At 65.1% G+C, this 110,239-nt stretch carries 107 protein-coding genes (2 of these 107 only partly in view); 52 read left to right on the top strand and 55 right to left on the bottom strand.

The genetic code is table 11. The features are described 5' to 3' along the window. The 6 genes from ribBA to ypfJ form a co-directional block, all read left to right on the top strand. Positions 1 to 186, top strand: the end of a protein-coding gene (gene ribBA / locus JC616_RS12425; protein WP_227103294.1) for a bifunctional 3,4-dihydroxy-2-butanone-4-phosphate synthase/GTP cyclohydrolase II. 921 nt of this gene lie to the left of the window's left edge; the window shows 186 of its 1,107 coding nt (coding positions 922-1,107); its start codon lies off the left edge, out of view; its stop codon occupies positions 184 to 186. A 79-nt stretch (positions 187 to 265) separates the two neighbouring features. Further along, positions 266 to 736: a 6,7-dimethyl-8-ribityllumazine synthase gene (gene ribH, locus JC616_RS12420; RefSeq protein WP_227103292.1), complete on the top strand. Its 471-nt coding sequence runs from the start codon at positions 266 to 268 to the stop codon at positions 734 to 736. 64 nt (positions 737 to 800) lie between these two features. After that, a complete protein-coding gene (gene nusB / locus JC616_RS12415; protein ID WP_081547192.1) occupies positions 801 to 1,247 on the top strand; it encodes a transcription antitermination factor NusB in 447 nt (148 codons plus the stop codon). 80 nt (positions 1,248 to 1,327) lie between these two features. Continuing rightward, complete coding sequence (thiL, locus tag JC616_RS12410) at positions 1,328 to 2,278, top strand: thiamine-phosphate kinase (protein WP_107798891.1); 951 nt, start codon at positions 1,328 to 1,330, stop codon at positions 2,276 to 2,278. Beyond that, on the top strand, positions 2,262 to 2,774 hold the full coding sequence (locus tag JC616_RS12405) for a phosphatidylglycerophosphatase A family protein (RefSeq protein WP_107798892.1): 513 nt from the start codon (positions 2,262 to 2,264) through the stop codon (positions 2,772 to 2,774). Before thiL ends, JC616_RS12405 begins: the two co-directional genes overlap by 17 nt. Positions 2,775 to 2,922: 148 nt before the next feature. Further along, positions 2,923 to 3,786 carry a KPN_02809 family neutral zinc metallopeptidase gene (gene ypfJ, locus JC616_RS12400; protein ID WP_227103290.1) on the top strand — a complete coding sequence of 288 codons (864 nt, stop codon included), beginning with the start codon at positions 2,923 to 2,925 and terminating at the stop codon, positions 3,784 to 3,786. 64 nt (positions 3,787 to 3,850) lie between these two features. On the opposite strand, the gene JC616_RS12395 is transcribed toward ypfJ, so the two are convergent. Genes JC616_RS12395 through JC616_RS12375 form a run of 5 tightly spaced genes read right to left on the bottom strand, consistent with a single transcriptional unit; the run spans position 3,851 to position 9,018 of the window. Then, complete coding sequence (locus JC616_RS12395) at positions 3,851 to 4,708, bottom strand: efflux RND transporter periplasmic adaptor subunit (RefSeq protein WP_227103288.1); 858 nt, start codon at positions 4,706 to 4,708, stop codon at positions 3,851 to 3,853. A gap of 43 nt (positions 4,709 to 4,751) precedes the next feature. Continuing rightward, positions 4,752 to 4,949 carry a DUF1656 domain-containing protein gene (locus JC616_RS12390; protein ID WP_107798895.1) on the bottom strand — a complete coding sequence of 66 codons (198 nt, stop codon included), beginning with the start codon at positions 4,947 to 4,949 and terminating at the stop codon, positions 4,752 to 4,754. After that, entirely contained in the window at positions 4,939 to 7,098 is a 2,160-nt protein-coding gene (locus JC616_RS12385; RefSeq protein WP_227103286.1) for an FUSC family protein, read from the bottom strand. The genes JC616_RS12390 and JC616_RS12385 overlap by 11 nt, the downstream gene beginning before the upstream one ends. After that, positions 7,085 to 7,600: a MarR family winged helix-turn-helix transcriptional regulator gene (locus JC616_RS12380; RefSeq protein WP_107798897.1), complete on the bottom strand. Its 516-nt coding sequence runs from the start codon at positions 7,598 to 7,600 to the stop codon at positions 7,085 to 7,087. The genes JC616_RS12385 and JC616_RS12380 overlap by 14 nt, the downstream gene beginning before the upstream one ends. After that, positions 7,597 to 9,018, bottom strand: a complete 1,422-nt coding sequence (locus JC616_RS12375; RefSeq protein WP_227103284.1) for an efflux transporter outer membrane subunit — start codon at positions 9,016 to 9,018, stop codon at positions 7,597 to 7,599. The genes JC616_RS12380 and JC616_RS12375 overlap by 4 nt, the downstream gene beginning before the upstream one ends. A gap of 275 nt (positions 9,019 to 9,293) precedes the next feature. Here JC616_RS12375 and JC616_RS12370 point away from each other — a divergent pair, with 275 nt between their 5' ends. Together JC616_RS12370 and JC616_RS12365 are read left to right on the top strand one after the other, a co-directional pair. Beyond that, on the top strand, positions 9,294 to 10,928 hold the full coding sequence (locus JC616_RS12370) for a methyl-accepting chemotaxis protein (protein ID WP_107798899.1): 1,635 nt from the start codon (positions 9,294 to 9,296) through the stop codon (positions 10,926 to 10,928). 134 nt (positions 10,929 to 11,062) lie between these two features. Continuing rightward, on the top strand, positions 11,063 to 12,682 hold the full coding sequence (locus JC616_RS12365; protein WP_227103282.1) for an NAD(P)/FAD-dependent oxidoreductase: 1,620 nt from the start codon (positions 11,063 to 11,065) through the stop codon (positions 12,680 to 12,682). 98 nt (positions 12,683 to 12,780) lie between these two features. Here the strand turns inward: JC616_RS12365 and JC616_RS12360 are convergent, their stop codons facing one another. Then, entirely contained in the window at positions 12,781 to 13,563 is a 783-nt protein-coding gene (locus JC616_RS12360; RefSeq protein ID WP_227103279.1) for a copper chaperone, read from the bottom strand. A 6-nt stretch (positions 13,564 to 13,569) separates the two neighbouring features. Next, entirely contained in the window at positions 13,570 to 15,114 is a 1,545-nt protein-coding gene (locus tag JC616_RS12355) for a tyrosinase family protein (RefSeq protein WP_107798902.1), read from the bottom strand. A 259-nt stretch (positions 15,115 to 15,373) separates the two neighbouring features. On the opposite strand from JC616_RS12355, the gene JC616_RS12350 reads away from it, so the two are divergent. After that, entirely contained in the window at positions 15,374 to 16,267 is an 894-nt protein-coding gene (locus JC616_RS12350) for a TraB/GumN family protein (RefSeq protein ID WP_227103277.1), read from the top strand. Positions 16,268 to 16,274: 7 nt separating this feature from the next. Here JC616_RS12350 and JC616_RS12345 read toward each other — a convergent pair whose 3' ends face one another. Both JC616_RS12345 and JC616_RS12340 read right to left on the bottom strand, forming a co-directional pair. Beyond that, positions 16,275 to 16,703 carry a cytidine deaminase gene (locus JC616_RS12345; RefSeq protein ID WP_107798904.1) on the bottom strand — a complete coding sequence of 143 codons (429 nt, stop codon included), beginning with the start codon at positions 16,701 to 16,703 and terminating at the stop codon, positions 16,275 to 16,277. A 130-nt stretch (positions 16,704 to 16,833) separates the two neighbouring features. Further along, on the bottom strand, positions 16,834 to 17,724 hold the full coding sequence (locus tag JC616_RS12340; RefSeq protein ID WP_227103275.1) for a LysR family transcriptional regulator ArgP: 891 nt from the start codon (positions 17,722 to 17,724) through the stop codon (positions 16,834 to 16,836). A gap of 189 nt (positions 17,725 to 17,913) precedes the next feature. Here JC616_RS12340 and JC616_RS12335 point away from each other — a divergent pair, with 189 nt between their 5' ends. The 4 genes from JC616_RS12335 (at position 17,914) to JC616_RS12320 (ending at position 22,508) form a co-directional block, all read left to right on the top strand. Continuing rightward, a complete protein-coding gene (locus JC616_RS12335) occupies positions 17,914 to 20,304 on the top strand; it encodes an EAL domain-containing protein (RefSeq protein WP_107798906.1) in 2,391 nt (796 codons plus the stop codon). A 69-nt stretch (positions 20,305 to 20,373) separates the two neighbouring features. Continuing rightward, positions 20,374 to 21,003 (top strand): LysE/ArgO family amino acid transporter, encoded by a 630-nt coding sequence (locus tag JC616_RS12330; protein ID WP_107798907.1) that lies wholly within the window; start codon positions 20,374 to 20,376, stop codon positions 21,001 to 21,003. A gap of 206 nt (positions 21,004 to 21,209) precedes the next feature. Further along, entirely contained in the window at positions 21,210 to 21,761 is a 552-nt protein-coding gene (locus JC616_RS12325) for a neutral zinc metallopeptidase (RefSeq protein ID WP_227103273.1), read from the top strand. 6 nt (positions 21,762 to 21,767) lie between these two features. Beyond that, the gene (locus JC616_RS12320) at positions 21,768 to 22,508 is read left to right on the top strand and encodes a hypothetical protein (RefSeq protein ID WP_227103270.1); all 741 of its coding nucleotides are present in this window, start codon (positions 21,768 to 21,770) and stop codon (positions 22,506 to 22,508) included. Between the two features lie 265 nt (positions 22,509 to 22,773). Here JC616_RS12320 and prmB read toward each other — a convergent pair whose 3' ends face one another. From prmB to wecB, 13 genes are all read right to left on the bottom strand, one after another. Beyond that, on the bottom strand, positions 22,774 to 23,688 hold the full coding sequence (gene prmB, locus JC616_RS12315) for a 50S ribosomal protein L3 N(5)-glutamine methyltransferase (protein WP_107798910.1): 915 nt from the start codon (positions 23,686 to 23,688) through the stop codon (positions 22,774 to 22,776). Positions 23,689 to 23,790: 102 nt separating this feature from the next. After that, positions 23,791 to 25,167 (bottom strand): phosphomannomutase/phosphoglucomutase, encoded by a 1,377-nt coding sequence (locus JC616_RS12310; protein ID WP_107798911.1) that lies wholly within the window; start codon positions 25,165 to 25,167, stop codon positions 23,791 to 23,793. Positions 25,168 to 25,236: 69 nt separating this feature from the next. Further along, entirely contained in the window at positions 25,237 to 26,265 is a 1,029-nt protein-coding gene (gene trpD / locus JC616_RS12305) for an anthranilate phosphoribosyltransferase (RefSeq protein WP_107798912.1), read from the bottom strand. Between the two features lie 58 nt (positions 26,266 to 26,323). Then, the gene (locus JC616_RS12300) at positions 26,324 to 26,716 is read right to left on the bottom strand and encodes a lysozyme inhibitor LprI family protein (protein WP_227103268.1); all 393 of its coding nucleotides are present in this window, start codon (positions 26,714 to 26,716) and stop codon (positions 26,324 to 26,326) included. After that, a complete protein-coding gene (locus JC616_RS12295; RefSeq protein WP_227103266.1) occupies positions 26,716 to 27,285 on the bottom strand; it encodes an aminodeoxychorismate/anthranilate synthase component II in 570 nt (189 codons plus the stop codon). Before JC616_RS12295 ends, JC616_RS12300 begins: the two co-directional genes overlap by 1 nt. A 166-nt stretch (positions 27,286 to 27,451) precedes the next feature. Beyond that, complete coding sequence (locus JC616_RS12290; RefSeq protein WP_227103264.1) at positions 27,452 to 27,727, bottom strand: recombinase RecA; 276 nt, start codon at positions 27,725 to 27,727, stop codon at positions 27,452 to 27,454. 243 nt (positions 27,728 to 27,970) lie between these two features. Next, positions 27,971 to 28,756 carry a hypothetical protein gene (locus JC616_RS12285; protein ID WP_227103262.1) on the bottom strand — a complete coding sequence of 262 codons (786 nt, stop codon included), beginning with the start codon at positions 28,754 to 28,756 and terminating at the stop codon, positions 27,971 to 27,973. After that, entirely contained in the window at positions 28,753 to 29,616 is an 864-nt protein-coding gene (locus JC616_RS12280; RefSeq protein WP_227103259.1) for a YaiO family outer membrane beta-barrel protein, read from the bottom strand. Before JC616_RS12280 ends, JC616_RS12285 begins: the two co-directional genes overlap by 4 nt. Further along, complete coding sequence (locus tag JC616_RS12275) at positions 29,606 to 31,483, bottom strand: polysaccharide deacetylase family protein (RefSeq protein ID WP_227103257.1); 1,878 nt, start codon at positions 31,481 to 31,483, stop codon at positions 29,606 to 29,608. The genes JC616_RS12280 and JC616_RS12275 overlap by 11 nt, the downstream gene beginning before the upstream one ends. Further along, positions 31,480 to 32,448, bottom strand: coding sequence for a hypothetical protein (locus JC616_RS12270; RefSeq protein ID WP_227103255.1), 969 nt, complete (start codon positions 32,446 to 32,448; stop codon positions 31,480 to 31,482). The genes JC616_RS12275 and JC616_RS12270 overlap by 4 nt, the downstream gene beginning before the upstream one ends. Further along, a complete protein-coding gene (locus tag JC616_RS12265; protein ID WP_227103253.1) occupies positions 32,445 to 33,455 on the bottom strand; it encodes a bactofilin family protein in 1,011 nt (336 codons plus the stop codon). Before JC616_RS12265 ends, JC616_RS12270 begins: the two co-directional genes overlap by 4 nt. After that, complete coding sequence (locus JC616_RS12260; RefSeq protein WP_227103251.1) at positions 33,452 to 35,053, bottom strand: glycosyltransferase family 2 protein; 1,602 nt, start codon at positions 35,051 to 35,053, stop codon at positions 33,452 to 33,454. Before JC616_RS12260 ends, JC616_RS12265 begins: the two co-directional genes overlap by 4 nt. A gap of 2 nt (positions 35,054 to 35,055) precedes the next feature. Further along, entirely contained in the window at positions 35,056 to 36,225 is a 1,170-nt protein-coding gene (wecB, locus tag JC616_RS12255) for a non-hydrolyzing UDP-N-acetylglucosamine 2-epimerase (RefSeq protein WP_227103249.1), read from the bottom strand. Positions 36,226 to 36,631: 406 nt separating this feature from the next. Between wecB and JC616_RS12250 the strand changes: the two genes are divergently transcribed. After that, complete coding sequence (locus JC616_RS12250) at positions 36,632 to 37,204, top strand: hypothetical protein (protein ID WP_227103247.1); 573 nt, start codon at positions 36,632 to 36,634, stop codon at positions 37,202 to 37,204. Between the two features lie 7 nt (positions 37,205 to 37,211). Here the strand turns inward: JC616_RS12250 and JC616_RS12245 are convergent, their stop codons facing one another. From JC616_RS12245 to JC616_RS12235, 3 genes are all read right to left on the bottom strand, one after another. Continuing rightward, complete coding sequence (locus JC616_RS12245; protein WP_227103245.1) at positions 37,212 to 38,555, bottom strand: MFS transporter; 1,344 nt, start codon at positions 38,553 to 38,555, stop codon at positions 37,212 to 37,214. A 20-nt stretch (positions 38,556 to 38,575) separates the two neighbouring features. Continuing rightward, positions 38,576 to 40,039 carry a 2-hydroxymuconic semialdehyde dehydrogenase gene (locus JC616_RS12240; protein WP_227103243.1) on the bottom strand — a complete coding sequence of 488 codons (1,464 nt, stop codon included), beginning with the start codon at positions 40,037 to 40,039 and terminating at the stop codon, positions 38,576 to 38,578. Between the two features lie 268 nt (positions 40,040 to 40,307). Next, on the bottom strand, positions 40,308 to 41,285 hold the full coding sequence (locus tag JC616_RS12235; RefSeq protein ID WP_227103242.1) for a LysR substrate-binding domain-containing protein: 978 nt from the start codon (positions 41,283 to 41,285) through the stop codon (positions 40,308 to 40,310). A 172-nt stretch (positions 41,286 to 41,457) separates the two neighbouring features. Here JC616_RS12235 and JC616_RS12230 point away from each other — a divergent pair, with 172 nt between their 5' ends. From JC616_RS12230 to JC616_RS12200, 7 genes are all read left to right on the top strand, one after another. Beyond that, entirely contained in the window at positions 41,458 to 42,270 is an 813-nt protein-coding gene (locus tag JC616_RS12230) for a 2-keto-4-pentenoate hydratase (RefSeq protein ID WP_227103239.1), read from the top strand. Next, positions 42,267 to 43,205 carry an acetaldehyde dehydrogenase (acetylating) gene (locus JC616_RS12225; RefSeq protein WP_227103237.1) on the top strand — a complete coding sequence of 313 codons (939 nt, stop codon included), beginning with the start codon at positions 42,267 to 42,269 and terminating at the stop codon, positions 43,203 to 43,205. Before JC616_RS12230 ends, JC616_RS12225 begins: the two co-directional genes overlap by 4 nt. Positions 43,206 to 43,215: 10 nt before the next feature. Further along, a complete protein-coding gene (dmpG, locus tag JC616_RS12220) occupies positions 43,216 to 44,235 on the top strand; it encodes a 4-hydroxy-2-oxovalerate aldolase (protein WP_227103235.1) in 1,020 nt (339 codons plus the stop codon). After that, positions 44,232 to 45,011, top strand: coding sequence for a 2-keto-4-pentenoate hydratase (locus JC616_RS12215; RefSeq protein ID WP_227103233.1), 780 nt, complete (start codon positions 44,232 to 44,234; stop codon positions 45,009 to 45,011). The genes dmpG and JC616_RS12215 overlap by 4 nt, the downstream gene beginning before the upstream one ends. Continuing rightward, the gene (locus JC616_RS12210; RefSeq protein WP_227103231.1) at positions 45,008 to 45,424 is read left to right on the top strand and encodes a RidA family protein; all 417 of its coding nucleotides are present in this window, start codon (positions 45,008 to 45,010) and stop codon (positions 45,422 to 45,424) included. The genes JC616_RS12215 and JC616_RS12210 overlap by 4 nt, the downstream gene beginning before the upstream one ends. 66 nt (positions 45,425 to 45,490) lie before the next feature. Continuing rightward, a complete protein-coding gene (gene nbaC, locus JC616_RS12205) occupies positions 45,491 to 46,054 on the top strand; it encodes a 3-hydroxyanthranilate 3,4-dioxygenase (RefSeq protein WP_107798933.1) in 564 nt (187 codons plus the stop codon). 91 nt (positions 46,055 to 46,145) lie between these two features. Continuing rightward, positions 46,146 to 47,129 carry an amidohydrolase family protein gene (locus JC616_RS12200; protein ID WP_227103229.1) on the top strand — a complete coding sequence of 328 codons (984 nt, stop codon included), beginning with the start codon at positions 46,146 to 46,148 and terminating at the stop codon, positions 47,127 to 47,129. A gap of 6 nt (positions 47,130 to 47,135) precedes the next feature. Here JC616_RS12200 and JC616_RS12195 read toward each other — a convergent pair whose 3' ends face one another. Continuing rightward, complete coding sequence (locus JC616_RS12195) at positions 47,136 to 48,044, bottom strand: aspartyl/asparaginyl beta-hydroxylase domain-containing protein (protein WP_227103227.1); 909 nt, start codon at positions 48,042 to 48,044, stop codon at positions 47,136 to 47,138. Between the two features lie 282 nt (positions 48,045 to 48,326). Here JC616_RS12195 and JC616_RS12190 point away from each other — a divergent pair, with 282 nt between their 5' ends. The 4 genes from JC616_RS12190 (at position 48,327) to JC616_RS12175 (ending at position 51,753) form a co-directional block, all read left to right on the top strand. After that, positions 48,327 to 49,088 carry a dimethylarginine dimethylaminohydrolase family protein gene (locus JC616_RS12190; protein WP_227103225.1) on the top strand — a complete coding sequence of 254 codons (762 nt, stop codon included), beginning with the start codon at positions 48,327 to 48,329 and terminating at the stop codon, positions 49,086 to 49,088. Positions 49,089 to 49,336: 248 nt separating this feature from the next. After that, positions 49,337 to 50,095, top strand: a complete 759-nt coding sequence (locus JC616_RS12185; protein WP_107798936.1) for a transporter substrate-binding domain-containing protein — start codon at positions 49,337 to 49,339, stop codon at positions 50,093 to 50,095. Positions 50,096 to 50,339: 244 nt separating this feature from the next. Then, complete coding sequence (locus tag JC616_RS12180) at positions 50,340 to 51,014, top strand: ABC transporter permease (RefSeq protein WP_227103223.1); 675 nt, start codon at positions 50,340 to 50,342, stop codon at positions 51,012 to 51,014. A 10-nt stretch (positions 51,015 to 51,024) separates the two neighbouring features. Further along, entirely contained in the window at positions 51,025 to 51,753 is a 729-nt protein-coding gene (locus JC616_RS12175) for an ABC transporter permease (RefSeq protein ID WP_227103221.1), read from the top strand. Here the strand turns inward: JC616_RS12175 and JC616_RS24575 are convergent. Continuing rightward, positions 51,745 to 52,218 carry an Lrp/AsnC family transcriptional regulator gene (locus JC616_RS24575; protein WP_107798939.1) on the bottom strand — a complete coding sequence of 158 codons (474 nt, stop codon included), beginning with the start codon at positions 52,216 to 52,218 and terminating at the stop codon, positions 51,745 to 51,747. The two genes, JC616_RS12175 and JC616_RS24575, sit on opposite strands and share 9 nt — an antisense overlap. 118 nt (positions 52,219 to 52,336) lie before the next feature. On the opposite strand from JC616_RS24575, the gene JC616_RS12160 reads away from it, so the two are divergent. Both JC616_RS12160 and JC616_RS12155 read left to right on the top strand, forming a co-directional pair. Continuing rightward, complete coding sequence (locus JC616_RS12160) at positions 52,337 to 53,452, top strand: succinylglutamate desuccinylase/aspartoacylase family protein (RefSeq protein WP_227103219.1); 1,116 nt, start codon at positions 52,337 to 52,339, stop codon at positions 53,450 to 53,452. A 73-nt stretch (positions 53,453 to 53,525) separates the two neighbouring features. Further along, the gene (locus JC616_RS12155) at positions 53,526 to 54,566 is read left to right on the top strand and encodes an arginine deiminase-related protein (RefSeq protein WP_227103217.1); all 1,041 of its coding nucleotides are present in this window, start codon (positions 53,526 to 53,528) and stop codon (positions 54,564 to 54,566) included. Between the two features lie 158 nt (positions 54,567 to 54,724). Here JC616_RS12155 and arsB read toward each other — a convergent pair whose 3' ends face one another. The 3 genes from arsB to JC616_RS12140 all read right to left on the bottom strand — a co-directional run bounded on the left by arsB (position 54,725) and on the right by JC616_RS12140 (position 56,778). Then, positions 54,725 to 55,795, bottom strand: a complete 1,071-nt coding sequence (arsB, locus tag JC616_RS12150) for an ACR3 family arsenite efflux transporter (RefSeq protein ID WP_449727705.1) — start codon at positions 55,793 to 55,795, stop codon at positions 54,725 to 54,727. A gap of 127 nt (positions 55,796 to 55,922) precedes the next feature. Further along, the gene (locus JC616_RS12145) at positions 55,923 to 56,402 is read right to left on the bottom strand and encodes an arsenate reductase ArsC (RefSeq protein WP_227103214.1); all 480 of its coding nucleotides are present in this window, start codon (positions 56,400 to 56,402) and stop codon (positions 55,923 to 55,925) included. 4 nt (positions 56,403 to 56,406) lie between these two features. Continuing rightward, positions 56,407 to 56,778 carry an ArsR/SmtB family transcription factor gene (locus tag JC616_RS12140; RefSeq protein ID WP_227103213.1) on the bottom strand — a complete coding sequence of 124 codons (372 nt, stop codon included), beginning with the start codon at positions 56,776 to 56,778 and terminating at the stop codon, positions 56,407 to 56,409. Positions 56,779 to 56,909: 131 nt separating this feature from the next. Here JC616_RS12140 and arsH point away from each other — a divergent pair, with 131 nt between their 5' ends. After that, complete coding sequence (gene arsH / locus JC616_RS12135; RefSeq protein ID WP_227103211.1) at positions 56,910 to 57,632, top strand: arsenical resistance protein ArsH; 723 nt, start codon at positions 56,910 to 56,912, stop codon at positions 57,630 to 57,632. 77 nt (positions 57,633 to 57,709) lie between these two features. Here the strand turns inward: arsH and JC616_RS12130 are convergent, their stop codons facing one another. Beyond that, positions 57,710 to 59,305, bottom strand: a complete 1,596-nt coding sequence (locus JC616_RS12130; RefSeq protein ID WP_107799037.1) for an ABC transporter substrate-binding protein — start codon at positions 59,303 to 59,305, stop codon at positions 57,710 to 57,712. Positions 59,306 to 59,901: 596 nt separating this feature from the next. Here JC616_RS12130 and JC616_RS12125 point away from each other — a divergent pair. From JC616_RS12125 to JC616_RS12100, 6 genes are read left to right on the top strand one after another with little or no spacing between them, the layout of a single operon-like run. After that, positions 59,902 to 60,891, top strand: coding sequence for an iron-containing redox enzyme family protein (locus JC616_RS12125; RefSeq protein ID WP_199225850.1), 990 nt, complete (start codon positions 59,902 to 59,904; stop codon positions 60,889 to 60,891). A 9-nt stretch (positions 60,892 to 60,900) separates the two neighbouring features. After that, a complete protein-coding gene (locus tag JC616_RS12120) occupies positions 60,901 to 61,902 on the top strand; it encodes a hypothetical protein (RefSeq protein ID WP_107799038.1) in 1,002 nt (333 codons plus the stop codon). A gap of 42 nt (positions 61,903 to 61,944) precedes the next feature. Then, complete coding sequence (locus JC616_RS12115; protein ID WP_227103209.1) at positions 61,945 to 63,435, top strand: hypothetical protein; 1,491 nt, start codon at positions 61,945 to 61,947, stop codon at positions 63,433 to 63,435. Further along, entirely contained in the window at positions 63,419 to 64,696 is a 1,278-nt protein-coding gene (locus JC616_RS12110; RefSeq protein ID WP_227103207.1) for an aspartate aminotransferase family protein, read from the top strand. Before JC616_RS12115 ends, JC616_RS12110 begins: the two co-directional genes overlap by 17 nt. Next, the gene (locus JC616_RS12105) at positions 64,693 to 65,610 is read left to right on the top strand and encodes an EamA family transporter (RefSeq protein ID WP_227103205.1); all 918 of its coding nucleotides are present in this window, start codon (positions 64,693 to 64,695) and stop codon (positions 65,608 to 65,610) included. The genes JC616_RS12110 and JC616_RS12105 overlap by 4 nt, the downstream gene beginning before the upstream one ends. Next, positions 65,607 to 66,038 (top strand): GNAT family N-acetyltransferase, encoded by a 432-nt coding sequence (locus tag JC616_RS12100; RefSeq protein WP_227103203.1) that lies wholly within the window; start codon positions 65,607 to 65,609, stop codon positions 66,036 to 66,038. The genes JC616_RS12105 and JC616_RS12100 overlap by 4 nt, the downstream gene beginning before the upstream one ends. Here JC616_RS12100 and fabG read toward each other — a convergent pair. Then, positions 66,035 to 66,808 (bottom strand): 3-oxoacyl-ACP reductase FabG, encoded by a 774-nt coding sequence (fabG, locus tag JC616_RS12095; protein ID WP_107799043.1) that lies wholly within the window; start codon positions 66,806 to 66,808, stop codon positions 66,035 to 66,037. The two genes, JC616_RS12100 and fabG, sit on opposite strands and share 4 nt — an antisense overlap. A gap of 38 nt (positions 66,809 to 66,846) precedes the next feature. After that, positions 66,847 to 67,746 (bottom strand): LysR family transcriptional regulator, encoded by a 900-nt coding sequence (locus JC616_RS12090; protein ID WP_227103202.1) that lies wholly within the window; start codon positions 67,744 to 67,746, stop codon positions 66,847 to 66,849. Between the two features lie 445 nt (positions 67,747 to 68,191). Here JC616_RS12090 and JC616_RS12085 point away from each other — a divergent pair, with 445 nt between their 5' ends. The 4 genes from JC616_RS12085 to JC616_RS12070 are packed head-to-tail and all read left to right on the top strand — an operon-like array spanning position 68,192 to position 71,698. After that, positions 68,192 to 68,908, top strand: a complete 717-nt coding sequence (locus JC616_RS12085) for an ABC transporter permease (RefSeq protein ID WP_107799045.1) — start codon at positions 68,192 to 68,194, stop codon at positions 68,906 to 68,908. 51 nt (positions 68,909 to 68,959) lie between these two features. Continuing rightward, complete coding sequence (locus tag JC616_RS12080; protein ID WP_227103200.1) at positions 68,960 to 69,880, top strand: glycine betaine ABC transporter substrate-binding protein; 921 nt, start codon at positions 68,960 to 68,962, stop codon at positions 69,878 to 69,880. A gap of 10 nt (positions 69,881 to 69,890) precedes the next feature. Continuing rightward, positions 69,891 to 70,550: an ABC transporter permease gene (locus JC616_RS12075; RefSeq protein WP_107799047.1), complete on the top strand. Its 660-nt coding sequence runs from the start codon at positions 69,891 to 69,893 to the stop codon at positions 70,548 to 70,550. Continuing rightward, complete coding sequence (locus tag JC616_RS12070) at positions 70,550 to 71,698, top strand: osmoprotectant ABC transporter ATP-binding protein OsmV (protein ID WP_227108500.1); 1,149 nt, start codon at positions 70,550 to 70,552, stop codon at positions 71,696 to 71,698. The genes JC616_RS12075 and JC616_RS12070 overlap by 1 nt, the downstream gene beginning before the upstream one ends. A gap of 18 nt (positions 71,699 to 71,716) precedes the next feature. On the opposite strand, the gene JC616_RS12065 is transcribed toward JC616_RS12070, so the two are convergent. Further along, on the bottom strand, positions 71,717 to 71,953 hold the full coding sequence (locus JC616_RS12065) for a helix-turn-helix domain-containing protein (protein WP_107799049.1): 237 nt from the start codon (positions 71,951 to 71,953) through the stop codon (positions 71,717 to 71,719). A gap of 430 nt (positions 71,954 to 72,383) precedes the next feature. Here JC616_RS12065 and JC616_RS12060 point away from each other — a divergent pair, with 430 nt between their 5' ends. Then, positions 72,384 to 72,932, top strand: a complete 549-nt coding sequence (locus tag JC616_RS12060; RefSeq protein ID WP_227108498.1) for an NADAR family protein — start codon at positions 72,384 to 72,386, stop codon at positions 72,930 to 72,932. 65 nt (positions 72,933 to 72,997) lie between these two features. Here JC616_RS12060 and JC616_RS12055 read toward each other — a convergent pair whose 3' ends face one another. After that, complete coding sequence (locus tag JC616_RS12055; protein ID WP_227108495.1) at positions 72,998 to 74,005, bottom strand: class 1 fructose-bisphosphatase; 1,008 nt, start codon at positions 74,003 to 74,005, stop codon at positions 72,998 to 73,000. A gap of 200 nt (positions 74,006 to 74,205) precedes the next feature. Here JC616_RS12055 and JC616_RS12050 point away from each other — a divergent pair, with 200 nt between their 5' ends. Then, complete coding sequence (locus JC616_RS12050; protein WP_107799052.1) at positions 74,206 to 74,979, top strand: substrate-binding periplasmic protein; 774 nt, start codon at positions 74,206 to 74,208, stop codon at positions 74,977 to 74,979. A gap of 1 nt (position 74,980) precedes the next feature. Here the strand turns inward: JC616_RS12050 and gcvA are convergent, their stop codons facing one another. After that, a complete protein-coding gene (gene gcvA / locus JC616_RS12045) occupies positions 74,981 to 75,877 on the bottom strand; it encodes a transcriptional regulator GcvA (RefSeq protein WP_107799053.1) in 897 nt (298 codons plus the stop codon). A gap of 215 nt (positions 75,878 to 76,092) precedes the next feature. Between gcvA and acnB the strand changes: the two genes are divergently transcribed. Beyond that, a complete protein-coding gene (gene acnB, locus JC616_RS12040; RefSeq protein ID WP_107799054.1) occupies positions 76,093 to 78,678 on the top strand; it encodes a bifunctional aconitate hydratase 2/2-methylisocitrate dehydratase in 2,586 nt (861 codons plus the stop codon). Positions 78,679 to 78,948: 270 nt separating this feature from the next. On the opposite strand, the gene JC616_RS12035 is transcribed toward acnB, so the two are convergent. After that, the gene (locus JC616_RS12035) at positions 78,949 to 79,734 is read right to left on the bottom strand and encodes an AraC family transcriptional regulator (RefSeq protein ID WP_227108493.1); all 786 of its coding nucleotides are present in this window, start codon (positions 79,732 to 79,734) and stop codon (positions 78,949 to 78,951) included. Positions 79,735 to 79,877: 143 nt separating this feature from the next. On the opposite strand from JC616_RS12035, the gene JC616_RS12030 reads away from it, so the two are divergent. After that, positions 79,878 to 80,573, top strand: a complete 696-nt coding sequence (locus tag JC616_RS12030; protein WP_227108491.1) for an alpha/beta fold hydrolase — start codon at positions 79,878 to 79,880, stop codon at positions 80,571 to 80,573. 177 nt (positions 80,574 to 80,750) lie between these two features. Next, positions 80,751 to 80,936, top strand: a complete 186-nt coding sequence (locus tag JC616_RS12025) for a hypothetical protein (protein WP_227108489.1) — start codon at positions 80,751 to 80,753, stop codon at positions 80,934 to 80,936. On the opposite strand, the gene JC616_RS12020 is transcribed toward JC616_RS12025, so the two are convergent. The 13 genes from JC616_RS12020 to ggt all read right to left on the bottom strand — a co-directional run bounded on the left by JC616_RS12020 (position 80,929) and on the right by ggt (position 92,398). Next, a complete protein-coding gene (locus JC616_RS12020) occupies positions 80,929 to 81,090 on the bottom strand; it encodes a hypothetical protein (protein WP_227108488.1) in 162 nt (53 codons plus the stop codon). The two genes, JC616_RS12025 and JC616_RS12020, sit on opposite strands and share 8 nt — an antisense overlap. 75 nt (positions 81,091 to 81,165) lie before the next feature. Then, the gene (locus JC616_RS12015; protein WP_227108487.1) at positions 81,166 to 82,503 is read right to left on the bottom strand and encodes an MATE family efflux transporter; all 1,338 of its coding nucleotides are present in this window, start codon (positions 82,501 to 82,503) and stop codon (positions 81,166 to 81,168) included. A gap of 62 nt (positions 82,504 to 82,565) precedes the next feature. Next, entirely contained in the window at positions 82,566 to 83,825 is a 1,260-nt protein-coding gene (locus tag JC616_RS12010; RefSeq protein ID WP_227108486.1) for a KamA family radical SAM protein, read from the bottom strand. A gap of 52 nt (positions 83,826 to 83,877) precedes the next feature. After that, positions 83,878 to 84,447 (bottom strand): nucleoside 2-deoxyribosyltransferase, encoded by a 570-nt coding sequence (locus tag JC616_RS12005; RefSeq protein ID WP_227108485.1) that lies wholly within the window; start codon positions 84,445 to 84,447, stop codon positions 83,878 to 83,880. A 14-nt stretch (positions 84,448 to 84,461) separates the two neighbouring features. Further along, on the bottom strand, positions 84,462 to 85,223 hold the full coding sequence (locus tag JC616_RS12000) for a creatininase family protein (protein WP_227108484.1): 762 nt from the start codon (positions 85,221 to 85,223) through the stop codon (positions 84,462 to 84,464). Beyond that, a complete protein-coding gene (locus tag JC616_RS11995; RefSeq protein WP_227108483.1) occupies positions 85,217 to 86,116 on the bottom strand; it encodes a beta/alpha barrel domain-containing protein in 900 nt (299 codons plus the stop codon). The genes JC616_RS12000 and JC616_RS11995 overlap by 7 nt, the downstream gene beginning before the upstream one ends. 113 nt (positions 86,117 to 86,229) lie before the next feature. Beyond that, a complete protein-coding gene (locus JC616_RS11990; protein WP_227108482.1) occupies positions 86,230 to 87,582 on the bottom strand; it encodes a hypothetical protein in 1,353 nt (450 codons plus the stop codon). Positions 87,583 to 87,901: 319 nt separating this feature from the next. Next, the gene (aac(6'), locus tag JC616_RS11985; protein WP_227108480.1) at positions 87,902 to 88,345 is read right to left on the bottom strand and encodes an aminoglycoside 6'-N-acetyltransferase; all 444 of its coding nucleotides are present in this window, start codon (positions 88,343 to 88,345) and stop codon (positions 87,902 to 87,904) included. Between the two features lie 82 nt (positions 88,346 to 88,427). Continuing rightward, positions 88,428 to 88,586 (bottom strand): hypothetical protein, encoded by a 159-nt coding sequence (locus JC616_RS11980; RefSeq protein ID WP_158274264.1) that lies wholly within the window; start codon positions 88,584 to 88,586, stop codon positions 88,428 to 88,430. 130 nt (positions 88,587 to 88,716) lie between these two features. Continuing rightward, positions 88,717 to 89,037, bottom strand: a complete 321-nt coding sequence (locus JC616_RS11975; RefSeq protein ID WP_107799058.1) for an SMR family transporter — start codon at positions 89,035 to 89,037, stop codon at positions 88,717 to 88,719. Then, positions 89,034 to 89,408: a DMT family transporter gene (locus tag JC616_RS11970; RefSeq protein WP_107799059.1), complete on the bottom strand. Its 375-nt coding sequence runs from the start codon at positions 89,406 to 89,408 to the stop codon at positions 89,034 to 89,036. Before JC616_RS11970 ends, JC616_RS11975 begins: the two co-directional genes overlap by 4 nt. 274 nt (positions 89,409 to 89,682) lie before the next feature. Then, positions 89,683 to 90,444 (bottom strand): substrate-binding periplasmic protein, encoded by a 762-nt coding sequence (locus JC616_RS11965; protein ID WP_107799060.1) that lies wholly within the window; start codon positions 90,442 to 90,444, stop codon positions 89,683 to 89,685. A 190-nt stretch (positions 90,445 to 90,634) separates the two neighbouring features. Further along, a complete protein-coding gene (gene ggt / locus JC616_RS11960; protein WP_227108479.1) occupies positions 90,635 to 92,398 on the bottom strand; it encodes a gamma-glutamyltransferase in 1,764 nt (587 codons plus the stop codon). A gap of 171 nt (positions 92,399 to 92,569) precedes the next feature. Here ggt and JC616_RS11955 point away from each other — a divergent pair, with 171 nt between their 5' ends. Together JC616_RS11955 and JC616_RS11950 are read left to right on the top strand one after the other, a co-directional pair. Beyond that, positions 92,570 to 94,189 (top strand): methyl-accepting chemotaxis protein, encoded by a 1,620-nt coding sequence (locus JC616_RS11955; protein WP_107799062.1) that lies wholly within the window; start codon positions 92,570 to 92,572, stop codon positions 94,187 to 94,189. A 122-nt stretch (positions 94,190 to 94,311) separates the two neighbouring features. Beyond that, entirely contained in the window at positions 94,312 to 95,931 is a 1,620-nt protein-coding gene (locus tag JC616_RS11950; protein ID WP_253315306.1) for a methyl-accepting chemotaxis protein, read from the top strand. A gap of 74 nt (positions 95,932 to 96,005) precedes the next feature. Here the strand turns inward: JC616_RS11950 and JC616_RS11945 are convergent, their stop codons facing one another. From JC616_RS11945 to JC616_RS24510, 3 genes are all read right to left on the bottom strand, one after another. Beyond that, a complete protein-coding gene (locus tag JC616_RS11945) occupies positions 96,006 to 96,197 on the bottom strand; it encodes a hypothetical protein (protein WP_107799064.1) in 192 nt (63 codons plus the stop codon). 340 nt (positions 96,198 to 96,537) lie between these two features. Then, positions 96,538 to 96,909, bottom strand: coding sequence for a hypothetical protein (locus JC616_RS11940; RefSeq protein WP_227108476.1), 372 nt, complete (start codon positions 96,907 to 96,909; stop codon positions 96,538 to 96,540). Between the two features lie 436 nt (positions 96,910 to 97,345). After that, complete coding sequence (locus JC616_RS24510; RefSeq protein WP_264373001.1) at positions 97,346 to 98,992, bottom strand: methyl-accepting chemotaxis protein; 1,647 nt, start codon at positions 98,990 to 98,992, stop codon at positions 97,346 to 97,348. Positions 98,993 to 99,431: 439 nt separating this feature from the next. Here JC616_RS24510 and JC616_RS11925 point away from each other — a divergent pair, with 439 nt between their 5' ends. Next, complete coding sequence (locus JC616_RS11925; protein WP_107799067.1) at positions 99,432 to 100,181, top strand: endonuclease/exonuclease/phosphatase family protein; 750 nt, start codon at positions 99,432 to 99,434, stop codon at positions 100,179 to 100,181. An 88-nt stretch (positions 100,182 to 100,269) separates the two neighbouring features. On the opposite strand, the gene JC616_RS11920 is transcribed toward JC616_RS11925, so the two are convergent. Both JC616_RS11920 and JC616_RS11915 read right to left on the bottom strand, forming a co-directional pair. Beyond that, positions 100,270 to 102,015 (bottom strand): methyl-accepting chemotaxis protein, encoded by a 1,746-nt coding sequence (locus JC616_RS11920; protein WP_227108475.1) that lies wholly within the window; start codon positions 102,013 to 102,015, stop codon positions 100,270 to 100,272. Between the two features lie 47 nt (positions 102,016 to 102,062). After that, a complete protein-coding gene (locus JC616_RS11915; RefSeq protein ID WP_227108474.1) occupies positions 102,063 to 103,757 on the bottom strand; it encodes a methyl-accepting chemotaxis protein in 1,695 nt (564 codons plus the stop codon). Between the two features lie 160 nt (positions 103,758 to 103,917). On the opposite strand from JC616_RS11915, the gene JC616_RS11910 reads away from it, so the two are divergent. The 6 genes in view from JC616_RS11910 to JC616_RS11885 are tightly spaced (at most 27 nt apart) and all read left to right on the top strand, a layout consistent with a single transcriptional unit that may run on beyond the window. Further along, positions 103,918 to 104,232: an STAS domain-containing protein gene (locus tag JC616_RS11910; RefSeq protein WP_227108473.1), complete on the top strand. Its 315-nt coding sequence runs from the start codon at positions 103,918 to 103,920 to the stop codon at positions 104,230 to 104,232. Beyond that, the gene (locus JC616_RS11905; RefSeq protein WP_227108472.1) at positions 104,219 to 106,318 is read left to right on the top strand and encodes a chemotaxis protein CheA; all 2,100 of its coding nucleotides are present in this window, start codon (positions 104,219 to 104,221) and stop codon (positions 106,316 to 106,318) included. The genes JC616_RS11910 and JC616_RS11905 overlap by 14 nt, the downstream gene beginning before the upstream one ends. Before the next feature lie 27 nt (positions 106,319 to 106,345). Next, positions 106,346 to 108,010 carry a methyl-accepting chemotaxis protein gene (locus JC616_RS11900; RefSeq protein WP_227108471.1) on the top strand — a complete coding sequence of 555 codons (1,665 nt, stop codon included), beginning with the start codon at positions 106,346 to 106,348 and terminating at the stop codon, positions 108,008 to 108,010. 17 nt (positions 108,011 to 108,027) lie between these two features. Continuing rightward, positions 108,028 to 108,570, top strand: coding sequence for a chemotaxis protein CheW (locus JC616_RS11895; RefSeq protein WP_107799073.1), 543 nt, complete (start codon positions 108,028 to 108,030; stop codon positions 108,568 to 108,570). Then, positions 108,571 to 109,452: a CheR family methyltransferase gene (locus JC616_RS11890; RefSeq protein ID WP_227108470.1), complete on the top strand. Its 882-nt coding sequence runs from the start codon at positions 108,571 to 108,573 to the stop codon at positions 109,450 to 109,452. It begins immediately after the preceding gene. After that, positions 109,427 to 110,239, top strand: partial view of a protein-glutamate methylesterase/protein-glutamine glutaminase gene (locus JC616_RS11885; protein WP_227108469.1) — the 5' portion only. It continues 258 nt past the right edge of the window; 813 of the gene's 1,071 nt are visible here — the first part of the coding sequence; its start codon is at positions 109,427 to 109,429; the stop codon falls past the right edge of the window. Before JC616_RS11890 ends, JC616_RS11885 begins: the two co-directional genes overlap by 26 nt.

Here is a 110,239-nt window from a genome sequence, read left to right as displayed (position 1 = left end):
CAGGAGCAGCAGAAGCAGCGTTGGGACAGCAAGACCTTCGGCATCGGCGCGCAAATGCTCAAGGCGCTGGGCGTGGGCAAGATGAAGCTGATGACCGCTCCGGTCAGCCTGCCGTCTATGACCGGTTTTGACCTGGAAGTGACCGGCTTTTGCCAGCCGAGCGCCTTCCACGTGGATGAAGAATGAGCGGCTGCGCAATGGCTAAGGCCCGGGGATTGAGGTAGAATCTCCGGTTTTCCGTAGTGATTCCGCCGCGAGGAACAAGATGCTTCAAGCTATCCAGCGTATAGAACCCGATCTGACGGGCAAGGGCCTGAAAATCGGCGTTGTGATGTCGCGTTTCAACACCCCGGTTTGCGAAGGCTTGCGCGACGCCTGCTTGGGCGAGCTGGCCCGGCTGGGCGTGGTCGCCGAGGACGTGACCCTGGCCACGGTGCCGGGCGCGCTGGAAGCGCCGCTGGTGTTGCAGACCATGGCCAAGAGCGGCCGCTTCGACGCGCTGGTGGCGCTTGGAGCGGTGATCCGCGGCGAAACCTACCATTTCGAACTGGTGTCGAACGAATCCGGCGCGGGCGTGACCCGCGTCGGCCTGGACTTCGACATCCCGATCGCCAACGCGATTCTGACCACCGAAACCGACGAGCAGGCCGAAGTGCGCATGGAAGTCAAAGGCCGCGAGGCCGCTGCCGTGGCGGTGGAGATGGCGAATCTGCGCAAGCGCATCCAGCGCGGCTGATCGGCTCCCGCCAAGATACCGGAGCCGGGCGTGCCCGGCTCACCGCTCTTTACAAGGAACCTCTATGAAAACCGCTCGCCGCCGCGCCCGCGAATTTGCCATCCAAGGCATTTACGAATGGGAGCTGAACCCGGATCGTCCGGCCTCCCTGATCGAAAAGCATCTGCGCGAGAATGAATACTTCGCCAAGGCCGATGAAGCCCTGTTCCGCGAAATCCTGTACGGCGTGCTGAAAGACGTGGGCGCGCTGTCCAAGCAGATCGGCCACTATTACGAACGCGCCGAAGACGAAGTCAGCCCGGTGGAACGCGCCGTGCTGTTGATGGCCGCGCTGGAACTGACCCAGCATCCGGAAACCCCGTATCCGGTGATCATCAACGAAGCCATTGAAATCACCAAGACCTTCGGCGGCACCGACGGTCATAAGTTCGTCAACGGCGTGCTGGACAAGCTGGCCGCCGAAGTGCGCGCCGACGAAGTGGCGTCGCAGAAGGCGCGTCGTCAGAACTAAGGCCTTGTCGCCGGCGCCGTCAGACCAGAACACACCCGCTGCCGCGGGTGTTTTCATATCGGCCGGGCAGAAAGATCGTGATGAATGAATTTGAATTGATCCGCCGTTATTTCACGCGGCCGGCCGGCGGCGCGGTCCTGGGCGTCGGCGACGACGCCGCCATCCTGCGGCCGACGCCGGGCTGCGATCTGCATGTCTCGGTGGACATGCTGGTGGAAGGGCGGCATTTCTTCGCCGACGTCGCGCCGGAGGCCTTGGGCCATAAGACGCTGGCGGTGAACTTGTCCGATATGGCGGCAATGGGCGCCGCGCCGCGCTGGGTGGTGCTGTCGCTGGCCTTGCCGGCGATGGACGAGGCCTGGGCCGCCGGGTTTTCCCAAGGATTCTTCGCATTGGCGGAGCGTTACGGCGTTGACGTGATAGGCGGCGACACCACGCGCGGCCCCTTGACGCTGTCGGTGACCGTGGGCGGGGAGACGCCGGGCGGTCAGGCGCTGCGCCGCGCCGCCGCCCGCGCGGGCGACGATGTCTGGGTCAGCGGCGAGCTGGGTCTGGGCGCGATGGCGGTGCGCAGCCGGCTGGGCAAGCTCGCGCCCTTGCCGGACGGTTTGCGCGAGGCGGCCTGGCGCAAGCTGGAATACCCGGAGCCGCGCATTGCCCTGGGGCGGGCTTTGCTGCCCTTGGCGCACGCCGCCGCCGACGTGTCCGACGGCCTGCTGTCGGATCTCGGCCATATCGCCGCCGCCTCCCGGGTGGGCGCGGAAGTCTGGGCCGAGGCCTTGCCGTCCCACCCGCTGGCGGAGGCCGCGCGCGGGCAATGGCTGGATTGCCTGGCCGCGGGCGGCGACGATTACGAACTGGTATTCACCGCGCCGGCCGAGCGCCGGGCGCAGATCGAGGCCTGCGCCGCGACGGCGGGCTGCCGTCTCAGCCGCATCGGCCGCATCGTTGCCGGCCAGGGCGTCAGCCTGCTGGACGGCGAGGGCAACATCATTCAACTGGAAAGCACCGGCTATGACCATTTCAAATGAGACCGAAACCCTGAAACTGCAGCCGGACTGGCGCTTCGTCCTGAGCCATCCCGCCCATTTCCTGGCCTTCGGCTTCGGTAGCGGCCTGGCGCGCAAAGCGCCCGGCACCTGGGGCACGGTGGCCGCCTATCCCTTGTTCTTTGTGCTGAACGCGCTGGGGGTGCAGGGACTGGCGCTGGCGGCGCTGTGCCTGCCGCTGTTCATCGCCGGGATCTGGATCTGCGGCTACAGCGGCCGGGCGCTGGGCGTGCACGATTACGGCGGCATCGTCTGGGACGAGATCGTCGCCATGCTGCTGGTGCTGGCCTTCGCGCCGGCCACGCCCTTGGCCTGGTTGCTGGCCTTTGTCTTGTTCCGCTTTTTCGACATTCTCAAGCCCTGGCCTATCCGCTGGCTGGACCGTCATGTGGGCGGCGGTTTCGGCGTGATGGTGGACGATTTGCTGGCGGCCTTGTTCGCGCTGGCGGTGCAGTGGGGCATTTGGCGCCTGCTGTAAGAACGGGTTCAAGGTCCGCTGCGTTCGCCGGGCGGGTCTGGCCGGTTTCAAGTCAAACGCGTAGCATGCGGGACTTTTTGATGTCCTTGTTCTAAGGCTCCGCGGCGAAGCGGCCTGAGCGGGCGAGAATGGACTTGGGGGGGTAGGCATGCGTTGGGATGGGAACCGGGAAAGCGATAATGTGGAAGACCGCCGCGGCGAACGCGGCGGGGGCGGCGGCGGCGGCGGGGCGTTCGGCATCGGCGCGGTCTTGATCGGCCTGGTGGCCTGGCTGGTGTTCGACGTCAATCCGATAACGGTGATCAATCTGATCAGCGAGATGGAGCCGGCGGCCGAACAGCAGGCGCCGGCCAGGGCCAGCGCGCCGGACGACCGCGACGCCAAGTTCATCCGCGTGATGCTGGCGGACACCGAAGACGTGTGGCGGCCCTTGCTCCAGGCGCAAGGCGAGCGTTACCGGCCGCCCAAGCTGGTGATGTTCACCGGCGCGACGCCGACGGCTTGCGGCCGCGGCGACGCGGCCATCGGTCCCTTCTATTGCCCCGGCGACGAGAAAATCTACATCGATCTGTCTTTCTTCCAGACCCTGGGCCGAGAGTTGGGCGCGCCGGGCGAATTCGCCCAAGCGTATGTGATCGCGCATGAAGTCGGCCACCATGTCCAGCATCAGCTCGGCATTTCCGCCAAGGTGGACGAGGAAATGGCGCGCAGCAGCGAGAGTCGGGCCAATGCCTTGTCGGTGCGGCAGGAGTTGCAGGCGGATTGCCTGGCCGGGGTATGGGGGCATCACGCCGATCAGGCGAGGAGGATTCTGGAGCCGGGCGATCTGGAAACGGCGCTGACCGCCGCGGCCAGGATAGGCGACGACGCCTTGCAGCGTTCGGCCGGCCGCGAAGTGGTGCCGGACTCCTTCACTCACGGCAGCGGCGAGCAGCGGGTGCGCTGGTTCCGCCGCGGCTTCGACAGCGGCGACATGGCGCAGTGCGATACCTTCCGCGCGCGGCGGCTGTAACAGCGGCTCAGTGGGGAAATGAAAAATGGGGCCAACGGCCCCATTTTTCATGCTTGTCGCGGAGCTAGCGCACCACCACGGTGCAGGTGGTGCCAGCCACCAGCAGCTGCCCGGCCGGCAGCGCGTCCAGCTCGATGCGCACCGGTACCCGCTGCGCCAGCCGCACCCAGTTGAAAGTGGGATTGACGTCGGCCAGCAGTTCGCGGCCGGTGCCGGCGTCGCGGTCGGTGATGCCGCGGGCGATGCTGGCGACGCGGCCGCTCAAGGTCGGGCCGCCGCTGAGCAGGGTGATCTCCACCTTGGCGCCGGGTTTGAGCATCGGCAGCTTGGTTTCCTCGAAATAGCCTTCCACGCGATAGGAGTTGCGGTCTATCAGCGCCAGCTTGGGCGCGCCGACGGCGGCGAAGTCGCCGGCATGGACATTGAGATTGGTCACATAGCCGTCCACCGGGGCGCGCACCACGGTGCGTTCCAGATTGAGCCGGGCCAGATCGCGCGCCGCCAGCGCCGCCTGGTATTGGGAGCCGGCCGAGGCGGCGGCGAAGGCCGCGGTTTCGCGGTTTTCGGCGGACACCACGGCGCTGTCCAGGCCGTCGCGACGCGCCGCCTCCTTGCCGCGGCGGTTTTTCTCGGTGCGCTGCCCCTCCAGCGCGGCCTCGGCCTGGGTCAGCGCCGCCGCGTAGCGGCTGCGGTCGACGACGAAGAGCACGTCGCCCTTGCGCACCGGCTGGTTGTCCTTGACCGCCACCTGGGTCACCAGGCCGGCCACGTCGGCGGAGAGCGTGATCACGTCGGCGCGCACGCGGCCGTCGCGGGTCCACGGCGAGTGCATGTAGTGGTCCCATAGCGCCTTGCCCAGCCAGACGGCGAGCGCCAGCAGCAGCAAGGTGATCAGGTAGCGGATGAGAGTGTTGATTCGCATATTGATTATCCGGAAGGGTGTTCGGGGTGGGCCGGAGGCGTATTCAGTACAGCAGCAGAGCCAGGCCGCTGAACACGCAGATCAGCAGGCTGAGACGGAACAAGGCCGGGTGCCAGACCCGGCGGTAAAGACCGGCCCGGCCCAGCAGCCAGTCCAGCCCGGCCTGGCACAGCAGGCTGAACAGGAACAGCGGCAGCAGGGTGGGGATCAGGATGCCGAATACGGCGATTTCACGAGTCATGCTCAGTTCCTTGCGCAGCGGTTGCGGCGGCTTCGGCCACGTCCAGCAATGAGGTGTGGATCAGGTGCAGATCGGTCAGTGCCCGCTGGATGCGCGCGGCGCGTTCGGGTTCCGCCAGCGCCAGATGGGCGCGCAGCGCCGGTCCGGCCGCGCGCATGGTGGCGATGGCCTGTTGCAGCCGTTCCGGCGACGGCGAGGCGAAATAGCGTTCCAGCTGCGCCACCGTGTGTTCCAGATCGGCGCGCAACTGCGGCGACGGCGATTCCGCGGTCAGCGCGCGCAGATTGATCACCGCCAGGCCCAGCTCCAGCAAGGTGATGGCCTGGGCGGTGATCGCCTGTTTCAGTTCGGCCTGGGCCGGGCTCAGCGTGTTCAGCAGATTGAGCAGGTCGCGGATGCGGTTCTCGTAGCGCTGCTTCAAGTGGGGCAGCTTGGCGTCGCAGGCGCGGCGCGCTTCCCGCCACAAGGCGGCGGCGATGTGGCGCGGCGAACCCATGGTGTGTTCGGGCAGCACCAGCTGGAAGAAGGCCGCCGCCAGCGCCAGCCCGAGGATGCGGGCGATGCCGTTGTTGAGAAAGGCCACGATGTCGTAATTCATCGGGTTTTGCGGGTTGACGGCGCTGGCCAGCACGATGGTCATGCCGGCGCCGACGCCGGCGTATTTGGGCAGGCATTTCAGATAGCTGCCCAGCGCCAGGAAGGGCAGCAGGCCCAGCATCAGTATCGGGAAGCCATTGCCCTCGCTCAGCAGCCAGAACAGGCTGACATAGGCCAGCGGCGTGCCCAGCGCGAAGCCGGTCAGGAATTGTTTGACCATCAGCACCGGCCGCGGCGAGGAGGCGGCGAGACCGCAGAGCACGGTGGCCAGCAGCACCGCCTCCAGCGCGCTGGGCCAGGCCAGCCAATACCAGGCGACGGACAGGGTGCCCAGGGTCAGCGCCGCGCGCACGCCGCCGGCGACGGCCACCGGCAGCGGCGTGCCCGGCACATAGGCGGCCAGCGCGTCGATCTGCTGCGGCGTCTTGCTGGCGAAGCCGTGGTAGACGCCGACGAAGGCGTGCATTTCCTCGATGAAGCGGCTCAGCAGCTCGGTGGCGGTGTCGAAGTCTATCCGCCAGTGCTCGGCCCGCTCGCCGCCCGGAAGCAGCGCGCGGGCGGCGTCTATGCGGCGCGGCCAGCCGGCGCGGAGCCGGCCCAGCTGCGCCTCGGTGTCCCGGGCTTCCGCGGCGTTGCGCGCCGGGCCGTCGACGCCGCTGAGCACCGCGGCCACCTCGGAGAACAGCGGCAGCAGCAGGCCGGGCAGCGGCGAGTCCGCGTCGCGGCGCAGCCGCTCCATTTGCCGGTGCAGGGTGTGGAAGGTGGTCAGCGCGGCCATGAAGGTGGCGTTGAAGGCGTGCAGCTGATTGCTGCGCGAACGCACGTGTCCGGCTTCGAAAAAGGCGGTGGCGCGGCCGGCCTCCAGCGCGGCGATGTCGGCGGCGAACTTGAGCTGGGCCTGCTCCAGATCGCTGGCGTGCAGCTTCTGCGCCAGCGCGTCCTGGCACAGCAGGATGAAGCGTAGATAGCGGCCGCGCACATTGCTGACCACCAGCTCCGCCTGGTAGCGCGGAAACACGATGTCGTAGACCACCGCGCTGCAGATCAGGCCCAGCGAGATTTCCGAGACCCGGGTCACCGCCAGGTCGAACACCGTCAGCGGGCGGCCGATGGCCGGCAGCGCGATGATGCAGGCGGTGTAGCCGGCCAGCACGAAACCGTAGGAGCGCGAGTTGCGGTACAAGGTGGCGCAGCCGGCGCACAGGCCTATCCAGAGCGACAGCGCCGCCAGCAGCAAGACCGGCTGCGAGGCCAGCATGCCGACCAGGATCAAGGCCGCCGCGCAGCCGGCCAGCGTGCCCAAGAGCCGGTAAAAGCCTTTTTCCAGCACCAGGCCGCTTTGCGGCGAACCGACGATGAGCACGGTGATCAGCGCGGTGCCCGGCGAATCGAAGCCCAGGCGGAAGGCTAGCCACAGCGCGGCGAAGCAGGCCAGCAGCGTCTTGAGGATGAAGATCCAGCGCTCGCCCTCCTGCCGCAGCCAGTCCTGTCCGGCGCCGCGCAGCGCCCGGCCCAGCCAGCGGCGCCGGGCGGCGAGGCTAGTCGTGCTCATCGTTGGGCGCCGCCTGGTTCAAATTGCTGAGCTGGCGCAGGTAGAACTGTTCCTGCTGCTGCATTTCCTCGGCGCTGAAGCCGGCGAAGGTATTGCCCAGGTTGCCCCAGACATCGGGCAGCAGCTTGCGGATGCGTTCGCGGCCGGCGTCGCTGAGGGTGACGGCGACCGCGCGGCGATCGTCGCTGAGGCCGCCGCGACGGATCAGGCCCTGCTTTTCCAGGTCGTTGCAGATGCGGGTCATATTGGCCGGTTTTTGCGAGCAGGTCTCCGCCAGAGAGCCGGGCGTCGTCGTCTCTTGCTCGGAGCCGTAGAGCACCGCCAGCACCAGATAGCTGCTCTCGGTCAGCCCGTGTTTGCGCAGGGCGGCGTTGGTCAGGTCCTGAAGGCGTTTTTGCACGTGGTAGTTCAGCCGCGTCAAGGTCAGCAGCGCCAGCGGAAATTCCGGAATTCTGGTCTTGACGCGGAGCAGGCGTTTGCGGGTTTCTTCGAAGTGGCTCATGGGTTTTCTCCGCCGACGATGGGATTGGGGGATTCGACGCCGCCGCCCAGCGCGGCCATCAGCGCGGCGTAGCTGTCCAGGCGCTGGGCTTGGGCCTGAGCGCGCTTTTGCCGGGCGGACAGCTCGTTCAGCCGCAGCTGGCGCACCGCGCTCTGATCGCTGAGGCCGGCGCGGTAAGCCTGTTCGGCCAGCGCCCGTTCGCGGCTGGCTGCGTCCAGCGCCTGTTCGGCCTGCCGGCTTTGCTGGTCCGCGGAGCGGGCGCGGACGATGGCGCTGGCGGTTTCGCTCAGGGCGTTGATCAAGGCGGCGTTGTAGCTTTCCACCGCCTGATCGTAGGTGGCGGTTTGGGCGCGCAGCTGGCCGCGGAGGCGGCCGCCTTCGAATATCGGCAGGCTGATCGCCGGGGCGAAGCCGCGCAGAGCGGCGGCCGGGGACAGCAAGTCGGCGAAGCCTATCGCCTGATAGCCGGCGAAGGCGCTGAGATTGATATTGGGATAGAAGGCGGCGCGGGCGACCTTGATGCGCGCGGCCTCGGCCTCCACCCGCCAGCGTTGCGCACTCAGGTCCGGCCGCCGGCCCAGCAATTGGGCCGGCACCGCGGCGAGCGGGTCCAGCGCCTGGTCCAGACGCAGCGCGGGGCGCGTCGGCCGGTTTCCGGCGTCGGGCGCTTGCCCGCTGAGCGCGGCCAGCTGATTGCCCAAGGTGGCGATGCGTTCGTCGATTTGAGCCAGCTGGACGCGGCCGGCCGGCAGCCTGCCGCGCTGCTGTTCCACCTCCGGCTGGGCGGCCAGCCCGGCGGCCTTGCGGCGCAGGCTGAGGTCCAGCAGCGCCTGCTGCTGTTCCAGCTCCGCCGCCGCCAGATCTCGCTGCTGATATTGCTCGGCCAGCTGCAGATAGCCGCGGATGATGGCGCTCTCCAGGTTCAGCGCGCTTAGCCGGGCGTCGGCCGCGGCCATCTGGGCGTCGCTCAGCGAGGCGGACAGCGCCTGGCGTTCGCGCCCCCAGGCGTCCAGATCGTAGCTGAGGTTGACGGCGGCGCGGGTCTGCCAGTCGTAGTTGCCGTGACCCGCCGGCGCCACCAGGTTTTTCTCCGCGTGCAGCTGCCGGGTGCTTTGCCATTGCGCGTTGATTTGCGGCTGGGAGGCGGCGGCGCTGACCTCGCTCAGCGCCTGAGCCTGGCGCAGCCGCGCCTCGGCCCCGCGCAGGCCGGGGTTGTCCTGCAAGGCCTGGCGGATCAGCCGCTCCAGTTGGGGATCCCGCCATTGCCGCCACCAGGCCGCCGCGGGCATGCCGGCCCAGGGCGCGTTCACGGCGGGCGGCGTTTTGAGCTGGGACTGCGGTTTGACGGCGTCCATTTGGGCGCAGGCGCTGAGCAGGAGCGCGCCGGCAAGGGCGAGGGTGGCGGAAAACGGCTTCATCTGTCTATCCATGTTTTACATCTGTGTATATTTTATTTGTAGATATTACATTTGTAAAATATAAAATCGATGCGGTATCGCGAAGCGGCCAAGTCATGCGCCTGGCCGGGCCGCTTGTGACTGACGCAAATCAAGCATATGTCATTAATCATGGTCAGCTGATTAATGACGGGTGTATTATTTGGGTTTGCTTAATAAAACCAGCGAATAAACCGGACCGCCGCGGCATGCCTGCGACCCGGTTTGCCGCCTCGTCAGCGATTTTTGGAGACATCATGCAAGCGGGCCTTTCCTTGAAGCAGCGTTTGTTGTTATTGATTTTTAGCGTGATCGCGTTGACTTGTCTGCTGGGCGGCCTGGTGCTGCGCAGCATGCATCAGCAAATGATGGCGGACCGGCAGGATCTGATCCGCGGCCAGGTGGAGAACGCCTTGAGCCTGGTGGCCAATTACGAGGAGCGGGCGGCGGCCGGCGCCATGCCGGAGGCGGAGGCGCAGCGCCAGGCGCTGCTGGCGCTGACCCGGCTGCGTTTCGCCGGCAAGGAGTATTTTTTCACCCTGGACAAGGGGCTGGTCTGGCTGGCGCACGGGGTCAACCCCAAGCTGGTGGGCAAGGACATGCACGCGGTCAAGGATTCCAGCGGCAGCAGCCTGGGCGACAAGTTCGACCAGACCCTGAGGCAGGGGCAGGGCAAGGGCTTCGCGGAATTCGTCTGGGACAAGCCCGGCTCGGCGGAGCCCCAGCCCAAGCTGGCGTATTTGCAGTCCAGCCCGCGCTGGGGCTGGGTGGTGGGCACCGGCCTGTATATGGATGACGTATGGGCGGCCTTGCGCGTGCAATTGCTGGGCGTGGCGGTCCAGGTGCTGCTGATCGCCGCGGTGTGCGGCGGCCTGGGCTGGTGGCTGTTCCGCAGCGTGATGCGGCAATTGGGCGCGGAGCCGGCGCAGACCGCGGCCGTGGTGCGGGAAATCGCCGGCGGGCGGCTGGATGTGCCGGTGCCGGTGCGGGCGGGCGACGCGGACAGCCTGATGGCCAATATCGCCCATATGCAGCAGGCTTTGCGGCAGATGGTGGCCGACATCGTGGCCAGCGCCGGCGAACTGGGGCGGCTGAGCGAGGAGGTGGTGACCGGCGCGCAGGCGGTGGCGGACAACTCCCAGCAGCAAAGCGAGAGCGCCACTTCGATGGCGGCGTCGATCGAAGAGCTGACGGTGAGCATCAACCACATCTCCCAATACGCGCAGGACGCGCGCCAGGTGTCGCAGCAGTCCGGCAGTTTGTCGGACGAGGGCGGCGAAGTGATCGCCAAGGCCGTGGCGGAGATGAAGGGCATCAGCGAGACGGTGGACCTGACCGCTGGGGCGATCTCGGCGCTGGCGGACAAGACCGCCACCATCTCCAGCATCATGCAGGTGATCAAGGACATTGCCGATCAAACCAATCTCCTGGCCCTGAACGCGGCGATCGAGGCGGCGCGCGCCGGCGAAACCGGCCGCGGTTTCGCGGTGGTGGCGGACGAGGTGCGCAAACTGTCCGAACGCACCGCGCAGGCCACCGAGGAGATCGCCGGCATGATAGACGAGATCCAGCTCAGCTCAGATCAGTCGCGCGCCAATATGAGCCAGACCGTGGAGCGGGTGCGCGCCGGGCTGGCGCTGGCCGAGCAGGGCGGGGAGATGATTCAGCAAATCCGTGGCAGCGCCGGCCAGGTGGTGCAAGTGGTGCGCGATATCTCCCACGCGCTGCAGGAGCAAGGCGTGGCCAGCCAGGACATCGCCCGCCACGTGGAGCAGATCGCCCAGGTGGCCGCCGGCAACGCCGCCGCCGCCACCCAGGCGTCCAGCGGCATTCAGAGCATGGACGAGGTGACCGGCGGCCTGCGGCAGACGGTGGCCGGATTCCAGGTGTAGCGCGGTAGACGGCGCGCGGCAGGCCGGCGAACAGATTCTTACGGGAAGTTTGCGACTTGGCGATAGGGTTAAGAGCGGTTTGCCGCTACAATACCGCCTCGTTGAATAGACACCAACCCGTACTGGAATTCAAGATGTTGCGCATTACCGAATTGAAACTGCCGCTGGAACACGCTCCGGAAGAACTGAACGCCGCGATCGCGGCTTATCTGGGCGTGCCGGAGCAGGACATCCGCCAGGTCGTCGTCTTCAAGCGCAGCTACGACGCGCGCAAGGGCATGATGAACCTGGCCTACATCGTCGACATCGACGTGGCCAACGAGGCCCGTCTGCTGGCCCGCTTCAAGTCCGACAAGCACGTGATGCCGACGCCGGACACCCAATATCACTATGTGGGGCAGGCGCCGGAAAACCTGGAGCGCCGCCCGGTGGTGGTGGGGTTCGGCCCCTGTGGCATCTTCGCCGCGCTGCTGCTGGCGCAGATGGGCTTCAAGCCCATCGTGCTGGAGCGCGGCAAGAAGGTGCGCGAGCGCACCAAGGACACCTGGGGCCTGTGGCGCAACAAGGTCTTGAACCCCGAGTCCAATGTGCAATTCGGCGAAGGCGGCGCCGGCACCTTCTCCGACGGCAAACTGTACAGCCAGATCAAGGACCCGCGTCATCTGGGCCGCAAGGTGCTGACCGAGTTCGTCAAAGCCGGCGCGCCGGAGGAAATCCTCTACGTGGCCAAGCCGCATATCGGCACCTTCCGCCTGGTGAGCATGGTGGAAAAAATGCGCGCCGAGATCGAGGAGCTGGGCGGCGAAATCCGCTTCCAGCAGCGCGTCGCCGACATTCATCTGGAAGACGGTCCGGACGGGCGCAAAGTGGCGCGCGGCCTGACCTTGGCCAGCGGCGAGCAGATCCGCGCCGATCACATCGTGCTGGCCCTGGGCCACAGCGCGCGCGACAGTTTCGAGATGCTGCACGGCCACGGCGTGTATATGGAAGCCAAGCCGTTCTCGGTGGGCTTCCGCATCGAACACCCGCAGACGCTGATCGACAAGGCGCGCTGGGGCAAATACGCCGGCCACCCGCTATTGGGCGCGGCGGATTACAAGCTGGTGCACCACGCCGGCAACGGCCGGGCGGTGTACAGTTTCTGCATGTGCCCGGGCGGCCAGGTGGTGGCCGCCACCTCGGAAGAGGGCCGCGTGGTGACCAATGGCATGAGCCAATACTCGCGCGCCGAGCGCAACGCCAATTCCGGCCTGGTGGTCAGCATCGGTCCGGACGATTATCCGGGCGATCCGCTGGCCGGCATCGCCTTCCAGCGCGAGCTGGAAAGCCGCGCCTATGTGCTGGGCGGCGGCACTTACGAAGCGCCGGCGCAGCTGGTGGGCGATTTCCTGGCCGGCAAGCCGTCCACCCAGGTGGGTTCGGTGCCGCCGTCCTATCAACCCGGCGTGCACTGGACCGATCTGGCCGCGGCCTTGCCGGATTATTGCATCGCGGCGATGCGCGAGGCGCTGCCGGAGTTCGGCAAGAAAATCCGCGGTTACGATATGCACGACGCGGTGCTGACCGGGGTGGAAACCCGCACCAGCTCGCCGCTGCGCATCACCCGCGGCGAGGATTGCCAGAGCTTGAACGTGCGCGGCCTGTACCCGGCCGGCGAGGGCGCCGGCTACGCCGGGGGGATTCTGTCCGCCGGGGTGGACGGCATCAAGGTGGCGGAGGCGGTGGCGCAGGCCATCGCGGCGGAGCGCCGTTAAGGAAGGCGTTTAGGGATCATTGCCGCAGTGTCTTGAATCCGCCGCTTGGCTGAGAACGCGCTGAAACGGCCCGCAATCGCGGGCCGTTGTCTTTGGCGCTAGGGGTTTTCCGCCGCATGGCCTTTCACGCCGCCGGCCGGGCGCTCGCGCCTGCCTGGGCGCCAAGCTTTGGGGATGGACAACAAGGGCGGCGCGCCCTCCGGCCGGCGGCGTTCCAGCAGCAGCCACAGGCCGATCGCCGCCATCAAGGGCAGATGCCCTGGCCCCGCGAGCAAAGGCGGCAACATCCAGGCCCAGCAGGCGCCCGCGCACCAGACGCCGGCGGCGAGGCCGGCGCGCAGCGCCGACAGCGCGGCCGGCCAGCCGAACGGCGACAGCCTGGGCTGGCGGTGGCAGGCTTGCAGGCAGCGCAGCCGCTGCGGCGCCGCCTGCCAGAGCCCCGCGACGCCGCAGGCGACGACGAAGGCCTGCCACGGCGCGGCGCTGAAGGTCAGCAGCGCCAGGCCGAGCAGGTGCAGCAGCAGGCCGGCGACGAGCCAGGGCAGTAGATAGCCGCAGCAGAACATGGCCAGCGCCAGCGCGCGCTTGCGCGCCAGGCTGCGCAGCCACAGTTGCCGCAGCGGGTCGGCCAGCAGCGGCGCCATCATCGCCAGCAGCATCAACTGCCAGGACGGCAGCCATTGCGCCGGCGGATTCAGCCACAGCGCGCCGGTCAGCGCGTCCCAGCCGCCGCCGGGACGCTCCAGAACCCAGGCGCCGCAATAACCCGGCGCGGTCAGCCGCCGCTCCAGGGCGATCAGGCCGAGCCAGCCCAAGAGGCTGGCGCAGCGCAGCGGCCAGGGCGTGTCCCGCAGCGCGGCGATCAGGGTTTTGACCGGCATGGACGCTTACTGGCCGTGGCGGTAGACGCTGATGCGGCCTATCGTCACCTCGTCGTCGTCCTCGATGTCGGACACCGGCACCAATTGCACCCCCATCGGCGCCGTGTCCAGCGTCTGGCTTTGACACATGCGGTCCACGATGTCGGTGATCTCCAGCGTCTGGCTGACGCCGTTGCCGCCGTGCTCGGCCAGCGAGGCCTTGCGCGCGCCGAACAGCGCGATGGTGCCGGCCAGGTTCTGCGGGTGTTGCGCCGGGTCGGCGCCCTGGGGCAGGCCGACGTAGACGTTGAACGTGCCGCCGTCCACTTTGCAGCGGATGTTCTCCAGGCTGAGAAAGACGCGGTCCGGCTCTTGCGGCGCGGCGTCTGGCTGGGCCTTGAACTGGCGGGCGGCGGCCTGGCTGGCCTGGAAGCTGCTCAGCACCTTGTTCTTGGCGTCGTCGTCCAGCTGCATCTGCGCGTGGACGGTGTTGTTGCCCAGTTTGATCGCCGCGGCGTTGGCGCCCAGCAGTTCGGTTTTCGGATTGTTCGCCATGGTGTTTGCCGCCGCGGTGTCGGGATGGATGGCCGCCAGCGTCTGCATGCGCTGCGCGACACGGCTGGCGCCGCCGAGAGGGTCCGATACGTCCTGGTAGACGTAGTTCAGGTTCGGCGCCTGGGTGTTGAGCATGTCCTTGGCGACAAAGGTGTAGCCGCTGCCGTTGGGGCGCGGCATCGCGAACTTGCGGTTGACCGGGCCTTCCAGCCAATTGTCGTTGCTGGGGTTTTTGTGGCCGGGATTGCGATTGAGCCATACCTGCCACAGCCGGTCGATATTGGAGTGGTGGATCCAGAACACCGGGTCCAGGCCTGCGAGGTCGGGGTCCGACATCAGGCCGTTGCGGCCGCCGATATTGGTGTGCACCGGATTGTGCGGCAGGTTTTCCAGCCCGCCGCTATTGCCTCCGCCGTGCCAGAACGGCGTTTGCGGCCCGCCGTAGCCCGGCGGAATGCCGTTGGCGGTGCCGATGAACTGCGCGTCCTTCAAGGCGGTGAGCTGCACGGTTTCCGGGCGCAGCGTGATGTGATTGGGCTGGTTGTTCCAGCCGTAGCGTTGGGCCAGCCACAAGGGATTGGCGCCGCCGTCCGGCAAGGTCTTGGACTGGAAACAGGTGGGCAGGTCGCGCGCCTTGGCGTTGGCGCCGTCGCTGTAGTTCCAATAGGGCAAGGCCCAGTCGGCGGGGCCGCCCAGCTTGACGATCTCCGCCAGCACAATGGCTTCGAAGGCCGCCAGATAGCCGCGGTGCCAGGGCATGAAATACCAGCTCTGGTGCTGGCATTGCCGCCAGTAGGTGTTCTGATCGGCGGCGCTGGGCAGCGCTTCGCCGGCTTGCAGATAACCGTGTTGTTGCCAGAGCTGGGAATCGAAGCCGTGGATGGCGGCCAGGTAACGCCAGCTGGTGGGGTCCTTGATCGGGCGTTTCTGCATTTCCCGCACCGCCCGCGCGTACCACAGCACGGTGGGGTCCCAGGGATTGCTCATTTTCAAGATGTCTTTGCGGACGCGAGCCATGTCGTTCTCCTCGATGCGAACGCCGTTCCGGCGCGGCCGAGGCGGGAGTGGCTAAGGCTGGCGGTGAGGCGGTGTATTCGGATTAGCAAACCGCAAAGCTTTCGAACTGTCCTAAAGAACAGTTTTTACCTCGGGGCAATTACTTATTTGAAGCGCCGCTTGCAAGTGGCCGGGCTTTGGCGCGGCAAGGGCTTGAAAGCGCGCCGGCGGGAAGGCGCCAAGCTGGTATCCTTGACCGGTTTTGATTTGGATCGCAGACATGAAACGATGGCATTGCCTTTGGGGCGTCTGGCTGGCGCTGTGCTGGCTTCTGCCGGCGGCCTTGGCCGCGGCGGCGCCGGCCTACGGCCCCTTGTTCACCTTCAGCAAGCAGGGCCGCACCCATTATCTGTACGGCACCATGCATGTGGGCCGGCCGGGCTCCGACGCGCCGGATTGGGGCTTGAAACAGGCGCTGAGCGCCAGCGACGCGCTGGTGCTGGAATTGGACCCGACGGCGGAGGCGGCGGTGGCCGAGGTGACGGCGCTGGCCGGCGCCGCCGCGCCCAGGCAGTGGCGGCAGCTGGACGCCGGCAGCCGGGACTCCTTGCTGAGTCAGTTGGATCAGATGGGCGTGGCGCGCGAGCAGGCGCGCGGCCTGGCGCCCAGCTTGTGGCTGATGCAGCTGGCGCTGCGGGAATACCAGCGCATGGGGCAGCAGGCGCAGCACAGCCGCGAAGCGATGTTGCTGGAGATGGCGCGCGCGGCCAGGCGGCCGGTGCTGGCCCTGGAAACGGCCGGTCAGCAGAGCCGTTTATTGTTTGAGATGCCGGCGCCGGCGCTGCGCGAATGGGTGCGTCAGAGCGCCGAATGGCAGGGCGCGGAGGAGGCGGATCGTTATTACCGGGATTTGATTTCAGCTTGGGAGCGCGGCGATCTGGACGCCTTGCAGGCCTTGGTGGCGCTGCCCGGCTATCCGCGGCTCAGCGCCTGGACCCAGCATGAAATGCTGGACCGCCGCAATCTGGCGATGGCGCGCCGCATAGACGACTGGGCGGCTTCAAAGCGGCTGTTCGTGGCGGTGGGCGCGCTGCATCTGGCCGGCCCCCAGGGCTTGGTGCGCCAGCTGCGGCAGCGCGGCTACCAGCTGAGGCCGGCGCCGCGCGCGCCGTGAGCGGGCTTTAGCTCGCGTCCTTGAGGTTTTTGGGTCCGAAAGCGCCCGGCAGCAGCACTTTCAGCGTGGTGTCTATCTGATCCTCGCCGTCGCAGATGGCGCGCACGCGCATGGACGGGCCGAATTCGTTCAGCACCTGGCGGCAGGCGCCGCAGGGCGGCGTAGGCGTGGCGGTGGGGGTGTAAATGCAGACCGCCAGGACATCCTGGATGCCGTGGTTGGCGCGCGCGGCGTAGATCGCGGTGCGCTCGGCGCAATTGGTCAGGCCGTAGGAGGCGTTTTCCACATTGCAGCCAATGTGGATCTTGCCGGCGCCGTCCAGAATGGCGGCGCCGACGGCGAACTTGCTGTAAGGGACATAAGCCTGGCGAGCCGCCAGGCGGGCGGCCATTTCCAACTCGGCCCATTGCTCGTTGTTGGGTGTGTTGCCGGTCATATTGCCTCCGTTGCGGTTGGCGTGGCATGTTGCGCCGCGCGCGGCCGGGCTGTCAATATCCCGCCGCGGCGCGCGCGTCCGGCTTCAGTACAGCAGAGGCGTCCGCTCCGGCGCAAGCCGCGCCGACTGGTCATTGGCGCAGGTGGTCCCGGCAATACCGCGCCATCGCGTCGGCCAGCGCCTGCGACAAGGCCGACTCCACCCGCCAGTGGTGCCAATACAGCGGAATGTCCAGATGCTGCTGCGGAAACAGATCGATCAGCCGGCCGGAGGCGATGTCGTCTTCCAGCATCAGTTCGGGCAGCAGGCTGTAGGCCAGGCCCTGGCGGGTGATTTCGACGAAGCCCTGCGGCGTGGGCACCGTCAGATAGGGGAAGCCGCCGTGATAGGACACGGTGTGCAGCAGGAATTCGCGGTGCACGTCGTCCTTGCGGCTGTACAGAATGGTGGGCGCGGCGGCCAGCGCCGTTTCGGTGACGCCGTCCGGAAAGTAGCGGCGGGCGAAATCGCGGGTGGCGACGCATAGATAGCGCATATGGCCCAGGAACAGACTGTCGCCGCCCTGGATAGGCTGCGGCCGGGTGCTGACGCAGCCGACCACGTGGCCGGCGCGCATCAACTCATGGGTGTAATCCTGATCGTCCACCATGATGTCCAGCAGCACCGGCTGGCTGTCCAGCACTGGCTGCACCGCCTGCAAGAACCAGGTGGCCAGGCTGTCGGCGTTGACGGCGATGGCGAGGGTGGTGAACTCCGGCCGCGGTCCGCTGGGCAGCAGGGTGTTCATCAGCTGGTTTTCCATCAGGCTGATCTGGCGGAAGTATTGCAGCAGCTGGCGGCCGGCCTCGGTGGGTTCGGCCGGGATGGTGCGGGTCAGCACCGGCTGGCCCAGTTGTTCTTCCAGCTGGCGGATGCGTTGGGAAATGGCGGACTGGGTCAGGAACAGCTTTTTGGCCGCCTTGTCGAAGCCTCCGGTTTCGGCGACGGCCGATAAGGTTTCCAGTTGTTTCGGATCAAGCATGTTTTTACGTCCTTGCCGTGATAATTCCACGGTGTTTCTTGCCTTATCGCCGCCACCTATGGCATGTTGTGCTGCTTCGTCCGAACACGGACGGTGCAAAGGTTTGCCTGCACGCGGTGGCGGCATAAAAATAATTAGAGCGGCTGGCGGCGACGGTTCTGATCGGCTGGCGCCGGCGGCTCATGGCCAATGACAGGCATGTTGAAGATGCAAGCAGATAATAAGGCACTATTGGATGGCATGTGCCGTTTTATCGGAGTTCGGGCGGATCATATGGCGACGCTCAGCGCCCATGCTCCGTTGTTGTTGTCGCGCAAGGAGGCCTTGGGCAAGGAGTTCTACTGGTATGCGATGAAATGCCCGGACACGCTGGCGCTGCTGAGCGAGCGCCTGCCGGGCGGCATCGATTCGCTGGTGGACGCCTTATTGCAGTATTGCGAGCGGATGCTGACCCGCCCGGTCAACGGACGCGCCGCCCGGCGCGTGGTGGAGCAAGGGCGTTTGATGCGCCAGCTGGGCGTGGGCCTGATGTGGGTGGTGGGCGCTTACGAGCGCTGCCAGGCGCATTTCCTGGCGCGCTTGACCGAGGCCGGGCTGGCCCTGGACGAGCTTGCCGCGCTGTCGCGGCTCTTGCGCAAGCGCATTCTGCTGGACCAGATGCTGCAACTGCACGGCCATCAGCAGTCCTTGCAGGAGGCGGTGGACAGCAAGCACCGCCATTTGCAGACCATGTCCGGCCTGTACGCCACTCTCAGCGGGGTCAGCATGGCCCTGGTGCGCTGCTCTGAGCGCCGCGAACTGTTCCAGGCGATTTGCGACGTCTGCGTCCGCGAGGGCGATTTCTCCCATGCCTGGGTGGGCCTCTTGGACGCCGACTCCCAGTGCGTGCGTCCGGCGGCGATGGCCGGCGTTCACGCCGAAGCCTTCATTCCCCGGCTGCAAGTCTCCGCGCTGTCCGAAAGCCTGCATGGCCGCGGCCCCAGCGGCCGGGCCATCCGCGGCCTGGCGGTCCAGGTGGTCAACGATTGCGGCGAAGACCCGTCGATGCAGCCGTGGATGCGGGTGCTCAACGCCAGGAATGTGCGCAGCGCGCTGGTGGCGCCGCTGACGCTGCGCGAGCAGGTGATCGGCACCTTGTCGCTTTACTCCGGCCAGCCGGGGTTTTTCGACGACACCAAGGTGGCGCTGGTGGACACCATGGCGCGGGAGATCAGCCGCGCGCTGGAGCGCCAGGACGCGCTGGAGCGCAGCCATCGCGCCGAATCCGAATTGGCCTTCCTGTCCTTCCACGATCCGCTGACCGGCCTGCCCAACCGGCACCTGATGAAGGAACACATCAACAAGCAGCTGCAGATCCGCCGCGCCAACGCGCGGCTGGCGGTGCTGGTGCTGTCCATCGAGGGCTTTCACGAAATCAACGCCCGCCTGGGCCACGAGGGCGGGGACGCGGTGCTGTGCGAGGTGGCCAACCGGCTGCGGCGCTGCATCTATCCCTATGGCTACGTCGGCCGGGTGGGCGCTTCGCGCTTTGTCGCCTGCAGCGACCGTCACGAGCAGCTGGACCAATTGGTGGACAGCCTGATGGGCAGTCTGCAGCAGCCGGTGGACTGCATGGGGGTGGTGATCCACACCCGTTGCAGCATGGGCATCGTGGTGGAGCCGGTGAACGGGCGCAGCGACGCCGCGGCGCTGCTGCGGCGCGGCGAGCTGGCGCTGAGCCGGGCCAAGGAAGCCGGCGGCGGCCACTGTCGTTACTACCATGTGACCATGGACGAAGAAATCCAGCACATGCACGCGGTGCGCAACGCCTTCGCCGTGGCCATCGCCCGCGATGAACTGGCGCTGTTCTACCAGCCCAAGATCAATCTGCGCGACAACCGCATCGAGGGCGTGGAAGCGCTGGTGCGCTGGCGCCGGGACGGCCGGCTGGAAATGCCGGGCGCCTTCTTCCCGGCGATAGAAAACACCGATCTGATGCGGGAGCTGGACTGGTGGGTGCTGCGCGAGGCCTTGCGCCAGTCCGGCGAATGGCTGGCGGACGGCCGCCATATTCCGGTCAGCGTCAATCTGTCCGCCATCACCTTGAAACACGAGGGCTTCGTGCCCGGCATCCAGGCCTTGTTGCAGGCCTATCCCTTGCCGGCCGGTTATCTGGAGCTGGAGGTGCTGGAGAGCGTGACCCAGCAGGAGGCGGAGCAGATCACCGCCAAGCTGGAGCATTGCCGCGACCTGGGCCTGTCCATCGCCTTGGACGACTTCGGCACCGGCGCGTCCTCGCTGGTGCATTTGCAGCAGCTGCCCTTCGACACCATCAAGATCGATCAGCGCTTCGTCCGGCTGCTGCTGGATACGCCGGGCAACGAGGCCATCATCCGCAGCATGGTGTCCTTCGCCCATTACACCGGCCGCAAGCTGGTGGTGGAGGGCGTGGAGAGCCGGGCGATCTGGGACCGTCTGCTGGAGATAGGCTGCCTGGACGGGCAGGGCTACGAAATTTCGCCTCCGGTGGACCCCAAGCACTTGCCGGCGTGGATCGCGGACTGGGAGCGCCGGGTAAGTATTAATTCAGCTTATATATAATAATTTTTATTAGTTTTACTTTGATACGTCGCTCCCTTAGTCTGTGTCCAAACTTTCCGGGAGCGGTACGTGTTCAACTTCAGCGTTTATCTGTCTGCCCTTGGGCTATCCATCGGGCAGATCGTCGGCATTGGGCCGCAGAATGCCTTCGTGCTGCGGCAGGGCATAGGCCGCAGCCACATCCTGCCCATCATCGTCATCTGCATCGTCGCCGACGTGTTTCTGATCGCCTGCGGGGTGATGGGGGTGGGCAAGCTGCTCAACGCCATTCCCGGCTTCATCGTCACTGTGACCTGGCTGGGCGCGGGCTTCATCCTGTGGCTGGGCTACAAGGCCTTCCGTTCCGCGCTGACGCCGGGCGCGATGTCGCTGGCCGGCGGCGTGGAGCGGGACCGCAAGCGCGCCATCCGTACTGTGCTGGCGGTGACCCTGCTCAATCCCTATACCTGGCTGGATACCGTGGTGTTGATCGGCGGCGTGTCCGCCATCTACGGCGAGAGCGCCGCGCCGTCCTTCCTCTTGGGCAGCCTCAGCGCCTCGGTGCTGTGGTTCGGCGGCATCGGCTGCTTCGCCGGCAAGCTGGCCCCCTTGTTCCAGCGGCCGCAAAGCTGGCGGGTGCTGGATTGCGTGATCGGTCTGGTGATGTTGTTCACCGCCTTCATGTTGTTGCGCAATTACGGTTTTGAAGGGATGGCCTGAGCGGCTGAGAAGGTGTTTGACGCGCGGTTTTTTGAAAGTGACGGCTTGCTTTTGGGCAACCCGTCACTTTTTCATATGCGGTTTGTCGTGACAAGGTAATTTTTCACTGCGTAAATATTCATTTGGAATTGCAAAATAACTTTGTAAATACCAAATCATTTACCATAACTAAATCTCCGTTGTGAACAACATAAGGAGAGTTAGTCATGAAAGCTTTGATTCAAGCCAGTCTGATGGCGGTTTCCGTGTTGGGCGGTCTGTCTTCCCCGGTGGTGGCAGCCCCGGTGAACAACAGTTATATCCAGTCCAGCGCCAATGAGATCCGCGGCTTCCTCGGCGGCTACGCGCGGCCAACGGTCTACGTCAACCAGTATGCCTGCCGCGAGCCTCAACTCAGCGCGATGGCGTGCGGTCCTTACACCATCAGCGTGGGCACCGGCTTCCTGCAGCAGCAGGAAAACAGCTATGGCAACTATGTGGCCAAGTTCATTCTGGCGCACGAATGGGGCCATTCCATCCAGTTCACCCATAACATCTACCGTCAGGCGCCGATGCAGGAGCTGCAGGCCGACTGCGTGGGCGGCACCTTCGCCAAGTACGCCGAAACCAATCTGCGTTATCCGAGCTTCATCGAGAACGCGGTGGCTTCGGCGCGCAACGCCGCCGATTACGGCGAGCACGGCACGCCGTCGCAGCGCGATTACTATTCGCGCTACGGCCACGCCAACGGCCTCAACGCTTGCCTGAACTCGATCTGATCGATAATGGGCAAGCGAGCGTGGGGGCTGGCCGGCGGGCTGGCCTTGCTGGGCTTGGCCTGGCTCAGCCTGCCTGAGCCGGTCCGCGCGCGGCTGGGTCTGAGCGAGCCGGCGCCGGAGGCTCCTGTGGCCTTTGTCGCCGCTCAATCGTGGACGGCCGCGCCGGCCAAGGGCGCCGGTCCGGCGCGGGCTTACCAGGGCCTGAGCTTCGCGGTGGGCGACGGCCCGCCGCCGGCCGCGGCCCCGGCGGAGCCCTTGCCGGAGAGCAAGGCCGAACGCCAGCGCAAGCAGGCCTTGCGCCAGCTGGGCTATGCCATCGACGAGCGCTTCTACCGGATGTCCCTGGCCGACTTGCGCAAGCTGGCCGCCGCCGGCAATGTCCAGGCCCTGACCCATCTGGCCGAACGCTATTTGTTCGAGCTGGACGGCAAGCCGCAGCGGCCGGGCTTCGAGCCGGAGATGCGTTACCGTGAGGAGGCGCGCGCCGCCTTGCAGCAAGCGTATCGGCTGGGCAACCGGCATGCGGCGGCGATGATCTCCGAGAGCTATCTGCTGGAGCGGCAGCCCTTGGAGGCCGCGGCCTGGAATCTGGTGGCGCGGCGAGCCGGGGACGCGCTGAGCGCGGACTGGTTTCTGACCACCAAGGACTACCGGCAGTTGAACGCCGGGCAGAAAGCCGCGGCGGCGGAGCGGGCCGAGCAGATCTGGCGTGAACTGCATCCGGGCGCGGTTCAGTCCAAGGGCTAGCGGTCGCAAAAAACCGGCGACATCCGCAAGGGTGTCGCCGGTTTTCTCCTTAGAGCCTGTTCAACGTCTCGCGAGCAATGGCGAGACAAGGCGAAAACAAGCGAAAAAGCGGAATGTACAAGTGGTACATGAGCATTTTGAGGATGTTTTCAACGCCGTATCGCCGAAGCACAGCAGACTATGAACAGGTTCTTAGCCGAAGCTTGGCGTTTTCCACGCCCTTGTCCAACAATTCCGCTGGAGCGCAGCGGACTTTGACACGTTTTTACTGCGCGTCGGCGGCCAGGCCGGCCACCAGATCCTCGCGGGTGATCAGGAAGACGAAGCCGTCGCCGCTTTCGGTTTCCATCCACATGAAGGGCAGGGTGGGGAAGCATTCTTCCAGCATGTCGCGGTTGTGGCCGATTTCCACCAGCAGCACGCCCTTGTCGTTCAGGAAGTCCGGCGCGCGGCGCAGGATTTCGCGGGTGGCGTCCAGGCCGTCTTCGCCGGAGCCCAGCGCCAGTTCCGGTTCGTGCAGGTATTCCGGCGGCAAGGCGTCCACCGATTCGGCGTCGACATAGGGCGGGTTGGAGATGATCAGATCGTACTTGTCCTCGATGCCCTCGAACATATCGGTGTGGATCAGCTGCACGCGCTCGTCCAGGCCGTAGTTCTGCACATTGATGGCCGCCACTTCCAGCGCGTCCAGCGAAATGTCCACCGCGTCGATTTCCGCGTCCGGGTAGTGGTGAGCCAATTGAATCGCCAGGCAGCCGGAGCCGGTGCACAGGTCCAGCGCGCGTTGGACCAGCTCCGGGTGTTCGATCCACGGCTGCAGCGGTTCGCCCAGCAGTTCGTAGATGAAGGAGCGCGGCACCAGCACGCGTTCGTCCACGTAGAAGTTGAAATCGCCCTGCCAGGCTTCGTGGGTCAGATAGGCCACCGGCACGCGCTGTTCGGCGCGGCGCTCGATCATGTCGATCACGTCCTTGACCTCGGTGGGCAGCAGCTTGGCGTCCAGGAAGGGCTCGAGCTGGTCCACCGGCAGCTTGAGCGCGGACAGCGTCAGATAGGCGGCTTCGTCGTAGGCGTTCTGGGTGCCGTGGCCGTAGAACAGGCCGGCGTCGTTGAAGCGGGACACGGCGAAACGCAGCAGGTCGCGCAAGGTGTTGAAGCTGGATGCAGCCTGGGCGTACATGGTTTTCCTTTCAATACAACAGGGACATGGCGGCGGCCATGTCCCCGGCGGTGTGGGTTCGCGCTCGCGCGGAGCGCGGTCAATGTGGCTGGGCCGTCGGCGTCAGAACGGCAGCTTGGCGTCGGTGGCGGTGCCCAGCACGCGGCGGAAGTCGCCCTTGATGCGTTCCAGCGCCGCGTCGTTGTCGGCCTCGAAGCGCAGCACGATCACCGGCGTGGTGTTGGAGGCGCGCGCCAGGCCGAAGCCGTCCTTGTATTCCACGCGCAGGCCGTCCAGGGTGTTGACCTCTTCGGCGCCGTCGAAGCGGGCGGAAGCCTGCAGCTTGGCGATCAAGGCGTGGTTTTCGCCTTCCTTGGCCATTTTCAGATTCAATTCCGGCGTGGACACCGCATTGGGCAAGGCGTTGAGCAGTTCGCTCGGGTCGTCCACGCGGGACAGCACTTCCAGCAGGCGGGCGCCGGCGTACATGCCGTCGTCGAAGCCGTACCAGCGCTCCTTGAAGAAGACGTGGCCGCTCATCTCGCCGGCCAGCAGCGCGCCGGTTTCCTTGATTTTGGCCTTGATGAAGCTGTGACCGGTGCGCGCCATCACCGGCACGCCGCCGTTCTGTTTGATCCAGGGCTTGAGCAGACGGGTGGATTTCACGTCGTAGATGATCTTGGCCTTGGGGTTGCGCTCCAGCACGTCGGCGGCGAACAGCATCAGCTGGCGGTCCGGCCAGATGATGGTGCCGTCCTTGGTCACCACGCCCAGGCGGTCGCCGTCGCCGTCGAAGGCCAGGCCGATTTCGGCGTCGGTCTTCTGCAGCGCGTCGATCACGTCCTGCAGGTTTTCCGGCTTGGCCGGATCCGGGTGGTGATTGGGGAAATTGCCGTCCACGTCGCAGAACAACTCGCGCACGCGGCAGCCCAGGCGGCGGAACAGCACCGGGGCGAAAGCGCCGGGCACGCCGTTGCCGCAGTCCACCACGATGTTGAGCGGGCGCTCCAGCTTGATGTCGGAGGTGATGCGATCCAGATAGGCTTCCGCGATGTCGTGGGTGCCGTAGCCGCCTTCGCCGCTGGCGAGATCGCCGTCGACGATGCGCTGGTACAGCTTCTGGATGTCGTCGCCGGCCAGGGTGTTGCCGGCCAGCATCATCTTGAAGCCGTTGTAGTCCGGCGGGTTGTGGCTGCCGGTGACCATGACGCCGGACACCGAACCCAGTTCGTGAGCGGCGAAGTACAGCATGGGGGTGGCGACGCGGCCGACGTCGATCACGTCGACGCCGGCGGCCTGGATGCCTTCGGCCAGCGCCTGGCACAGATCCGGGCCGGACAGGCGGCCGTCGCGGCCGACCACAACGGTTTTCACTTTGCGGGCCTTGGCTTCGGACCCGACGGCCTGGCCGATCTGGCGGGCGACTTCATTGGTCAGGGTCTTGCCGACGATGCCGCGGATGTCATAGGCCTTGAAGATGTCTTTGGACAGTTTGCTCATGGCGTTCTTATGCAATCGAAATGAAAGAGGCGCGCGGAGCGGCGGTGCTCCGCGTCGGAAATTAGGGGCTCAGGCGGCCAGCGCGGCGCTCAGGCTGATCAATTGGTCCAGCTTGGCGCGCGCCTGTCCGGAGTCGAGCGCTTCGCGCGCCATGGTAACACCGTCGGCCAGGGTAGGGGAAACGCCGGCCGTGTAGATGGCGGCGGCGGCGTTGAGGCAGACGATGTCGCGCGCCGGGCCGGCTTGGCCGTCAAGCACCGACAGCAGAATGTCGCGCGAGGCGGCGGCGGTGTCCGCGCGCAACTGCTTGAGTTCGGCGAAGTCCAGGCCCAGTTCGCGCGGGTCCAGCTCGTACTCTTCGATTTGCCCGTTCTTTAGTTCAGCCACCATGCTGGGGCCGGACAGGGTCAGCTCGTCCAGGCCGTCCAGGCCGTGCACGATCAGCGCGTGGCGGCTGCCCAGCTGTTTCAGCACCCGCGCCTGGATGCCCACCAGGTCCGGGTGGAACACGCCCATCAACTGGTTTTCGGCGTCGGCCGGATTGGTCAGCGGCCCGAGGATGTTGAAGATGGTGCGGGCGCCCAGCTCCTTGCGGATGGGGGCCACGTGGCGCATCGCGGTGTGGTGGTTGGGGGCGAACATGAAGCCGATGCCGATTTCGTCGACGCAACGGCCCACTTGCTCGGCGTTCAAGCTCAGCTTGACGCCCAGCGACTCCAGCACGTCGGCGCTGCCGGAGCTGGACGACACCGAGCGGCCGCCGTGCTTGGCCACGCGGGCGCCGGCCGCCGCGGCGACGAAGGCGGAGGTGGTGGAGATATTGAAGGTATGCGATTTGTCGCCGCCGGTGCCGCAGGTGTCCACCAGGTGGTCGCGTTGGCTGATGGGCACCGGGGTGGCGAACTCGCGCATCACCGTGGCGGCGGCGGCGATTTCCAGCACCGACTCCACCTTGACGCGCAGGCCGATCAGGATGGCCGCGGTTTGCGCCGGCGTCAGTTCGCCGCGCATGATCTGGCGCATCAAGTCCAGCATTTCGTCATAGAACAGCTCGTTGCCGTCGATCAGACGGTTCAGCGCGGCCTGCGGGGTAATCATCGGGGGAGTCCTTTTGCTTGCGTGGGCGGCGTCGCGCGAAGGCTCGCCGTCCGGTGATTCAATTGCCGGCGTGCGCCGCCAGTTGGGAGAGGCGCTGCTCGATCAGATCGACGCGGCAGGCGGTCCGCGCCTGATCCGCGCCGTTGCCGCTGGCGTAGCTGCTGGCCACCCAGCGGCACTGCTTGTCCAGATAGGTCTTGAAGGCGCGGCCGGATTGGCTGAGCGCCAGCCGGGCGCGGTAGCGGTTGCCGGTGATCTGGTCCAGTTCGCGCATCGCCGCGGCGGCCTGGTTCTCGCCGCGGCTCAGCTCGGCCTCGGCCTTGCTCAAGCGCTGTTGCAGACAGACGGACACGGCCGGGCTTTGCGCCTCGGCCCGCATGCAGTCGTCCAGCGCGCCGGCGCCGCAGACGGCCGGCAGCGCCAGGGCGGCCAGCATCAACATCCTCTTCATCAGGCGAACTCTTTCAGAAAATTGACCAGCATCGAGTGGCCGTGATCGGTGAGGATGGATTCCGGGTGGAACTGCACGCCTTCGATCGGCAGCGTCTTGTGGCGCACGCCCATGATTTCGCCGTCGTCGGTCCAGGCGGTGACGTCCAGGCAGTCCGGCAGCGTCTCGCGCTCGATCACCAGCGAGTGATAGCGGGTGCAGGTCACGGGATTGGGCAGGCCGCGGAACATGCCGACATCGCGGTGTTTGACCGGCGACACCTTGCCGTGCATCAGTTGTTTGGCGTGGACGATGCGGCCGCCGAAAGCCTGGCCTATGCCCTGATGGCCCAGGCATACGCCCATGATGGGCAGTTTGCCGGCGAAGTGCCGGATGGCCGGCACCGAAACGCCGGCCTCGTTGGGCGTGCAGGGACCGGGGGAGATCACCAGGTATTTGGGCTGCAGCACTTCGATTTGCTGCAAGCCGATTTCGTCGTTGCGGAACACCTTGACCTCCTGGCCCAGTTCGCCGAAGTACTGGACCAGGTTGTAGGTGAAGGAGTCGTAGTTGTCGATCATCAATAGCATGTTTGGCTTAAACCTTTGATTTCACTGGCCTTAAAGGGTTTGCCAGCTATTTGATGCCTCCGGCGGCGTCCGCGCGTTTGAGCGCGGGCCGAACGGGGAGGCGGTTGGAGCATGAGAATCAATATACCGGATCGGGCAAAAGTGCGCAGCTAGCTTGGCGGCCTGCCTATCCGGCGATCGGGTCAAGGTCCGCCGCCGCGGCCTGGCCGCGCTCCGCTCGCGCCAGATCGACGACGGCCTGGATCGCGGCCCTGGCCTGCGGGCTGTTGTGCCAGCAGCTGGAGCCCATCATGTCGGCGATCTGGCGGGTCAGCAAGGCCGGGTCCTGGTCCGCCAGTTGCGGCAAGGAAGAAAAGCCGATTTGCTCCAGCCTTGAAACCACGGTGGCGCCCACGCCTTTCAAAGCCACCATCTTGTCTTTCTCCTCTGCGCTGAAACCCATGCGGTCTCCCGGTCTTGATTGCGGTCCGCCTAACAGGATACACGCGCCGCGCGGTTTGAATGAGAGGCGGCGGAGATGTTTCGCGCCGATGCCGCTCTTAGAACGTGTTTACGATCTCGCGAGCTAGAGCGAGACAAGGCGAAAACGGCTGAGAAAGCGGAATGTACAAGGGGTAGGTGAGCATTTCGAAGCGGTACTCGCCGTGTCACGTTTCACGACGCGCAGCGGATCGTAAACAGGTTCTTATTCCCAACTCATCGCCCAGGCGTACAGCGCAATCATCATCATGACTTCCATCATCAGGCTGCCCAGTATGAAGAGCAGGGGCATGAACAGCAGCGAGCCGTAATGCAGCACCAAGGCGGTGGCGAAATAATGCAGCGGCGCTTCCAGCAACAGGTAGGCGAGGGACGCGCCGCTCAGGGCAAGCTTGTGCCAGAGCGGCTTTTCCAGCACGTGAAAGGTCAGCGCGTGCACCCAGGGCATCAAGAACAGCAAGGTCAGCACAAAGGTCAGGCAGGAGCTGTGATATTCGGGAAGCGAGTGGCTGAAGGCCGCCGGCAAGAAGGCGAAGTACACGCAGGCGCAAGCCTGGATGATGACGAATAAGCGCAGCAGATAGCGCAGCGGCATGTTTTCCGGGCTGATCAAGAACGACAGCAACAGCAGCAGCAAGCCGGCAAGCCCATTGCTCCACCATTGCCAGAACGAGGGCACCGAGGCCGGCAGATCCAGCCACGGCAGCCATAAACCCGGTATCCGCCCGTCCAGTATCTCCAGGCGGGAGAGCTGGGCGGGCACGCCGGTCGCCGCGATGCTCCACTCCGTAACCGCCTGCCAAAAGGCGAGCGTCTGCGGCAGGAAGGCGAGCAGCAAGAGATTGAACAGCAGCGGCAAGCCGAGGATTTCCAGCCAGCGCAGACGCCGGAACGGCTCGGTGCGCATGGCCCGGTGCAGGGAGATGCGCTCGCCGCCGTGACCGGTGTGGCGGACCGCCTTGAAGTGTTGCAGACGTTCTTGAAGGCTCATGGCAGGTTCCAGAACACGGCGGTGGTGATGCCGGAGCGGTCGTAATAAGGGCTGTGGTAGCGCTCGACCCCGACATGGATGCCCCAATGCCGGCCTATCCATTCCCTCCAGCTCAGTTGATAGAGCTGGCTGTCGAAGCTTTGCTTGGGCTGGTCGACGCCGATGGGCATATAGCCCTCGCCGCCGGCGTTGACGGCCAGGGTGATCAGGCGCCAGCGGTCGCGTCCATAGGTCACCGCGCCGTAAGCCTGCATCGAACTCACGCTGCCGGGATTGCTCAGCGTGCGGTGCACGCCGCCTTCCACCACCCAGGGCGAGTCGAAGTAATAAGCCATGCCCAGGGTCAGAATGCGATCGCTATAGCCTTGGCGGTTGTCGTTGTAGGCCAGGCCGAAGGTGCTGACCAGATTGCGGCCGGGCAGCCATTTGCGGTTGAGGGCGGCGCCGTAATGGGTGCCGGGCCAGAAGGTGCCGCTGCTGCTGCGCCCCAATTCCAGCCGGCTGTACCAGTCCGGGTTGATGTCGTGGTTCCAGCCCGCGTTCAAGGCGATGCCGTGTTCGCCGAAACGGCTGTCCTGCTCCGCGATCCAGTCGAAGACGTTGCCGGCGTCGGTTTGCCATACCCCGGACAGATAGACGCCGTTCCAGGCGGGATTGTTTGCGGTGAGGCTGGAATGCTGTCCGCCGATTTCGATGCTGCGCGCCCAGGAGTACGGCTCCGGCGTCGAGGCTTCCGTCTCGACATCGGCGGCGGCCGGCGAGGCTTCGGCCGCCTCCGGGGCGGCGGCCTCGTCGGCGCGGGCTTGGCCGGCAAGGCAGCAGGCCAATAGGCAGAGGTGGGCGAGTGGTTTACTGAGCATGGCGGGTCTCCGTCGTGTCGCTCGTTGTTTGCAGATAGTCAAAGCGCAGGTCCTGCCCGGATTGGGCGCTGACGCGCCAGGCGTCCGGCAGCGCTTCTATCTCCGCTTTGCCGGAGCGCAGCACCGGTCTTGCCGAGCTTTTGGGCAGCAGCCAGCTTTGCCGCGCCAGGCTGCCTGGGTTGTGCGCGCTCACGCTGACCCAGGACGCGTCCCGGCCTTCCGCCGGCGCGACTTGCCATTGAGTCAGTTCGCGCTGGGACAGGAAGCGGGACAGCTGGGTCATCGTGTACCAGTGAAAGACGCCCTGGTCGCGCAGCGCCCGGGTTTGAGCCAGCCATTGCTTGACCGTCTGCTGATAGAAGTAGACGCCCGGCGGGTGGAAATAGACCAGGCGCGCCACTCGCTGTTGCACGGCGAAGCGGGTCATGTCCTGCAGCCAAAGCGTCATTTGCTCGCTGGGCAGCTTATTGCGCACCGCTTCTTCGAAGGAGGCGATGCCGCCGTTGGCCGACACCGGGAAGGCCCAGGGCCGGCCATGCATGTCGGCGGGGTCGATATAGGTCCGGGTGGGGCCCATGGACAGATCGCCCACATAGTAATAAGCCAGCACCCCGTGTTGGCGCAGCCAGGCGGTCACCCAGTCCGGATGGTGGCCGTTGGGCGCCGAATACTCGGTGAGCGCTTGCTGGGTGAGGTTTTCCAGGTCTTGCTTGTTGTTGGCGAGATAGGACGCCCACTGCTTGCCGTTGTGCTCGTTGATGTTGAAGGCGAAGTAGTTGTGCATCCAGCCGCCGTGCGCGCCGATGTCGTAACCCAGCGCCCGCAAGCGGCGAACCCAGTCCTGGGCTTGCGCGTTATGGGCAAGGTCCATGCCCCGGTGGTCGCCGGGCTGATTGGTGTCCGGACCGGTGGTGAAATGGACGGAATAGGGGCCTTGCTCGAGAAAGCCCAGTTTTTTCAGCAGGTCCAGATAGGGGATGGCGTTGGCGTCGTCCACGTGCCAGTTCATCACCAGGCCGCCGACGCCGTCCGGCACCGAGGCGAGCTGAGGCAGATGCAGCACCCGCGTATTGAAAAAGTTCAGATAGGACTGCAGCCACAGGCCGTCGGTGCGTATCTTGAGAAAGGTGACCGGCAGATTGACGAACAAGACTTTGCCGCGGCCGTAATCCCGCAGGCCGGCAATCAAGGTGCCGTCCGGGCCTTCGGCCAGCACCCGTCCCTGGAAAGAACCGCGGGTCGCCAGATAACTGAAGGCGGCCTGGTCGTAGCCGTAGGTCGAGGCCTGCAGCAAGGAGGGCTTGCCGCCGGCATAGGGCTGGAAGCGGCCGGGGGTGATGCCGAGTTCGGCCACCGTGGACGGCGACATCAGCATCAGGTCCCTGCGCACCATCTGCTTGCCCAGTTCCCGGTACAGCAGATAATCCACGCCCACCATGCGAGCGAGCGTCGGCTTGTCCAGAAAGCGGCCGCCGGCGTTTTCGCTGGCGGCGTCGTAATTGATCCATAAGGCGCCGCCCGCCTGCACGTATTCCTCCAGCACCCCGGCCAGCGCCGCGTCGACATGGCGGTGAATGGTGTCCGGCAAGATGATGCCGCGGATGCGGGCGCGTTGTTCCGGCTCCATGTCCACCAATTGGCTGGCGGTGATCTGCATCATCGCCACGCCGCCTTCGTTGGCCGCGTCCTGCCAGGCCAGCGCGTATTTGTTGCTGGCCGGCTTGTCGGGCAGCAATAGGGCGATGAAGGCCCTGGGCGGCGGCGTCCGGCTTGCGCTCAGCTTGTGCCAGATCGCGCTTGCCGCCAGCAATAGTCCAAGCAATAGGATGATGAACACCCAAAGAGGACATGATCGAATCTTGTTCATTCTTCCTGCCTTTGTTCTTGCTCCGCCGCTGTCGCCAGGCGGTGCGTCAATCCTTGAAAAACCGCTTCCTCCAGCACGTTCCAGCGCGGCGTTCCGCGCGCCGGCGCCGCCTGTCGCAGCCAGGCGCGCGCCGCGTCCTCGCGGCCGCCTCTCAGCGCGGCCAGGGCCAGCACGCCCCAGGGAAAGTCCAGATGAGCCTTGTCCTGGACAAGCCAGGGCCGGCCTTCGCCGCGCAGCCAGGCGTCGAAGGAGGCCTGCCCCGGCATCGCCGGCAAATCCGCCATGTCGGGGAAGAGTTGCGCGGCGGCTTCCGGGTAGAAGGCGATGGGCGGGATGTCGCGGCTGGCGACGCGCCAACGCCGGGTTTTCGCCTCCCAAAAGGTCTTGGGCAGCGCCGCGGCCAGCTGGCGCATCCTCCGGCAGCTGGCGCCGGCGTTGACGCAGTCGTCGCGCAGCGCCGCGTAGACCTCGACGTTGTCCATCAGGTAAGCCAGCTTGGCGCCGGCTGTGTAATCGTAAACGCCGCTGCGCGCTTGCCTCAGCCGCCACAGCGCGCGCCGGGCGCGCGCCAGCGAGGCCTGCAGGGCCGGCGGCATTTCTTGTCGCCGGTAGCGTCGGTTCAGCAAGGAAATCCACATGGCCAGCGTGGAGTCGTCGGCGTCGGCGTCGGCCGCCCGACGCCAAACGCCATCGGCCTGGCGTTCGAAACGGGGAAAACTGCCGTTGCTTTCCTGTCTGGGCACCAGCCACGCCGTCCAGGCGTCCGCGGCGGAGGCGATGGACAGGCCCAGCTCGTCGGCCGTCAGCAAGGCTTTCATCGCGAAATAAGGGTCGACATGGCGACCATGCGCTTGCAGCAGGATGGCGCCGTCCTCGTCTTGATAGCCGGGCCAGCTGAGCAGGCCGGCTGCGGCCTGTCCCGCCCCGCAGCACAAGGCCAGCAGCAGATAGAGACGCTTCATCATCCGCGCACCTTGCCACGGACGCGGGCCCAGATGGTGCCGTGCGCGCGCAGAGGCGGTGTCAGCAAGACCCGGCGCGAAGAAACGGTGTTGGGCGCGTCCGGCGCGCCCAGCGCGGAATGGGCGCCGATGGCGACGAGCCGGTCCGCCACGACCGGGCCCAGCAGCTGGCAGTGTTCCCGGCAGATGATGGAGTGGTCGGACACGACGGCGCCGGTCACGACCACACCGCGGGCCAGGCGCACCGGCCCGCTGGCCTTGACGCTGCCTTCTATCCGGCAGCCGGCGCGGATGCGCAAGCCGCCGCGCACCACCAGGTGGCCGCGCAACAAGCTGTTTGCCGGCAACTGGAAATCGCCGTCCACCACCGCCCGGCGCATTTCCGCGTTAAAGGGATGGGCCGCGGGCAAGCCGCCGATGTCCACCTCCCTGAGCGGCCCGGCCGCGGCCTGCTGCGGCGGCGCGTCTCCCAGGCGTATGTTTGCGGCTTGGATGCGCTGGAACAGGATGGGGCCGGCAATGTCCAGCGTTTCCTCCGCCACGGCCCGTCCGAACAGCTGGCTGTCCGGTTCGATGCGGACGTTCCGGGCGCCGGCCCAGCGCAGGATGGAGCTGCCTCGCCCCAGGCTCAGCTCGCCGTCGGCCAGGACGCTGCGCAGGATCGCGCCCGGTCCGGTGGCAATGTCGTCATCGCAATGGATTTCCTTCAGAAAGCTGAAGTGGGCGGGGATGCGCAACGCGCCCGCGGCCAAGACTTCTTCGTCCACGACGGGGCGGGGTGTTTGTCCGAGGGCTTCCAGGCGGGCGTTCCAGTCTTGCCGCCATTCGTCCGAGTCCAGCGCGTCCAGCCGCTGCCGATAGTTGCGGGCGAAGACGTTGGCTGTGCCGATATGCAGCCGGTTGATGCCCAGCGCGGAGGTGTCGGTCTTGCGCAGCAATTCCAGCAGGCCGGGCAAGAGCGGCAGGGCGACCAGCGGCGCGACGCCCAAGATATAGATCAAGGCCATCATCCCGGCTGCCTCCGATAACGCTTGGTTTTGTCCCAATGCAGCGTTCTGTTTTTCTTGAAGGGTTCGATCAGCGACTGCTGCAGCGTGGCGCGGGAAATGGTGACCAGGCTGACGAGAAAACCCAGAATGGCGAAAGGCAAAATGCGCAGCCTTTTGCCGTTGCCGTCCAGATAACAGGCGACGCCGATCTCGAAGAAGGCGGCGAAATTGCCCATCGCGCTGTAGCAGACCAGGGCCAGGATCAGCAACACGCCGGGAGACGGCAACATGCTGTCGAAAAAGAACAGCAGCAGGGTAATGGCCCAGCCCAGCAGCAAGAGCGGGGACATGGCGTAAGTGCCCAGCAGCAGGAGCCCGTCCAGTTTTTCCCGCTTTTGCACCCCGCGGGTGCTCAGCAGGCGGCCGACGTGCCGCGCCAGCGCCTGGTTGTGGCCGCGCGTCCAGCGCATCAATTGCCGGATGCGCACCGGCCAGCTTTCTGGCACCTCCTCGTAACACTCGGAGCGATTGGTGTAGACCGTGAGCCAGCCGCCGATCAGCAGCCGGTAGGTCAGATCGGTGTCTTCGGCCAGCACGTCGTCGTGCCAGCCGCCCACGCTGTTGAGCGCGGCGACGCGGATGCCGCCGACCGTGCCGCCGTACTGCGGCACCAGCTTCATATTCATCCTGGCCTGCTGGTCCACCTGATAGCCGCCGGCGCGCTCCATGTCCAGCATGCGGGTCAGCAGATTGGCGCCCGGATTCAAGGGCACCACGCGGCCCATCACCGCGCCGACCTCGGGATCGAAAAACGGCGCGATCAATTGCTTGAGCAAGCCGCGGCTTGGCAGGTAATCGGCGTCGAAGACGATGAACAGCTCGGTGTCGATCAAGGCCGTCGCGTCCTTCAGCGCCGCGGCCTTGCCGGGCTTGCCCTGGCTGCGGTGGAAGGGCCTGATCACGTCCGGCCTGCGCGCCGCGATGCGGTCTATGATGGCGCGGGTGCCGTCCGTCGAGCGGTCGTTGACCGGCATGATGATCATTTGCCCCGGCGGGTAGTCGGACTCGAGCAAGGCCTCCATCGCATCGGCGATCACGGCCTCCTCGTTGTGCGCCGCGATGAAGACCGTGACTTTGGGCCAATGCGCCGTCTCAATGTCCAGATAAGGATGACGCTGATGGCCGAACAGCCGGTTCAAGGTGAAGGCCATATGCCGCGCCGCGTACACCATGATCAGGAGCACCACGCCGTACAGCACCAGGTTCAGCGTGCGCAAGGGCCAGATGAAGGGTTGGGCGCTGGCGCGCAGCAGCAGGGGATCGTCCTCCTGGCTGACCGTGCGGCGGCGCGCTTCTTCGATCTGATCCAGGATCAGCTGCTGGGTATGGCGCAGGTCGACGTTGTCCGACGCCCCCTTGATGCTGACGGAGGGACGGACGGCGGCGGGGAGCGCGTCCGGGTCCATGGGCAGCGCCTCCATGGCGGCCCGGCTTTCCGACGACGCGGCCGCGCCGCGCCGGGAAGCGTGATGGCCGGCGGCGGCGGCCGGCTCCTTGGCGGACCAGGCCGGCGAACAGAAAATCAGCAGGATCAGCCAGAGCAGGGCTCGCGGTGCCATTCCTATCTCCCCGGCGCGGAGGCGTGAGCGCTGGCGGCCTGCCGCGGGCGCGGCAAGGCGGAGAGAATGGCGGCGATGCGTCTGCCGGCGCTGCCGTCGCCATAGGGGTTGTGGGCTTGAGACATGCGCTGGTAAGCCGCCTGGTCGTCCAGCAAGGCGCTGGCGTGGCGGACGATAAGATCCGTTTCGGTGCCCACCAGCTTGGCGGTGCCGGCCGCGAGCGCTTCAGGCCTTTCCGTGGTGTCCCGGGTGACCAGAACCGGTTTGCCCAGCGCCGGCGCCTCTTCCTGTATGCCGCCGGAGTCGGTGATGATCAGGTGGCAACGGGCCATCAGGTAGACGAAGGGCAGGTATTGCAGCGGCTCGATCAGGTGAATGTTGCGCACCCGGGACAGCAGCGCGTACACCGGTTGGCGAACATTGGGATTCAAATGCACCGGGTAGACGATGTCCACGTCCGGATAACGTTCCGCCAATTGGACCAGCGCGCGGCAGAAGCTTTCGAACTTCTCGCCGAACTTCTCCCTGCGGTGGCCGGTGACCAGCACCACTCTCGCCTCCGGCCGCAGATAGGAGAAGGCGGCGGCGACGCCGGCCTTGAGCTCCGGCTGCTGCTCCAATTTCTTCACCGTCAGCAGCAGGGTGTCGACGACGCTGTTGCCGGTGATGAAGATCCGCTCGGGGTCGACCTTTTCATTGCGCAGATTGAGACAAGACTCCTCTGTCGGGGCGAAATGCCAGGACGCCAGAATATCGGTGACGCGGCGGTTCATCTCCTCCGGCCAGGGGGAGTACAAGTCTCCGGTCCGCAAGCCCGCTTCCACGTGTCCAATCGGAATCCTGCGGTAAAACGCCGCCAGGCTGGCGCCCAGCGTGGTGGCGGTGTCGCCGTGAACCAGCACGACGTCGGGCTGGACTTCCTCCAGTACCTTGTCGACGGTTTCCACCAGTCTGGCGGTCAAAGAGGCCAAGCCTTGAGCCTGTTGCATCAGCTTCAGGTCGAAGTCCGGCTTGATCTCGAAAAAATCCAAGACCTGATCCAGCATCTCGCGGTGCTGGCCGGTCACGCACACTTTTGACGCCACGCCCGGGCAGTCTTGCAGCGCGTGGATCACGGGCACCATCTTGATGGCCTCCGGACGGGTGCCAAAGATTGTCAGTACAGTAAACATATTGTCTCCATTGCAGCGATTCCAGGGCCTTGATACGGCTGACTTTGTTTGTTTTGTTAAAACTACTGTTTTTGTTTGTTTAAATTAAGCTAGCACAGGTTTCGCTAGAAACAAAGTTAAATATTTGTTTAAATCAATTGGTTTAATATTGGGCGAGTCAGGCGCTCATTCGCCAGCGGGCCGAGGCCGTAGCGGATTGGGCGGATCCGCAGGCGTCGATCGCAGGGTTCCGCCGGAATGCACCTGACCGAAGCGCTAGTGCCCGGGCCGGGATTACGGTGTGAAACTGCAATGGCATTTTTTTGTTAGCATGTGAGGACATATGCATGCGGGCGCTAATAACGTTTGAGAAGCGGGCCCGAAGCGCCGGAGAGCGCGGTCGGCTTCAATCTGGGGAGTTGTGCCCATGGAAAAGAAACAATGCCTTCATTGCGGGTACTGGCGCGGCGACGCGCCGCGCGATAGGAGGGCGCCGGCTTACGCCTGCCCGCTGTGTCAGGCGCCTTATCAGGAAATGTATCCGCAGCCGTTGCCGCGGCGCGAGCCGGAGCCGGCGTCCCGGCTCAAATGGGCGCATGCGGGCGCGGTGATCGTCGTCCTGCTGGCCGGCGCGGCGGGCTTGACGTACACGGTCTGGCCCAGCCAGCAGCAGGCCGAGGCCAGGAACGAGGCGGAACTGAGGGAAATCGCCGGCGTGGTGTTGCCGGGCGCGGAGCAGGCCAAGGAGGAGCTGTGCGGCGGCGAGGCCTTCGCCGCCGGCGCTTTTTGCCGCTGGGCGTCGGAGCTGGCGGCGGTGGGGCGCCGGGCGACGCTGGCGCGGCACTGCATGGAGGTGGTCTCCGTCCGGATTCACCCGGGGAGCAAGAGCCCGGAACGGCCCGATTTCGCGGTGGGGTGCCGGGACTCCGCCGGGGAGATGATGGAAATGAGTTTCAACGAGGAGGACTTGAAGGCCGGCGGCGCGGCGCCGGCCGAGTAGGGCCCGTTCAAGTCTCGCGGGCCGGGCCTGGGGCGTAGCTTCGCCGTTTGAACAAGAGGGCGACGGCGATGAGCGCGGCCGGCAACAGCAGCATGCTGAAAATCCAGTCCGGGCGCACCTGCTGACGCATCAGCTCGGCGCCGGCCAGCACTCCGAAGATGGCGCCGCCGCGGCCGACGCCGTACATGCCGCCCACTCCGCTGGCGCGGCAGCGGGTTGGATAAAAGGCGGCGGACAGCGAGGCCAGCGCCGATTGCCCGCCGCCGGAGGCGAAGCCCATGCAGAACACCAGCAAGCCCAGCTGTCCGCCTTGCTCGCCCTGGGCGACGGCGGCGCCTATCGCCCAGGCCAGCAGGCCGGCGACGGCGAAGTTGGCCGCCAGCAGGCGGTGCGGCTCGGCGCGGCCCATCCACCAGCCCAGCAGAATGGAGCCGACGCCGCCGCCCAGCGGAAACAGCGCGCTGATCCAGGCGAAGCGGCTCAGCGAGAGGCCCGCCTCCTTCAACAGCAGCGGCATCCAGTTCACCACCAGGTAATAGATCAACATGCTCATGAAGCAGCTGAGCCAGAGCAGCAAGGTGCCGGCCGTCAAGGGCCGGCTCAGCACCGCGCGCAGGCCGGCGCGCGGCGCGTCGCCGTCGTCGCCCAGGCGGAAAGCGACGGCTTGCTCCAGTTCCGGCGTGGCGGCGAGGCGGCGCAGCCGCGCTTTAATCTCGTTGACTGAGCGCCGGCGCGCCGCCAGATAGCGCACCGATTCCGGCAGCCAGCGGTATAGCGCCAGCGCCAGCAGCAGCGGGAACACCCCGCCCAGCCACAGCGGCGCGCGCCAGCCGTAAGAGGGAATCAGCCAGCCGGCGCACAGGCCTCCGGCGCCGGCGCCCAGCGGAAAACCGCACAACATGGCGCTGACCAGCAGCGCGCGGCGTCGCGCCGGGCTGTATTCGGACAGCAGGGTGATGGTATTGGGCAGCGCCGCGCCCAGGCCGATGCCGGTGAACAGGCGGTAGACGGTGAGCGCGTTCAGCGAGTCCGCCGCCGCGGTCAGCAGGCTGCCGACGCCGAACAGCAGCGTCGACGCGATCACCGCGGGCTTGCGGCCCAGGCGGTCGGCCAGCGGCCCGCCCAGCAAGGCGCCGCCGGCTAGGCCGAACAGGGCGGCGCTGAGCGCCTGGCCCAGCTGCGGCTTGCTCAGCCCCCACTGCTCCATCAGCGCGGGTGCAATGTAGGACAGGGCCGCCAGGTCGTAGCCGTCGGCGAACATGACCAGAAAGCACAGCGTCAGCAAGACGGCGTGAAAGGGTCCCAGGCGGCTTCGGTCGATGAAGCGGTCAACATCCAGGGCGGCGGACATGGCGGCGTTCTCCCGGCGCGTCACAGCTTGACGCAGACATTGCTGATGTCGGAGTAGAAATCCAGCGAATGGCGGCCGCCTTCGCGGCCGAGGCCGGACAGCTTGCTGCCGCCGAAGGGGGTGCGCAGATCGCGCGCGTACCAGGCGTTGACCCAGACGATGCCGACCTGGACGCGCCGCGCCAGCCTGTGGGCGCGGTCCAGCCGCTGGGTCCACAGCGCGCAGGCCAGGCCGTAGGGACTGTCGTTGACGCGGCGCAGGATCTCCTCGTCGTCGTCGAAGGGCGCGATGTGGCAGACCGGGCCGAAGATTTCCTCGCGCACGCAGCGGGCGTGGTCAGGCAGGCCGGTCCAGATCGTCGGGCGCACATAAGCGCCTTGATCGCGCGCGTCGCCGAACTGCGGCGTTTCGCCGCCGGTCACCACCGCCGCGCCTTCCTCGCGCGCCAGCGTGAAATAAGACAGCACCTTCTCGCGGTGCTGGCGCGACACCAGCGGGCCCAGGTCCACGCCGTCCTCGTCCGGATAGCCCAGTTTCAGGCCCTCGGCGCGGGCTTTCAGCGCGGCGACGAAGCGTTCGAAGATAGGGCGCTCCACATAGACCCGCTCGGTGCACAGGCAGACCTGCCCGGTATTGAAGAAGGACGATCTGGCCACCCCGGCCACCGCCGCGTCGAAGTCGGCGTCGGCGAACACCACGGCGGCGTTCTTGCCGCCCAGCTCGAAGGAGATGTCCTTCACGCCGTCGGCCACCGCCTTCATGATGGCGCTGCCGGTGCGCGATTCGCCGGTGAAGGACACGGCGCTGATTTGCGGCGCGCGGGTCAGGTGTTCCCCGGCCGAGCCGGGGCCGAAGCCGTGCACCAGATTGAACACGCCGGCGGGAACGCCGGCCGCGTCCATCACCTCGGCCAGCAGGGCGGCCGACGACGGCGTTTCCTCGGAGGGCTTGCACACCACGGTATTGCCCATCGCCAGCGCGGGGCCCAGCTTCCAGGTCAGCAGCAACAGCGGCAGGTTCCACGGCGCGATCACCGCCACCACGCCCAGCGGCTTGCGCACGGTGTAGTTGAACAGCAGGCCGCCGTCGGCCTGCGGCGTTTCGCAGCAGTCGTCCACCTGGGCGACGGCGAGATCGGCGAAGGTCCGGAAATTGGCGATGGCGCGCGGCAGGTCCAAGGTGCGCGCCAGGTGCAGCGGCCGGCCGGTGTCGGCCACCTCGGCGGCGACGAAGTCGTCGAAACGCGCCTGGATGCCGTCGGCCACCTTGTGCAGCAGCGCGGCGCGCTCCGGCGCGCTATAGCGGCCCCAGGGTCCTTGCAGCGCGTCGCTGGCGGCCTGGACGGCGCGGGCCACCTGGACGGCGTCGGCTTCTACCGCCTGGTTCAACAGCCGGCCGTCCACCGGGCTGATATTGTCGAAGCGCTGGCCTTCCTCTTCGAATCGGCCATTGATGTACAGCGGCAGCAGGGCGGGGCGGCTCATGGTTTCTATCCTCGTCAACGGGGGGTGGACGCCGCGGTCTTAGAACCTGTTTACGATCTGCTGCGCGTCGGCGATACGGCGTTGAAAATGGTTTCGAAATGCTCATGCACCGTCTGTACACTCCGCTGTCTCAACCGTTTTCGCCTTGTCTCGCCTTAGCTCGCGAGATCGTAAACACGTTCTTAAGGGACGACGCAATATTGGCGAGTGTAGGAAAGGCGGCCTTGGGCGCGAAAATGAATAAATCGAGTCTTGCTATTCCCCGCGCTTATACCTGATCCGCCGCGTCCAGCGCGGCGGCGGCCAGTTTCAGGCTGTCTATCATCTGCCGGGCCGCCGGCGTCAGCGGCTTGTCGGCGCGCACCGAGTAGCCGACGGCGGTGGGCGGCCCCACCTCGTCCAGCGGCAGCACCGCCAGCAGCTTGGCGGCGGCGAAGCGGCGCGCCGCCAGCCGCGGCATCAGGCCCAGGCAGTCCGAATCCACCAGCAGATTGACATTGGTCAGCAAGGACAGCGATTCCAGCAGATTGTCCGGCAGCGGGAGGCCGGCGTCGTGGAAGAACTGCTCGGCCACCAGGCGGGCCGGCGAATCCGGCGGCGGCAGAATCCACGGCCAGTCGCGCAGTTCGGCGAGGCGGGACGGCGGCGCGGCCAGCAGCGGATGGTGGCCGCCGGCCACGATGCACAGCCGGTTCAGATAGAGCGGCTGGTGGCGCAAGGGCAGCTTGCGGGTGAGCGGCGCTTCCGGGTCCGGCAGGCGGCCCACCACCAGGTCCAGCTCGCCGGCGGCCAGCGCCGGGAACAGATAATCCTGCGGTCCCTCGCGCACGGTGACCAGCAGCTTGGGCGCGTGGGCCTTCAGCCGCAGGATGGCCTGCGGCAGCAGGCTGGCGCTGGCGGAGATCTGGGTGCCGATGATGACATGGCCGCAAATGCCGCCCTTGAAGGCGTTGATCTCGTCGGTCAGATAGCGCAGCTCGGCGATCACCGACTTGACGCGCTCGCCCAGCAGCAGCCCGTATTCGGTGGGCGTCACGCCGCGGTTGCCGCGCAGGAAGAGCACGGTGTCCAGCTGCTGCTCCAGCTCGCGTATCGCCTTGGTCACCGCCGGCTGGGTCAGGTGCAGCTCGCGCGCGGCGCGGGCGATGGACTGGCAGCGCAGCACCCGGTCGAACACCAAGAGCGGCCGCAGCTTGAGCCGGTTCAACACCATATCGTGAACGGAAAAGGGCGTGAGAGGGTCCATCGGCGCTCCTGTGCGGTTGGGACGGCGCGACAGAAGACTATGGCATAACTTTAGGGAATAGCAGAAGCCCGGATATTCATTTTCTCCTTATCGTCGCGCTCCATAGACTGGACGCGTCCCACTGATACGGCCGGTTTGGTCCGCGCCGGAGCGCTTGAATAAGGAGAACGCCTTGAGCCCAGTTTCACCATCCGCATTGCAAGCCGCCGCCGAGCAGCTGCGTCGCGCCGCCGACGCCGGCCAGCCCTGCGCGCCGGTGCGCGGCCTGCTCGGCGAGGGAGACGTCGACGCCGCCTATCAGGTGCAAACGCTGAATGTCCGGCATGCGCAGGCCCAGGGCCGGCGGCTGGTGGGCAGCAAGATCGGCCTGACCTCGGCCGCGGTGCAGCGGCAGCTGGGCGTGGCGCAGCCGGATTTCGGCCGCCTGTTTGCCGACATGGCGGTGTGCGACGGCGAGGAGATCGACAGCCGGCGGCTGCTGCAGCCCAAGATAGAGGCGGAAGTGGCGCTGCTGCTGGGGCGCGATCTGGACCATGACAAACATACGCTGGCGGATCTGTTCCGGGCGGTGGACGCGGTCTTGCCGGCGCTGGAGATCGTGGACAGCCGCATCGCCGGCTGGGATATCCGCATCAGCGACACCATCGCCGACAACGCGTCCAGCGGCCTCTTCGTGCTGGGCAACCGGCCGCGGCGGCTGGCCGACGTCGATCTGCTCGGCTGCGGCATGACATTGGAGCTGCGCGGCGAGCCGGTCTCGGTGGGCGCCGGCGCGGCCTGTCTCGGCAATCCCTTATTGGCCGCGCTGTGGCTGGCGGACACGATGGCGCGGCGCGGCGAGCCGCTCAAGGCCGGCGACATCGTGCTGACCGGCGCCTTGGGGCCGATGGCGCCGGCGCGCGCCGGCGACGTGTTCACCGCCCGCATTCAGGGCCTGGGCGAAGTGTCGGCCCGCTTCGCCCCACTTCAGGGAGCATCCTCATGAGCCATCCCGCTCGCGTCAAAGCGGCCATCATCGGTTCCGGCAATATCGGTTGCGATCTGATGGTCAAACTCCTGCGTCACGGCCAGCAGCTGGAATTGGCCGCCATGATAGGCATCGATCCGGATTCCGACGGCCTGGCCCGCGCGCGCCGCCTGGGCCTGGCCACCAGCCACCAGGGCGTGGAAGGTCTGTTGGCCATGCCCGGCGCCGCCGACATCCGCCTGGTGTTCGACGCCACCTCGGCCGGCGCCCACGCGCGCCACGAACAGCTGCTGCGGCCGCGCGGCGTCCGGGTGATAGACCTGACGCCCGCCGCCATCGGCCCCCATGTGGTGCCGGCGGTGAACCTGGACGCGCATCTGGACGCGCCCAACATCAATATGGTCACCTGCGGCGGCCAGGCCACCATTCCCATCGTGGCCGCGGTGGCCGCGGCGACGCCGGTGTTCTACGGCGAAATCGTCGCCTCCATCGCCAGCAAATCCGCCGGCCCCGGCACGCGCGCCAATATCGACGAATTCACCGAAACCACCGCCCAGGCGATTGTCGGCGTCGGCGGCGCGCGCAGCGGCAAGGCCATCATCATCCTGAACCCGGCGGAGCCGCCGCTGATGATGCGGGACACGGTGTTTTGCCTGACCGCGCCGGCGGACCGGGACGCCATCGCCCGTTCGGTGGCCGCGATGGCGGACAAGGTCAGCGCCTATGTGCCCGGCTACCGGCTGAAGCAGGAGGTGCAGTTCGAGGCGCTGCCGGCGGAAGCGCTGACGGCCTATCCGGAACTGGCGCGGAGCGGCGGGCTCAAGGTGTCCGTCTTCATCGAGGTGGAAGGCGCGGCCCACTATCTGCCGGCCTACGCCGGCAATCTGGACATCATGACATCGGCGGCGATGGCCTGCGGCGAACGCGTCGCCGCCCGCCTGCTGCAAGCCTGAGGAGCCCGGCATGGACAAACTGTATATTTCCGACGTGACCCTGCGCGACGGCTCGCACGCGGTCCGTCACCGTTATTCGCTGGCCCAGGTGCGCGCCATCGCCGCGGCGCTGGACGCGGCCGGGGTGGACTCCATCGAGGTGGCGCACGGCGATGGCTTGGAGGGTTCCAGCTTCAACTACGGCTTCGGCGCCCATAGCGACGTGGAGTGGATCGCCGCGGCGGCCGAATCCGTGCGCAACAGCAAGATCGCCACCTTGCTGCTGCCCGGCATCGCCACCGTGCGCGCCTTGCGCGAGGCCTACGACGCCGGCGCGCGCATTGCGCGCATCGCCACCCACTGCACCGAGGCCGACATCGCCAGACAGCACATCGGCTACGCGCGGGAACTGGGCATGGACGCCGTCGGCTTTCTGATGATGTCGCACATGACCACGCCGCAGCGATTGGCCGAGCAGGCCAAGCTGATGGAAAGTTACGGCGCCCATTGCGTCTACGTGGTGGATTCCGGCGGCGCTCTGCTGATGCAGCAGGTGCGCGACCGCTTCCGCGCCTTGCGCGACGTGCTGCGGCCGGAGACGGAAACCGGCATCCACGCCCATCACAATCTGTCCCTGGGCGTGGCCAACAGCATTGTGGCGGTGGAAGAAGGCTGCCGCCGCGTCGACGCCTCGCTGGCCGGCCAGGGCGCCGGCGCCGGCAACGCGCCGCTGGAAGTGTTCATCGCCGCCGCCGAGCGCCTGGGCTGGAACCACGGCTGCGAGCTGATCCGGCTGATGGACGCGGCCGACGATCTGGTGCGGCCCACCCAGGACCGCCCGGTGCGGGTGGACCGCGAGACGCTGGCGCTGGGCTACGCCGGCGTCTACTCCAGCTTCCTGCGCCATGCGGAAACGGCGGCGGCGCAATACGGCTTGAAAACCCTGGACATCCTGCTGGAAGTGGGACGCCGCCGCATGGTGGGCGGGCAGGAGGACATGATAGTCGACGTGGCGCTGGACTTGCTCAAGGCCAAAGGAGGCGCGGCATGACGGACTTTGTTCAAAACTGCGCCCGCGAACTGGACATCGCGACCCAAACCGGCGAAGCCGTCGATCAACTGAGCGCGCGGCGGTCTTTCGATCTGGCGCAGGCCTACCGCATCCAGCAGGCCGGCATCGCGCTGCGCCAGCAACGCGGCGAGCGCGCGCTGGGCTTGAAGCTGGGCTTCACCAGCCGGGCCAAGCGCGTGCAAATGGGCGTGGACGCGCTGATCTGGGGCGAGCTGACCGACGCCATGCAACTGGCGGACGGAGGCGAACTGGCGCTGGGCCGCCTGATCCATCCGCGGGTGGAGCCGGAAATCGCCTTCATCACCGCGCAGGAGATCTCGCGGCCGCTGTCCCTGGCCGAGGCCGGGCTGGCGCTGGCCGGCGTGGCGCCGGCGCTGGAAATCATCGATTCGCGCTACCGCGACTTCCGTTTCAGCCTGGAGGACGTGGTGGCGGACAACTGCTCATCGTCCCATTTCGTCGTCGGCCCGCTGAGCCCGCCGGACACGCCGCTGGACAATCTGGGCGTGACGCTGCGCTTCAACGGCCGGCCGGTGCAGCTGGGCAGCAGCGCCGCCATCCTGGGCCAGCCGCTGCGCGCGCTGATGGAAGTGTCCGCGCTGCTGCACGCGGAAGGGCGCACGCTGCCGGCCGGCTCCTTGCTGCTGGCCGGCGCGGCCACCGCGGCCGAGCCCTTGCGCGCAGGCCTGCACGTTGGCGTGGAGATCGCCGGCCTGGGCCGCTGCGAGTTTGAAACCGAAGGGAGCGCCGCATGAGCACCCAAGCCACCACCGTCAGCGGCAAGGCCGCGCCGCGCGGCCGCTTTCCGCACCTGAAGCGGGCCGGGGACTTCCTCTTTGTCTCCGGCACCAGTTCGCGGCGGCCGGACAACAGCATCGCCGGCGCCGAGGCCGACGCCATGGGCGCGACGCGGCTGGACATCGCCTTGCAAACCCGGGCGGTGATCGAGAATATCCGCGACATCCTGGCCACGGCCGGCGCCGGGCTGGCCGATGTGGTTGAAATCAGCGCCTACCTGGTGGATATGAACGATTTCGCCGCATACAACCGGGTTTACGCCGACTACTTCGACGAGGAAGGGCCGACGCGGACCACGGTGGCGGTGCATCAGCTGCCGCATCCGCATTTGCGCATTGAGATCAAGGCGATCGCCTACAAGCCGCTTTAAGAACGTGTTTACGGCGGCGAGTAGGTTCTTTTAGGTGTAATCAAGCACAAGAGAAGGAGAGAGGAGATGGAACTGCAATACGGCATGCCGCTCAATCTGCTGGACTGGGCGCAGCGCAACCAGGGTCTGCTCAAGCCGCCGGTGTGCAATGCGGCCGTTTGGTCGGACGGCGACTACATCATCAATATGGTGGGCGGGCCGAATACCCGCACCGATTTTCACGACAACCCCACCGAGGAGATTTTCTACCAGATCCAGGGCAACGCCTATCTGGAGATCTGGGACCGCGGGCGCTTCGATCGCATCGAGCTGCGCGAAGGCGACGCCTTCCTGCTGCCGGCCCACGTCATCCACTCGCCGCAACGGCCCGAGCCCGGCCTATGCCTGTTGGTGGAGAAGCCGCGGCCGGTCGGCCAGTACGACAGCCTGCAATGGTACTGCCCGGTCTGCGCCGCCGAGATCTGGCGTTTCTCCAAGCAGCTGGAAAGCCTGGTGGACGATCTGCCCAAGGCCTATCAGCTGTTTTACGCCTTGAGCGAGGACGAGCGCCGCTGCCGCCATTGCGGCACCGTCCACCCCGGCAAGGATTACGCCGCCTGGCATGAGTTGCGGCAGCGCTCCCGTCATTGAGCGTCCGTTCCATGACCGCCGCGTTCCCGCCCTAGCTCGCAAGACGGGAACCGATTCTTGAAGCAAGCTTAATTAACCGAGAAACGCAGCCATGATAGACATCCACTCCCATTTCTTCCCGCGGATCAGCCAGGCCGAGGCGGCCCGGCTGGACCCGCGGCGCGGGCCCTGGCTGGAGACCTCCGGCCGCAACGGGCAGATCATGGTGGGCGAGCAGCCGTTCCGGCCGGTGCACGACGCGCTTTGGGACGGCGCGCGCCGGCTGGCCTGGCTGGACGAGCAGGGCATAGACATCCAGATCATGTGCGCGACGCCGGTGATGTTCGCCTACGCCGCGCCGATAGAACGCGCCTTGCCGTGGGCGCAGCTGATGAACGACCGTGCGCTGGACATGGCGGCCATCGCGCCGCAACGCTTGAAAGTGCTGGCGCAAGTGCCCTTGCAGGACGTGGACGCCGCCTGCCGCGAAGCCAGCCGCGCCCGCGACGCCGGCCACATCGGCGTGCAGATCGGCAACCACGTCGGCGAGCGGGATCTGGACGACGCGGGCCTGCTGACGTTTCTCAGTCATTGCGCGGCCGAGAACATCCCGCTGCTGGTGCATCCATGGGACATGATGGGCGCCGGCGCGCGGATGAAGCGCTGGATGCTGCCCTGGCTGGTGTCGATGCCGGCGGAAACCCAGCTGGCCATCCTGTCGCTCATCCTGTCCGGCGCTTTCGAACGCCTGCCGGCCAGCCTGAAAATCTGCTTCGCCCACGGCGGCGGCAGCTTCGCCTATCTATTGGGCCGGGTGGACAACGCCTGGGAGCAGCGCGACATCGTGCGCGAAGACTGTCCGCGGCGGCCGTCCAGCTATCTGGACCGGTTTTACGTGGATTCCGCGGTGTTCGATCCCGGCGCGCTGCGGCTATTGATCGACACCATGGGCGCGGAGCGGGTGATGCTGGGCTCGGACGCGCCTTTTCCGCTGGGCGAGCAGACGGTGGGCGGCCTGATCCGCGAGACGGTGGCGGACGCCGAGGTCCGCCGGCGGCTGCTGGCGGACAATGCGCGGGCCTTCTTCAGTTTATAGGGCGGCTCAACTCAGCAGCCAGCCCAGCAACAAGCCGCCGAACAACAGCCATTTCAGCGCGTAATAGCCGAGGCGGCTCTGCGCCTTGATGCGCTTGCCGAACAGCCGCACCGCCTGCACATAGCGGAACAGGCGGTTGAGCGCGCCGGTGCGGTCCCCGTCCTGATTGGGGGCGCTGGCGGCGCCCAGCAGCAGGCGGCTGAGCTGGCGGTTGAACCAGGCGGCGAGCCGGAAGCGCATCGGCCGTTCGATATCGCAGAACAGGATGATGCGCTGGTGCTTGGTGGCGTTTTCGGCGTGGTGCAAATAGGTTTCGTCGAACAGCACCGCCTCGCCGTCGCGCCAGCTATAGCGCTCGCCGTCCACCTCGATGTAGCAGGCCTCGCTTTGCGGCGTGGACAGGCCCAGGTGGAAGCGCACCGATCCGGCGAAGGGGTCGCGGTGGCGCACCAGGCGGCTGCCCGGCGGCAGGCTGGCGAACATCGCCGCCTTCACCGTGGGAATGCCCTCCAGCAAGGCGGTGGTGTACGGACACAGCTTGGCCGCGGACGGGTGCGGCTGGTCGTACCACTTGAGATAGAAGCGCTTCCAGCCGGTTTTGAAGAAGGAATTGAAGCCCAGATCGTCGTAACGGTCGGAGGCCTTGATCGCGCCGCCGTCGGACAGGGCCAGCGCCTCGGTGCGGATGCGCTGCCAGTTGTCGTTCAGCGTCCGCAATTCCGGAAACTGTTGCAAGGGCAAATAGGGGCGGGCCGGCAAGGTGGAGAACAAGTAGCAGAAGCAGTTGATCGGCGCCATGAAGGTGGAGTGATCGGTCAACTGCCGCCAGAAACCCAGACGTTGGCGGCCGCGATAGTGGATGTAGACGGTACAGAGCGCGAAAACGAGGAGGATGGAGAGTTTGATATACGGCATATGGGCTCGCCTGTGCATGGATATGCTCAATTTCAAGCAAATACCGGTTTTGGACGACTGGTAGTTGGGATAGTTTAGCAAAATCCTGCCGCCGCCGCCCCCCGCGGCGGGCCGCGCAAACGGCTGTATTGGGCCGGAAAACAGCCGAAACCGGCTGTGCCGGCCGCCGCATACGGCCGACACCCGCAAGGGGCGCTGCCTAGAATGGTTCGAGCGAGAACGGCCCCGCGCCGTCCCCGGCAATCATTCGCTTGCCGGGCCGCCCGACCAAGGAGCCTGCCCATGCATTTCACCCACGCGATCACCCGTTTGCCGGCCGACACCGTGGCCGGCGGCCTGACCACCGCCGATATCGGCGCGCCGGACCCGGCGCTGACCCGCGCCCAGTTCCGCGACTACGTGGACATTCTGCTGAGCCTGGGCCTGACCGTCAGCACGCTGCCGGCCCAGCCCGATTATCCCGACGCCCATTTCGTTGAAGACACCGCGGTGCTGATGCCGGAACTGGCGGTGCTCACCCAACCCGGCGCGCCGTCTCGCCGCGGCGAGGTGCGCAGCATCGCGCCGCTGGTGTCCCGCTTCCGCCACGCCGTATCGATGGACGGCGACGCGCGCATGGACGGCGGCGACGTGCTGATGATAGACAAGCGTTTCTTCGTGGGCCTGACCAGCCGCACCAACGAGGCCGGGGTCAGCCAGTTCGCCGCCGCGGTGGAAAAGTTCGGCTATGTCGTCACCGCGGTGGAAGTCAGCGCCGGCCTGCATCTGAAATCCATCGTCAACTACGTGGGCCGCAACACACTGATCCTGTCCGAAGACCGCGCCGACGATCCGGTGTTCCACGGCTATCAGCAGATCGTGCTGGCCAGGGACGAGGAGTACGCCGGCAACACCCTGTGGATCAACGACACCCTGATCACGCCCAGCGGCTACCCGGACACTCTGCGCAAGCTGAAGACCCTGGGCCTGCCCATCATCGAGACCGACACCAGCGAAATCCGCAAGATGGACGGGGGCTTGACCTGCATGTCCCTGCGTTTCTAAGAACCTGTTTACGATCTGCTGCGCGTCGTGGAGCGTCACACAGTGAGTACGGCTTCAAAATGCTCATGTACCGTGTGTACACTCCGCTTTTTCAGCCGTTTTCGCCTTGTCTCGCTCTAGCTCGCTAGATCATAAACACGTTCTAAAAGCAGCGCCGTTTCATTCGCCACCGGCCGCAGAGCCGGGAAGATTCAGAACCTGTCGCCGACGCTGAGCCGGCGAGGAACAGGCTCTCAAGGAGAAACCAGATGAAAACCATCAGCATCGCGCTCTTGCTGGCGCTGAGCGCCGGCCCGTCGCTGGCCAAGGACATCAAGCAAATCCGCTGGGGCGTGGATGGCGGCTACCCGCCCTTCGACGTGCTGGCGCCCAACGGCGAGATCACCGGCTTCGATCCGGACATCGCCAAAGCCGTCTGCGCCGAACTCAAGGCCCGCTGCGTTTTCGTCAAGCAGCCGTTCGACAGCATGATAGCGGCGCTCAACGCCAATAAGTTCGATGCCGTCATCGCCTCGCTCAACGTGACGGCGGAGCGGCGGAAGCAGGTGGATTTCAGCGACAAATACTACGCGTCCGCCTCGCAGCTGGTGGCGCGCAAGGGCAGCCCGCTGCGGCCCACGCCGCAGTCGCTGGCCGGCAAGACCGTGGGCGTGCAGTCCGGTTCGGTGCACGAGCAGTACGCCAAGGCCAACTGGGGCGGCGGCAAGGTCAAGATCGTCACCTACGCCAACCAGGACAATGTCTACCTGGACCTGGCCTCCGGCCGCATCGACGCCGCCTTGCAGGACAATATCCAGGCCGAGACCAGCTTTCTGCGCACTGAGCGCGGCCGGCAGTTCGCCTTCGCCGGTCCCAAGCTGGGCGAGTCCAATCCGGTGGCCGTCGCGGTGCGCAAGAACGATCCGGAACTGAAGGCGGCGATCAACCGCGCCATCGCCGCCATCCGCGCCAACGGGGTGTACGAGGGGATACGCAAGAAGTACTTCGGCTTCGATATCTACCACTAAGCACCTGTTCAATGTCTGCTGCGCTTCGTGAGACGTGGCACGGTGAGTACCGCTTCGAAATGCTCATGTACCACGCGTACATTCCGCTTTCTCAGCTGTTTTCGCCTTGCCTCGCCTTAGCTCGCGAGACTTTGAACAGGCTCTATAGAGCCAGTTCATCGTCTGCTGCGCGGCGTGCGTACCGCTTCCATCCCTATCCACCCCCGGCCGGCGCCCGCCGGCCGCTTCCCCAAGGAGGGCGGCCATGGTGGCGTCCTATCTGCCCCTGTTGCTGAGCGGGGCCTGGCTCAGCCTGCGCGTGGCGCTGGCCGCGCTGGGGCTGGCCCTGCTGTTCGGCCTCGCCAACGCCTGCGTCAAGCTGTTCGGGCCGCGTTGGCTGCGGGCGGCGTCCATCGCTTACACCACGGTGATCCGCGGCATTCCGGAACTGGTGATGATGCTGCTGCTGTTCTACGGCGGCGAGAAAGTCTTCAATCTGCTGCTGGCGGCCTTGGGGCTGCCGGCGGTGGAGTTCGACAAATTCCTGGCCGGGGTGCTGACCATAGGCTTCATCTTCGGCGCCTATTACACCGAAACCTTCCGCAGCGCCTTCCTGGCGGTGCCGCGCGGCCAGTTGGAGGCCGGCGTCGCCTACGGCATGCGGCCATGGTGGCTGTTTCGGCGCATCCTGTTTCCGCGGATGCTGCGCCACGCCTTGCCCGGCATCAACAACAACTGGCTGGCGCTGATGAAGTCGGCGGTGCTGGTCTCGCTGATCGGCCTGGAGGACATGGCCTGGCTCGCCGAGCAGGCCGGCCGCGCCACCCAAATGCCTTTCCTGTTCTATTTCCTGGTCTGCCTGGTCTATTTGCTGTTCACCGCCGCCTCCGGCGGGGTGTTCCGCTGGCTGAGGCTGCATTACAGCCGCGGCCTGCTTTGAGGGGGAAACGATGACGCTAGACGAAATCCTGCGCGCCTTGCCCAGCTATTTATGGGGAGAGGGCGGCCAATGGAGCGGGCTGGCGCTCACCGCCAAGCTGTTCCTGGTGTCCGGCGGCCTGGGCATGTTGCTGGCGGTGCTGCTGGCGCTGCTCAGGGTCTACGGCCCGGCGCCGCTGCGCTGGGCGGTGGCCGCCTTCAGCTATTTCTTCCGCGGCACGCCCTTGTTCATGCAGCTGATGCTGATCTATTACGGCGTGTCGCAATTCAGCTGGGTGATAGAAGGCTGGCAGGCGGAAGACCCGTTCTGGCTGCTGTTCCGCGACGCCACCTTCTGCGCCATCCTCGCCTATGTGTTGAACACCGCCGCTTACGCGCAGGAAATCCTGTCCGGCGCGCTCGCCGGCTACCCGCGCGAGGAAATCATGGCGGCGGAGGCCTTCGGCATGTCGCGGGCGCAGGTCATCCGCCGCATCGTCTTGCCCGGCGCGCTGCGGCGCTCGATACCGGTGCTGAGCAATGAAATGGTGTTTTTGCTGCACGCCACCGCCTTATCGTCCACGGTCACGCTCTTGGACGTCACCGGCGTGGCGCGCGCCTTGTACGCGGCCACCTACGCGCCGTTTTTCCCTTTTCTGATGGCGGCGGCGATCTACCTGGGCTGCACCTTCGCGCTGCTGGCGGGCTTTCGTCAGGCGGAACGCCGCTGGCTGAAGTTCCTGCGGCCGCGCTCAGCCTAGCGCGCCGGCGCTGCGCTTGATCTCCTGCAGCTCGGTGATGGTGATGATCTTGTCGATCTTGAAGGCGGCGCTGTTCAGCCATTGCTCGGCCAGCTCGCGGTATTGCTGGATGTCGCGACAGCCGACGCGCACCTGGAAATCGAAGCTGCCGGCCACCAGCCAGGCGTCCAGCACCGCCTCGCTGCGCTGCAGTTCCTTGATGAAGGCCTGCTGCGACAGCGCGTGATCGGCCAGCGCCACCTGGGCCACCACGATGACGGGGTAGGCCGGTTCCGGCAGCTGCACCACGGCGCGGTAGCCGCGGATCACGCCGGCTTTTTCCAGCCGGCGCACGCGCTCCAGGCAGGGCCGAGGCGTCAGGTTGACCTGCTCGGACAAACGTTGAAAGGACATGCGGCCGTCGGCTTGCAAAGCGGCGAGGATTTTCAGGTCGATACGGTCCAGGCTGGGTTTCTTGTCGTTCATGGCGGGTTTCAGGATGGATGGGCTGCCTGATGATTTGAGCCTCAGGCGCCGACAGTGTCAAGGCGGCGCGTCCAGCGTGGTTTTGATATTTCAATGACATGTAAAGGGAGGGCGTTTTATGGAGCTCGTCACCCAGGCGTTGCCGCAGGCCAGCATAGGCATGCGGCGCGAACTCTTGAGCCTGCATTACGGCCGGCGCGGCGCCGGGCCCAAGGCCTATTTGCAGGCCAGCCTGCACGCGGACGAACTGCCCGGCATGCTGGTGATCCACCATCTGCGCCGGCTGCTGGACCAGGCCGAAGCGGCCGGCCTGCTGCGCGGCGAAATCGTGCTGGTGCCGGCGGCCAATCCCATCGGGCTGGCCCAGGCGCTGTTGCAGCAGCAGCCCGGGCGTTTCGAACTGCGCAGCGGCGAGAACTTCAACCGCCGCTTCACCGATTTCCACCCGCTGCTGCGCCCCGGCCTGGAAGCCAATCTTGGCGACGCCGCCGCCGCCAATCTGCGGACGGTGCGCGCCCGGATGCGCGCCACGCTGGACGCGCAAACCCCGGTCACGGAACTGGAGGCGCTGCGCCTTGCCCTGAGCCGGCTGGCGCTGGACAGCGATCTGGTGCTGGACCTGCATTGCGACAGCCAGGCGCTGCTGCACGTGTACGCCGACGCGCCGTTCTGGCCGGCGCTGGAGCCGCTGGCGCGCTATCTGGGCGTGGCCGCGGCGGTCTTGAACGAGGCGCCGGGCGGCACGACTTTCGAGGAATCCTGCGGCCAGAGCTGGTGGCGGCTGGCCGGCGAACTGGGGCCGGCGCATCCGCTGCCGCTGGGCTGCGTGGCCGCCACGGTGGAGCTGCGCGGGCAGGGCGATCTGGACCACGGCCAGGCGCGGCGGGACGCTGAGGCTTTGTACGCCTATCTGCAAAGCCGCGGCCACATCGCCGGCGCCGCGCCGGCCTTGCCGCCGCCGGTGCCCGCGCCATGGACCTGGCGCGGCATGACCAGCGTGAGCGCGCCCGCGCCCGGCCTGGTGCTGCGCCATTGCGCGGTCGGCGCGGAAGTGGAGCGCGGCCAGCCGCTGCTGGAGCTGATCGACCCGCTGGAAAACCGGGTCGTCCCGGTGCTCAGCCCGGCGGCGGGCCTGCTCTACGTCAGCCACCCGCTGCGCTACGCCCAGGCCGGCATGGAGCTGTGCCGCATTCTGGGCCGGGCCGACGCCGGCGCGCGCGTGTCGCTTGCTTGAACGTTTGCGTCATGTTTCCGGCATGGCCGCAACGCGTACTGTCAGTAGAATGATTTGCCGCCCGCGGGCGGCCATGCGAACCCCCACCCAAGAGCCGCCCACCATGCAAGCCCAAGCCATCGCCGCCGCCGACGCGCCGGCGCAAGAAAACCTGGAGCCCATCTGGCTCCGCGCCAGACAAGGCCAATTGGCCCGCGCCGTCGTGATGGTGCGTCCTCACGATTTCGCCTTCAATGAACAAACCGGCGCCGACAATGTGTTCCAGCACCGGCTGCAACTGCCGCCGGTCCAGGTCACCGCGCGGGCGCTGGCGGAATTCGATGCCATGGCGCAGCGGCTGCGCGACCGTGGCGTCGAAGTGCTGGTGCTGGAAAAAAGTCCGGACGGCTATCCAACCCCGGACGCGGTGTTTCCCAACAACTGGTTCAGCACCAGCGTGGACGGCAGCCTGCACGTCTACCCGATGCACACGCTGAACCGCCGCCGGGAACGGCGGGTGGAGGAGCTGTGCCAATTGCTGCTGAGCCACGGCTACGAGGTGGAGCAAGTGGTGTGGGCCGGCCATCCGCTGGAAGAGGAACTGATCCTGGAAGGCACCGGGGTGATGGTGTTCGACCATCCGCGCAAGCGCGTGTACGCGGCGCGCTCGCAGCGCTGCCATCCGGGCGCGCTCTACCGTTACGCGCGCCGGCGCGGTCTGGAAGCGGTGCACCTGTTCGACACCGTGGACAGCCGCGGCGTGCCCATCTACCACACCAATGTGATGATGAGCGTGGGCGAGGGCTTCGCGGTGATCTGCTCCGAAAGCCTGCACCGGCCGGAGCAGCGGCGGCAAGTGCTGAGCGCGCTGAGCGAGCACCACGAGGTGATCGACATCAGCCTGGCCCAGGTGGAGCGCAGCTTCTGCGGCAATATCCTGCAACTGCGCGGCGCCGGCGGCCAGCCGCTGATCGCGATGTCGGAGCAGGCCTGGAACGGCTTCACGCCGGCGCAGCAAAGAACGCTGGAGCGCCACGGGCAGCCGGTGGTCAACCCCATTCCCACCATAGAGGCGGTGGGCGGCGGCAGCTGCCGCTGCATGCTGGCCGAGCTGTTCCTGCCGCGCGTCCGCTAGCGGCTGCCCCGGCAAGGGCCGGGAACGCGTTCCGTCGCGGCTCGTTCGGGAGGGAGGCTAGGCCGGACAACTCAATCCACGGTTCAGACGCTGCCGCACGGCTCCGGCAGCGTCGCGGCTTTGCGGCAGGTACCGAACGGCCTGAGCGTGTTTAGCGACTACGCGCCTCTTTCATACCAGTCTTTGCTGGCGTTCACGATGCGAACAACCAGCAGCATGGCGGGGACTTCAACCAGCACGCCGACAACAGTGGCCAGCGCCGCTCCGGAATGAAATCCGAACAGGCTGATGGCGGTGGCCACCGATAGTTCAAAGAAGTTGGACGCGCCAATCAAAGCGGACGGGCAGGCCACGCTATGCTTTTCTCCGACGAGCCGGTTGAGCCAGTAGGCCAGGGCGGAGTTAAAGAACACTTGGATCAAAATGGGGACCGCCAGCAAGGCAATGACTAGCGGCTGCTTCAATATCGCTTCGCCCTGAAAGGCGAAGAGCAGAACCAAGGTTGCGAGCAAGGCGGTGATAGACCAAGGGCCAATCTTGCTCATGGCGGCATCGAAAGCCGCCTGCCCCTTGGCTAGCAGCGCCTTGCGCCATAATTGCGCCAGGATGACCGGAATCACGATGTAAAGCACGACCGATACCAGCAGGGTGTCCCATGGCACGGTGATCGCGGAGATGCCGAGCAGGAGGCCGACGAGCGGCGCGAACGCCACAACCATAATGCTATCGTTCAGGGCGACCTGGGACAGCGTGAACAAGGGGTCGCCATTGCTCAGCCGGCTCCACACAAAGACCATGGCGGTGCAGGGCGCGGCGGCCAGCAGGATCAGTCCGGCAATATAACTGTCCAGTTGTTCCGCCGGGAGCATGTCTGCAAATAGGTTGCGAATGAACAGCCAGCCCAGAAACGCCATGGAGAACGGCTTAAGCAGCCAATTCACCACCAGGGTCACGCCAATGCCGCGGACATGATGGCGCACTTCGTGCAGCGCGCCAAAATCGACTTTGACCAGCATGGGAATGATCATCACCCAAATCAGTAAACCGACGGGCAGGTTGACCTGGGCGATTTCCAGCTTGCCGATAGCCTGGAATAGCTGCGGCAGCGTTTGTCCCAGCGCGATTCCCGCGATGATGCAAAGAAAAACCCAGAGGGTCAGGTAGCGTTCAAACCTGCTCATCGACGCCGGGCCGTCCCGGCGAAGAGCGGCGTCGCAAGGGGTAGACAAAACAATTCTCCTTTTTCAAACGTGCGGGCTGATCGGGATTTTGCGATTGCCTTGATCGGGGCAGCCGCTTGGCCGCGCGCTGATGGCTTGCGTGGTCATGGCCGTCATGCCGCCTGGCGCTTTGCCTTCAGGGCAGCAAGCCGCCGATACGATCCAGTTCCGTTTTCAGGCGCGCGGGGTCTTGTTGCAGCTCGGCCAGCGGCAAAGCCAGGAAGGCTTCGATCCGGGTGCGCAGAATGCGGTAGGCCGCCATGAAGGCCGCGTCGATTTCCGCGTCGGAGCCGGTGGCCTGGGCGGGATCTTCCACTCCCCAGTGACTGCGCAGCGTCGGCCCCAGGTAGGCGGGGCAGGTTTCGCCGGCGGCGCCGGCGCAGACGGTGATGACGATGTCGGGGGTGGCTGGCAGATTGTCCCAGGATTTGCTGCGGCAGCCCTCGGCAGCCATCCCTTCGCGCCTCAATAGCGCCAGCGAGCGCGGATGCACTTGCCCTGTGGGTTGGCTGCCCGCGCTCATGGCTTTCCAGCCGGCCGGCGCCAGGTGGTTGAAAACGGCTTCGCCCAGGATGGAGCGGCAGGCGTTTCCGGTGCACAGGAAAAGCACGTTCATGGGGTCAGTTTTCCGTTTCAGTTTTGGATGATGGGGGCAAGGCGGCTTCGGGGCAGCATGAGTCCGCACGCATGTCGACGCATTGCTCCGGATGGCCGGCGCAGCACTCTTCGGTCAAATAGGCGATCAATTCCAGCATCAAGGTCAAATTGGCGCGATAGCGCTGGTAGCGTCCTTCCTGCTCCACCGAAACCAAGCCTGCATGGCTCATGCCCTTGAGGTGAAAGGACACATTGTTGGGAGGAAGGTTGAGCGTGCCGGCGATTTGGCCAGCCACCATGCCTTCCAGTCCTTGCCTGACCAGCAAGCGGTAAATGTCGAGCCGGATGCTGGAAGACAGGGATTCGAAGATTTGGGTCGCGGTTGTGTTTTTCATGGTTCAACTATACAAGAATTATTGAAATAATGTCTAGATCCATTATCATGGCCTGCGTTCCGCTCACCCTTGTGAGGCCGCAACGCGGGGTCCGCACAGGGGGATTGACTCGTTATCTGCAGGAGGCCGCTATGTTCATCCATTCCCCCGATTTGCCCAATGTCCGGGCTGATCTATTTGAAAGCCCGTCGTATTCGCCGTTGTCTGCGGTGCCCGCATCCAAGCATGCGCCCCGCTTTTTACTGCTGTACGGCTCGTTGCGCGAGCGTTCATACAGCCGTTTCTTGGCTGAGGAGGCGGGCCGTTTGTTGCTTGCGATGGGGGCGGAGGTCAGGATGTTCGATCCCAAGGGTTTGCCCTTGCCGGATGAGGCTCCGGACAGTCATCCCAAGGTGCAGGAGTTGCGTGAGTTGGTCTTGTGGGCCGAAGGCATGGTGTGGTGTACCCCGGAAAGACATGGGGCGATGACGGGCGTCATGAAGACACAAATCGACTGGATTCCGCTGTCCGCTGGGGCCGTTCGTCCCACTCAGGGCAAGACTTTGGCGGTGCTGGAGGTGTCCGGCGGTTCTCAGTCGTTCAATGCGGTCAACCAACTGCGCATTTTGGGACGCTGGATGAGGATGCTGACCATTCCAAATCAGTCCTCGGTGCCCAAGGCTTTTCTGGAGTTCGACGAGGGAGGCCGGATGAAACCGTCAGCCTACTACGACCGGGTGGTGGATGTGATGGAGGAGTTGATGAAGTTCACACTGTTGACCCGCGATGTTTCTCCCTATCTGACGGATCGTTACAGCGAGCGTAAGGAAAGCGCCGAAGCCTTATCTCTGCGGGTGAGCCAACATAGTATTTAGCCGCCGGGGTGCGGCGGCCCGTAGACTGTTCAAGTAGCCGCCAGACAGGGCGCCGCTGGACGACGCCCTGTTGAGGCTTACTTCACGCTGACGCCGCTGAACTGATAATCGCCAAAGGGGCTGATCTTGAAGCCGTTCACTTCCTTGCGCATCGGTTGATTGATGATGGAGTGGGCGATGGTGGTCCACGGCAGATCGCGCTTGAAGAGGGTTTGCGCCTGCGAGTACAGCTTGGCGCGCTCGGCCTGGTCGTTCAGGGTGCGGGCCTTGATGATCAGCGCGTCGAACTCCTTATTGCAGTAGCGCGAGTAGTTGGAGCCGTTCACCGCCTCGCAGCTGAGCAGCACGCCCAGGAAGTTGTCCGGGCTGGCGTAGTCGCCGGTCCAGCCCATCAGGCCGGCGTCGTGCTCGCCGCGCTTCATCCGCTTCAGGTATTCGCCCCATTCATAGGACACGATCTTGGCCTTGACGCCGATCTTGGCCCAGTCGGACTGGATCATCTCCGCCATCAGTTTGGCGTTGGGGTTGTACGGCCGTTGCACCGGCATTGCCCACAAGCTCAGCTCGAAGCCGTTGGGGTAGCCGGCCTTGGCCAGCAGCGCCTTGGCGGCGGCCACATTATAGGGCGCGTTCTTCAGGCTCTTGTTGTAGGACCACAGCGAGGACGGGAAGGGGTTGCTGGCGGCCTGGCCCTGGCCCTGGTAGACCGCGTCTATGATGGCCTGGCGGTTGATCGCCATGTCCAGCGCCTGGCGCACCTCGCGCTTCTGGAACTGCGGCTTGTCCAGGTTGTAGCTGAGGTAGCCGATATTGAAACCGGGCGCGGTCAGCATTTTCAGCTTGGGATCGGTCTTCATCACCGCCAGATCGCTGGGGCGCGGATAGGACATGATCTGGCACTCGCCGGCCTTCATTTTCTGGTAGCGCACCGAGGGATCGGTGGCGATGGCGAACACCAGATTGTCCACCTTCACCGCACTCTTGTCCCAGTAAGCCTTGTTGCCGGCGTAGCGGATCTGGGCGTCCTTCTGGTAGCGCTTGAAGATGAAGGGGCCGGTGCCCACCGGTTTCTGATTGATGTCGGCGGCGCGGCCGGCCTTGAGCAGCTGCTCGGCGTATTCGGCGGACAGGATGGAGGCGAAGGGCATGGCGATCTTGATCGCCAGGTCGGCGTCCGGCGCTTTCAAGACGAAGCGCACCGTCTGCGCGTCCACTTTTTCCACGGCGCTGACGTTGCTGGCCAGGCCGGTGTCCACCGCGTAGGGGAATTCCGTGTTGTAGGCTTTGCGGAAGGGGTGGTTCTTGTCGAACATGCGCATGAAGGTGAACACCACGTCGTCGGCGTTGAAGTCGCGCGTCGGCTTGAAATAGTCGGTGGTGTGGAACTTCACGCCCTGGCGCAGCTTGAAGGTGTAGACCTTGCCGTCCGGCGAGGCGCTCCAGGAGGTGGCCAGGCTGGGAATGGCCTTGGTCGAGCCTTTCTCGAAACCCACCAGGCGGTCGAACAGCGCGTGGCCGGCCGCGTCGAAGGTGGTGCCTGAGGTGAACTGGGCGGAGTCGAAGCCGTCCGGGCTGGCTTCGGAGCAGTAGACCAGGGTGCCGGCGGCCTGGACGGAGACGGCGAAAGCGGCGCAGCAGGCCGCGGCCAACAATTGCGGTTGGATCTTTCTCATTGCTATTTCCCTATTTGCAGAGCGGTGAAGGGCGCGGACGCCTTCTTCATGAGTGCTTGGCAGGCCCTTGGGGGCTTTCTATTTGTTCATCTGTCCGATTCCCGCCGTTTTGGCGGCCCGGCATGCGTTTGGGATGCCCGTTTGATGCCGGATTCAAGCGACTAAGGCGGGAACGGAAGACCCTGCCAGCATATAGAATGTTGCCCCGGCGTCAATCGTGCGCTGCGGCGTAAGCGCGCCCGCATTTGAGATTTTCGTTTCGACGAGCTGGGCGCATTTTTAAGAATAATATTTAAAAACAGTTATTTGTGTCAGTTTTCAGGCGTTTCTGCATTGCGGCGGCAGGCATAAGATAGGGAGGCCTGCAAAAGGGCGTTTTTGTTTTCTCTTAAGCCAAGGAGAGCCAAATGCAAGCCAGCACGCAAGAAGCGGTGGTTGTGGTCAAACCCCGCAATCCGCGTCCGGTCCTGGTGCCGGTCCACTTGTAATCGGGTAGGAACGGGGCCGCCGTTTCAGGCGCAAAGCCCTGGGCCGATCCGGATTCCGCGCCGCCGGCTTGCCGGCGGCCGCGCTCATCTTTAAGAGGAGACTCCTTTGTGTCCCATCCGTCCGATCTTCGTTTTTGCCTGAACGGCGATGTGATTTCGCAATCGCCGCTGGTGGTCAAAACCGCCGGCGACGAGGAATTGGAGATTTCCGCAGGCCTTGCCAGCACGGAGGAGGTCAGCGCGCTGATGGCGCGCCTGGCCGGCGGCTGCAGCCAGCGGGACGCGGAGCGCCTCCTGCCGCGCCAGTCCGCCGACGAGGTGCGTCGTTTGCTGGTCAGCCTGGAAAACTACGGCGTGATCCGCCCGCTGGCGCCGGCGCGCGGCAAGACCGGGCTGGAAGTGCTGCTGGAGGTGGAGGACCTGTCCAACCGCCTGCTCTACCAGACGCTGTACCGCAATCCGTTCTGGACCCATTGCCAGAACGCCAGCCAGCCGGGGGATATTCCGGAGCGGGTGTTCCACGGCATGGTGATAGAGAACTATCACTTTTTGTTCCGCGAAAGCTATTTCGACGCGCCGGTGCTGTCCTATGTGCCCAATACCCAGGCGCGGCTGGCGATGAACGCCTTCTTCGCCGAGGAGTACGGCCACGACGAGCTGCTGCTGCAGGCCTTGAACCGCATCGGCATCAGCCGCGAGGACCTGGCGCACGCCGTGCCGCTGCCGCAGACCATGGCGCTGTGCAACGCGCTGGCCTATTGGTCGCACAACGATCCGCTGTTCTTCTTCACCACGCTGGGCATTTTGGAAGGTAAGGACATCCGTCAGGACTCCTTCCTGGACGCCGCTTACCGGCTGGGCGTGGACGCGGATTTCCTGCGCCCGGTGAAGGCGCACTCGGACATCAATCTGAAGGGCGAGCACGGCAGCCTGACCCGCAAGATCTTCGCGCAGATCCCGGTGGTGGATCAGGAAACGGCGCGACGCCTGCTGGCGCAAACCCATTTGTTCGTCGAGCTCTACGACGCTTTCTACAGCGCGGTCTGGCGGCACTATCTGCACGCCGACACCTTGCTGCGCCGCATCGAGCATTATTGAGGAGGCATTATGCACGGCCCCGGCACCCATGATCTGTTTCGTTACCCGGCGCTGCGGCCCGGGGTGGAAATCCAGCCGCAGGACGGCGGCGTGGCCCTGCTGTACCGCGAGCAGTCCTGCGATCTGCAAGTGGCCGACGAAGGGCGGCTGCAATTGCTGGCCCTGCTGGACGATCTGCAGCGCGCGCCGGCCAGCATGTCGGCGCTGCGCGCCGCCCATCCGGAATTGGCGGGGACGATTCCCGGCCTGCTGGAGGAGTTGGACCGCCTGGGCCTGGTGACCGAGGCCAGCTTCGAATTGCCGGACGACGCGCTGTCCGGTTGCGAGTTCAACACCCGGCTGCGCAATCTGGCGCAAAGGGCGATGCGCAAGCGCGGCCATTCCCGGCTGTACGGCATGCTGTCCGACGGCAGCGCGCCGCGCAATGTGCTGATCGGCTACGCGCTGGAGTATTACTACCTGGTGCGCGCGGCGCCGGGCCTGATCGCCTCCGCGCTGTCGCACGCGGACAGCCGGCAGAACCAGCGCAGCATCCAGCGCTTCCTGGTGTCGGAGCTGGATCATGATCAGATGCTGGCCGAGAGCCTGGCCAGCGTGGACATGGAAGTGGAGGGCCTGGACCATCTGCAGCCCCTGCCGTCCACCTTCGCCTTGTGCGCGGCCTTGGGCGTGTTCGCGCGTCAGCATCTGCTGTCGTTCAAGAGCGTGTTGTTTCTGTTCGAAATGCCCGGCGACGAGTTCAACCGCGCGCTGGTGCGCTGTTGCGAACGCGCCGGACTGGACAAGGGCTTCTGGGAGCCGCTGCTGCGCCACGCCTACCTCAACGATACGCTGGGGCACGACGACATCACCTCCGAACTGCTGCAGGACATCAGCGCCATCAGTCGCGAGGAGCAGCTGGTGGTGGAGAAAAACCTGGTGCTGACCATAGAAACCATGGCGCTGCAGGACGAGGAAATCGTCGATTACTACAGCCGGCCGGACGCCTTGATGCCGCGGCTCTATTTGTAATCCCCCGCAGTAGTCCTCGAGACGGCAGCCAAGGAGAGAACGATGGAAGCCTGGCAAGTCACCCATTATCGCGCGCCCCACCTGGTGCCCTTCAGCGCCCATCTGGCCGACGACGGCCAGACCGTGGTGCTGGCGGCGGACGCCAAGGAGTATGAAATCCAGTTTTCCGGCGTGGACGGCGGCCGGGTGCTGGACAGCGTGCTGGCGATGGCCAATCCGGACGCGGAAATCTGGTTCGACATCCACGCCGGATCGGCGCCGTCCTGGCAGCTGTCGCTGGCGGAACAGCTGGACGCGCTGTCGCTGATCCGCGACGCGCCGGCGGACCCGGCGGCGCTGGAGCGGCAGCGCCGGCAGTGGGAGGCGCTGAGCCGCCGCTGCGTGGACAAGCTGTTGGCGGCCACCGCCGGCGCGGCGCGCGGCGCTTACGCGCCGGTGGTGCTGAACATGCTGCGCCTGCTGGACGAGCCGGCGCCGCAGGCCGACGCCTTTTGCATAGACGAGGCGGGCGCGCCGGAGTGGCGCGACAATTTCGCGCTGCAAACCTTCTATCTGCAAAAGCTGTACCTGGCCGACAATCTGCCGCAGGCGCTGACGCTGTGGCGGCGGGTGCTCAACGGCTTCGCCGACGGGGCCGGCTTCGTCGGGCTCAGCCGCCGCGAGGCCGGCGCGGCGGAGATGCCGGCCAGCGAGGGCTTTTACTGCCCGGCGCATCTGGAGGCCTATGCGCTGTGCCTGGTGGATCTGCTGCTGCTGGCGCCCAAGCCCGAGGCGCGGCGGCGGCTCCTCTGCCGCGAGCCGGCCTCGGCGGTGGACAGCGGCGTCAACTTCATGCGCCGCGCCGAGCAGTTTGCGCTGGACGGCCTGGCCGAGCTGGGCGAATCGCGCTATGTGCGCAGGGTGAACGCCGACGACGCCGGCTTCGGCCCCCTGGTGCAAGGCCTGTTCATCGAGCAATACCACGTCACCCAGCGCTTCGTGGAAATCATCGCGCCGCTGATGACCAAGCGGCTGCGCAGCCCGCTGAAGCAACGGGTCTACCGTTATTTCCAGGAGGAGCTGGGCCACGAAGTCTACGAGCGCGCCACCTGCGAAGCGCTGGGCGTGCCGCCGGCCTGGCTGGACCAGGCGCTGCCGCTGCCCTTGTTCCAGGCCTATGTCGACGCCTTCACCGTGCTGGGCCGTTACGACCCCATCGGCTATCTGAGCTCCATCATGGTCACCGAGGGCATGTTGGGCGTGGATAATCCGGTGCACGAGCGGCTGGAGTCGCTGGTGGAGTTCCGCGCCGATTACCAGCGCGTGGCCAAGCGCCACGACGATTTGAATCTGGAGCTCAACCACGCCGCCTTGTCCCGGCTGTTCTTCCGCGAAATCAGCGCCTTGTCGCCGCGGACGCAGCAGCGCGCAGAGGCCAATCTGGCGTACCTGCTGGAGCTCAATCTGCGGGCGATGGACCAGGTGGCGGACTTCTACGGTCCGCAGGCGCAGCTGGCCGTCTGCTCGCTGGACGGCTATGCCGTCGCCGGCTGAACGCGCGGCGACGCAAGCCGCCTACGCCGCCAGCGTCAATCCGGCCTGGCTGGAAACGCTGAAGCAGTGCGGGCTGGACGCCCGGCCGCTGGAGGCGGAGGGCGCTTGGCTGCGGCTGGAGGACGGCCGGCGCTGGCTGGACTTCGTCGCCGGCTACGGCGCGGCGGCGCTGGGACATCGCCCGCGGGCGCTGCTGTCCGGCCTGGCGGAAGACCTGTTCGATCCGGCGCCCAATCTGCATCCGCTGGGCTTTTCCGGCCTGGCCGGCGATCTGGCCGCGGCGCTGCTGACGCTGGCCGGCTTCGCCGACGGCAAGGCCCTGTTCGCCAGCACCGGCGCGGAGGCGGTGGAGGGCGCGCTGAAGCTGGCGCGGATGGCCGGCGGCCGGCGGCGCGCCTTGAGTTTCGACGGCGGCTTTCACGGGCTGACCCTGGAAGCCACCGAACTGGCCGGCGGCGATTTCTGGCGGCAGGGCCTGCCGCGGCGCGAGGACTGCGCGGTCTTGCCCTGGGGCGATCTGGCCGCGGCGGCGGCGGAGCTGGCGCGCGGCGACGTGGCCGCGGTGCTGCTGGAGCCGGTGCAGGGCAGCGCCGGCGCGCGTGCCTGGCGCGGCGAGGATCTGGCCGAGCTGGCCGCCTTGTGCCGCCGCCACGGCGCGCGGCTGATCTACGACGAGGCGCTGTCCGGCCTGGGCCGCTGCGGCGCCTGGTTCGCCTATCAGGCACTGGGCGCGCCGGCGCCGGACCTGCTGATTGTCGCCAAGGGCCTGAGCGGCGGCGTGCTGCCGGTGTCGGCGCTGCTGTTCCGCCAAGACATTTACCAGGCGGTGTTCGCCCGGCCCGGCTGCGCCAAAATCCACGGCTCCACCTTCGGCGGCAACCGGCTGGCCTTGAGCTGCGGCCTGCGCATGCTGGAGCTGTTGCGCCAGCTGGACGCGCCGGCGCGGGCGCGGGAGAGCGGCAGGGCCTTGCGGCGGCGTTGGCGGGAGGCCGGGCTGGAGGGCTTCGAGTTGGAGGGCCAGGGCCTGATGCTGGCGCTGCGCGCCGGTCCGGCGGCGCAAGACCGGCTGGGCGAGGGCGCCGCTGGCCTGCTGTGGCTGCAATTGCTGCAAGAAGGCGTGCTGACGGTGCCGGCGGCGCACGACGCCGCCGCGCTGCGCTTGCTGCCGCCCTTGAATGTGGCGGAAGCCGAGTTGGACTTTTTCCTGGAAGCCTGCCGGCGCGCCATCGCCGCGCTGGAACAAGAGGCGACGACATCATGAAGATACGACACGTATTGCTGGCGGTGCTGGTGGCGGCCATCTGGGGCCTGAGCTTCATCGTGGTGAAGATAGGGCTGACCGAGTGTCCGCCGCTTTTGCTGGCGGCGCTGCGCTTCGTGGTGGTGTTCGCGGTCGGGGCCTGGTGGTTCACGCGGCCGTCCTTGCCCTGGCGCTGGTATCTGCGCGCCGGGCTGTGCCTGGGCGTGATCCAGTTCGCCGGCCTGTTTTCCGCCATCAAGCTGGGCATGCCGGCCGGCATCGTGTCGGTGCTGGCCCAGTTGCAGGTGTTCATCACCTTGCTGCTGGCCAGTCTGCTGCTGGGCGAAACGCGCTCCCGGCTGCAAAAGGCGGTGATGGCGCTGGCGTTGCTGGGCGTCTTGCTGCTGGGCTACGCCCGTTACCAGGACGCCTTGCCCTTGCTGCCGCTGGCGCTGGCCTTGATCGGCTCGGCCGGCTTCGCCTGGGGCAATGTGGAGCTCAAGCGCGCCGGCAAGGTGGACATGTTCGCCTTCACGGTGTGGATGAGCCTGGTGCCGCCGCTGCCCCTGCTGCTGCTGTCCTTCGCGCTGGAGGGCGGACCGGCGGCGGCCTGGAGCGCCGTGGCCGGCTTCGGCTGGACCGCCACGCTGGCGCTGTTGTTCCTGGCCCTGGTCGGCACCCTGTTCGCGCTGGGCAGCTGGGGCAAGCTGCTCAGCCTGTATCCGGCCACGCTGGTGGCACCGTTTTCGCTGCTCAGCCCGGTTTTCGGCCTGCTGGGCGGCTATTGGATCCTGCATGAACATTACGACGCGCTCAGCATCGTCGCGTCGGCCTTGATCGTCGCCGCGCTGGCCTTGAACACTTACGCCGGCAAACTGGACGCCGCGCGCGGCTGGCTGGCCGTCCAACTGAACAAGAGGACCGCGCCGCGATGAAGGAGGCAGAACTGGAGATTTCCACCGACAAGCACCGGCTGGACCTGGCGCTGATCCACGCCTTCTTGCACGATCACGCGCCCTGGGCCAAGGGCATTTCGCGCGCCACGGTGGAGCAGGCCATCGCCGGCTCGCTGTGCTTCGGCGCCTATCTGGACGGGCGGCAAGTGGGCTTCGCCCGCGTGGTGACCGATCTGGCCACCTTCGGCTATCTGTGCGACGTGTTCGTGACGCCGGAGCACCGCGGCCGCGGCTATGCGCGGCAGCTGATGCGCGGCGTCGCGGCCGAGCCGGCCTTGGCCCGGCTGCGTCGCATCGTGCTGGTGACCTCCAACGCCCACGCGGTCTACCGGCCCTTCGGCTTCGCCGCGCTGGAACACCCGGAGCGCTATATGGAGCTGCACCGGCCGGATGTCTACCAGGGTTAGCCGGTCAGCGCGTCCAGAGACTCCGGCAAGACCTGGCCGCCGTCCACGATCAGGGTCTGGCCGGTGATGAAGCCCGCCTCTTTGCTGGCGAAGAACAGCGCGGCGTTGGCGATGTCGTCCACGCTGCCCAGCCGCCGCAGCGGCACCGCCGCCGCCATCTTGTCCAGATAGTCCTCGCCCAGCTCGCGCAGCCCCTCGGTCAGCACATTGCCCGGCATCACCGCGTTGATGGTGATGTCGTCGCGCGCCAGCTCCAGCGCCGCGCTGCGCATGAAGCCCAGTTGCGCGGCCTTGCTGGCGCCGTAATGGCTCCAGCCGGCGTAGCCGGTGACCGGGCCGGTGATGGAGGAGGTCAGGATCACGCGGCCGTACTCGGCCTGGCGCAGATAGGGCAGCGCCGCCTGCACGCAAAGGAAGTTGCCGCGCACATTGGTGTGCTGCACCTGATCCCATTCCTCCGCGCTCATGCTCTCCAGCGGCGCGGACGGGAAGATGCCGGCGTTGCAGCACAACACGTCCAGGCCGTTGGACGCGGCGGTGTCCGCCAGCAGGCGGGCCACGTCTTCGGGACGGGCCACGTCGGCGACGCGACCGACGGCGTTCAGGCCGTCGGCGCGCAGGCGGGCCAGCGCGGCGTCCAGCTTGTCCCGGCTGCGGCCGCTGATGGTGACGCGCGCGCCGGCGCGGGCGAAGGCCCGGGCCAGGCCCAGGCCGATGCCGGCGGTGCCGCCGGTGATGAGAACGTTTTTGTCTTGAAGCGGGGTCAACATGATGAATCTCCTTGAGGGGGATGGCGATGTCGATGGCGTTAGCGCAGCTCGGGATGGCCGCGCAGCCGCTCCGCCATCAGTTCGATGAAGGCGCGGGTCTTGGCCGAGGCCAGCCGGCCTTCCTGATGCAGGATGTGGATGGGCTGGCTGGCGTCGTCGTATTCGGCCAGCAGCGGCAGCAATTGGCCGGCGGCCAATTGCGGCGCCACTTGATAAGACAGCAGGCGGGTGACGCCGAGTCCGGCCGCGGCGGCGGCGATGGCCGCCTCGTTGTTGCTGACGGTGAGCCGGGGTTTGAGGCGGACGCTCTGCGGCTTGCCGCCGTCGCTGAAGCGCCATTCGTGGCAGGAGCCCACGCCGCGCGAGGCGATCAGCGCGTGGCGCTGCAAATCCGCCGGGGTGAGCGGAACGCCGCGCTCGGCGAGATAGGCCGGCGACGCGCAGACCACCCGCCGCACCTGGCCGACGCGCAGGGCGCGCAGATTGGAGTCCGGCAGTTCGCCGATGCGGATGGCCACGTCCACGCCTTCTTCCAGCAGATTGACCACCCGGTCCAGCAGCAAGGCGTCCACCGTCACCTCGGGATGGCGGCGCAGGTAGTCGTTGATGCCCGGCATCACGTAGCGCAAGCCGAACAAGGCCGGCGCGGTGACGGTCAGCAAACCGCGCGGCGGCGCCTTGCCGCCGGAGGCGGCTTCGTCCGCCTCGTCCGCGGAGGCGATCACCCGGCGCGCGTCCTCCAGATAACGCTGGCCGGCCTCGGTGACGCGAACATGGCGGGTGCTGCGGTTGAGCAGACGGGCTTGCAGCCGCGTCTCCAGCGCCGCCACCGCGCGCGTCACCGCCGGCGGCGACATGCCCAGCTTGCGCGCCGCGCCGGCAAAGCTTTCCGCTTCCGCCACCGCGATGAATACGGTCATCAAGTGCAATCTATCCATGTTTTTTGCCGTGATTGTTGCAATGGGCGAAACAGAGCATTGTGGGCCGGGGGCGGGAGGGCGGCAAGTGGCCGTTGGGACGGCGCCGCGCGCGTTCCTTATAGGGCGGAGCGGCGGAGCGCGGCCGGCTTATCCATTTGGTTTGACGTGAACGGAAAGAAATAAAGCGTTTTCAAGGCCTTGTCCTTATCTGTCAAGTGCGGCGAAGTACATTAGAAAATTTGCATGTTCGATACAAACAGTGTTATAACTTATTAGGTTTTTCATCAGGCGCACACCGCGCCACTCAAAATCGACGGTTTCGCGCCGTCGAGCCTCGCCTTAAACGCACCTCATGTCCGGCCCGCGCCGGACGTCTATTTACTGGCAGCTCTCTAGTTGTCGCGATCATTACAGCGGATCGCCGTGGCCTTGCCGGCCATTGCTTTCGCCAAGGAGGACGCAGATGCACAAAAGAGCGTTTAGCAAGCGCAGCATGATCGGGCTGATCCTGGTCGCCGTAGCGGCGGCGGGATTGATTTACGGTGTAAGCCCAGCCGTATGGACCGAGTACCGGGAAGATCTGATCTACCTGGGCCGGCAGCATCTCTATCTGGTGGGCGTCTCCATGGCGCTGGCTCTCGCCGTGGGCCTGCCCAGCGGCGTGCTGCTCAGCCGTCAGCGGCTGCGGGGCAGCGCCGAGCACTGGATGCAGATTTTCAATATCGGCAACACCCTGCCGCCCATGGCGGTGCTGGCGTTGGCGATGGCCTTGGTCGGCATCGGCGACGCGCCGGCCATCGTGGCGCTGTTCCTGGCGTCCTTGCTGCCCATCGTGCGCAATACTTACGCCGGCCTGGCCGGCCTGCAGCCGGCCTTGCTGGAGGCCGCCGACGCGCTGGGCATGACCCCGCGTCAACGGCTGTGGCGGGTGGAGCTGCCCAACGCCTTGCCGGTGATTCTGACCGGCGTGCGGGTGGCGCTGGCGCTGAACGTGGGCACCGCGCCGCTGGCCTTCCTGATCGGCGCCAGCAGCTACGGCGAACTGATCTTCCCCGGCATCTACCTGAACAACCACACCGCGCTGCTGCTGGGCGCCGGCGGCACCGCGCTGATCGCGCTGACGCTGGACCTGACGCTGGCCGGCCTGGGCCGCCTGGCCGCCGCCCGCGGCCTGGCCTGATTCGAACCCCCTTGTCGCCCGTTCCGGCGGGCGCTCGCACGGAGGACCCCTATGACAAAAGCACTTTCCTTTTCGCCCTGGCGTCGGCTGGCGCGCCGCGCGCTGACGCTGGCGGCCTTGCTGACCGCCGCGCCGGCCTTCGCCGCCGGCCTGGTGCTGGGCAGCAAGAACTTCACCGAACAGCATCTGCTGTCCGACATCACCACGCAGTACCTGGGCAGCAAGGGCTACCAGGTCACGCAAAAGCCGGACCTGGCGACGGTGATCCTGCGCAACGCGCTGGAAAACCGCCAACTGGATCTGGTGTGGGATTACACCGGCACCGGCCTGATCATCCATCACGGCATCCAGAAAAAAATGAGCAACGAGGAGGCTTACGCCACGGTCAAGAAGCTGGACGAGCCCCTGGGGCTGATCTGGCTGAACCCGGCTCCGCTCAACAACACGTATGCGCTGGCGATGAAGCGCGTGCGCGCCGAAGCCGAGGGCGTGCGCACGCTGTCCGACCTGGCGCGGCGGGTCAATGAAAACAACGGTTCGTCCAAACGCTGGCAGCTGGGCTTCGACATGGAGTTCGCCGGGCGGCCGGACGGCCTCAAGCCGATGCAGCAGCTGTACGGCATGGAATTGAGCCGGCCGCAGATCCGCCAGATGGACCCGGGCCTGGTTTACAACGCCATCCGCGACGGCTTCGTCGACGCCGGCCTGGTCTACACCACCGACGGCCGCGTCAAAGGCTTCGACCTGGTGGTGCTGCAGGACGATATGGGCTATTTCCCGGCTTACGCCGCCACGCCGGTGGTGCGCCGGGACACGCTGGAACGCAACCCCGGCCTGGCCGAGGAACTGAACAAGCTGGCCGCGCTGCTGGACAACGACACCATGTCCGAGCTCAACGCCAAAGTGGACATCGAACACCGTCCGGTGAAGGAAGTCGCCAGCGAATTCCTGCGCCAGCGCGGCCTGATCTAAAGGAGGCCGCATGGAAACCCTATTGCAAACCTGCCAGTTCATCTGGCAAGACCTGCCGCAAATCGCCGCCTTGGCGGAACAACATCTGAGGCTGGTGGGCATCGCCGTCGGTTTGGCGGTGGTGCTGGGCGTGCCCCTGGGCGTGCTGATCGTCCGCTTTCAGGCGCTGGCCGGCCTGGTGCTGGGCCTGGCCACCGTGGTGCTGACCATTCCGGCCATCGCCTTGTTCGGCCTGATGGTGCCGCTGTTTTCCATGATCGGGCAGGGCATCGGCGCGGTGCCGGCCATTACCGCCGCCTTCCTGTACTCCCTGCTGCCCATCGTGCGCAACACCCACACCGCGCTGACCCATCTGGAGCCCGGCGTGAGAGAAGCCGGCCGCGGCCTGGGCCTGACCTTCTGGCAGCGCCTGCGCTGGGTGGAACTGCCGCTGGCCACGCCGCTGATCTTCGGCGGCATCCGCACCGCGGTGGTGCTGAACATCGGCGTGATGGCGATTGCCGCCATCGTCGGCGCCGGCGGCCTGGGCACTTTGATATTGCACGGCATCAGTCAGAGCGACATTCGCAAGCTGATTGCCGGCGCGGTGGCGGTGAGCGTGCTCGCCGTCGCGATGGATTGGTTGTTGCTGCGCGCTCAGCGCGCGCTGACCCCGAAAGGAATTCGTTGATGATTGAACTGCAAAATCTCTGCAAGCAATTTACCCAGAAAAACGGCCAGGTCTTCCAGGCGGTGGACAAGGTCAATCTGCACGTGCCGGAAGGCGAAATCTGCGTGCTGCTGGGCCCGTCCGGCTGCGGCAAGACCACCACCATGAAAATGATCAACCGCCTGATCGAGCCCACCTCGGGCAAGGTGCTGATCAACGGCGAGGACACCGCCGGCATAGACAGCGTGACGCTGCGCCGCCAGATCGGCTACGTGATCCAGCAGATCGGCCTGTTCCCCAATATGACCATCGAGGACAACATCACCGTGGTGCCTCGGATGCTGGGCTGGGACAAGAAGCGCTGCCGCGAGCGGGCGCACGAACTGATGAGCATGGTGGCTCTGGACCCCAACCGCTTCTTGCAACGTTATCCGCGCGAGATGTCCGGCGGCCAGCAGCAGCGCATCGGCGTAATCCGCGCGCTGGCGGCCGACGCGCCGGTCTTGCTGATGGATGAGCCCTTCGGCGCGGTGGACCCGATCAACCGCGAACAGATCCAGAACGAGTTCCTGCAAATGCAACGCCAACTGGGCAAGACCGTGATGCTGGTCAGCCACGATATCGACGAAGCGATCAAGCTGGGCGACCGCATCGCCGTGTTCCGTCAGGGCCGCATGGTGCAGTGCGCCGGCTCCGACGAGATCCTGGCGCGGCCGGCGGACGATTTCGTCGCCAGCTTCGTCGGCCAGGACCGCACGCTCAAGCGTCTGCTGCTGGTGCAGGCCGGCGAGGTGGCGGATCAGCAGGAAACGCTGACCGCGCGGCTGGACACGCCGCTGGCGGCCGCTTACGGCCTGATGGACGACAACGACCTGATGCACCTGACCGTGGTGGACGCGGACGGACAGCCCTTGGGCTTTGTCCGGCGCCGCGACGCGCGCGGCGCGGACGGCGTGTGCGCGGACAAGATCAAGCCGGTGAGCGTGACCGCGGCGGCGGGCGAAAACCTGCGCGTGGTGCTGTCCCGCCTGTACGAGCACAATCTGACCTGGATGCCGGTGCTGGACGACGACGGCCGCTACAACGGCGAAGTGTCGCAAGACTACATCGCCGGCTATCTGAACTCGGGCCGCACCTCGACGCGCGGCGCGCGTCAGCCGGCGGGCTGAGGCGGGAAGGGCGGAGAGTCAGACCGATGGCTCTCCGTCGGCCGGGTCCGCTTCCGGCGAGTGGCTCAACAAATCTCCTGGCTGGCAGCCCAGCTGCCGGCACAGCGCGTCCAGCGTGTCCAGGCGCAGGCTCTTGACCTTGCCCAGCTTCAACAGCGACAGATTGTGCGGCGTGATGCCGATGGCCCGCGCCAGATCCTTGGATTTGATCTTGCGTTGCGCCAGCATGACGTCCAGCGTGATCACGATAGCCATGCCGGTCTCCCCAGGGTTTTTAATGTCTTTTCCAACAGCGGCTTACAGGCTTATGTGGGGAAACATACTCCGCTACGCCGTCCTGTGGCAATGCGGACGGTTGCGTCCGCGCTGAGTAGTTTTACCTATGGGCAAGCGGGGTGGACGGACCTATGTTGGTAGGGCGGTGTTGCGTATCCACTGCGCTCGCGAAGCGGGCGGCGACGGCGAAATCATCGCGACGCGGTAATTAATCATTGTTTTCGTCTGTTTGCATCGAAATCGGCGGACGCACGCGCGGCCCGGCTTCGCGCCGCGCTTGTCGAACCCGGTTCCGGCTCCTTATAGTGATGGCCATGAAGATGTTCAGCGCCGCGGCGACAGCGGACAAAGAGGGGCTCTTGACATTTTTTGCGGCATATGGCCGCGCAGGAAGTGGAGGACGCGGACCATGGCGATCCGGACAGTAAGCGAGTTGCGCAAGCGGGCTGCGGCCGGCGAAACGCTGGATTTTCTGTTTTTCTGGGGACACAGGCCCAAACACGAGGACGGCGTCTGCAAGAGCTGCCTGAGTCAGTGGTTTCCGGTGGGCTTCGAGCTGGACGGCGTGAGCTACGCCAGCGCCGAGCATTATATGATGGCGGAGAAAGCCCGCTTGTTCGAAGACGCGGAAACCCGGGGCAGGATACTGGCCGCGGCCACGCCGGCGGACGCCAAGGCCTTGGGCCGCCAGGTGCGCGGCTTTGATTCCGCCTTGTGGCAGCAGCGCTGTTGCGAGGTGGTGATGCGGGGCAATCTGGCCAAGTTCGAGCAAAATCCGGCGCTGGGCGATTTCCTGCGCGGCACCGGTGACGCCATCCTGGTGGAGGCCAGCCCGGTGGACTGCATCTGGGGCATAGGCTGGGCCGAGGACGACCCGCAGGCCAGTCTGCCGGACATGTGGGACGGCAGCAATCTGCTGGGCTTCGCCCTGATGGAAGTGCGCGAACGCCTGCGTTAGCGCCTGCGGACGACATTAAAAAAACCCTGCCGGTTTCGGCAGGGTTTTTTGTTGGGCGGAGCCGCTTACTGCTGCTCGGCGTGGTAGGCGGTGACGCGTTCCACTTCTTCCTTGGAGCCGAGGAAAACCGCCACCCGCTCGTGCAGCTTCTGCGGCTGGATGTCCATGATGCGCTGATGGCCGTTGGTGGCGGCGCCGCCGGCCTGTTCCACCACGAAGGCCATCGGATTGCCTTCGTACATCAGCCGCAGCTTGCCGGCCTGGTCCGGGGTGCGCGCGTCGCGCGGATACATGAAGATGCCGCCGCGGGTCAGGATGCGATGCACCTCGGCCACCATGGACGCCACCCAGCGCATATTGAAATCGCGGCCGCGCGGACCGGTGCTGCCGGCCAGCAATTCGTCGACATAGCGTTTCACCGGCGCATCCCAGTGACGCATATTGGACATATTGATGGCGAACTCACCGGTGCTTTCCGGCACTTTCATGTCCGGGTGGGTCAGCACGAAAGAGCCTTGTTCGCGGTCCAGCGTGAAGCCGTGGACGCCGCTGCCGAAGGTCAGCACCAGCAGGGTTTGCGGGCCGTACACGGTGTAGCCGGCGGCCACTTGCTCGGTGCCCGGCTGCAGGAAGGCGCCCTCGGTGGCGTGGTCAATGCCTTGCGGGCAGCGCAGGATGGAGAAAATGGTGCCCACCGAGATGTTGACGTCGATATTGGATGAGCCGTCCAGCGGATCGAACATCAACAGGTACTCGCCCTTCGGGTATTCGCCGGGGATGTGGTAAGGCAGCTCCATTTCCTCGGAGGCCATCGCCGCCAGGCTGCCGCCCCATTCATTGGCGTCCAGCAGGTAATCGTTGGCGATCACGTCCAGCTTCTTCTGCGCCTCGCCCTGGATATTGCCGGTGCCGGCTTCGCCCAGCACGTCGGCCAGCGCCCCCTTGTTCACCGAATAGCTGATGGCCTTGCAGGCGCGGCCTACGGTTTCGATCAGCAGGCGCAACTCAGGCGGCAGCGTGCCGGCCTTGCGTTGCTGTTCGATCAAAAAGCGGGAGAGGGTGATGCGGCTCATGGCAATCCTTAGCTTTGGGTGGGTGCGCGAAACAAATGCTCGATATGCCGGCATGAGCCGGCTTGACCGCCACATTATAACGGATAAGCGAGTTGCGGTCGTCATGCCCCCGGGCGCGCGGGGGCGGGCGGAAATCGCAGGCAGGCGGCGCGTGGAACGGCTATGAATAAAATCGGGTTCACGCGGTACGGGGAAAGACCATGGCTAAGGGTTTATTGACGCTGCTATTGCTGCTGGCGGCCTGGCAGGCGCGGGCCATCACCATCTACACCGAAGACTGGCCGCCCATCACATTCCAGCACAACGGCGTGCCGGACGGCATGGCGGTGGAAGTGGTGCGCGAAATCCAGACGCGCATGCACGACAACAGCGCCATCGACGTGGTGCCCTGGGCGCGAGGCTATAAAGAGCTGCTGACCACGCCCGGAGTGATGCTGTTCACCGTGGGGCGCAACGACACCCGGGAAAAACAGATGACGCTGCTGGGCCCCATCGCCATCTCGCAGACCGTGCTGCTGGCGCGCAAGGGCGAGGCGGCCGGCCTGCTGGCGCTGGGCAACGGCATTTATCACCGGCCGGTGGGCGCTTATCGCGGCAGCATCTTCGCCGACGCGGCGATCGCGGCCGGCTTCATCGAGGTGGATCTGGCGCCCACCCCGCAGATCACCGCGCAGAAGCTGCTGGTCGGCCGCTACGATATGTGGTCGGAAGGCGGCTTCGTCGTGGCCTCGGTGCTGAAAGACATCCACCAGCCGCCGGAGGCGGTGGAAGTGGTGCGGGTGCTGGAAACGCTGGAACTCTACCTGGCGTTTTCGCGCGGCACCTCGGCGGCGGAAGTGAAACGCTGGCAGACCGCCTTCGCCGCCGTCAAGAAAGACGGCAGCTTCAAGCGCATCTACAACAAATGGCTGCCGCGCGACGCGGCGCCGATGGAGCTCAAGCTGATTGGCCTGCCCCTCGGTTCCGCGCATTGACTCAGGCGGCCGCGTCCGGGCGGACGGCCTCGCCCTCCAGCCAGCGGCAGAAGGCCGCGACGGCGGCGTCCTCCGCCGCCGCGCGCGGCGCCACCCAGCAGTAGTCGCGCACCGTGGCCACCGGCGCCGGCAACGGCGACAACAGCACGCCGGCGTCTATCTGCGCCTGCGCCATCGGCATCGGCCCCAGCACCACGCCCAGGCCGTCCATCGCCGCCTGCAAGGCCAGCGAGAAACTGTCGAAATGCATGGCGCTGGCCGGCTTCAGCTCCGGCACCCCGGCCAGGGTCAGCCAGCGCTGCCAGGCGGTGGGGCGGGTGTCCGCGTAGAGCAGGGTATGCCGCGCCAGATCCGCCGGGCTGGCGATGGGCGCGGCGGCCAGCAGCGCCGGACCGCACAGCGGCAGCTCCCATTCCTTCAGAAAGGGCTTGGCGATGTGGCCGGGCCAATCGCCGGGGCCGCGGCGGATGGCGATGTCGAACGGACTGTCCAGCCGGCTGATGTCGCGGTCCGAGGTGGCCAGATGCAGCTCCAGCTCCGGAAACTGCTCGCGAAAACGGCTCAGCCGCGGCAGCAGCCAGTGCATGGCGAAGGTGGGCGTGGAATTGATGCTGATCCGGCGGCGGCGGTCCGCCTGCAGCAGCTGAGAGGTGGCGTTGGCGATCAGATCCAGGCCGTCCTGCACCTGCACCAGATAGCGCCAGCCGGGGTCGGTCAGCTTGACTCTGCCGCCGCTGCGCTCGAACAGCGGCACGCCCAGCCAATCCTCCAGCTGCTTGATCTGCTTGCTCACAGCCCCGTGGGTGACGAAGAGTTCGCCGGCGGCGGCGGAAAAGCTCTCCAGCCGGGCCGCTGCCTCAAAAATACGCAGGGTGTTGAGAGGGGGGTAAGTGCTCATGCTGTGATTTTAACTCACAATCTATGTTGCGATAACTCGTTTGAAAGCGGACGGCTAACAGCGTAATCTTCAGGCATGAAATCAAGGCCGCCGCCCGGCGTTGCGGCGCGGTCTTGATGGCCGCAGCCATAGCCTTACCTCATTGTCCCGCAGCGTCGGAGTCCCGGCCTTGCCGGGGACGCTGCCAACAACCCAAGCCATAAAGGTCAAAAGTCATGCTGGAAGCTTACCGTCAACACGTGGCCGAGCGCGCCGCGCTGGGCATCCCGCCGCTGCCGCTGTCCGCCAAGCAGGTGGAAGCGCTGGTGGAACTGCTGAAAAACCCGCCCAAGGGCGAGGAAAGCACCCTGGTCGAACTGATCACCCATCGCGTGCCGCCGGGCGTGGACGACGCCGCCAAGGTCAAGGCTTCCTTCCTGGCCGCCGTGGCCGAGGGCGACGCCCAATCCCCGCTGATCTCCCGCGAGCTGGCCACTCAGCTGCTGGGCACCATGCTGGGCGGCTACAACATCAAGCCGCTGATCGACCTGCTGGACGACGCCGCCGTGGCGCAGATCGCCGCCGACGGCCTGAAGAAAACCCTGCTGATGTTCGACGCCTTCCACGACGTGAAGGAGAAAATGGACAAGGGCAACGCCCACGCCAAGCAGGTGGTGGAATCCTGGGCCAATGCCGAATGGTTCACTAGCCGTCCGGCGGTGGCCGATAAAATCACCGTCACCGTGTTCAAGGTCACCGGCGAAACCAATACCGACGACCTGTCCCCGGCGCCGGACGCCTGGAGCCGCCCGGACATCCCGCTGCATTACCTCGCCATGCTGAAAAACGCCCGTCCCGGCATTACCCCGGAAGAAGACGGCAAGCGCGGCCCGATGCAGTTCATCGAAGACCTGAAGCAAAAAGGCCATCTGGTCGCCTACGTCGGCGATGTCGTCGGCACCGGCTCCAGTCGCAAATCCGCCACCAACAGCGTGATCTGGGGCACCGGCGAAGACATTCCTTACGTGCCCAACAAGCGCTTCGGCGGCGTGTGCCTGGGCGGTAAGATCGCCCCCATCTTCTTCAACACCCAGGAAGACTCCGGCGCGCTGCCGATCGAAGTGGACGTGTCCAAGATGGACATGGGCGATGTGATCGACATCTATCCGTATGAAGGCAAGATCGAGAAGGCCGGCCAGAAGATCGCCGACTTCGCGCTCAAGTCCGAGGTGATCCTGGACGAAGTGCGCGCCGGCGGCCGCATCAACCTGATCATCGGCCGCGGTTTGACCGGCAAGGCGCGCGAAGCGCTGGGCCTGCCGGCGTCCACGGAATTCCGCCTGCCCAAATCCCCAGTGGATTCCGGCAAGGGCTTCAGCCTGGCGCAAAAAATGGTCGGCCGCGCCTGTGGCCTGCCGGAAGGCCAGGGCGTGCGCCCGGGCACCTACTGCGAACCGAAGATGACCACCGTCGGCTCCCAGGACACCACCGGCCCGATGACCCGCGACGAACTGAAAGACCTGGCTTGCCTGGGCTTCTCCGCCGACCTGGTGATGCAGTCCTTCTGCCACACCGCCGCTTATCCCAAGCCGGTGGACGTGAAGATGCACAAGGAACTGCCGGCCTTCATCTCTACCCGCGGCGGCGTGTCGCTGCGTCCGGGCGACGGCGTGATCCACAGCTGGCTGAACCGCCTGTTGCTGCCGGACACCGTGGGCACCGGCGGCGACAGCCACACCCGTTTCCCGATCGGCATCTCCTTCCCGGCCGGCTCCGGCCTGGTGGCCTTCGCCGCCGCCACCGGCGTGATGCCGCTGGACATGCCTGAATCGGTGCTGGTGCGCTTCAAGGGCAAGATGCAGCCGGGCGTGACCCTGCGCGATCTGGTCAACGCCATTCCGCTGTACGCGATCAAGCAAGGCCTGCTGACCGTGGCCAAGGCCGGCAAGAAAAACGCCTTCTCCGGGCGCATCCTGGAAATCGAAGGCTTGCCGGATCTGAAGGTGGAGCAAGCGTTTGAGCTGTCCGACGCTTCCGCCGAGCGTTCCGCCGCCGGTTGCACCGTGCATCTGGACAAAGCGCCGATCATCGAATACATGACCTCCAACATCACCCTGATGAAGACCATGATCGCCAACGGCTATCAGGACGCGCGCACGCTGGAGCGCCGCATCAAGGCGATGGAGGCCTGGATCGCCAATCCGCAGCTGCTGAAGGGCGACGCCGACGCGGAATACGCGGCGGTGATCGAGATCGATCTGGCCGATATCCACGAGCCCATCGTGGCCTGCCCGAACGACCCGGACGATGTGAAAACCCTGTCCGACGTGGCCGGCGCCAAGATCGACGAAGTGTTCATCGGTTCTTGCATGACCAATATCGGCCACTTCCGCGCCGCTTCCAAGCTGCTGGAAGGCAAGCGCGACATCCCGGTGAAACTGTGGGTGGCGCCGCCGACCAAGATGGACGCCGAACAGCTGACCGCGGAAGGCCATTACGGCACCTTCGGCACCGCCGGCGCGCGGATGGAAATGCCGGGCTGCTCGCTGTGCATGGGCAACCAGGCGCAGGTGAAGGAGGGCGCCACCGTGATGTCCACCTCCACCCGCAACTTCCCCAACCGTCTGGGCAAGAACTCCAACGTCTACCTGGGTTCCGCCGAACTGGCCGCGATCTGCTCCCGTCTGGGTCGCATCCCGACCAAGGAGGAATACATGGCCGACATCGGCGTGCTCAACCAGAAGGCCGGCGAAGTGTACCGCTACATGAACTTCAACGAGATCGCCGACTACCAGGAACTGGCCGATACCGTGAAGGTGTAAGCCAGGCGATGGTTTGATGCCAGAGCCTTGGAGAGATGCCTGGGGAATGTTCCCAGGCCTAGCCCAGGAAAATACCCCGCGCCAGCGGGGTATTTTTTTGGCGGCAGCCATTCAAGAAAGCATCTCAGAGCCTGTTCAAAGTCTCGCGAGCCAGAGCGAGACAAGGCGAAAACGGCTGAGAAAGCGGAATGTACGCGTGGTACATGAGCATTTCGAAGCGGTACTCACCGTGCCACGTCTCACGAAGCGCAGCAGACTTTGAACGGGTTCTCAGACCGGCCGGCGCGTCTCCAAATACTGAGTAGGCGTTTCGCCGAGCACACGGCGGAAGGCTGAGGAAAAGGCGCTGGGGCTGGCATAGCCCAGGTCCAGCGCAACCCGCGTCATCGCTTGACCGGCGCTCAAGTGCTCGATGGCGGCGAGCAGGCAAACCTGCTGACGCCACTCGGCGAAACTCACCCCGGTCTGGGCGCGGAACTGCCGGGTGAAGGTGCGCCGGCTCATTCCCGCGTCGATGGCCACCGCATCCGGATCGACGCCTATCGATGGCGCATCAAACAGCCGCTGGCAGGCCCGAGCGAGTCGAGGGTCCGCGGGCAAAGGCGCATGCAGCGACAGACGCGGCATCGATGCGATTTCCGCCACCAGCAGGCTCATCAGCTTGCCGTCACGGCCATCCCGGTCATATAGGGCGGGCAGATCGACAGCCTCCTCAAGCAATTGCCGCAACAGGGGGGAGACGCCATAGACGCCGCACCGCGGTGGCATGCCCGCAATTGCTGGCTCTTCGCGCGACACAAAAGCATTGAGCATGGTCACTGGCCCGCTCATCGTCATGGCATGGCTCATGTCGGCGGGCAGCCAGCAAGCGCGCCGCGGCGGCACGAGCCAGCGGCCTTCGGGTGTGGCCACGCTGATGGCGCCGCTAGAGGCGAAGGCAAACTGCCCGCGGCGATGCGCATGCGCTGGAAACAGGGTGCCGGCCGCGTAATCGTTGGCGGTCACCACCACGCCGCGCGGGATGTTTTCGTAAGGATCAAGCAAGGTGTTTCTCATGGCCCAAGCCCTACAGTAAATGGCTTTTGATAGAAAGCGGGCCGATTCCGGCTGGTTTAGGATGCGTTATCGCCGTGCCTGCACGGCGCAATGGCGCCAGCGGCGGCACCCGTCGCGGCGAATATGCACATACCGGAGGCGATATGCCCAATACCTTTCTCCGCGTGGGGAATGGCCCTCACCCTGTCATCGTGCTGCATGGCTGGTTCGGCGATGCGCACTCGTTCAAGCCGATAGAGCCATGGCTATCTGGCCAGCGTTTCAGCTACATCTTCATGGATTGCCGCGGCTATGGCGGCATGCGGGAAGCGCGGGGCGCCTACACCATGGACGAAATCGCCGCCGACGCGCTGGCGCTGGCGGATGCGCTTGGCTATCCGGCTTTTAGCCTGATCGGCCATTCGATGGGAGGCATGGCGAGCGAAAGGATCGCGACACTGGCCCCGGAGCTCGTGCTGTCCATGCTTGCCGTGGCGCCGGTGCCTTGCGGCGGCATGGTTTACGATGCCGCGACGCGGCGTTTGCTCGAAGACGCCGCGGAACATGTGGACAGCCGCAAAACCATCATCAATCGCAGCACCGGCGGCCGGCTGCCGTCGTCCTGGGTCGAATGGAAGGCGGCCTATTCGGCGTCGCGCTCCTCCCGGCAAGCATTCGCCGCCTATCTACGCGCGTGGGCCGACACCGATTTCAGCGAGCAGATCAGCGGCCGGCATCCGGTGAAAGTCTTGGTGGGGGAGCATGATCCCACGTTCAATGCCCGGCTGATGGCGGACACCTATCTACGCCGCTCGCGCTGGCGGCGGCGATCGAGTCTTTCCTTGAACCCATCCGTGTGAGCAGCAAGCCGGAGCGGACGGCGCCCCCGTGCCAGCAGGCGGCCGCCTGCCGCTGAGGCGCGCATCGCTTCGGGGCGGCAGTTTTGGTGCGGCATGGCCTGAAATGCATGCCGGCCGAGCGTGCTAAAATGCCGCCCTTTATCCGATGGCGAATGCTTTTGAGCAAGGAGGCGCTTGGTGGAATTTCTGGTGAACCTGGTCATGGCCGTTGTGGTGACGGCTTATCCCTTGTGGCGCATCTTCAAGCGGGTCGGCTTGCCGCCTTATTATGCGCTGGTAGTGGTGGTGCCGGTTTTGGGCATGCTGGTAGCGCTGTGGATTCTGGCAAGGTCGAAATGGCCGGCGTTTGAAGGAGTCAAGTGATGGCGATAATGGGGATCATTCTGCTCTTGATCGCGGCGATCACGATTCTGACGGTGGTGCTGTCCGGAATCGTGATGTCGAGGATGGGGTATTCAAGATGGGCCGGCCTGCTTTTCGCGTTTCCCTTTTTCGGCATCGTCGCGCTTTGGTTCATGGCCTTTTCCCAATGGCCGCGGGAAATGAATGTACCGAAGAAAGATCAATAAGCGCGGATGTTTGCGCGCCGTCTTTATCTGCGCGCGGATAAGGCCTGGGGTGGAGTCCATGCGCCTAGCCGGCACGCCAGCGCCAGCGCCGCCAGGCTGAGCCCCGCGGCCAGCCCATACCAGAGGCCGACGCCGCCCAGCCCTCCCTGGGTGGCCAGCATCCAGCCGCCGCCTATGCCTATCAGCCAATAGCCAATGCTGGCAATCCACATTGGCGCCAGCGTGTCGCGCAAGCCTTTCAGACTGCGCGACAAGATGATTTGAGCGGCATCCGCCAGCAAGAACCAGGCAAGAATGCCCAGCAGGATTTGGGCGTATCGCAACACCTCGGCCGCCTCGGCCTTGGCGGTATCGATGAAGATGCCGGCAATCCAGCCCGGCCCCCACCAGCAAAGCGCGGCCAAGGGCGCGGTCAGCGCGCTGATTAAGAGCAGGGCGCTCCAGGCCAGCCGGCGGCCGCCGCGCACATCGCCCCGCGCCGCCTTGGCGGCCAGTTGCACGGTGAGTAAATCGCCTATTCCCAGCGCCAGGATGATGAAAAGATCGCCAACGTAGATGGCTATGGTGGTGGCGGCCATGAAGGCCACGCCGAAGTAGCCCGCCAGCAGCGTCACCACGCCGAACAAGCTGCTTTCGAACAAGCCAACAGCGAAGGAGGGCAGGCCGATGCGGAGCAGGTCGCGGCAGGTTTGTCTGTCCAGCCCCGACAGCGAGCGCCAGCGAAAGCGGTAGCCGAGTCGATGCCGGCAGTGGCGAACAATGGCGAACAACATCGCCCAACTGGCCAAGGCGGTTCCTATCGCCGCGCCGGGCAGACCAAGGGTGGGCAGGCCGAGCGCTCCGAAAACCAGTCCATAATTGAGCGCGGCATTCAGCAGCACGCCGCCCAGGCTGACGACGAAGATCACCCGGTTCGTGCCCAGCGCCGAAACATAGGCGCGGTAGACGCTGAAACCCAGCATGGCGGGAATGCTCCAGCCGGCGATGGCAAGGTATTGCGCGCACAAGGCGACCACGGCCGGGTCCTGGCCGGCCAGCCGGAACGCCGCCGGCAGCAGCAAGGCGGCGGCAATCAGCGCCGGGGACAGGGCGAGGCAGGCCCATAGACTGAGATCGAGCGCCGCCTGGGTACCGGCGTGATCACCGCGCGCATGGGCCTCGGAAACGAAGATGCACCCGGTCGAGACCAAGGCCATGCCGCCAAATATCAATGGAAACAGCGTGCCGATGGAAAGACCTATCGCCGCCAGCTCCGTGTTCCCGAGATGGCCGACGAAGGCCGCATCGGTAAGCGTCATCGCCACTTCGGCCAGATAGAAGCTGATCACCGGCAGCGAGCCCTTGAGCAAGCGGCGCTGCAAAAGCAGAGATCGCCGCACATGGCGGGCTGGCGAGCGGGAGAGGCCGGGCATTGGCGGTGCTTTTAAGCGCTTTGGCGCTGCATATCGGCCACCATTGCCTGTGCCCGTTGCGGATCGAGCCAATCCCTGCGGGCATCCGGGCTGAGCGCGTGCAGCGGATCCGGATATAGGAAGAGGCGGCCCGCTTTCACTGCAGGGGCGGTAAACGTGGATAGGCCGGAGTAACGATCATAGCGCTCATAACTATGAATAAGGCGCTTGCCGCCACCACCTGGGGCGTCGACGACAAATGCGGGCATATTGTAACCCGCAGTCAAACCCCTCACTGCTTTTTCCAGCTGGCAGGCCGTTGCCAAGTCAACTCGCATGTCTTCAATGCCGGGAACCGGGTCGCATAGGTACACATAATATGGATGTATGTGCAAATCCCCCAGATGTTTGATGAGAAGACCAAGCACGCTTGCATCGTCATTGACTCCGCGTAGCAGGACGGATTGATTTCGTACCATCACGCCTTTGGCAAATAGAAGATTGGCCGCGGACAATACGGAAGGCGTGATTTCAATAGGGTGATTGAAGTGGGTTTGCAGGGAGACTTCCACGCCTTGGCGCCGGCCCTCATCGCTTACCACGGTTAAGGCATCGGTCCAGGCGTGATCCCGGGTGATCTTCATCGGCAATACAGAGAGCCCTTTTGAAGCAAAGCGGATGCGCCGAATGGATGGGATGGAGAGGAGACCTCTTCCTATTTCTAGTAATTGGCTGGCTTTGAGCCGGGCGCAATCTCCTCCCGATACGACAACATCCACAATGCGTGGGGTCATGCGCAGATGGGACAGGATGGACTGCCATCGATGCGATATGGATTGGGCGCGAATCTTGATGACTGAACTGGTATCTACGCCGACATTGTAGCTGCGGGTGCAGAATCGACAGTAAACCGGGCAGCGATCCGTCACCAGCAACAAGGCTCGGTCCGGATAACGATGGACCAAGCCTTCCACGGGGGAGTCTGCTGTTTCATCCAAGGCATCAAGCGACTGCAACGGGTGCGATGCAGTCATTTCCGAGGCGAGGGGTAAAAACTGTCTACGGATAGGATCATGTTCCATATCTTGCCAATTAATCAGATCAAGCAGATAGGGGTTGATACGAACAGACATCGATGCTTGGTGCAGGCCGGCAATCATGTCGTCTAGCGCCGATGGGCGCAAGATCTCATCCAGCACCTCTCGCAGCTGTTCTGGCCGGGTAATGGTATGGCGCTCCTGCCAGAGAGGGTCGTCGAAGTGTATGTCCTTGACTAATTGATGTAGACGCATGGTAGGGTCGCCTCCAATGGCAATGAAGGAAAAACCTGGCCGGCCGTTTCGTTCAAAGGGCGGGATTTCTCATCAAGTGGCTGGGGCCCATGTCCTGATCTGCTGGCAGCAGTTGTGCCTGGATCTCCTCTTGTAAGATTTGCGGTTTATGCACGATACCGCCAAGGTCAAGTATCTTGACAGGAGCGACGCACGCCAGCCCTTTGACAAGATGGGACAGCTGGGCATGGCTGTGCGACTGGGCAAGAATCAATATCGGTTTCTTGAGGGCGGAGGCCCAGCCAAGCTCGATATGGGTGCCATCTGTCCGGATCAGTTGGCTCTGGCTGTCGCAAGGCAAGATGGCGATGAAGAGTGAACATTGCACCATCCAGTCATAGTCGCGCAGCACCACCTCGGTAGGCGAGTAGTTGTGGCTATCTTGCCCAAAGCGCTCGGCAAGGTGAGCAGAAAGCAAGTGCAGCCTCATCCCATGAATGGCGTCATGGACGGCCTTGATCGGTGATGCCGCTTCCGCCGTCATTCCCTCTTTTTTCAGTGCATGTTGAATGGGGCCGCCAACGAAGACAGAAACGCCCTCCGTACTAGCGGGTGAAATGTGCGGTGCTATCGAGTGATTCATCCCAGTCTCCATGGCTATGCCGTTTGATGGGTGGCGTGTTTGAGCACTTGTTCCACCACGTGCTCGAACAAGGCTTTGCCCAGCTCCATTGAGGAGCCCAAAGTGGAAGACAAGACCCCGTTGTTGCTGGTCATGTTGGGATCTGCAGGGTGGGAGTAGAGGCCGGGGAGCGGAGGGGTGTCATGGATGGGGCGTTCTACCCTGACGACATCGGGACGCAGGTAAAGCATCAGGCTCGTTTCTGTCAGTCCGGCATGTTCGGCATGCCAGCCGGGGAAGCGGGGGCCAATGTATTGGCAGATCCAATCAGCTTGTACCAGGCTCCACCAGCTGAAGGCGGAAACTCGGATATGCGTTAACTGGCCAGCCTGACGACAGTGGTCTATCGCCTCGAATAGGAAAGCCTCGTTCTCGTAGTGCCCATTGATTATCAGCAGATGCGAGCATTCCAGTTGGGCCAGGCCGGTGATGATTTCCTGCAGATAATCGATGAGGGTGGAGCCGGTCAGGTACAGCGTTCCCGGATAGAACAGGCCGCCGCCACTTTGTGGCAATGACCGGGCGCCAAAAGCCTGCGCGGGAGCAAGGTAAGCATTGTCCAGGCGCGTGGCGACGGCCTCACAGAGGGCCGCCGCGATGTCAAGATCGACGGATAAAGGCAGGTGTGGCCCATGCTGCTCTATGCTTCCCACCCCCCAGACCACGGTGGAATGTTTCACCATGGCGGGGAGTTCAGCGCTGGTCAGGTCTGCCAAGTGGCGAGCGTTAATCAGCATGTCTGCTCCTCCAAATACAAGCTGCTGCCTATCAATTGAGAGAGTGGGATCTGCCGTTCGGCCAACAGCTGGGTGATTCCTGTCGATATTTGCGCGACAGAATGGTTTTTGGTCTGCAACACAGAGTAAATCTGGACCGCATTCGCGCCTATGCATAAGTACTCGATGGCGTCGCTTGACGACATCACGCCTCCCGACCCAAAGATGGGTATGGAGACTCCGGTTTTGCGCAGCTCATAAATGGCGGCTTGCACCAGTGGGCGGATGCCTGGCCCCGAGTAACCGTATGCGCCTCCCAGGCGGATTTGCGATGTGCGGGGGTCCACGGCGAGTCCAAGAACCGTGTCGCTCAAGGTAATCGCATTCGCCCCAGCGCTGATGGCGGCGTCGACGCGCTGCCGGAGCGTGCTGCTGATGGCTAGTTTTACGCTGAAAGGTAGCTTAACGGCTCTTCTTACCGCTAGCGCATAGTCGAAAACCCGCTTGGGGGTATCCATCAACTTCTCAGCCTCGTTAAGGCAGGAAATACCGAGCTCCAGAGCTTGGCAGCCGGTTGTCGCAATGGCCGCGGCCAACGATGCGAGTTCGCCAGGCGAGTCGGCATGGATGGAAGCCATGACCGGCGCATTATCCGCTGCTAGGCGGGAGAGAATGGTTATCCACCCGCTGACGGGGCGCTGGGAATAGGTCGTGCTATTCAACCAGCCGCTTGGAATGGCAATCACTTTTTCATCATTGTCTTTGGGCGGCTTGGGGTGAATGGTCTTGGTGACGACGGCGCCCGCGCCCGCGCGCAGGAAACGCCGGATATTGCGCTCATTGTCGGTGATGGGACCAGACCCGACAATCAAAGGAGATAGCAGTGGCAGGCCACAGACTTGGTAAGCAGTCATGGGACTTTCCTTCTAATCTATTGTCGTGATCGCGCGCCTTACTGAGCGTGGGGTTCGTTCAAAATCGGCCGCGCTTCGTGAGTCATCGCACGGTGACTGCCGTAGGTGAAATGCTATGTGCCGTCCAGTGGGAACCCCAGTTGTTGCAGAGCTGCCAGGGCGGTTTGTTTCAAGGATAAGACCGACTCGGCAGTGGGACCCCACAGCATGAGGCTGATGCGGCCTTCTTGAAGTCCGGTGAGCTCACAGGGTATGCAACCTTCGGTTGCGGTCAGTGGGCTGCGAATAGATGAGCCCAGCTTGGAGAGAACTTCTTCGAATTGAACAGGGCGCTGTCCGTATAAATCGATGGCGCCAACCGTGTGGGTGCGTTGGTAGCCTGCGCCCAGCGTGGCCGAGGCAAACTCGTGCACATGCGTTGCACCGGTGCGGCGCGGATTCAGGTCAAGCATGATGCTGTCCCCATTTGGCAATGCGACCGCATCGATATCGAAATAACCGACATAACCGGTATCTTGCATGGCTTGCGCAAGGCCGAGACCTGCATTGCACAGCGGCTCGTACCAAGGCGCATGGCTGTGTTCAGGAGACACGAAGTTACCGCATAGCTCCATCATGTCGCTGAATAGCATGGAGCAGGCATAAGTCAGGTAGGGCGCTTGGTCGCTCTTCTTGGGGACAAAGTATTCCACCGAGGGAAAAATAAGTTCCTCGCCTTGAATGTATTCCTCAATGACGATAGGTTCGTCGCCAAAAAAAGAATTGGCGCCTAGCGTATCGCGCAGGATGGACCCGCTAGCGTCGGGTTGGAATACGTTCAGGCCAACGCTGGCCTCGCCGCGGTCCGGCTTGGCAATGACAGGCCTGCCCGTCGCCAACAGGTCGGCAATGGCGATGGCAGCATCTGCGCGCGTAGCGCAACTCTGGCCTTTGGCGATTCTGGCTCTGCCGACGCTGAAGCCATGATCAGAGGCGAATTGGCGAAAGCCGGATTTGGAATCCAGGCGGTCCCTCAAGGCCTGATCGGAACAGCTTTCAGGAAGCATCACGGTCAGTTTCAGCTGATGTCGCAGAAACTGCACCATAGGCCAGAGGTCTTGGGTAGTGGTGTGGACGATGAGCTGGATGCAGCGCTCCGCGCCGCTCCACTGTACGATGGCGGCCTGCAATGCAGAGTCGAGTACCACGTCCCGAAAGAGGTTGCCGCTGGGGTGTTTGGGGCTGATGTTTTGCGCGTGAGAGGCGCCAAGGAAGGCGCCGAGCCACGGGAATCCTGCTATTGGCTGCTCGGATATAGTTAGTTTATCCAATGGCCGCCAGAAGACCGCTTGATCCTGCTGCGGGAAGAGCGACTTGATGAGCCGTGCCTGCTCAGACGCGGTTGGCGCGCGCTGAATGATGGGCCGCAGGGTGTCGATTGCATTGGCGATGCAGACGGTGGGATATGAGGATGGATGAGGGGTCAAGGCCATTTCCTCCCAGCGGTTGCTCTTGACCAATCTTTTCGTCGCTAAGCCTCAGGCCGCGTCAATGCATCCCTTACGATGGGGTGATTCGGTCATATTGCTTATGAAATAGGTCAAGCATATTTAAAATGGATAGTCCATGTGCTGTCTGAGGCGGATACTAGGAGATGGAATTCTATGGTGCAAGTGATTTGATTAACTTATGTAGTTTTTTCGCCATTGCATCATCATAGGGTAGGGCGGTGCCTTGAAGGCAAGTGGAAGGCCGACCGTTTTCAATCGTGCCTCTTCGATGCGTGGCGAGGGGGAGGAATTGGCTTTAGGATAGCGCCTTCCTGAAAAACACCACTCTTTCGGTTTCCTCGAAACCCAGGCAGGCGTGCATGCGCTGCGAATCGACATTGCTCAGCGGCGCGTCGGACGCCAGTTCCATGCAGTCGTGTTCCAAGCCCCAGGCCTGCACCGCCGCCACCAATTGCCGGGCGATGCCGTTTCGCCGGCAGACGGGCAACACGAAAATGCCTTCCAGGAAGGCGACCGGGCTGTCGGCGCAACCATTGACATAGTCGTGCCGGATGGCGGCGTCGGCGAAGCCCACCGCCAGGCCGGCGGCATTCCGCGCCAGGAAGGCGGCAAGGTGGTCCGACGCTAGGATGGCCTCGCCGTCGCGGTAGTGGGCGGCGGACGCATGGTGCGGCCAGAGTTGTTGGCGCAGCGCCGCCCAGTCTGGCAGGGTGGCGTGGTCCAGTTTTTGAATCTGCATAAGGCTTCCTGTGCCGACGCGGCGACGTCGGAAAAAACAAAGGGCCGGCAAGGCCGGCCCGGTATGGAGGGGGAGGCGCGGCTTAGTCTACCTCGCCGCACAGCTCGCAAGGTTGATCCGTTTCGCCGTGGATGGCCAGGATGCCGACATCGCTGGCGCAGTGCTCGCAGAGGGTGAGCAAGGCTTGGGTGTTTTCCAAGGACTCTTGGCTCATGCCGCTCAAGACTTGATACTGTTGCATGTCTCAGCCTTTCATTGCTTGGATGGAGCCCGTACCCTAAACCGTTATGGCGCGGGTCGCCATACTCAGATAGGACAGGTCGGGCTGGGCGGCGCGTCATAAAAGCGTCACTGAACGCCGCCGTCGCTTATCAGGCGGTGGTCAGCACCACCACCGAGGAAATCACCACCGCCATGCCCACCCAGCCCAGCGGCTTGAGCCGCTGGCCAAAGAAGATGCGCGCGCCGATGGCGGTGCCGATGATGCCCAGCGCGCCCCACAGCGCGTAGGCCACGGCCAGATCGATGCCGCGCACCGCCTGGCCCAGCAGGGCGAAAGCCACCCAGACCATGGCGATGGCGCCGAAGCCCCAGGCCTTGTTGCGGAAGCCGTTGGATTTTTCCAGCATCAGGTTGGCGGCCACCTCGATCAGGGCCGAGGACACCACGAATACATAAAATACGGTTTTCATGCGCTTTGCTCCTGAGTGTGTTCATCGGCTTCGCCGGCCACCACGCAGGCGATGCCCACCACGGACAAGGCCAGTCCGATGATTTCCTGCGTCAGCAGCGTTTCGCCGAACAGATGGACGCCGATCAGCGCCAGGCCGGCCAGACCCAGGGCTTCCCAGGCGGCGTAGGCGACGCCCACGGAAATGGTGCGGATGGCGAGGGACAGGAAGTAATAGGACAGCGCCAGCGCCGCCGCCATCACGCCGTAGCCCCAGTAGCTCTCGGTGCGGGCGGCGTAGGCCATGAAGGACGTGCCCAGGATTTCGGTGGCGATGGCCACCAGTAGAAAGGCCCAGCCCAGCCAGGCTGGGGAAGACGATTGAGTTTGCATGCTACGCTCCTGTGATTGGAAATCCGGAAGCCACATGCGCTAGAGGCGCAACAACGCTCCGCTAAAAGCGCGGATGACGCCGTCAGCAAAGACAGTCGGTCGCTTAGGCTGCCCCGTGAAACCGTCTGGGGCAGAAGGGTTGTTTATCGCATTGAAGCGCAAGATAAGCGCCTGTCAAAGGCGAGGCGCTTATGGTGGCTGTTTGATATTTTGAACAAATATAACACAACGCTAATAGTTGTTCAATTTAATTGATAGCAAAAACTTTCAAATGCTATTTGCACGCGGCCATCCTGACGTTGTAGCGGCGCGCCAGGCGCGGCAGCGTGCCGTCGTGGCACAGCGCGTTCAAGGCTTGGTTGAAGTCCGCCACCATGCCGGGTTTCACTGATTTCAAAGGGAATCCGTATAGATAGGTCAGCGGCTGTATGGTGGCCAGCGGGCGCAGGCCGCTCAGCGCTTCGCGCCGGATGATGTAGCGAGTGACGTCTTCGTTGGCGAAAACCACCGCGTCCGCGCCGTAACGCATGGCGGCCAATTTCTTTAACACCGTTTCCTGATTGTTTTCCACGGAGATGTTCATATTGGGCAAGCCGGCGATCAGCTTGTCCAGGGCGTTTTGAGAGATGGACGGGCCGTAGACCGCGATGCGGTGGTTGAGCAGGTCCTGGGGGCGCTGGTAGCGGAAGGTGGAGCTGGCGGTGGCGAACAGGCCGTAACTGCTGTTGTACACCGGGGCGCTCAAGGCCAGCGACATCCTGCGCTCGGGCGTGTCCTGCACCGGGAAAATGCCGTCCACCTTGCCTTCATCGGCCAGCAGCAGGGCGCGGCGCCAGACCATGGCCTGGATTTCGCAGTTCCAGTTCAGCCGCTGGCAGACGGCCACCAGCGTATCCACCATCAGGCCTTGGGGCTGGGGTTTGTCGGTCACCTCGATGAAGGGCGGAAAATCCTGGGTGACGAAGTGCAGGGTGGCCGCGTTGACGGGGAGCGACAGCGACAAGACCAGCGCGGCGCTGCTCGACAATTTCAGCATGTGCGGGCTTCTCCCCTGTGACGGCGCGGGGCCGGCGGCGCTCAGGCGAAAGCCGGTTTTAACGCCGTATCGCCGCAGCGCGGCAGACTTTGAACAGTTTCCTTATTACATTATGGTTGAGTTTTGACGCCGGTTTCTCGCTTTATCGGCCGGCCGGGCGCGTCCTTGAACGGCGCCCGGCCGGCGCGTCTTAATAGCCCATCGTGGCGCCGTCAGGGTTGCGCGGGTCGGAATAGCCGTACAAGCCGCCGTCGCGCAGCTGTATGGTCTGGGTCCGGCCCATGCTGGGCTTGAGCGCGATCTTGTAGCCTTGTTCGCGCAGCAGGCGCAGCGTATCCGGGCTCAGGCCCTTTTCCACCCGCAATTCGTCCGGCAGCCATTGATGGTGCACCCGCGGCGTGGACGCGGCTTCCGCCGGGTTCATGCCGAAATCGACGGCGTTGACGATGGTCTGCAAAGTGGTGGTGATGATGCGCGCGCCGCCCGGGCTGCCGGTGACCAGCCAGGGCTTGCCGTTTTTCAGCACCAGCGTCGGCGACATCGAGGACAGCGGCCGCTTGCCGGCCGCCACCGCGTTGGCGTCGCCGCCGATCAGGCCGAAGGCGTTGGGCACGCCGGGCTTGACGGAAAAGTCGTCCATCTCGTTGTTGAGCAGAATGCCGGTGCCGCCGGCGACGATGCCGCTGCCGAAATTCAGGTTCAGCGTGTAAGTCACCGCCACCGCGTTGCCTTGCTTGTCCACGATGGAGTAATGGGTGGTCTGGTCGCTCTCATAGGGCTGCGGCTTGCCGGGTTTGATCTCGGCGGCGGGGCGGGCCTTGACCGGGTCTATCGTCGTGGCCAGCTGATCGGCGTAGCGCTTGGAGGTCAGGCCGGCCTGCGGCACTTTGACGAAGGCCGGGTCGCCCAGGTATTCCGAGCGGTCGGCGTAGGCCAGCTTCATCGCCTCGGCCAGATAGTGGATGGTCTGCGCGCTGTTGGGGCCGTAGTCGGCCAGCGGATAGCGTTCCAGCAGGTTCAGGATCTGGACGATGTGGATGCCGCCGGAGCTGGGCGGCGGCATGGATACCACTTGGTAGCCGCGATACGTGCCGCTGACCGGCGCGCGCTCCTCCACCTTGTAGCCGGCCAGATCGGCCTTGTTGATCAGGCCGCCGTGGCGCGCCATTTCCGCCACGATCTTGTCGGCGATGTCGCCCTGGTAGAAGGCTTTGGGTCCTTGTCGCGCGATCAGGCGCAGCGATTTGCCCAGATCGCGCTGCACCAGCTTCTCGCCGGCGCGCAGCGGGCGGCCGTCGCGGAAGAACACCGCCCGGCTGCTGTCCCAGCGGCCCAGATTGTCTTTTTCCACTTCCAGCATTTCCGCCAGCGTCTGAGACACCGGGAAACCTTGCTCCGCCAGCTTCACCGCCGGCGCAATCACCTTGGCCAGCGGCAGGCTGCCCCAGCGCTGCTGAGCGTGGGCCAGGCCGGCCACGGTGCCGGGCACGCCCACCGCCAGATGGGTGTACAGCGAGCGGCCGTCCACGACCTTGCCCTGCGCGTCCAGATACATGTCGCGGCTGGCCTTGGCCGGCGCGATCTCGCGGAAATCCAGCGCGATATTGCGGCCGCTCTTGGCGTCGTGCAGCACCATGAAGCCGCCGCCGCCCAGGTTGCCGGCGTTGGGCAGCGTCACCGCCAGCGCAAAGCCCACCGCCACCGCGGCGTCCACCGCATTGCCGCCCTGGCGCAGAATGTCCAGGCCCACCTGGGTGGCCAGGCCCTGTTCGGTGGCCACCATGCCGTTGCGGGCGTAGACCGGGTGGAAGACATCGTAGTCGTAATCGTATTTGACCTGCGGCGGCGCCGGCGGGCTCAGCGCCAGGGCCGGGGCGTTGAAGCCCAGGCTCAGGCCCAGGCTCAGGGCCAGCGCGCTCAGCAGCAGTCTGGGGCGGGGACGGAATGGCGTCATGGTGATTCTCCTTTGTTGTTGGCGTTTTATGAATGTTGTGATTGCGAGAACATTCTACGGTGCCGCCGCCTGTCGCAAAAGCCTGATTTTCCATGCCAAATGATTTGAAAATCCCAAGCAGACACGCCTATAAAGAATCGAGTTTCATAAGTCATCACCTAGGGGGCTACCATGAGCATATCCCAACGTTTGCTGCTGACCCTGGCGGTCGCCTTGCTCGGCTTGTTCATTGTGGGCAGCTTCGGGCTGCTCCAGCTGCACCGGGCCAATGAGCGCTTCGACTATCTGCAGGCCAACACCTTTCCCAGCATCCACACCCTGGATCAGGCCTTGCAGGCGCAAACCGATATGCGGGTGCTGACCTACCGCCACGGCATCAGCGAAGATCCCAAGGTCAAGGCCGATATCGAAGCCAATATCGCGCAGCTGGACAAGCAGATGGACACGGCGCTGGATCATTACCAGAAAGACCTGGTGTCCGACGACGAGGACAGGCGGATGATAGAAAAAGACCGAGCGGACATCCGGATCTACCGCCAGCAGCGCGACACCGTGTTCAAGATCTCCCGCGAGCAGCCGCCGGAAACCACGCGGCGGGAGCTGGTGGGCGGTCCGCTGTTGGCCACGGCCAAGACCGTGGTCAAGGACATCAAGGAGCATATTGAATTCAACTACGGCCTGGCCAAGAAATTGGCGGGCGAGAACGCCACGGCGTATCAGGAGGCTTTCGTGTCCTCCCTGGTGGTGATTGTGGGCGCCCTGATTCTGAGCGGGGCGCTGGGCTTCGCGCTGTTCCGCAGCATACGCAGCAGCCTGAACCAGATTGGCGAAACCCTGGATCAGGTCAGCGCCAGCAAGGATTTCCGCCTGCGGGCCAAGGTCTTGCGCAAGGACGAGATCGGCCGCACCGCCGCCGCCTTCAACCATTTGCTGGACGATCTGCAGCATAGCTTCCGCGGCATACGCGACAATATTTCGGAAATCGACAAAGCCACCTCCGGCCTGGCGGCCAACACCAATCAGATAGCGCGCAGCTCGGAGGTGCAGAGCGAATCCGCCGGGGCGATGGCGGCGGCGGTGGAGCAGATGACGGTGAGCATCAACCATGTGGCGGACAACGCGGTGGAGGCGCGCACCCAGGCGCAGCAGGCGGGCAGCATGGCCACCGAGGGCGGCCAGGTGATCTCCGCCACCGTGCTGGGCATTTCCGAGGTGGCGGGCGCGATCAGCGACGCCTCGCATCGCATTGGGCAATTGAAGGAAGACAGCGCCACCATCGCCTCGGTGATGGGCGTGATCAAGGACATTGCGGACCAGACCAACCTTTTGGCGCTGAACGCGGCCATCGAGGCGGCGCGGGCCGGCGAAACCGGCCGCGGCTTCGCCGTGGTGGCGGACGAGGTGCGCAAGCTGGCCGAGCGCACCGCCAGTTCCACCACGGAAATCGGCTCCATCATCAACAAGATGCAAAGCAGCACGCTGGAAGCGGTGCAAAGCATGGAAAAAGTGGTGGAACAGGTGCATCAGGAAACCGACAACGCCCGCGAAGCCAGCAGCGTGATAGAGAAGATTCAAGACAGCAGCGGCCAGGCGATGGAACTGGTCAAGGACATTTCCGGCAGCATCAATGAGCAAAGCACCGCCAGCAACACCATTGCCCAAAAAGTGGAGCAGATTGCGCAGATGGCGGAAGAAAACGCGTCCGCCTCCAGCGCCTCGGCGGACGCGGCGGAGCAATTGCAGCAGCAGGCCAAGAATATCCTGAACACCGTGACCCAATATCAAGTGTAGGGCCGGGCCGACGCTCAATATTTGTTCTTAATAGATATTCTCACTTAGTACTTTCTCCTGTTTTCTGACTGCGCCTATAACAAAGCTACATGTGGTATCGGGCGAAGACACGGAGAATAAGGATGAATATCTCACAGCGACTCATGCTGACCTTGATGGTGGCCATGCTGGCCTTGATCGGCGTCGGCAGTTACGGCCTGTGGCAGTTGCACAGCGGCAATGAACGTTTCAACTATTTGAAGAACAACACCTTTCCCAGCATACAGGCGCTGGACCAGGGTCTGCTGGCCTTGACCAAGATGCGGGTGGCGGCTTACCGCCACGGCATCGCCGCGGACGCCAAGAGCAAGGCGGACGCCGAAGCGCAGATCGCCGAAGGCGACAAGATCCTGGATCAGGTGTTGGCCGCTTACGAGAAAGACCTGCTGTCCAACGACGCGGACCGCAAGCTGCTGCAACAGGACCGGGCGGATCTGCAAGCCTACCGCAATAATCGCGAAAGCTTTTTGAAGGCTTCGCGCGAGCATCCGGGGCCGGCGACGCAGGCCATGCTGGTGGCCGGGCCGATACCGGACTCCGCCAAGGCCCTGGCCAAAGACCTCAACGACCACATCGACTTCAATTACTCCATGGCGGACAGCCTGTCCAAGGACAACGCCGCCGCTTACAGCATGGCCTTCGGCAGCTCGGTGGCGGTAATCGCCGCCTGTCTGCTGCTGAGCGGCGGCCTGGGCTGGCTCTTGTTCAGCCATATCCGGACCAGCTTGCACCAGATCCGCTCCACGCTGTTCAAGGTGAATCAGCACAAAGACTTCACCTTGCGCGCGCCGGTGGGACGCATGGACGAGGTGGGCGAAACCGCCTCCGCCTTCAACCAGCTGCTGGAGAATCTGCAGCGCAGTTTCCGGGACATCCGCGACAGCATAGGCGCCATAGACGGCGCGATGTCCGGCCTGGCCAACAATACTCATGAAATCGCGCGTAGTTCGGAAATGCAAAGCGAATCCGCGGCGGCGATGGCGGCGGCGGTGGAGCAGATGACGGTGAGCATCAACCATGTCGCCTCCAGCGCGGTGGAAGCGCGCGGGCAGGCGCAGCAGGCCGGCGAGAGGGCGACCGAGGGCGGTCAGGTGATTTCCGCCACCGTGCGCGGCATCACCGAGGTGGCCGGCGCGATTACCGACGCCGCGCAACGCATTGGGCAGTTGAAGGAAGACAGCGCCACCATCGCCTCGGTGATGGGGGTGATCAAGGATATTGCGGATCAGACCAATCTCTTGGCGCTGAACGCGGCGATCGAGGCGGCGCGGGCCGGGGAGATGGGCCGCGGCTTCGCCGTGGTGGCGGACGAGGTGCGCAAGCTGGCCGAGCGCACCGCCAGCTCCACCACCGAGATCGCCGCCATCATCAACAAAATGCAGGGCAGCACGCTGGAAGCGGTGCAGAGCATGGAGAAAGTGGTGGAGCAGGTGCATCAGGAGACCGCCAACACCCGTGCCGCCAACGACGCCATCGACGGCATACGGGACAGCAGCGGCAAGGCGATGGAATTGGTGCGCGACATCTCCAACAGCATTTCCGAGCAGAGCGTGGCCAGCAACACCATCGCCCAGCGCGTGGAGCAGATTGCGCAGATGGCCGAGGAAAATTCGTCGGCGTCCAGCGGATCGGCGGACGCGGCGGGTCAGTTGAGCAAGCAGGCGCGGGTGATCTTGCAGACGGTGTCGGCCTATCAGGTGTGAAGCCCGGCGCCGGAATGCCAAAAGGCGGCGCGGCATGCTTGCCGTTCGCCGCCTTTTGGCGTGTGGGAGCCGGCTTATTCAGCCTGCTTGTCGGCCTTGTCCCGCTTGGCGCGTTTTAGCTCCTTCTTCTTGGCCGGTTTGTCGGTCATCGGGTGCTTCAGCACCTTGGCGGCCAGCTTCCTGGCCGATTTGGTGGCCTTCTTCTGTCCGCGCACCTTGTCCGCCAGCGCCGCCAGTTTCTTGGCGGCGCGCTTGTTCTTGGCCATCTGACTCTCCTTTACGGATTGATGAATCGAAGCCCCATGGTAAGGCGTCGGGGGGAATAAGCACCGGGTCTTTAGGCCATTGACGGATGGGCTTGGGCGTGAAAGCCGCTGGGGGAGGGGACGGGAATGACAAGCATTTCGGCTGGGCGAGTCACCCGCCTGTGGTTTTTATCCGGCACCAAGAGGGAGGGTGAATGGATCAAACAGGTGACTCGCGCAGCCGCCTTGCCAGCGCTTTCCAGCAAGGATTGCAGGCTTTTTACCATAGATTGCCGGCGCCAGCCATTGTCACATTCCCCATTGCCGCCCGGACGAGGGCCGTCCGGGCGCGTTTTGCGGCTTAGGGAAGCGCGGCTTGCGCCTCCGCGTCCGACTCATGCATGCGGATGCTGACCGCGATCAACACTTCCAGATGGTCGAAGAAACCGGCCCAAGCGCCGCGCTGCGGGCTGAAGTCGAACAAATTCATATCATGGGCGATGCGGCTGAGCAGGCCGTGGCCGGCGTGCTCCGGGTGCTGGCGGAACAGCTCAACCAGCGCGCGGCCGTGACGCTCTCCCAGCGCGTAGGCCTCCGGGAAATCCCGGCACAGAGGCACACGCCAGTAATGCGGCCGGCTGCGCGCGGGCGAGGGGCCGACAAAGGGCAACTTGGCTTCGCGGGCTTCCAGCAAACGGTAGAAGGCGCGCAGTTCTTCCTTGGTTTTACTCATGGCGGGTCTCCTGGTTGAAGCCGGCAAGCGCGGATGCGGGGAAAGACGGGGACGCGGGGCGGGATACGCGCCGAATGGATTTCGACATTGCTACCTCCTCAAGCGGATGCCGGCCTGGCCGCGGGGCGCGGCTAGGCGGGCGCATGACAAGGTTGGACTACCGGGAGACTACTCCAAAGACCGGCGCACCATGAGGTGCCCTCGCCATGGCCCGCCCGAATAGGCAAAGCAATAGCGAGGCAGAGCGCGGGGAGGCCGCGGTCTGCCGGAGTCGTCTCAATGTCGGGAGTCCAAGCCCGAGCGCCGCAATTGCAGCGGCGCGCGGCTATTGTTGGCGAGGCGGGGCTTTGCTGTCAATGAAGGGACGGCATCCGTGAAAAAACCGCCCCGCGGATCAGGCCGGCGGGGCGGGGGATGAAGCCGTTGAATCGCGGGCTTAGAGCTTGAAGGCCAGCGTGGTCTGCTGCAGCCGCTCCGCCACCACCGCCAGTTCGCGGGTGGCTTGCGAGAACACGTCCACGGCCACGCCGTTTTCCTTGGACATCTGGGCGATGGCCTCCACGCGGCCGGCCAGATCGGTGCTGGCCTGGCGTTGTTCCTGCATCGCCAGCGCGATGTCGCTGATGGCGCCCACCACTTCCTCCGCCCGCACTTCCACCGAACTGATGGTGGTGGACACATGTTCCGACGATTCCACCACCTGGCTGACGATGTGGCGGCTATTGCGCATGCTGTCCACCGCCTCCTTCGCCCCGGCCTGGATCTTGGCGATCATCTGGGTGATTTCGGTGGCGGAGCCGGTGGTGCGCTCGGCCAGCTTGCGCACTTCGTCGGCCACCACGGCAAAGCCGCGGCCCTGTTCGCCGGCGCGCGCGGCCTCGATGGCGGCGTTGAGCGCCAAGAGGTTGGTCTGATCCGCCACTTCCTTGATCACGGTGGCGATGCTGCTGATCATTTGCGCCTGTTCGGACAGCGATTCCAGGTTGTTGGCGGAGGCGGCCACGCTGTCGTTGACCTTGCGCACTTGCTGGGTGGAGTCCTGCACTTCCTTATTGCCTATCTTGGCCTGACTGCCGGCTTCGCTGGCCTGGGAGTCCGCCAGCGAGGCGTTGTTGGAGCATTGGTCGATGCTAACGGTCAGCTCTTCGATCGAGGCGGCGGCGCTGGAGGTGGCGTTGACCTGCTGACCGATGCTGGCGCTGACTTGCTCGGTGGAGGCGGCCAGTTCCTCGGCGGTGGCGGCCACGCTGGAGGCGGAGTTGATGATGTCGCCCACGGTGACGCGCAGTTTTTTCTGGGTGTCGGACAGCGATTGCATCATCTGGGCCACTTCGTCCCGGCCTTGCACCTCAATGGTGCCGGTCAGGTCGCCGTTGCCCAGCTGGAACAGCGCCGCCATGCCTTTTTTCAGGCTGCCGATGATGCCGTTCTGTATCACCACGCCCAGTGACAGCAGCACGAGCACGGCCGCCACCAGCACGGCGACGACGGTGTTGCGCGCGCGTTCGTATTTGGCCGCGGCGTCTTGCAAGGCTTGGTCGGCCAGCTTGACGTTGATGGCGACGATCTCGCTCATGATGTCGTCGGCCACTTGGAATTTGGGCCGGCACTCCTTGGCCATCAGCGCCAGCGCTTTCTTGTTGTTGGCGCCGTCGCCGGTGTCGCTGTAGCTGAGGTCGCGCACCTTTTTGCAGGCTTCTTCCATTGGCGGCCAGGCGGCGTCAAAGCGTTTGAGCGCGTCCACTTCCTGCGGCGAGAGCACCGTTTGGCGGTAGAGATCCATCAGCCGGTTCATTTCCTTCACGTATTTGGCGCGGTTGATGGCGACTTGATCCATCGTGGCTTTTTCGGTTTCGGCGATGAAGCGGTAATCGGAGCGGCTGGCGTAGATGGCGTATTGGTTGGCCACGGCCACCCAGTTGACCGGCATCAACTGGTTGGCGTGCATGCTGACGGTCAGTTGGTTCATTTCCGAGGTGCTGCTGACGCCCACCACCCCAATGGCCACGCTGGCCAGAACGCCCAACAGGATCAGGCCGAAAATCTTGACCTTGATGCTGAACTGCGCAAGAAAGTTTCCCATCGCTCGCTCCCTAACTTCCGCCGATAACCACGCATTGTTTTCTAGCTACTGTTATAAGTGTGTAGTGCAGCTGTATTCATCTTGCAATGCTTGATGTAGGAAATTTTGCAGACGGGCAGTTCGTTCTAGGCGAATGATTTTCAGTTCCATGTCCGCCTGGGAGCGGAGATTGAAATTGCGCGGCCAGCGCTTATCTTTGAAACTGAGGCGGCGGACAATGGGCGCGGGGAACGGGGCGGGCGGCCGGCGGTCTGAGTTAGCTTGTTCACGGGGCAGTTTAGAAGCGGCGGGCGGTGCGCCCGCCCGATTAAGAGCCACTAACAGAACCTCGCAGAGACCCTGAGCCAAGGCGCGCCGACGCAGGCAGTACAAGCCGTACGGCAAGGAGGCGCCACGCGGGAGCAGGGGTTTTGTTAGCGGGTCAAAAGAAGCGTATCGCATGAAAGCCATTACCGTAGCCACTTACAACATCCACAAGGGCATGTCGCCGCTGAACCGCCATGTGCGGCTGGGCGATATGGCCTCCGCGCTGGAATCCATAGACGCCGACGTGTTGTTCTTGCAGGAGGTGCAGGGCAAGAACATAGAACGCGCCTTGCAGCACGCCAGCTGGCCCAAGCTGCCGCAGCATCATTTCCTGGCGCGCCGGCTGGATCACAAGGCGGCTTACGGCCTGAACGCGGCCTATGAGCACGGCCATCACGGCAACGCCTTGCTGACGCGCTTTCCCATCAATACCTGGTGCAACCGCGATATCTCGGTCAACCGCTTCGAGAACCGCGGCCTGCTGCACTGTCAGCTGACGCCGGCGGGCTGGAAGCGGCCGGTGGTGACCTTGTGCGGCCATTTCAATCTGTTGGCGCGGGACCGGCGCAAGCAGTATCTGGACCTGGCGCGCTATGTGCGCGAGAACGTGCCGGCGGACGCGCCGCTGATTCTGGCCGGCGATTTCAACGACTGGCGGGAAGAGGCGACGGATCACCTGATGGACAGCCTGGGCATGGTGGAGGTGTTCGATCAGTTGTTCGGCCGCCATGCGCGCAGCTTTCCGGCGCGCATGCCCATGTTGCCGCTGGACCGGATCTATGTGCGCGGGCTGAAGCCCTTGGGGGCGGAGGTGCTGAAGGGCGCGCCGTGGTCGCGCTTGTCCGATCATTTGCCGCTGTCCGCCAGTTTGGCGCCGATTTGAGGGATAGACTTTGAACCGGTTCTGAGAGTCCAATGAAGGAAAACAGGGCTCCGCATTGCGGAGCCCTGTCGCTTTGTCACGGACCGGTTTAGAGGTGGAAGCGCTCCACCACGTTCTTCAGCTTGCTGGCGTGGCCGTTCAGCTCGCTCAGGGTGGCGCTGGCGCCTTGCGCCACCTCGGAGGTGCTGCGGGTCATGCCGTTGATGTGCTCGGTGTTGTGGGCGATGTTGCCGACGGCGGTGGATTGCTCGCGGGTGGCGTGGGTGATCTGGGTGAAGGTGTCCACCACTTGCCGCATCAGGCCGCCGATGTTTTCAATCTCGCTGGCCGCGCCCTGGGCCAGGCCCACGCTTTGGTCCACGGTGGAGCGGGCCTGCTGCATGCTGGCCACGGTGCCGGCGGTTTGCTGGCGCATGCCCTGGGTCATCTGGGTGATTTCGGTGGTGGCCTGGGCGGTGCGCTCGGCCAGTTTGCGCACTTCGTCCGCCACCACGGCGAAGCCGCGGCCCATTTCGCCGGCGCGCGCGGCTTCGATGGCGGCGTTGAGCGCCAAGAGGTTGGTCTGGTCGGCGATGTCCTTGATCACGTTGACGATGGAGCTGATTTCCTCGGAGCGGGTGCCCAGCGAGTTCAGCGTGTCGCTGAGGGTGGACATGGCCTGGGACAGTTTGCCCACCTCGGCCGAAACCTGATGCATGGCGTGGCGGCCGCGCTCCGCGCTGCTATTGGCCTGGGAGATGATGGCGTTGGCGTCGGCGGTGGTGTCGGCCACATGGGTGACGCTGACGGTGATCTGCTCAATGGTGGCGGCGCTGGAGCTGATGGCCTGGTTGACCTGGTCCGCGTCCTCGCTGATGCGGTTGGTGGTCTGGTGCAGGGAGCCGACGGCGCTGACCAGCTGGCCGGCGTTGTTGTTGACTTCGCCTATCAAGCGGCGCAGCCGCTGATTCATCACGCCGATCTGGCCCAGCGCGCTGGCTTCCGGCGCCTTGGGCACGTCCACGGCCAGGTTGCCGGAGGCGATTTCCTGCAACACGCCTTCGATGTCGGTGACCGATCCGCCCAGCTGGGTATGGATCTGGCGGCGGCCCAGCAGGATCAGCAGCAGGATTTCGCCCACCAGCAGCACGATGGCGGTGAGGAACTGAAGCTGGGCGCTGGACAGCCGGTCCTTAGCCTGGGCCAGCGCGGCGTTGGTGCGTTGGTCCAGCAGCACGAAGAAGTCGTCGATGGGCTTCATGATCTGGGCTTTGAACTGGTGGTATTCCTTGCTGTGCACCAGTTTGCGCGCCAGTTCCATGTCCGGCTGGCCGCTGACGCTGTACTGCCCCTGGGCGTCGGCGAACTTGCCCTTGACCGCGTTCATCGCCCGCACTTCCAGCTTGACCAGGCCGTCCGAGTTGGCTTGCGCCTCCTTGAGCTTGGCGAACTCGCCTTCGGTGAAGCCGGCTTGCTGCATCAGGGTTTGCAGCGGCACGGTTTCGCTGTCCTGCCGGGGTTTTTCCTGGCCGGCGGCGACGAAGTCCCAATAGATGCGGTTGTATTCCTGCGGACGCGGCGCCTTGCCGTTGCGGATGTCCAGCACGCGGTTGTATTGCTGCTCATAGCCGGGGTCGCCGGTGACGACGTAGGTGCGGCCCAGCCGGGTCAGGTCGTCCGAGCTTTGCCGTAGTTCCGAGGCCAGCAGGTAGGAGTGATAACGGCTTTCGCTGGCGGCGCTCATCACGTCCACCGCCTGGCGCATGGAAATGAAGGTGTAGATCACGCCGATAAAGGTGAGCGCGATGAGAATCAGCAGGCCGGTGATGGCCTGGTTGGCGCGAAAATTTTTCATGTGGAGAGGTCCTCGCAGTGCGGCTGAACGATAGTTGTGGTGGCCGGTCAATATCGGGTTCCATGGCCCGCGGTGACGCGGCCGGCGGCGCTGGTTTCTCCTCTGGGGAGAGTGGGGGCGGCGGCGTGGAAGCGCTGCATCTGGGCTTGCACTTGGTCCGCATGGCCGCGGCTGTCCGCCGAGATGGCGGCGAGTTCTTCCACCAGGCTGGCGTTTTGCCGGGTGGCGGCGCTCAGTTGCTGAATGGTGGCGTTGATTTGTCCCACGCCTTGCGCCTGTTCGTTGGCGGCCACGGCGATTTGCTGGATCAGGCTGGCGGTCTTGCCGCTGGAGGAGACGATGGCGGCCAGTTGCGCGCCGGCCTGGCCGGCGAGCTGTACGCCGCTGGCGGCCATGCCGCTGATCTCTCTGGCCGCCAGCTGGCTGCGCTCCGCCAGTTTGCGCACTTCCTGGGCCACGATGGAGAAGCCGTTGCCCTGGGCGCCGGCGCGGGCGGCTTCGATGGCGGCGTTGAGCGCCAGCAGATTGGTTTGATAGGCGATGTCGTCTATCACCGAGATGTGTTCCGCGATGCGCCGCATGCTGCGCACGGTGTGTTCGACGATTTCGCCGCCCTGGCGCGCGTCGTCCGCCGCCTGGACGGCCATGGTTTCGGTGAGCTTGGCGTTGTCGCTGCTCTGGTTGATGGCGGAGGAGATCTGCTCCAGCGAGCAGGCGGCCTCGGACAGGCTGGCCGCCTGGCCGTTGGTGTTGAGGGACAGCTGCTGGGAGCTGTGGTTGATCTGGGCCGACATCATGGACAGATGGCCGGCGCCGCGCTGGGAATCCGCTATCGCGCGGCTGAGCGTGGTCACGGTCTGGAGCATGGCTTCCGCCAGGCTGTCCCTGGGGTAGCCGCCGGGCGGGGCCGCGGCGGCCAGATCGCCGGCCGCCACCGCCCGCATCAGCCGGGTGACGCGCAAGGGCTCGTCGCCCAGCATGGCGAACAGGCGCCGGTAAATGGTCCAGAACATCAACAGGCCCAGCGCGCAGCAGCCCAGCATCAGGCCGATGACGATGGCCAGCCATAGCCCGGCCTGGGTCCGGGATTGGGCGACGGCCTGGTTGGTGCGCTCTTCCATCAGCCGGTAGAAGGCGTCCACCGGCTGCATGATGGCGGCCTTGTCCAGATGGTATTGGCGGTCGTGCAGGATGCGCCGGGCCAGTTCCGGGTCCGGCGGGCCTTGGCGGCTGAAGCCGCCCTGGCCGTCGGCGAAGCGTCCCTTCATCGCGTTCATCGCCACGGTTTCGGTGTTGACCAGCCGGTCCGAGTTGGCCTGGGCCAGCCCGAGCTGGTCGAATTCCTGCTGGGTGAAGCCGGCCTGCCGCATCAGCTGTTGCAGCGGCACGGCGGGGCCGTCCGGCTGCGGCTTGTTGTCGCTAGCCGCCATGAAGTCCCAGTAGATGCGGTTGTAGTGCTGCGGGCGCGGCTGCTGGCCGTTGCGTATCGCCAGCACCGCCCAGTATTGCCGCTCGTAGCGCGGGTCCGCGGTTTCCGCGTAGGTGCGGACCAGGCGGGTGAGGTCGTCCGAGCTTTGCCGCAGTTCGTTGGCCAAGAGATAGCTTTGATTGCGCTGAGATTCCGCCTGGGCTTGCAGATCCAGCTCATGCCGCAGGCGCAGGGTGCACAGCAGGAGCAGCAGCAAAAGCAGGGCGAAGACGCCGGCGCTGGCCGTCAGCAGGGATTTGATGCTCAGTTTCATAGGCCTCCCGCCATGCTGCTGTTGCCGTGTTCGCACCGTCGCGCGTTGGCTTGCTTACTGTTTTTTATAAAACAATCTGTTTCTTGACTACTTTTAGTGTGGACACTTAAGTAAAAACAGTGAGTTAACACCCGCTTGGCGTTTGGTTTGGGGGCGCGGAATGACCTTGCATGTCGAAACCGGCGAGGGTTGGGCCAGGGCCAGCCTGAGCGGCGAATTGAGCATTTACACGGTGGAGCAGCTGAAAAGCGAGCTCCTGCCCTTGCTGGGGCAGGAGTCGGTGTCGTTGAGCTTCGCCGAGGTGACGGAGGTGGACGGCTGCGCCTTGCAGTTGCTGCTGGTCTTTGGCCGGCAGCTGCGGCGGCTGGAGCTGCTGGCGGACAACCCCCTGGTCAGCGAGGCCTTTCAGTTGCTGGGCGTGGCGCTGACGGCGCTGACGGCGCCGACGGCGGGAGGCGAGGATGGACTGGAGTAAGGCCAGGGCGATTTTCCTGGAGGAGTCTCGCGAGCTGTGCGACGCGCTGGAAGGCGCGCTGCTGGACCCGGCCGCCTTTCCCGCCGACGCCGAGACTTTCAACCTGCTGCTGCGCACCGCGCACACGATCAAGGGCTCCGCCGGCACCTTCGGCTTCGACGCGCTGGTGGCCTTCGCCCATGCGATGGAGAGCGTGCTGGAACGGCTGCGCGGCGGCAAGATCGCGCTGGGCGACGATCTGGTCAGCCTGCTGCTGGCCTGCAACGATCATCTGCGGCGGATGCTGGAGGCGGTGGAGGCCTCCGCGCTGGACGCGGAGCCGGCCTGGCCGGACGGCATGCCGCTGTTGCAGCGTTTGCAGCTGTTCCTGCTGGACGGGGCCCCCTGCGCGGTGGCCGGCGAGGAGGCGCTGGACGCCGCCGCCACGCCGCTGTGGCAGTTGTCGCTGCGCTTTTATCCCGATCTGTTCCGTGACGGCTTCGATCCGTTGTCCTGCCTGCGTTTCCTCAGCCAGTTGGGCACGCTGCGCGAGGTGGAGCTGGTCTGGCCGCCGCTGCCGGCCTTCGCCGACTTGGAGCCGACGGATTGCTTCATCGGCCTGGAGTTGAGCCTGGAATCCGCGGCCAGCCTGGAGCAGGTGCGCGACGTGTTCGAGTTTGTCGCCGAAGACAGCATGCTGGGCATTCTGCCGCCGCACGCGCCGCTGGCGGCCTTCCGCTCGCTGGCGGAGCGCCTGGGGGAATCGATAGAGCCGCAGCTGTCGCGCTGGCTGGCGCGCGGGGCCTTGACCGCGGCGGAGGCGGAACGGGTGCGGGAGGCGCCCTGGCTGGCGCGGCCGGAGAGCGGGCGGAGCGGGGAGCCGGGCGCCGCGGCGGGCCGGCCGGCCCGCGGCGACAGTCACTATATCCGGGTGGAGGCCGGCAAGCTGGACCGGCTGATCAACCGGGTGGGCGAACTGGTGATCGCGTCCGCCGGCACCAAGCTGATTGCGCAGAGCCGCTGCGACGCGGAGCTGCTGGAGTCGGTGGCCATCATCAACACGCTGGTGGAAAGCATACGCGACGACGCGCTGACCTTGCGCATGGTGCCGGTGGACGAGGTGTTCTGCCGGTTTCCGCGCATGGTGCGCGAGGTGTCGCGGCAGTTGGGCAAATCCATACAGCTGACGATTCAGGGCGCGGACACCGAGATCGACAAATCCATGGTGGAGCGCTTGACCGACCCGCTGATGCACTTGGTGCGCAACGCGGTGGACCACGGCCTGGAAACGGCGGCGGAGCGGCGGGAGGCGGGCAAGCCGGAAACCGGCAAGGTGGTGCTCAACGCCTTTCACGACGCCGGCTCGGTGGTGGTGGAAATCAAGGACGACGGCCGCGGCATAGACCGCGACAAGGTGCTGGCCAAGGCGCTGGAACGCGGCTTGTTGAGCGAGGGCCGGCAGTTGAGCGAGCAGGAAACCCTGCAGTTGATCTTCCTGCCCGGCTTTTCCACCGCGCATGCGTTGAGCGATCTGTCCGGCCGCGGCATGGGCCTGGACGTGGTGAAACGCAATATCGAACTCTTGCGCGGCGAGATCGAAATTTTTTCCCAGCCGGGACAGGGCGCCACGTTCCGGCTGCGGCTGCCGCTGACGCTGGCCATCATCGACGGCTTCCGGGTGGAGGTGAGCGATTCCTCGCTGGTGATGCCGCTGGACATGATGATCGAGTGCGTGGACATGCCGGAGGAGGCGATGCGGCAGAACGCGCGCCAGATCAATGTGCGCGGCGATTGGCTGCCTTTCGTGTCCTTGCGGGAGTTGTTCAATCTGCCGCCGGCCACGCAGCCGGAGTACGTGGTGATTGTGCATTACGGGGAAAACCGCGCCGGCGTGGTGGTGGACCGGCTGATGGGCGAGGTGCAGGCGGTGATCAAGCCCTTGGGCGAGATTTTCCGATCGCTGCGCGGCATCAGCGGCTCCACCATCCTGGGCAACGGCAAGCCGGCGCTGGTGCTGGACGTTCCGCAGTTGATCCACCACGCCTGCCGCCGCGAGCGGCGGCGGATTCGCCAGTCCAGCGAGGCGCAGGCGAGCGACGTCATTTAGCGCGCCGATGCGCGCCGGGAGGTAGTCATGCAGTGGTTTCACAATGCGCAGGTCAAGACCAAGCTGGGTCTGTCGTTTGGCGTGGTGCTGTGTTTCTTGTTGGCGCTGGGCTTCATCAGCTACACCGCCACGGAGCGCATCACCGGCGTGATGGTGAATCTGTTCGACAACCAGCTGACGCCGATCAAGGATATCGGCAACGCGGCGCGCAACGCGATGGCCAGCAACCGCTCCTTGTACCGCTATATCGCCGAAACCGACACCAGAACCATGGACGAGGTGGGCTTGGAAATGGCGGGGTTTGAGAAAAACATGAACGCCAGCATAGACGCCTACCGCAAGACGGACCTGACGCCGCCCGAGGTGGACGCGATACGCCGTTTCGACGCCGCCTGGGCCATTTACCAGCCCTACGCCACCGAGGTGAAGCGGCTGTCCTATACCGACCGCGGCGACGGCGAGAACAATAAGATTGCGTTGAAGCTGATGTCGGAAAAGGGCTGGCCGGCCTTCCAGGCGGTGGACGCGGTGCTGACCGAGATGGTGAACCTCAACGCCAAGCTGGCCGACAACTCCCTGGTGGAAACCAAGGCGATCAGCACGGACGCTTTGCGGGTGCTGGTGGCCATCGCGGTGGCGGCGGTGCTGCTGAGCATCGCGCTGGGGGTGATGGTGACGCGCAGCCTGCTCAAGCAATTGGGCGGCGACCCGTCCTACACCGTGCAGGTGGTGAGCCGGGTGGCGGCCGGGGATTTGTCGGTGCCGGTGAAGCTGCATCCGGACGATACTTCCAGCCTGCTGTATTCGATCAAATCCATGGCGCACCGGCTGTCCGAGACCCTGTCCGAGGTCAGCGCGATGTCGGAGGCGATAGGCTCGGCGTCCGAGGAGGTGTCGTCCACCGCCAACTCCCTGGCGCAGACTTCGTCCGAGCTGTCGTCCAGCATCGAGCAGACCAGCGCCTCGGTGGAGGAGATGGCGGCCACGGTGACGCAGAACGCCGACAATGCGCGGGTGACCGAGGGCATCGCGTCCAAATCCGCGTCCAGCGCCACCCAGGGCGGCAGCGCGGTCAGCGATATGGTGCACGCGATGAAGGAGATCGCGTCGCGGATCACGGTGATCAACGATATCGCCAACAAGACGGATCTGCTGGCCATCAACGCGGCGATCGAGGCGGCGCGCGCAGGCGAGCACGGCAAGGGCTTCGCCACGGTGGCGGTGGAGGTGAGGAAGCTGGCGGAGCGCTCCCAGGTGGCGGCCAAGGAGATAGGCGATCTGGCCAGCCGCTCGGTGAGCGTGGCGGAGAAGGCCGGCACCTTGCTGCAGGAGATGTTGCCCGGCATAGACCAGACCGCCAGCCTGGTGCAGGAGATTTCCGCGGCCTCGCGCGAGCAGCGCACCGGCATTGATCAGATCAACAGCGCGGTGACGCAGATCAGCAGCGGCATGCAGTCTTCGGCCACGTCGGCCGAGGAACTGAGCTCCACCTCCGAGGAACTGAGTTCCGCGGCGATGCAGCTGCAGGATTTGATGCAGCAGTTCAAGCTGCGCAACACCCGCGGCGGCCGCAAGTCCCGGCTGGTGCACATCGGCCACTTGCACGGCGGCAAGGCCGCGCCGCCGCCGCCGATGGACGACGATGACGATATGGATCTGACCGTGGACGAGGACAAGTTCTCCAAGTATTGAGAGGGAGGAAGACGGCGATGAGAAACAGTGACCAGCCGGCCGGCCAGGACGGCGGCGACCAGAAATTCCATTGCGTCACATTCATCCTGGGCGAGGATTTGTTCGGCATTCAGATCAACTTCATCCGGGAGATCATCGAGTTCGACGGCATCACCGAGGTGCCGATGATGCCCAACTTCGTGCGCGGCATCATCAATCTGCGCGGCGCGGTGGTGCCGGTGATCGATTTGTCGGTGCGCTTCGGCCGCGGCCAGACGGCCTTGAAGTCGTCCACCTGCGTGGCCATCCTGTCCTTGCCGGGCCTGGAGGGCGGCTACGCCGACATCGGCATTCTGCTGGATTCGGTGTGCGAGGTGCTGGAGATCCCGCAAAGCGAGATCGATCCCTCGCCCAGCTTCGGCTCCAATATCCGCAGCGACTTCATCCAGGGCATCGCCACCATCAATCAGCGCTTCGCCATTCTGCTGAATGTGCGCCAGGCGCTGTCGGTGTCCGAGCTCAGCGCGATGGCGGAGGCGGTGACCCAGCAGTTTCTGAGCGACGACATCGAGGCGCTGTAGATGTTCGCCCTGGAAGAGACGCTGGCCGCCGCGCCTTTGTTGACGGATGGGGAGTTTTTCCAGCTGCGCCGCTTCATCTACCAGACCGCCGGCATCGCCATGCCGATGAGCAAGCGTTCGCTGATCCAGTCGCGCCTGGCCAAGCGCATCCGCCATTTGCGGCTGAACAGCTACGCGGCTTACTGGCGTCTGATCTCGGACCCGGCCAATGTGACGGAGCGGCAGTACGCGATCAATCTGCTGTCCACCAATGAAACCTATTTTTTCCGCGAGCCGGAACACTTCGCCTGGCTGCGGCAAGAGGCGGCGCGGCTGCAGGGCAAGGGCGAGTTTCGGGTGTGGTCGGCGGCCTGCTCCACCGGCGAGGAGCCGTACACGGTGGCGATGATCCTGGCGGAGGCGCTGGGCCTGCTGGGCCAGTGGCGGGTGTACGCCACCGATATCAATACCCGGGTCACGCATCTGGCCCGGCGCGGGGTTTACTCGGTGGAGCGCGCGCGCAGGACGCCGCCGGAGCTGTGGCGGCGTTATTTCCTGCGCGGCCGCGACGAATACGCCGGCATGGTCAAGGTGGCGCCGGAGCTGGCGAAGAAGGTGAGTTTCGCCAATCTGAACCTGCTGCACGCGACGGACTTCAACCATAGTCATTTCGATGTGATTTTCCTGCGCAATGTGCTGATTTATTTCGACGAGGCCACCAAGCTGCGGGTTTTGCTGTCGCTGTGCGACAAGCTGCGGCAGGGCGGACATTTGATCATCGGGCATTCGGAATCCATCCGGCACCTGGCGCTGCCCTTGGCGCAGGAGGCGCCGTCGCGCTACCGGCTGGATGCCCACTTGGCGGGCGGAAGAATCGATGAGCATCAGTGTTCTGATTGTTGACGACTCCGCGGTGGCGCGGGAGATGCTGGGCCAGATGCTGGCCACCGCGCCGGACATCAAGCTGCTGGGCGCGTCGCCGGACCCCATTTACGCGATGAGCCGGATGAAGATCCGCTGGCCGGACGTGATCATCCTGGATCTGGCCATGCCGCGGATGGACGGCCTGACCTTTCTGCGCCAGGTGATGGCGGAGCGGCCCACGCCGGTGATCATCTGCTCGGCCTTGACCACCGAGGGCGCGCTGGTGTCGCTGGAGGCGATGAGCGCCGGCGCGGTGTCGGTGCTGCTCAAGCCGCTGGTCAATGCGAGGACGAATTTCGTCGAGAACGCCAAGCGGCTGGTGGAGGAGGTGTACGCGGCGGCGCGGGTGAGGGTGGAGGCCTTGAAGCAGACGTCTCCGTCCGGCTATCCGGCGCCCAAGCTGACCGCCGACGCCATTCTGGACGCGCCGCCGGAGCGCCGGCGGCCGGCGCAGGGCACGGAGCGCGTCATCGCGCTGGGCGCGTCCACCGGCGGCACCCAGGCGCTGGAGTTCCTGTTGCAGCGGCTGCCGCCGCATTGCCCGGGCATGGTGGTGGTGCAGCATATGCCTGAGGGCTTCACTTCCATCTTCGCCGGCCGGCTCAACCAGCTGGCCCAGGTGGAGGTGAGGGAGGCGAAGAACGGCGACGTGCTCAGCGCCGGCACGGTGCTGATTGCGCCGGGAGGCCAGCATCTGCTCTTGCATCGCCGGCAGAAGCAGTTTGTCGCGGAGGTCAAGGGCGGGCCGCCGGTGTCGCGGCACCGG

Origin of the sequence: Chromobacterium rhizoryzae (genome assembly GCF_020544465.1) — a bacterium.
In the GTDB taxonomy this organism is placed as follows: Bacteria; Pseudomonadota; Gammaproteobacteria; order Burkholderiales; family Chromobacteriaceae; genus Chromobacterium.
This window is presented reverse-complemented; position numbering and strand designations above follow the sequence as displayed.

What these genes read in the sequence shown, in the direction of transcription:
- ribH (WP_227103292.1), top strand. Translation starts at nt 266, where the DNA reads ATGCTTCAAGCTATCCAGCGTATAGAACCCGATCTGACGGGCAAGGGC.
- nusB (WP_081547192.1), top strand. Translation starts at nt 801, where the DNA reads ATGAAAACCGCTCGCCGCCGCGCCCGCGAATTTGCCATCCAAGGCATT.
- thiL (WP_107798891.1), top strand. Translation starts at nt 1,328, where the DNA reads ATGAATGAATTTGAATTGATCCGCCGTTATTTCACGCGGCCGGCCGGC.
- JC616_RS12405 (WP_107798892.1), top strand. Translation starts at nt 2,262, where the DNA reads ATGACCATTTCAAATGAGACCGAAACCCTGAAACTGCAGCCGGACTGG.
- ypfJ (WP_227103290.1), top strand. Translation starts at nt 2,923, where the DNA reads ATGCGTTGGGATGGGAACCGGGAAAGCGATAATGTGGAAGACCGCCGC.
- JC616_RS12395 (WP_227103288.1), bottom strand. Translation starts at nt 4,708, where the DNA reads ATGCGAATCAACACTCTCATCCGCTACCTGATCACCTTGCTGCTGCTG.
- JC616_RS12390 (WP_107798895.1), bottom strand. Translation starts at nt 4,949, where the DNA reads ATGACTCGTGAAATCGCCGTATTCGGCATCCTGATCCCCACCCTGCTG.
- JC616_RS12385 (WP_227103286.1), bottom strand. Translation starts at nt 7,098, where the DNA reads ATGAGCACGACTAGCCTCGCCGCCCGGCGCCGCTGGCTGGGCCGGGCG.
- JC616_RS12380 (WP_107798897.1), bottom strand. Translation starts at nt 7,600, where the DNA reads ATGAGCCACTTCGAAGAAACCCGCAAACGCCTGCTCCGCGTCAAGACC.
- JC616_RS12375 (WP_227103284.1), bottom strand. Translation starts at nt 9,018, where the DNA reads ATGAAGCCGTTTTCCGCCACCCTCGCCCTTGCCGGCGCGCTCCTGCTC.
- JC616_RS12370 (WP_107798899.1), top strand. Translation starts at nt 9,294, where the DNA reads ATGCAAGCGGGCCTTTCCTTGAAGCAGCGTTTGTTGTTATTGATTTTT.
- JC616_RS12365 (WP_227103282.1), top strand. Translation starts at nt 11,063, where the DNA reads ATGTTGCGCATTACCGAATTGAAACTGCCGCTGGAACACGCTCCGGAA.
- JC616_RS12360 (WP_227103279.1), bottom strand. Translation starts at nt 13,563, where the DNA reads ATGCCGGTCAAAACCCTGATCGCCGCGCTGCGGGACACGCCCTGGCCG.
- JC616_RS12355 (WP_107798902.1), bottom strand. Translation starts at nt 15,114, where the DNA reads ATGGCTCGCGTCCGCAAAGACATCTTGAAAATGAGCAATCCCTGGGAC.
- JC616_RS12350 (WP_227103277.1), top strand. Translation starts at nt 15,374, where the DNA reads ATGAAACGATGGCATTGCCTTTGGGGCGTCTGGCTGGCGCTGTGCTGG.
- JC616_RS12345 (WP_107798904.1), bottom strand. Translation starts at nt 16,703, where the DNA reads ATGACCGGCAACACACCCAACAACGAGCAATGGGCCGAGTTGGAAATG.
- JC616_RS12340 (WP_227103275.1), bottom strand. Translation starts at nt 17,724, where the DNA reads ATGCTTGATCCGAAACAACTGGAAACCTTATCGGCCGTCGCCGAAACC.
- JC616_RS12335 (WP_107798906.1), top strand. Translation starts at nt 17,914, where the DNA reads ATGACAGGCATGTTGAAGATGCAAGCAGATAATAAGGCACTATTGGAT.
- JC616_RS12325 (WP_227103273.1), top strand. Translation starts at nt 21,210, where the DNA reads ATGAAAGCTTTGATTCAAGCCAGTCTGATGGCGGTTTCCGTGTTGGGC.
- JC616_RS12320 (WP_227103270.1), top strand. Translation starts at nt 21,768, where the DNA reads ATGGGCAAGCGAGCGTGGGGGCTGGCCGGCGGGCTGGCCTTGCTGGGC.
- prmB (WP_107798910.1), bottom strand. Translation starts at nt 23,688, where the DNA reads ATGTACGCCCAGGCTGCATCCAGCTTCAACACCTTGCGCGACCTGCTG.
- JC616_RS12310 (WP_107798911.1), bottom strand. Translation starts at nt 25,167, where the DNA reads ATGAGCAAACTGTCCAAAGACATCTTCAAGGCCTATGACATCCGCGGC.
- trpD (WP_107798912.1), bottom strand. Translation starts at nt 26,265, where the DNA reads ATGATTACCCCGCAGGCCGCGCTGAACCGTCTGATCGACGGCAACGAG.
- JC616_RS12300 (WP_227103268.1), bottom strand. Translation starts at nt 26,716, where the DNA reads ATGAAGAGGATGTTGATGCTGGCCGCCCTGGCGCTGCCGGCCGTCTGC.
- JC616_RS12295 (WP_227103266.1), bottom strand. Translation starts at nt 27,285, where the DNA reads ATGCTATTGATGATCGACAACTACGACTCCTTCACCTACAACCTGGTC.
- JC616_RS12290 (WP_227103264.1), bottom strand. Translation starts at nt 27,727, where the DNA reads ATGGGTTTCAGCGCAGAGGAGAAAGACAAGATGGTGGCTTTGAAAGGC.
- JC616_RS12285 (WP_227103262.1), bottom strand. Translation starts at nt 28,756, where the DNA reads ATGAGCCTTCAAGAACGTCTGCAACACTTCAAGGCGGTCCGCCACACC.
- JC616_RS12280 (WP_227103259.1), bottom strand. Translation starts at nt 29,616, where the DNA reads ATGCTCAGTAAACCACTCGCCCACCTCTGCCTATTGGCCTGCTGCCTT.
- JC616_RS12275 (WP_227103257.1), bottom strand. Translation starts at nt 31,483, where the DNA reads ATGAACAAGATTCGATCATGTCCTCTTTGGGTGTTCATCATCCTATTG.
- JC616_RS12270 (WP_227103255.1), bottom strand. Translation starts at nt 32,448, where the DNA reads ATGATGAAGCGTCTCTATCTGCTGCTGGCCTTGTGCTGCGGGGCGGGA.
- JC616_RS12265 (WP_227103253.1), bottom strand. Translation starts at nt 33,455, where the DNA reads ATGATGGCCTTGATCTATATCTTGGGCGTCGCGCCGCTGGTCGCCCTG.
- JC616_RS12260 (WP_227103251.1), bottom strand. Translation starts at nt 35,053, where the DNA reads ATGGCACCGCGAGCCCTGCTCTGGCTGATCCTGCTGATTTTCTGTTCG.
- wecB (WP_227103249.1), bottom strand. Translation starts at nt 36,225, where the DNA reads ATGTTTACTGTACTGACAATCTTTGGCACCCGTCCGGAGGCCATCAAG.
- JC616_RS12250 (WP_227103247.1), top strand. Translation starts at nt 36,632, where the DNA reads ATGGAAAAGAAACAATGCCTTCATTGCGGGTACTGGCGCGGCGACGCG.
- JC616_RS12245 (WP_227103245.1), bottom strand. Translation starts at nt 38,555, where the DNA reads ATGTCCGCCGCCCTGGATGTTGACCGCTTCATCGACCGAAGCCGCCTG.
- JC616_RS12240 (WP_227103243.1), bottom strand. Translation starts at nt 40,039, where the DNA reads ATGAGCCGCCCCGCCCTGCTGCCGCTGTACATCAATGGCCGATTCGAA.
- JC616_RS12235 (WP_227103242.1), bottom strand. Translation starts at nt 41,285, where the DNA reads ATGGACCCTCTCACGCCCTTTTCCGTTCACGATATGGTGTTGAACCGG.
- JC616_RS12225 (WP_227103237.1), top strand. Translation starts at nt 42,267, where the DNA reads ATGAGCCATCCCGCTCGCGTCAAAGCGGCCATCATCGGTTCCGGCAAT.
- dmpG (WP_227103235.1), top strand. Translation starts at nt 43,216, where the DNA reads ATGGACAAACTGTATATTTCCGACGTGACCCTGCGCGACGGCTCGCAC.
- JC616_RS12215 (WP_227103233.1), top strand. Translation starts at nt 44,232, where the DNA reads ATGACGGACTTTGTTCAAAACTGCGCCCGCGAACTGGACATCGCGACC.
- JC616_RS12210 (WP_227103231.1), top strand. Translation starts at nt 45,008, where the DNA reads ATGAGCACCCAAGCCACCACCGTCAGCGGCAAGGCCGCGCCGCGCGGC.
- nbaC (WP_107798933.1), top strand. Translation starts at nt 45,491, where the DNA reads ATGGAACTGCAATACGGCATGCCGCTCAATCTGCTGGACTGGGCGCAG.
- JC616_RS12200 (WP_227103229.1), top strand. Translation starts at nt 46,146, where the DNA reads ATGATAGACATCCACTCCCATTTCTTCCCGCGGATCAGCCAGGCCGAG.
- JC616_RS12195 (WP_227103227.1), bottom strand. Translation starts at nt 48,044, where the DNA reads ATGCCGTATATCAAACTCTCCATCCTCCTCGTTTTCGCGCTCTGTACC.
- JC616_RS12190 (WP_227103225.1), top strand. Translation starts at nt 48,327, where the DNA reads ATGCATTTCACCCACGCGATCACCCGTTTGCCGGCCGACACCGTGGCC.
- JC616_RS12185 (WP_107798936.1), top strand. Translation starts at nt 49,337, where the DNA reads ATGAAAACCATCAGCATCGCGCTCTTGCTGGCGCTGAGCGCCGGCCCG.
- JC616_RS12180 (WP_227103223.1), top strand. Translation starts at nt 50,340, where the DNA reads ATGGTGGCGTCCTATCTGCCCCTGTTGCTGAGCGGGGCCTGGCTCAGC.
- JC616_RS12175 (WP_227103221.1), top strand. Translation starts at nt 51,025, where the DNA reads ATGACGCTAGACGAAATCCTGCGCGCCTTGCCCAGCTATTTATGGGGA.
- JC616_RS24575 (WP_107798939.1), bottom strand. Translation starts at nt 52,218, where the DNA reads ATGAACGACAAGAAACCCAGCCTGGACCGTATCGACCTGAAAATCCTC.
- JC616_RS12160 (WP_227103219.1), top strand. Translation starts at nt 52,337, where the DNA reads ATGGAGCTCGTCACCCAGGCGTTGCCGCAGGCCAGCATAGGCATGCGG.
- JC616_RS12155 (WP_227103217.1), top strand. Translation starts at nt 53,526, where the DNA reads ATGCGAACCCCCACCCAAGAGCCGCCCACCATGCAAGCCCAAGCCATC.
- JC616_RS12145 (WP_227103214.1), bottom strand. Translation starts at nt 56,402, where the DNA reads ATGAACGTGCTTTTCCTGTGCACCGGAAACGCCTGCCGCTCCATCCTG.
- JC616_RS12140 (WP_227103213.1), bottom strand. Translation starts at nt 56,778, where the DNA reads ATGAAAAACACAACCGCGACCCAAATCTTCGAATCCCTGTCTTCCAGC.
- arsH (WP_227103211.1), top strand. Translation starts at nt 56,910, where the DNA reads ATGTTCATCCATTCCCCCGATTTGCCCAATGTCCGGGCTGATCTATTT.
- JC616_RS12130 (WP_107799037.1), bottom strand. Translation starts at nt 59,305, where the DNA reads ATGAGAAAGATCCAACCGCAATTGTTGGCCGCGGCCTGCTGCGCCGCT.
- JC616_RS12120 (WP_107799038.1), top strand. Translation starts at nt 60,901, where the DNA reads ATGCACGGCCCCGGCACCCATGATCTGTTTCGTTACCCGGCGCTGCGG.
- JC616_RS12115 (WP_227103209.1), top strand. Translation starts at nt 61,945, where the DNA reads ATGGAAGCCTGGCAAGTCACCCATTATCGCGCGCCCCACCTGGTGCCC.
- JC616_RS12110 (WP_227103207.1), top strand. Translation starts at nt 63,419, where the DNA reads ATGCCGTCGCCGGCTGAACGCGCGGCGACGCAAGCCGCCTACGCCGCC.
- JC616_RS12105 (WP_227103205.1), top strand. Translation starts at nt 64,693, where the DNA reads ATGAAGATACGACACGTATTGCTGGCGGTGCTGGTGGCGGCCATCTGG.
- JC616_RS12100 (WP_227103203.1), top strand. Translation starts at nt 65,607, where the DNA reads ATGAAGGAGGCAGAACTGGAGATTTCCACCGACAAGCACCGGCTGGAC.
- fabG (WP_107799043.1), bottom strand. Translation starts at nt 66,808, where the DNA reads ATGTTGACCCCGCTTCAAGACAAAAACGTTCTCATCACCGGCGGCACC.
- JC616_RS12090 (WP_227103202.1), bottom strand. Translation starts at nt 67,746, where the DNA reads ATGGATAGATTGCACTTGATGACCGTATTCATCGCGGTGGCGGAAGCG.
- JC616_RS12085 (WP_107799045.1), top strand. Translation starts at nt 68,192, where the DNA reads ATGCACAAAAGAGCGTTTAGCAAGCGCAGCATGATCGGGCTGATCCTG.
- JC616_RS12080 (WP_227103200.1), top strand. Translation starts at nt 68,960, where the DNA reads ATGACAAAAGCACTTTCCTTTTCGCCCTGGCGTCGGCTGGCGCGCCGC.
- JC616_RS12075 (WP_107799047.1), top strand. Translation starts at nt 69,891, where the DNA reads ATGGAAACCCTATTGCAAACCTGCCAGTTCATCTGGCAAGACCTGCCG.
- JC616_RS12070 (WP_227108500.1), top strand. Translation starts at nt 70,550, where the DNA reads ATGATTGAACTGCAAAATCTCTGCAAGCAATTTACCCAGAAAAACGGC.
- JC616_RS12065 (WP_107799049.1), bottom strand. Translation starts at nt 71,953, where the DNA reads ATGGCTATCGTGATCACGCTGGACGTCATGCTGGCGCAACGCAAGATC.
- JC616_RS12060 (WP_227108498.1), top strand. Translation starts at nt 72,384, where the DNA reads ATGGCGATCCGGACAGTAAGCGAGTTGCGCAAGCGGGCTGCGGCCGGC.
- JC616_RS12055 (WP_227108495.1), bottom strand. Translation starts at nt 74,005, where the DNA reads ATGAGCCGCATCACCCTCTCCCGCTTTTTGATCGAACAGCAACGCAAG.
- JC616_RS12050 (WP_107799052.1), top strand. Translation starts at nt 74,206, where the DNA reads ATGGCTAAGGGTTTATTGACGCTGCTATTGCTGCTGGCGGCCTGGCAG.
- gcvA (WP_107799053.1), bottom strand. Translation starts at nt 75,877, where the DNA reads ATGAGCACTTACCCCCCTCTCAACACCCTGCGTATTTTTGAGGCAGCG.
- acnB (WP_107799054.1), top strand. Translation starts at nt 76,093, where the DNA reads ATGCTGGAAGCTTACCGTCAACACGTGGCCGAGCGCGCCGCGCTGGGC.
- JC616_RS12035 (WP_227108493.1), bottom strand. Translation starts at nt 79,734, where the DNA reads ATGAGAAACACCTTGCTTGATCCTTACGAAAACATCCCGCGCGGCGTG.
- JC616_RS12030 (WP_227108491.1), top strand. Translation starts at nt 79,878, where the DNA reads ATGCCCAATACCTTTCTCCGCGTGGGGAATGGCCCTCACCCTGTCATC.
- JC616_RS12020 (WP_227108488.1), bottom strand. Translation starts at nt 81,090, where the DNA reads ATGAACCAAAGCGCGACGATGCCGAAAAAGGGAAACGCGAAAAGCAGG.
- JC616_RS12010 (WP_227108486.1), bottom strand. Translation starts at nt 83,825, where the DNA reads ATGCGTCTACATCAATTAGTCAAGGACATACACTTCGACGACCCTCTC.
- JC616_RS12005 (WP_227108485.1), bottom strand. Translation starts at nt 84,447, where the DNA reads ATGAATCACTCGATAGCACCGCACATTTCACCCGCTAGTACGGAGGGC.
- JC616_RS12000 (WP_227108484.1), bottom strand. Translation starts at nt 85,223, where the DNA reads ATGCTGATTAACGCTCGCCACTTGGCAGACCTGACCAGCGCTGAACTC.
- JC616_RS11995 (WP_227108483.1), bottom strand. Translation starts at nt 86,116, where the DNA reads ATGACTGCTTACCAAGTCTGTGGCCTGCCACTGCTATCTCCTTTGATT.
- JC616_RS11980 (WP_158274264.1), bottom strand. Translation starts at nt 88,586, where the DNA reads ATGCAACAGTATCAAGTCTTGAGCGGCATGAGCCAAGAGTCCTTGGAA.
- JC616_RS11975 (WP_107799058.1), bottom strand. Translation starts at nt 89,037, where the DNA reads ATGAAAACCGTATTTTATGTATTCGTGGTGTCCTCGGCCCTGATCGAG.
- JC616_RS11970 (WP_107799059.1), bottom strand. Translation starts at nt 89,408, where the DNA reads ATGCAAACTCAATCGTCTTCCCCAGCCTGGCTGGGCTGGGCCTTTCTA.
- JC616_RS11965 (WP_107799060.1), bottom strand. Translation starts at nt 90,444, where the DNA reads ATGCTGAAATTGTCGAGCAGCGCCGCGCTGGTCTTGTCGCTGTCGCTC.
- ggt (WP_227108479.1), bottom strand. Translation starts at nt 92,398, where the DNA reads ATGACGCCATTCCGTCCCCGCCCCAGACTGCTGCTGAGCGCGCTGGCC.
- JC616_RS11955 (WP_107799062.1), top strand. Translation starts at nt 92,570, where the DNA reads ATGAGCATATCCCAACGTTTGCTGCTGACCCTGGCGGTCGCCTTGCTC.
- JC616_RS11950 (WP_253315306.1), top strand. Translation starts at nt 94,312, where the DNA reads ATGAATATCTCACAGCGACTCATGCTGACCTTGATGGTGGCCATGCTG.
- JC616_RS11945 (WP_107799064.1), bottom strand. Translation starts at nt 96,197, where the DNA reads ATGGCCAAGAACAAGCGCGCCGCCAAGAAACTGGCGGCGCTGGCGGAC.
- JC616_RS11940 (WP_227108476.1), bottom strand. Translation starts at nt 96,909, where the DNA reads ATGAGTAAAACCAAGGAAGAACTGCGCGCCTTCTACCGTTTGCTGGAA.
- JC616_RS24510 (WP_264373001.1), bottom strand. Translation starts at nt 98,992, where the DNA reads ATGGGAAACTTTCTTGCGCAGTTCAGCATCAAGGTCAAGATTTTCGGC.
- JC616_RS11925 (WP_107799067.1), top strand. Translation starts at nt 99,432, where the DNA reads ATGAAAGCCATTACCGTAGCCACTTACAACATCCACAAGGGCATGTCG.
- JC616_RS11920 (WP_227108475.1), bottom strand. Translation starts at nt 102,015, where the DNA reads ATGAAAAATTTTCGCGCCAACCAGGCCATCACCGGCCTGCTGATTCTC.
- JC616_RS11915 (WP_227108474.1), bottom strand. Translation starts at nt 103,757, where the DNA reads ATGAAACTGAGCATCAAATCCCTGCTGACGGCCAGCGCCGGCGTCTTC.
- JC616_RS11910 (WP_227108473.1), top strand. Translation starts at nt 103,918, where the DNA reads ATGACCTTGCATGTCGAAACCGGCGAGGGTTGGGCCAGGGCCAGCCTG.
- JC616_RS11905 (WP_227108472.1), top strand. Translation starts at nt 104,219, where the DNA reads ATGGACTGGAGTAAGGCCAGGGCGATTTTCCTGGAGGAGTCTCGCGAG.
- JC616_RS11900 (WP_227108471.1), top strand. Translation starts at nt 106,346, where the DNA reads ATGCAGTGGTTTCACAATGCGCAGGTCAAGACCAAGCTGGGTCTGTCG.
- JC616_RS11895 (WP_107799073.1), top strand. Translation starts at nt 108,028, where the DNA reads ATGAGAAACAGTGACCAGCCGGCCGGCCAGGACGGCGGCGACCAGAAA.
- JC616_RS11890 (WP_227108470.1), top strand. Translation starts at nt 108,571, where the DNA reads ATGTTCGCCCTGGAAGAGACGCTGGCCGCCGCGCCTTTGTTGACGGAT.